Source organism: Shewanella sp. AS1 (genome assembly GCF_021412565.1).
GTDB lineage: Bacteria > Pseudomonadota > Gammaproteobacteria > Enterobacterales > Shewanellaceae > Shewanella.
Window position 1 is genome coordinate 287,758 of sequence record NZ_JAKCLJ010000001.1, and the last position, 115,343, is coordinate 403,100.

The following is a 115,343-nucleotide window of genomic DNA, read 5'->3' on the forward strand; positions in this document are numbered from 1 at the left end:
GATCATGGGATTGTGGTTTAGCGATGAGCTTGAGGGAAACCGGGAGCTGTTGCAGCAGTTATTGGGAATTATCGCCTCATTACGGAATGGCGCTGTGACCAGCCAGCGCATTGTGGGGAGTGCTATCTCTATCGACCTGGATAATGAGCAGGTTCGGGTGTTTGCCAATGTGCTGGAGACGCAGGAGAGTATCGAGCTCGATGAGTCTATGTCTCTGTATGAAGGGGAATCAGAAGCCTTCTGTGGCTTGGAAGATTTTGAGTCTGCTCTGCTAAGCTGGCAGGAGTTTATCGATGAGCCCAGCTAATTCTGTCGGCTCATCACATCACTGTTTTAGCGGTTTTTCACTTACTGGTTAAGGTAGCGAACGGCCATTTCAGTGCGGGACTTGGCATTTGTCTTACGCAGCAGGTTTTTCACATGGACTTTGACTGTTCCCTCGCTGATATGCAGTTGCTCTGAAATCGTCCTGTTGCTCTTGCCTTCGGCCAACTGCTCTAAGATTTGTCGCTCCCTTGGGGTCAGGCTGTTGAGCCACTCCAGCTCTGCGTCGCTGTCTTTGATTTCCAGCATAAAGGCTTTCACAGATTCAGAGATCACCAGTTGGCCCTGCATCGTCTCCTTGAGCTTTTCCAATAAAAGATCCGGCTCGCTGTCTTTGAGCAGATAACCATCGGCGCCAGCCTTCATAATTCGAATCACATCCTGTTTGGCATCGGAAACCGTTAGGATCACAATTCTGCTGGTGACTCCTTCCTGGCGCATGGCATTGAGGGTGTCTAAGCCTGTCATCCCCTTCATATTGAGATCGAGCAGGACGATGTCGGGTTCATTCTCGGTAATGGCACTTAAGGCATCCAAACCACTACCCGCTTCACCGAACAGGCTGAAGTCACTGTCTGAGTTGATCAATTGGCAGATCCCCCGGCGTAATAGCGGGTGATCATCGACAACTAAAATTGAGTAAGGTTTGCCCATTGTGCACTCCTGAAAATTGGTTGGCTAAAGATTTAATATTCTGATTATTCGCATTATTTCAGCGGCTCTCCCTCTGGAGGGAAGATCAAGCTGACAGTGGTGCCACCGGCATCATTGCCAAAAAAGTGTACCATACCCGAGAGTCGACTGGCGCGTTCGTGCATGATACCTATTCCAAAATGTTGATCGCGTTCTTTTAATTTTTTGATGCCAATACCGTCATCGCTAATGGTGATCTCGACATTGGTATCTTTGATGATACATGATACATGGATCTTTTTAGCGTTGGCATGCTTGATGGCGTTGAGGGTGGCCTCTCGGGTTATCTGTAAAATATGGATATGCTGGTGAGCGCCTAACAGTTGGGTTGGAAGCTTATATTCCAGGGTGATATCCGTACTCGTCTGGCCCCTGAGTTGATCCAGCATCACCTCAATGGCGTGCCTAAGGTTGGGTTCCTTTATGGTCAGGCGGAAGGTGGATAATAACTCCCGCAGTTGAACGTAAGCGGTATTTACTCCTTGGTTTATCTCTTCGAGTTGCTCATCTATCTGCGCGTCATATACCTGTTTTTTGAGGCTTTTGGAAAGCAGACTGACTTGAATCTTCAGGAAAGACAAGAGTTGTCCCAGCGAGTCGTGCAGCTCCCTGGCGATAACGGCGCGCTCCTCCATCAGGGCCAGTTGTTGCCTTTGCTCTCCCGCGTTATGGATCAGGATTGAGCGGGCTAACATGATGGCAAAGTTCTCAAATAACGCATGATTAATCCCGCCATTGGAGCTGACCTCTAAATACCCCAATTCGTTGTCATCGAATCTTAATGGGAAGCGGGTTTGATTGACCTGCTCTGATACCCAGCCTCCTTCGGCCTGGATACATTGGCTGGCCTCTTCGTCATTGGCGAACATGAGTCTCAGATGGGTTTGAGGTTCATGCTCTCTTAGGTGATCTAATGCGTATTTGATCTTGCTGTTTTCCAGCTGGCCGGAGTTGAGCACTATCAGGTTGTCGTAGAGCAGCTTGAGTTCGTTGTTGGCGCGGGTGAGGGCGAAGGTCTTCTCTTTTACTTGTGCTTCGAGATCGCCATAGAGAGTCGAGAGTTCTTTGGCGGTACTGGCGAGCGCATTACTCAGAGAGTTTATCTCTATGTATTGACTTTGAGGTACAGTGATTTCGAAATCTCCCTTGGAGATGGTATTGGCGGCCTCCATCAACTGATCGATTGGAGAGACCAGCTTACGCTTGGTATAGCCCACGGCAAGAAAGGTGATCAACAGCATCAGACCCAGGCCGATAACCTGACTGGCGGCCAGCAGTTTAAGCTTGAAGGCGGCAAACTCTTCGGTTTCCAATACCAGCAGATCGATAGTATCGACAAAGTCTTTGAGCGCGACGGCGTAGTCGCGGGAGTTTTCCGTTTCAATGTAGTGCTTCATCACCTCCCACTTCTGGGCCACCAGCAGATATTGCTCTGCTAAATCGTCAGGCGACAACCAATTGAGCGAGCGTTTGAGCGCATCAGAATAGAGAGTCGCTTCAAACTCACTGATCTTCTCTTTGGCATTCTTACTGCCTGAGTTGGCATAGAACATCAACCGGTAGCTTTGCATCCGCAGTGAGCCGGAAGCATTGATGGCACGGGCATCGCCCAAGCTGTAGACCAGGTTAGCGATAGCGAAGGTAGCCAGCCCGCTGGAAAGTAACGTAAATGTTAACATTAAGCCGAATAGAGTGGCGGTAAGACTGCCTTTTTTCATCAATAAAAACCCGCATTTTTCAGTAAAGATAGAGGTTATCTACTAGTATTTGTTATTTAGCGTTAACTAAAAAATTAACATTTTGATAAAAATGTGAAGTACAACACGCGCACACTTTGATCTAGCTCAATTTTTCTTATGGATACCCCTTTGGGGGTATGTCTAACCCAAAAGCTAATCGCTAACTTTGCCTACGAGATGATGTAGTTATCTAGCTATGATAAAAAGTAACATGGAGATGAGATGGTGAGAACATTAACGAACAAAACCTTTGCACTAAGTGCTTTGGTCACCGCCAGTTTAATGGTCGGCGGTGTGATGGCCAGCGATAAAACTGAGCCTCGTAATGAAGTGTTTAAAGATAAATTCGCTAAACAGTATCAAAGCTGGCATGACACGGCAGAAAGCAAAGAGGTTATCGATGCGTTAGAGGCGGATCCTAATCTGGTTGTGCTGTGGGCTGGTTATGGTTTTGCAAAAGACTATAACAAGGCGCGCGGTCATATGTATGCTGTGACCGATGTGCGTAACACGCTACGTACAGGGGCTCCAACTTCGGCAGAAGATGGTCCAATGCCAATGGCTTGCTGGTCTTGTAAGAGCCCAGATGTACCACGGGTGATTGAAGAGCAAGGCGAAGATGGCTATTTCAAAGGTAAGTGGGCAAAAGGTGGTGCAGAAATCGTTAACACTATTGGCTGTGCCGACTGTCACGAAAAAGGCTCACCTAAACTACGTATGTCACGTCCATTTGCCGAGCGCGGTATGGCTGCGTTAGGTACGCCATTTGATAAGGCATCGCGTAAAGACAAGCAGTCCATGGTGTGTGGCCAGTGTCACGTCGAATACTATTTTGAGAAGACTGCCGAGCATAAAGGCTTTGTTAAATTCCCGTGGGACATGGGAACCACTGTTGAATCAATGGAAGTTTACTATGATAACCTCCAGTTCAGCGATTGGACCCATGCCGTATCTAAGACTCCAATGCTTAAAGCGCAACATCCAGGGTATGAAACATGGCAGCTAGGTATGCACGGCAAAAACAACGTGAGTTGTGTTGACTGTCACATGCCTAAAGTCACCAATGCGGAAGGCCGTAAGTTCACTGACCATAAAGTGGGTAACCCATTTGATCGTTTCGAAGAAACTTGTGGTACTTGTCATGAGCAAAGCAAAGAGTTCATGGTGAACTTGGATAAAGAGCGTAAAGCGAAAGTGAAGCAGATTCAGCTGAAAGCAGAAGAGCAACTGGTTAAGGCGCACTTCGAAGCGGGTGCGGCCTGGAAAGCAGGTGCTACTGAAGCCGAGATGAAGCCAATTCTGACCGATATCCGCCACGCTCAATGGCGCTGGGATTATGCGATCGCCTCTCATGGTGTGGCTTCTCATGCACCTGATGAAGCCTTGCGTGTACTGGGAACAGCAGTAGATAAAGCAGCAGATGCCCGTGTAAAATTGGCGCAACTGTTAGCGGCTAAAGGTGTTAAACAGCCTATCGCATTACCAGATATCTCGACTAAGGCTAAGGCGCAAGCTGCACTTGGTATGGATATGAAGAAGATGAATGCCGATAAAGAAGACTTCAAGAAGAACATTCTGCCTAAGTGGGACGCAGAAGCGAAGAAACGCGAAGCGACTTACTAATCGCACTGTTTAATTGATTGTTTAAAAGCCCTGGTCGATGATCAGGGCTTTTTTATTGAATCAAATCAAAAAAGAGACCTTATTTGATCATCTTAAGCAGGGCTTTGAAACGATCGCCTCTGGCTTCCTGTTGTAGTTCAAAAAGCAATGATTCAGTGTTGGTCACCTTAGCACCATATTGAGTCATCATGGTTATGCCCAGTTGCTTATTTTCCAGGGTGCGCGAAGAGACGCCATCGACCAGAATGTGTACATCAAAGTCGTTATCCTGCAGGTCGCGGCAGGTCTGATAGACGCAGATGTGGGTTTCAATTCCCGCCAGCAGTACTTGCCTCCTGCCCATGCCAGTTATCGCATCACGAAATTCACCACTATGCCATGCACTAAAATGGGCTTTGGTAATGGGCTTATGTCGAGGTTGCAAGCACTCTTGTAATCTAGGGCTGGTGGGGCCGAGTTTGTCCGGCAGCTGTTCAAGATAGAGAATAGGGATCTCCAGCAGATCTACGGCATTGACCAAAGTGCATAAAGTTTGCTCAAGTTGTTCAGCCTTATGCATTATCTGGGCGAGCCTTCCCTGTACATCGACTATGAGTAGTACGCATTCCTCAGGTTTTAACATCTTATCCTCCTGTCATTGAGCCCTAAGCATACCTGGTTTGCCACATTAGCCAATCCGTCTTAGGTCGAACAAGTTTGCCCATGTTTTGTGCGAATCATGCATGTATGCACCAGGTTTGTGCATAAATTAACCGTGTTTGTTGTGGATTTTTATTTATTTTACTGTATTTAAAGGTTTTTTATTTTTGGCCTAATGCTTGAATTAACTTTTGCATAACAAAACTACAATGACGAGTCGGAGGCTGGAATGAAACTAATCAGCGCAATAATCAAACCATTTAAATTGGATGATGTGCGAGAGGCGATTGCTGGACTGGGCATAGAGGGAATGACAGTCACAGAAGTCAAGGGATTTGGACGTCAAAAAGGCCACACCGAGCTCTATCGTGGTGCAGAGTATCAGGTCGACTTTTTACCTAAAGTCAGACTCGATATCGCGACGAAAGCCGAAAATGTGGATCACTTGATTGAGTCCATAGTGACGGCGGCCCGAACCGGAAAGATAGGTGACGGTAAGATTTTTGTGACGGATTTGGATCAGGTGATCCGTATCCGTACCGGCGAACTTGATAACGAAGCACTTTAAGAGGATAAGATAATGGAAGAGTTAAAGGCATTAGGCGCAACAGTGACAGAGTTGCGATTCGCATTGGATACATTCTACTTTCTTATTTCGGGTGCGCTGGTGATGTGGATGGCGGCGGGTTTTGCCATGCTTGAGGCGGGACTGGTTCGCTCTAAAAATACCACAGAGATCCTCACCAAGAATGTGTGTCTCTACTCCATCGCCTGCATCATGTACCTGATAGTGGGTTACAACATCATGTATGTGGACAATGCTGAGGCGGGCTGGCTGCCATCCCTGGGTGGTTTAATTGGCTCACAAGCGGCGGATGCGGATCATGCCCTAGAATCAGATTTCTTCTTCCAGGTGGTGTTTGTAGCAACGGCTATGTCAATCGTGTCTGGCGCCGTTGCTGAGCGCATGAAGCTATGGGCTTTTCTGCTCTTCTCTGTGGTGATGACGGCGGTTATCTACCCTGTTGAAGGTTACTGGACCTGGGGCGGCGGTTTCCTCTCTGCAGCCGGTTTCTTCGATTTCGCTGGTAGCGGTATTGTTCACATGGCTGGTGCTTCTGCGGCAGTTGCAGGCGTGTTACTGCTGGGCGCCCGTAAAGGAAAATATGGCCCTAATGGTCAGGTGAATCCCATCCCAGGTTCTAACCTGCCGATGGCAACCTTGGGGATGTTTATCCTGTGGATGGGCTGGTTTGGCTTCAACGGTGGCTCACAGCTGCTGGTTTCCGATGCAGAAAACGCCTCTGCTGTTGCGAAAATTTTCGTCAATACCAATTCTGCGGCGGCCTTTGGTTCAGTCTCGGCGCTTATCGTCTGTAAGATGGTGTGGGGTAAGGCAGACTTAACTATGATCCTAAACGGTGCATTGGCAGGACTGGTGGCGATTACAGCAGACCCATTGTCTCCCTCATTGCCTCTGGCTGGCGTGATAGGTCTGGTTGCCGGTGGCTTGGTGGTCTTTTCCATAGTGATGTTTGACCGCGTTAAGATAGACGATCCAGTGGGTGCGATTTCGGTGCATGGCGTGGCGGGTCTGTTTGGTCTTCTGGTTGTGCCGGTTTCCAATGCCGATGCGACCTTGTTGGGACAACTCTATGGCGCCGGTGTTATTTTCGCTTGGGTATTTGCGGCTTCACTGGTGGTTTGGTATGTCCTTAAGGTGACCATGGGGATCCGTGTTACTGAGGAGGAAGAGTATAACGGTATGGATGCATCCGATTGTGGTATCGATGCCTATCCTGAGTTTGTCTCGCTTAAGAGCGCGAGCTGATCGAATACTTCTTTAGCTTACTGATTAATTGATATTAAGAGTCTTAGTGGTTAACACTGAGACTCTTTTTTATTCTATGATGATCTTCTCTTTAGTCAGGAGAAGAAAGATGCGAGAAATGGGCAGGATTTTATCCTTGCGGAGGATTTTATTCTCAAGAAGTTTTTTCCTCTGTGTACTAGCAATGAGCTGCCTAAGCATTAGCCATCTTGCTTTTGCTGGCGAGGTGGTGGTGCGTAAGTCTAGCGAGGCTTTCGATGCGTTTGCCGTTAAGCAGCAGGTGCTTAAGGAGCATCACTGGCGAGAGTTACTCAGAATGCAGCAACAGATAGAGATATTGCAGGCATTACCTAGCGGTTGTCTGTTTAGCCAAGGGGAGGCAAGCTATTTTCTTTGTGCTGGGGGGAGCTATCTTCCTTACCTGTATTCAGATCCCCAAGGGGGTGAACGTGAGGTCTATATTCGCGTAGCACCCTGAAATAAATGGGGTCGCTCATAATTTGTAACCCTTTGAGCGGGCAAAATGCTTAAGGTCTTTTATGCTTAATTTATGATTCGATAATATAGATTGAGTTTATGGAGTCTACATTTTCTTTTATCGGCTTAGTGGCATGCTTGTTAGTTGGCTCCTTGCTGCAGGGATGCGCTTCGGACACAAGCGCCAAGTTAGACGATGTCGAGCAATATTTTCTCGACCAACATTTCGAAACGGTTCCCGATCTCATTGGTTCCTCTGAGCTATTTTCTCTTTCTCCTGAAAGTGCGCAAATCTTGAGGCAAGAGTTCAATCGAAGCCGGATCTCAAGGGATTATGTACTTGCTACCCAGTGGTTGGCCGATTACATCGATGCGCCAAATGGGGGTTTCGAGTACCGCGATAATGTCACTCGTATTGCGCAAACGACTTTCGATAGCCGGGAGGGGAACTGCATGTCCTTGGTGCTGGTCACCGCAGCCATGGCAGAGATACTGGATATTGAGGTTGAGTTTCAGGAGATAGAGGTTCCGCCCGTCTGGGATAAGCAGGGGGATTTCTACTTAGTCAATGGCCATATCAATCTACTTTTGATCCCCAAAGAAGTTCCAAACACTTATTTCGCGTCAAAAAATGCGATTCAGGTGGATTTTGTCCCAGAGCAGACAGTGCGCAGCTACCGAAAAACTGTCATAGATAAGACCATGGTGATGGCGATGTTTTATAACAATATCGCCGCAGAATCTATGGTGATGGGTCAGTACGACAGGGCCTATGCCTATATTAAGCAGAGCCTGTTGATCAAATCAGATTTTGTCCCCGCCTTAAATACCCTGGCCATCTTATACCGTTACAAGGGACTGGAAGAGGCGGCGGAGCGTCTATATAAGGCGGCTTTAACGCTAGAGGGTGAAGATCTTAATACCCTCTATAATTATGCCCTGTTATTGTCGCGACAAAATCGCCTAACTGAGTGGGCCGGTATTCACAAAACACTCGAACTGGCTCGAATACGTAATCCTTATTATTACTATGATATGGGGGAGCGAGCCTATGCTCAAAGGGAGTATAAAACCGCTGCACGTTGGTATCGGCGAGCAATAGAGAAGGCGGATTACCGTCATGAGTTTTATTTTGCGCTCTCCCGTGTCAATTGGCTGATTGGTGATCAGGAGCAGGCTCGGCTCAACTTGCAAAAGGCCGTGAGTTTAACCACAGATAACACCAATAAGAGGCGCTACCAGGTAAAATTGCAGGCGATGAAACAGCAAATGCCTCATTAGACTGATGTAGGGGAACAGTGGAATCGCAAGTTTTAGGTTCGAATGGCGATATCAGATTTGAAATCAAGCATGATTAATGACTGATTTTAAGCCGATTTATTAGGCTAAAATATTTAAAATTGATAATTAAATAGATAACAGATAGCGCCTGTTCTATTTGGAATAGTCCGGTTGCATTGCCGGGCAATACTGGCTAAATTGATGCTCAAGCGCGAATTTACGCTTATTTTATCGTTAGCCGGAGTATGGACTTACTATGTATTATCAAACCGACGATGTACGCATCAATAAAATTAAAGAATTATTACCACCCATTGCGATACTCGAACGATTTCCAGCTACCGAAAATGCTTCATCGACAGTGTTTAATGCCCGTCAAAACATCCATGAGATCCTACAGCAGCGTGATGACCGCCTGCTGGTGGTGATAGGTCCTTGCTCCATTCACGATCCTAAGGCCGCCTTGGAATATGGTGAGCGATTAGTTAAGTTGCGTGAGCAGTACAAAGATCAGCTTGAAATTGTTATGCGCGTCTATTTTGAGAAGCCCCGTACGACAGTGGGGTGGAAAGGATTGATCAATGACCCTTACATGGATAACAGCTTTAAGCTCAATGATGGCCTGCGCACCGCCCGTAAACTGCTTCTCGATTTAAATGATTTAGGCTTGCCGACTGCGGGTGAATTTTTAGATATGATAACCCCGCAATATGTCGCCGATTTGATGTGTTGGGGAGCCATTGGCGCGCGAACCACTGAGTCACAGGTTCACAGAGAATTAGCCTCGGGCTTATCTTGCCCTGTTGGTTTTAAAAATGGGACGGATGGCACCATTAAAGTGGCCATAGATGCGATAGGCGCTGCCAGTGCGCCGCACCATTTCTTGTCGGTCACTAAGTATGGTCATTCGGCCATTGTCTCCACTAAAGGTAACCCAGATTGCCACATCATTTTACGTGGTGGTAAAACCCCTAACTACAGTGCCGAACATGTACAAGCTATTCGTGAGCAGTTGGATAAGGCTAAGTTACCGGCGAATATTATGGTGGATTTCAGCCATGCGAATAGCAGCAAACAGTATCAGAGACAGATGCTGGTCGCTAAAGATGTGGCGGGGCAGATCAGCGCCGGAGAGAGGGCGATTTTTGGTGTTATGGTCGAAAGTCACCTAGTCGAGGGACGTCAGGATTATGTCGAAGGGCAGGCTTTGTGTTACGGGCAGAGCATTACCGATGCTTGTATCGGTTGGCAGGACACAGAAAGCCTGCTGGCACAGCTGAATCAGAGTGTGCTTAATCGACGCGGCTAACTAAATCGACACGGTTAATTGGATCGGCTGAGCAAGCTTAGGTTTTAAAGACGATAAAGGGCTTGGTAATAAAAAAGGAAGCGGTGAGCTTCCTTTTTTATTGGTATTGCGAAAACCTACTTAGAGAGTTGTTTTACAATATATTCGTTGGCTTTTGCGAGACTACCAAAAGACGATATCAAATTGTATTGCCCTTTTTGTTGGATTTCTGGACTATTTGATTCTGTCATCATCCATACCCATGTCTGTATCAGTGGCAGAGGTGGGTATTGAGCTTCAGATGATTGTGGCATATCGGCTTCCTTTAATGAGATTGTGGGATAACCCCGATTTATTTTTGCCAAAAATTGTTACCTTGGCGTTACATTTAGATTACCAAAATGCGCTCAAAGAAATAACTGTTATTTTTTCTAATTTGGTACCCTTTTGTAAATTTTTTAGTTGGTCTAATATTTTTTGCTATTTTCTCGCATAAAAATAATGGAAAAAACTTATTTGTTAGTGGTTTGCACTCTTTCATAGCGGAGAAAGTGAGTACCGATTGGTGAATGTGCCAGAGAAAGGAATAGATTGCTTGATTTACTTAGTTAAGTATCTGATTTGTCGCCGCTAAAATCTTACGGATTTAGCAGGCTTTCGTTTTACATCGTCTAGACGACAGTATGCAGTCGTTGGAGAAGTTATGCGTCCTACGCTCTATTTTGATGGCCCTATTGATAAATTAAACTGGCATGTCCTTAAGCTGTTATGGCCCTATCTGCTGGAATTTAAAGGACGCGTGATTTTGGCGCTTCTCTGTTTAGTCGTTGCGAAACTGGCCAGTGTTGGCTTGCCATTTGTGCTTAAGGACCTAGTGGATACCCTAAGTGCTGCATCGACGACTCAGCTGCTAAGTGTACCCATCGCCCTAGTGATCGCCTATGGCGCGATGCGACTGCTGAATACGGTGATTTCTGAGGTGCGCGATACTCTGTTTGGTCGGGTGACAGAGCGGGCCATTCGGCGTCTGGGTTTATCGGTTTTTGAACATCTGCATCGGCTGGACTTAGCCTTTCATCTGGAGCGGCGAACGGGCGGTTTATCACGGGATATTGAGAGAGGTACCAGCGGTGTCAGCTTTCTGATGCGGTTCATGGTATTTAATATTGTGCCTACCCTGCTGGAGATCGCCATGGTGGTTGGCATACTGTTTTATAACTATGGCTGGAATTTTGCTCTTATCACGCTAACGGCCGTGGCCGCCTATATCTTGTTTTCCGTGATGGCGACTGAATGGCGTACTGGCTTTGTGCGTGAAGCGGCTCAGGCCGACTCGAGATCCAATACCCGAGCCATCGATAGCCTGTTGAATTATGAAACAGTCAAATACTTCAATAATGAAGCCTATGAATCGCAAAAATATGATGAGGCGTTGACGGATTGGGAAATAGCGAAACGTAAGAATCGTTTGTCACTCTTTGCATTAAATGCGGGACAGGCTCTTATCATCTCGTTAGCCATGACGTTTATGTTGGCCCTGGCGGCCGAACATGTGACCCATGGAAAGATGACCATAGGTGACTTTGTGCTGATTAACGCCTTCATGATGCAGCTCTTTATGCCTCTGAACTTCTTAGGTTTTGTATATCGTGAGATCCGTGGTGCCTTGGCGAACATTGAGCGGATGTTTTCCCTATTGGACAGGGTGCCCAAAGTACAAGACAGCCTAGATGCTACTAGCCCTGAGATAGTCCAAGGCAGCTTGCGTTTTGAGCATGTCAGTTTTAATTATGATGGCCGCCCCATATTAGATGATGTGAGTTTTGAACTGCCTGCCGGCCATAAAGTGGCCATTGTCGGCGACAGCGGCGCGGGTAAATCCACCATAGTTAAGTTGCTGTTTCGCTTTTATGAGGCGCAGCAAGGTCGAATTCTCATCGATGGTCATGATATCACTGGCCTAACTCAAGATGCCCTGCGCCAAGCCATTGCCATAGTGCCGCAGGACACAGTGCTGTTTAATGACTCGCTATTGGAAAATATTCGTTATGGTCTGCCAGGTGCCAGCGATGAGCAGGTAAAGCAGGCGATAGAGCTTGCGCACCTGTCGGGTTTTATTGCTCAGCTCAGTGATGGTTGGCATACCAAGGTCGGAGAGAGGGGGTTAAAGCTCTCGGGTGGGGAGAAGCAGAGAGTCGCGATTGCCAGGGCTATTTTAAAGGGGTCGCCATTATTGGTGTTTGATGAGGCCACTTCGTCATTGGATAGTCACTCTGAGCAAGCGATATTGAGTGCGCTCAGGGAGATGGAGAAGGGTCATACAAGTTTAGTGATCGCTCACCGTCTCTCAACCATAGTGGATGCGGATCAAATTTTGGTCTTGAGTCAGGGGAAAATCGTTGAGCGTGGAACCCATCAAGAATTACTCCATGCCAAAGGTCTGTATCATAAGCTGTGGACAGTACAACATCAGCATTGAGGCAGGGTAAGGCTTAAAGGCAAGGCTAAGCAGCTAGGTGAATAACAGCCTAGCTGGGGATTTATGCCGATCTTGAAGAGGCGAGCACTTTCCAGTTACTGCAGAGCAGAGTCAGCTTACTGCTCTGCTGCTCACAAGGGATTAAACGAATCACTTCGCCTGCCTTAAAGCAGATATTTTCACCTTCAATCACAGTTAAGCGCTCACAACTTTGGCAGCTCATAGAGAGGGGTTTACAACTGCTTTTCGAACCGAAAAATGAATCACTCATTAGTCTCTCCTTCATTTGACCTGTGTCACACATTTTACTGTTTCGTGAGTGGCTAATATAGTCGACTCTGGCTCATAAATATAGGGTTTTCTGAGGAATATTCAGAGGTGATCCCCTTGGTTGTCTTGACTATGAGTTGAATAACCTTAATGATGAAACTAACAGAGAGGTAAATGCTAAAGGGTGAGGTGGCGTATGTGGGGGGAAGCTAAGGTTGTCGAACGGATAGACTGGAACGACAAGCTATTTACTTTAAAGCTGGCCGCCGAGATAGGTGACTTTATTCCGGGGCAATTTATCAAGTTGTCGCAACAGATTGGTGGTAAGCGAGTAGCAAGAGCCTACTCCTTAGTGAATGCGCCATCGGATGAGTATGTCGAAGTGTTAGCCGTGAGCGTCAACGATGGGGTGTTGTCGCCAAATCTGAACGCCTTGAAAGTGGGCGATACTATCGAAATCACCACTAAAGCCGCAGGCTATATGACCTTAGATGAGCTGCCTGAGCAGGGGCGTCATTTGTGGTTCTTTTCAACGGGCACAGCTGTTGGCCCTTTTATCTCCATGATGCGAACCCAGCAGCCTTGGAAAAGATTCGAGAAAGTGGTGTTGGTTTATGGTGTCAGGTATGCCAATGACCTTGCCTATTTGGCGGAGTTACAGGCGCTGGAGGCGAAATATTCGCAGCAGTTTTCTTTGATAACCTCTGTGACGCGGGAAGCATCAGATGGGGCACTTTCACTGCGTATTACCGATGGATTAATTTCGGGCATAATCGAAGATATGGCGGGCGTAACCATTACCCCGGAAGATTCTCAGGTCATGATTTGTGGGCACCCGCAGATGATAGTGGATCTGAATGAACTGTTAAAAGCCCGAGGACTTGAGAAAAATCTACGCAGGGCGCCGGGCCAGATCACTGTCGAGAAATATTGGTAATTGCTCATGAGTGGGTGGCAGGTCGCTTGCCGAATAACTCATATCTGTACTCAAAGTTGTACTCAAAGATTAAGATTCATTAGTTTTTCAGGGACAAAGGGTAATGATCTGTTGCTCTGCGTCCCCTTGTCTTAAAGCCGCGGCGGTTTTTTTCACCAAAAACACCATAGAGTTCCTGGGTGACACCATAATCGATCCGTCTGTCATTATTCTCCTTACGCCTATCTTCGAAATGTCTGTAGTGGCAACGGCACTCGCTGTTGGAGCAGCCGGGTAAGGGCAGAGTCGGGGCTTCGAGCGAGAGAAAACGTTTTCCCTTGAGTGCCTTGGCATTTTCACAGTGGCCTGTATCGTCAACAATCTCGACACTGTGGTAGGGGTGTGCACCCGATATATTGATCGGGGGAGCCACAGGCGGCCTTTCTGTTATCGGCGCAGGATTGAGTTTTCTGCGGACAGTTGGCTTCTTTGTCGCTTTAATTCGGCTTCGGGAAAACCTGTGTCTAAACAGGAATAGCAAAAGCGCGACGGCGAGTAGCAGGGTAAAGATTTCGTTCAAGCTAGTTTGCCCATGGGTTATTTTTGGGTGTATCAAGTCTAGTTCGCGACCTTGAGTGGGTCAAAGTTCACCTTTGTGTCTATTTAAATCTGTTTGCCGTTTCCAAGCCATTTGATTACCATTTTGTGAGACTGATTAATGCGTTAGTATCTTAAACTTGAGTTTGGTTAACATTTTCGCAACGCGGTTATGGTAGCGATTAGCTAAACACGTTAGTCTATTGAACAGAAGAGTTTCATTTTTAACGGTTTGTGGTCTGTGTAATATCATTTTCCGCTGAAGTTTCGGATAATATCGCTAAATTTGAAACTGATTATAAAGGTTGAATTTGTATGGATAGCCAGGTTATGCCACGAGAACAGTTAGGTGTGTGTGCCGAGGGGAATTTACACAGTGTTTATTTGATGTTTAATGCCAATGACGGTGTTGAAGATCAATTGCGTCCCTGTGTGGCCAATGTCGCTCAATATATTTACGAACTCTCTGATCAATATGCCGATAGCGCATTTAATGGTTTTCTCGCTGTCGGTGCTAACTACTGGGATAGCCTCTATCCCGAGGCGCGTCCCGAACAACTTAAGCCTTTTCCTGCTATGAGTGCTGAAAATCGCGATGCACCGGCCCATGAATATGATCTCTTTATCCACCTGCGCTGTGACCGCTACGACATCTTGCATCTGGTGGCAAATGAAGTGTGTCAGATGTTCGAAGATCTGGTGGAGTTGGTCGATGAGGAGCGAGGTTTTCGATTTATGGACAGTCGGGATTTGACCGGGTTTGTCGATGGGACTGAAAACCCGAAAGGTCGCAACCGTCAGAGTGTGGCCTTAGTGGGGGATGAAGACGGTGAGTTTCGCTCCGGCAGTTATGTGCATGTACAGAAGTTTGCCCATAACTTGAGTAAGTGGAATCGCTTACCTCAAAAGAAACAAGAGGATATAGTGGGTCGAACCAAGATAGATAATATCGAATATGCCTCAGAAGATAAGCCGTTAACCAGCCATATTAAGCGGGTGAACCTCAAAGACGATGAAGGTAATTCGATGGAAATCCTGCGTCAGAGTATGCCTTATGGTTCGATGAAAGAGCAGGGGCTGATGTTTATCTCGACTTGCCGTAACTCAGTGCATTTTGAGAAGATGCTCCACAGCATGATACATGGTGATGCAGATGGTAATCACGATCACTTGATGCACTTTACTCAAGCCGTCACAGGTTCGGCATTTTTTGCCCCCTCATTGGATTTTATGGATAGGATGGCTGATGAACCTGTCTGATAGGCTAAGGCGTTTTATGGCTGCAAAATATTGATTGTTAGAATAAACCGCGTTTACAGATCACACAAACCTGGCTTAGCTGCGAGGAGGTCGCCGACACTGCTCTATTCGGTATAGTTAAACAGCGACTTTACCGTCTCCAATGTGTCATTAATATCTTTGATGCTGGATGGGCAGATAAAGATAGTATCGTCACCGGCAATGGTGCCGAGAATCCCTTCTGGCTTGCCGATAGAGTCGAGTAATCTTGCAATCAGTTGCGCCGCGCCTGGGCTGGTTCTCACCACTATCATAGATTGGTTATGATCTACATCCAGCACCAAGTTTTTCAGCGGGCTACCTGCGGTAGGCACGCCTAACTCAGCGGGTAAACAATAGACCATCTCCTGCTTGGCATTACGGGTACGAACCGCCCCGAATTTGCTGAGCATTCTTGATACTTTGGATTGATTAATGTTGCTGTAGCCTTCTGCCTGAAGGGCATTGACGATTTCACTCTGGGAGCCGAAGCGTTCCTCTTTTAAAATTGCCTTAAAGGTCTTTACTAACTCTTCTTGATTCTTATTTGCTTGCATAATGTTGTTTTTTTGTATTCAAAAATCTGCGCCATTCTGAATAAAATAGCTTTCACAGTCAAGCCTTATTCGGATTGAATGAATAAAAATTCATTGTAAAAGTCCAGTTTTTGTAAGGGATTTAACACTAATGAAAGCCGCAAATGCGAGTTTAAGTTATTAATTCAATTAAGACTAATGTACCTCAGGCAGAAAATATCCCACAATGTACTAAGGGCTAATTGAATTTTTTCTGTTATTAAAGTAATGTTGCGCCATCATAAAAAATAGATCTACATCACATAATATCGAAAGATGACGGAGATAACTATGAAAGTTGCTGTACTTGGTGCCGCTGGTGGTATTGGCCAGGCTCTTGCTCTACTACTTAAAACTCAATTACCTGCTGGTGCAAAACTGTCCCTTTATGATATTGCTCCTGTCACGCCAGGCGTTGCGGTTGACTTAAGCCATATCCCCACAGCTGTTGAAGTGAAAGGTTTTGCTGGTGAAGATCCAACTCCCGCATTAGAAGGTGCGGATGTTGTGTTGATCTCAGCCGGTGTTGCACGTAAGCCTGGCATGGATCGCTCGGATCTGTTTAACATCAATGCGGGTATCGTTCGTAACCTAGTTGAGAAATGTGCTGCGACTTGTCCTAAGGCGCTTATCGGCATCATCACTAACCCAGTTAACACAACCGTTGCTATTGCTGCCGAAGTATTAAAGGCGGCTGGCGTTTATGATAAGAACCGTCTGTTTGGTGTGACAACACTGGATGTGATCCGTTCTGAAACCTTCGTTGCCGAGGCGAAAGGCCTGAATGTTGCCGACGTAAAAGTAAATGTGATAGGTGGTCACAGCGGTGTGACGATTCTTCCATTACTTTCACAAGTAGAAGGTGTTAGCTTCAGCGATGACGAAGTAGCTGCGTTAACTACACGCATCCAAAATGCCGGTACCGAAGTGGTTGAAGCTAAAGCAGGTGGCGGCAGCGCGACTCTGTCTATGGGTCAGGCGGCCTGTCGTTTCGGTTTGTCTCTGGTACGTGGTCTGCAAGGCGAAGCCAACGTGGTTGAATGTGCTTATATCGATGGCGGCAGTGAGCACGCTTCATTCTTCGCACAGCCAGTGCTATTAGGTAAGAATGGTATTGAGCAGGTATTGGCTTATGGCGAAGTGAGCGAGTTTGAAGCTAACGCACGCGATGCTATGTTAGACACGCTAAAAGCCGATATTCAGTTGGGTGTTGAGTTCGTTAAGTAAGCTTAACGGCATAAATGGACTTTCTTTCGAGATTGAAAGTCCATTCGATAAATAAAATCCAATACCTTAGAGATAGAGAGGTATTGGATTTTTTATTTGTGCCTGTATTTTTTCGTCGAGAAAACAAAAGGCCCTGTCCTGTGAGGAGAGGGCCTTTAATATAAGTGATATAATCTTAGTGGGTGCGCGCGACTGCGATTCTGGCAAGGGATATAAGCGCTTGCTTGTAATCGCTGTCTGGAATGATGTCCAAGGCGAGAATTGCCTTCTCAGACTCTTCCTGAGCCCTTTGCTCGGTATATTTAAGAGCACCGCATTTATCTAGCGCATTTAAGATGGTCTCTATGTGCTCACTGCTATCACCTTGTTCGATAGCATGGCGGATCAAACTTTGCTCTTCAGGCGTACCGTTGGCAATAGCGTAGATAAGTGGCAGGGTGGGTTTACCCTCTGCTAAATCATCACCTATGTTCTTGCCCAGCTCTTCAGTGTCGGCGGTATAGTCCAGCAGATCATCGGTTAATTGGAAGGCCGTTCCCAAGTATTTGCCGTAATCGGCCAGGGCCGTTTGCACCTTGATATCACTCTCGGCTAATACGCCTGCTAGACGAGTGGCCGCTTCGAAAAGCTTGGCCGTCTTACAGTAGATCACTCGCATGTAGCTCTCTTCTGTGGTATCCGGATCGTTGCAATTCATCAGCTGCAGAACTTCACCTTCGGCCAGAATATTGGTGGCATCGGCGAGCACTTCAAGAACCTGCATCTCCTTTAGCTCTGTCATCATCTGAAATGAGCGGGTATAGAGAAAGTCGCCGACCAGAACACTGGCACTGTTGCCAAACAGGGCATTGGCGGTTTCACGGCCACGTCTTAGCATAGATTCATCGACAACATCATCATGCAATAAAGAGGCTGTATGGATGAACTCAATAATGGCTGCGAGTTTATGGTGAGCCTGACCTTGATAGTCAATGGCTCTGGCGGCTAAAACAGCAAGCAGCGGGCGCATACGCTTGCCGCCACCATTGATGATGTAGAACCCAAGTTGATTAATAAGGGCGACATCGGATTCCAACTGTTTATAGATAAGTTGGTCGACGGCTTTCATATCGGCGTCGGCCAACTGTCGAATGGCATTTAAATCCATATTTAGGCTCTATTTCTAGGGTGGTTAACTAGACTAGTTAGACTGATAAGCTAATCACCCAAATTAAGGCAAAATTGTTATAATAAGAAGATTCTACCTAAAAACAGCGCGCAAGACAGTATAAGAAAGGGAATGTGCGAGTAATTCCGATCTTTTTTTGATCAAAGTAAATTAACTCTTGTCAGTTAGGCGAACATAGCGTAAACTCCGCGACCATTGTCATTAAAGCTTTTATAGCGCCCAGTCTAACAACGAAGGTCTGCGTGCTTGAAATATCGGAGTAAAATAGCTATGTACGCTGTTTTTCAAAGTGGTGGTAAGCAACACCGTGTTGCAGAAGGCCATACTGTTCGTTTAGAAAAATTAGAAGTCGCAACAGGCGAAACTATCGAATTTGACCAAGTTCTTTTGGTTGCTGATGGTGAGACTGTTCATGTTGGTGCACCTTTAGTTGAAGGTGGTAAGGTTGTTGCTGAAGTGATCAGCCATGGCCGTGGCGAAAAGGTAACTATCGTTAAGTTCCGTCGTCGTAAGCACCACGATAAGAAGATGGGCCACCGTCAGTGGTTCACCGAAGTTAAAATTACAGCTATCAACGCTTAATAAGGAGTCTGACTAATGGCACATAAAAAAGCTGGCGGTTCTACTCGTAACGGCCGCGATTCAGAAAGCAAACGTTTAGGTGTTAAGCGTTTTGGTGGTGAATCAGTTCTTGCTGGTAACATCATCGTTCGTCAACGTGGTACTAAGTTCCACGCAGGTGTTAACGTAGGTATTGGTCGTGACCATACTCTATTTGCACTAGCTGACGGTAAAGTTAAGTTTGAAGTTAAAGGTCCTAAGAACCGTAAGTTCATTAGCATCGAAGCTTAATTCTTAGCTAACCTAAGATAGTATAAAGCCCTGCCTTTTGGTGGGGCTTTGTTGTTTATAAAGGTCAATCTCTGGTGAAATGGGCAGTCTTTGGCTCTGTCGCCAGTCTCGCATCGAACCTTTGAGCCTGTGGGCTATTGGTTTGAGATGGAATAGTTTTTTGGCGATAGATTCGGATAGGCGGTATAATCCGTCTATCGTGTGGTGCTTGGAGTCGGTATGAAGTTTGTTGATGAAGCTGTGATCAGAGTTGAAGCTGGTGATGGCGGTAGTGGCTGTGTCAGTTTTAGACGTGAAAAATATGTTCCAGATGGTGGCCCGGACGGTGGCGACGGTGGTGACGGTGGTAGCGTTTATCTGGAAGCAGACGAAAACCTCAATACACTGATCGATTATCGTTTCGAGCGATTTCATTTTGCCGAGCGTGGTGAAAACGGCCGTGGCCGTGATTGCACGGGTCATGGTGGTAAAGATCTTATCTTGAAAGTGCCTGTGGGCACCCGCGCTGTCGACGAAGAGACTCAGGAAGTCTTAGGCGACCTTAAGAGCCACGGCAAAAAGCTGCTGGTGGCCAAAGGCGGTTTTCATGGCCTGGGTAACACCCGCTTCAAGAGCAGTACCAACCGCGCACCAAGACAGAAGACCTTAGGTACACCCGGAGAGGTGAGAAGCTTACGCCTCGAGCTGATGTTACTTGCCGATGTAGGTTTACTCGGTCTCCCCAATGCGGGTAAATCGACTTTCATACGTGCGGTATCCCGTGCTAAACCTAAGGTTGCCGATTATCCTTTTACTACCTTAGTGCCTAACCTAGGTGTCGTGAATCCACGTCATGGCAAGAGCTTTGTTGTTGCCGATATTCCTGGATTGATTGAAGGGGCTGCTGAAGGCGCCGGGTTAGGGATACGCTTCCTTAAGCACCTTGAACGTTGCCGTGTGTTATTGCACATTTTAGATATCGAACCTATCGATGGCAGCGATCCTGTCGATTCTGCTCGCGCTATTGTAGGTGAGCTGGAGAAGCACTCTCCTATGCTTGCCAGCAAGCCGCGTTGGTTAGTCTTTAATAAGACAGATCTGCTGCTGGAAGAGGAGCTGCAGGAGCGCATCGATCGCATAGTTAAAGAACTAGATTGGCAAGGCGAGGTGTTCGCGATTTCTGCTTACACCCGTGAGGGCACAGAAGCCTTAACCCAGAAGCTGATGGATTTTATTGAATCTCTTCCTGAAGAGGTCGAGCAAGATCCCGATGCAGAAGTCGAATTTAAATGGGATAACTACCATCAACAGAATCAAGATGCCATCAATGAAGATTATGACGACGATTTCGATGATGACTTCGACGATGACGATTATGATGTTGAGGTTATCTACCAAAGGTAGTTCACACTCATCTTAAGATAAGCGGTGCTTATCACAAGTTTCATTCTGAGAATAACGTGTACGCAGATACTCAAAATGATATTACCCGGCAGGTAGTCCGGGTCGCTCAACTACTCTTAGCCTATGGCGCTGAATCTGATCTCGTTGAAGAGATCAGCCAGCGTCTGGGTTCTGCCTTAGGCTTGGCGAGCGTCGAGCTGTCAATCTCCTCTAACGCCTTAGTGCTCACCAGTCTGGTCCATGGACGTTGCATCACCACGACACGTCGTATTCGGGAACATGGCATCAATATGGCTATCGTTTGCGAATTGCAGCGGATCTGTTTGCTGACAGAAAAAGGGATCTACGGCCTGAGTGATGTGCGTAAACGGGTCGCTCGCATAGCACCAAGAAGTTATCCCAAGCGTTACCTCATTCCCATGATAGGCCTGTCATGCGGAAGTTTTTGTCACCTGTTTGGTGGAGATGTCGCCGCTGTGCTGATGACATTTATCGCATCTTCTCTGGGCATGTTTGTGCGATTGGCTTTGGCTAAGCGTCACTTTAACCTGTTAATTAATTTTGCTATCACCGCGTTTGTCACCACCTTGATTGCACAGTTAGGTTACCATTTTCACTGGAGCGAAACCCCAAGATTGTCGATGGCAGCCAGTGTGCTGATGCTAGTTCCTGGCTTTCCTATGATTAATTCGATATCCGATATGGTAAAAGGCCATTTGAATGTGGGGATTTCACGCTGGGGGCACGCCACGCTACTTACTGTGTCGTCGGTTATCGGTATTACTATTGCGATGCAGCTGGGAGGCTTGTTCCTCTAATGGATCTCTTCATTAAGCTATTGAATGATGCCTTCTTCTCGTCGATACCCGCCGTGGGCTTTGCCATGTTGTTTAACGTACCCAGACGTTTTCTTGTCTATTGTGGTGTCGCAGGCGCGCTCGGGCATAGCACCCGCACCCTGTTATTGCATTTTAATTTGCCCATCGAATGGGCCACTTTCGTGGCTGCAGCCATAGTTGGCGTGTTAACTATCCGCTTTGCCAAACGGCATCTGGCGCCACCTTTGATGTACGCAGTTGCGGCAATTATCCCTATGATCCCAGGTACTTATGCGTACAATACGGTCATCGCCTTGGTGCAATTAACGGCGCTAACCGAGATAAGCCCGGAGCTAACGGCCGAGGTGATTAGTAATGGCTTAAAAACAGTGTTTATCTTAGGGGCTTTATCTGTGGGCTTGGCCTTACCGAGTTTATTGTATTATCGTACTCGTCCCGTTATTTAATTTTTGATTTAAGCGGCGCAAGACCGCTGGAGATTGATGAAAATTGCAATGATTGCCGCGATGGCGAATAACCGAGTGATAGGAAAAGATAATCAGATGCCCTGGCATCTGCCTGAAGATTTGCGTCATTTTAAGGCTATGACCTTAGGCAAGCCGGTTGTGATGGGCCGTAAAACATTCGAGTCCATAGGGCGACCACTGCCGGGTCGGCACAATATTGTGATCAGCAGACAAGAAGGTCTCCTGATAGAAGGGGTGAGCTGTGTGACCTCGTTCGAGGCGGCTCTAGCCTTGGTCGGTGACTGTGAGGAGCTGGTGGTGATAGGTGGCGGTCAGTTATATGAGTCTTTGCTACCCAGAGCCGATAAACTCTACTTGACCCAAATCGATCTGGATGTGGAAGGGGATACCTATTTTCCGGCATGGGATGATGGCTCATGGCGGATAGAATCCAGCGAATGTCATAAAAATGATAAAGAATTGCAATATCGATTTATCAATTTGATAAAAGAGTGTTAAATTGTCGGTATTCCAAGGGGTTAGAGTGATGTAATTCGATTGCTCTACCAATAAATATAATAAAGATTAGGAGTACCCTATGCGTCTGTTGCCTGCAGCGATTGCCTTTGTTATTGCCGCTTCAGCTTATATCCCCCAAGCCCACGCCGACGATCAGCTTGTTGCCAATATTTGCAACTATGTTCAGGCGGATGATAAGAACCGTTTGCGTTCAAAGCTAACGGAAAGTCGCGTTAAACTGCGTAACGTATACACAGGGATCCAGTGTAACGGCGAGAGTCTGCTTCGCTTTGCTATGCTTAGCAATGCCAATGATGTGGGGTCGTTTATTGCTAAGCGTCTCTCCACTGATGATTTATCGATAAAAGAAGCCGACGGTAAAACTGTGCTTGAGTGGGCACAAGCAAATGGCCACGGTAATAATGAGATCACCTCTGCGATTAAAGAGCGTATCGGCGGTTAATTATTTTTGGCGATATTGAAAAAACCACCCATAGGGTGGTTTTTTATTAGCCGTTTAAGTGTGATGGCTAAATTTTAAATTCACCCACAGAGGCCTGCAGCTCTTCGGCAAGTTGAGCCACTTGATGGCTCGATTGCGCCGTCTGATCCGCTCCTAGAGCCGTCTCCTCTGAAATGGCAGCGATATGCTCAAGCTTTTCTGAGACTTGCTGGCTAACCTGGTTTTGCTCTTGGGCAGCATTGGCAATATGGGTTCCGGCATCATGGGCATTGTGCACCGCATCGCTGATGCTGCCTAGCGCGATATTGGCCTGCTCGGTTTTCTCGACACAGCTATTGGCTTGGGTGCGTCCCAGCTCCATCACTGAGACAGCCTCCTGAGTGCCCTGCTGCAGCATCTCGATCATCTGCTGGATCTCTTGTGTCGAGTCTTGGGTGCGGGAGGCGAGGCTGCGTACTTCATCGGCGACCACAGCGAACCCGCGCCCCTGCTCACCGGCGCGGGCAGCTTCGATAGCGGCATTGAGTGCCAGCAAGTTGGTTTGTTCGGCAATCCCACGGATCACATCCAAAATAGAGCCGATGGAGGCGCTGTCTGAGTGTACCTTGTTGATGACCTGTGAGGCCTTGGCCACCTCATCGGCGAGAGCGAGAATAGTGCGCTTATTCTCATCGGCAATGGTGCGCATGTGCAGGGCTTCTTCGTCTGCCTGCTTGATTTGACTCAGGGCTTCATCGGCGCTGTGGGTTACCTGAGTTGCGCTCGAGCTTAGCTCCGTGGTGGCCGCGGCAACCTGATCGACCTGATGTTTTTGCTCCTGAATGCCTGCGGTCGTTTGTGCCGTGATGGCCGAGGTTTCTTCGGCGGCGGCAGCAAGTTGGTTGGATCTGTCTAAAATTCCCTGGATCAACTTACGTAAACTGTCTATCAAGCGGTTGCAGTTACGGGACAGCTCGGCGAACTCATCATGGCCTGAATCATCCAGTTTCAAGGTGAGATCGCCGGAGGCAACTACATTCAGCGCGGTGTTTATCTTATCTAAGGCGCGCTTTATTGGCCGGATCACGGTAATACTGACCATGACGGCAACTAAGATAGCGATTAACATCAGGGCTAATGTCTTGAATTTTGCGGCGTCGATATTGTTGATCGCAGCGTTACTGGTATTGCGTGAGATAGATTCAATCTGGCTATTGAGCTTGTTCATGCTCTTGTTTACGGTAACTGAGTTAGCCTCGACCAGCGTCAGGAGCTGGGCTGCTTCGGCATCCAGCCTCAGTTGATTGCGCTTATGGGCTTGCAGCGAGTCGGCGCCGTTAACGTGTTTAAGGGCTATGGCTACCTGTTCGTTGATCTCATTCAGTGTATTATTTTCCACAATTCCATCCCAGTGTCGACTGATGTACTGCAGTTTCTCTGTGATATCGCTGAGGATATAGTCGATCTCTTTTGAAATGGTCTCGAATTTAGCCCTGTCGCTGGCTTTGACTAAGTCGTGACTGCTGGTGATAAGCGTTGTCAGGCTGTTATCGATATTGCTTGCGGTGGCGGCGATTTTGCGCTCGGAGAGATCCTGGCTGGTTTCTAAGTCAATCAGATCGATCAGGAGTGCGGCGGTGTCATCCACGGCATATTCCAGATTTTCAAGCTGCTGCTCAACATTTTCAGCGGTTTTTAACGACAGCTCGTGAGTCGACATCATAGCCATTCCGTTGCTTTTAAACTGGTTGTAGCCGGACTGTAGTGCGTTAATTTCATTCTCCAGCAGCTGATCTTGGTTGCTGATCAAGGCTGATAATGCGTTGAGTTCGCCATTGAAGCTCTGGGTGTCCTTTTGAAACTCATTGAGCACTTTTGGCATCTGGTTCGAGTGATCTGTGTGATAAGCCACCAGCAGTTCTTTCTCTTGCAATGCCAGCACCTGAGTTAAGTGATTGCTGCTCTCTAGTGCCGGAATGCTGAACTCCTGCAGCACCAAGGTACTGTTTTTGATCGACTCGTTAGTGAACAGGGAGGCGACGCCCAAGAAGACCAAGAGTAGCGTGACTATGCCAAATCCACCAATCACTCTAGTGGCTACATTTAATTTCATGAAGACTCCGCTTTAATTGTCGCTCTCACTGTTATTCCAGGGGGAGAGGAAAGGCTTATCTAGCTCTTTATCGGCCAGTTTGGCGCTGAGTTTAACTCTTTTTTAACTTGTTTTGGGTGATTTTCTCATTGGACTCTAGATGCCAGAGCGTTAAGTGTTGCCCCCAGCAGCAGCCGGTATCTAATGCCTGGTATTTTGGCGAGTCGACTTGTCCCATCAGGGCGGCCCAATGGCCAAAAACGAGCGTGTATTGATCGGTTAACTCGTGAGGAATACTGAACCAGGGGGTGAGCTCGGGGTTATCATTGCTCTGGGGCGCTAGTTTGCAATCAAAGTCGAGTCGACCATCAGAGTGCAGATAACGCATGCGGGTGAGGGCATTGATGGTGTAGATGAGGCGCGCCTGATCATCGAGCGTCTCATCCCAGGCGTCCACTTGGTTGCCATACATATTAGTGATAAGTTGGCTGGCATAATCCGGGGCGCTGAGTGCCTGATGCACGGCCTGCGCCTGAGTCAGTGCCGTTTCTTTGTCCCATTGTGGAGGAATACCGGCATGGGACATTAACACCTTGTGCTTGTGGTTTTCTCGGATCAGCGGCTGCTCCCTGAGCCAGTCGATAAGCTGCTGGCAATCGGGCGCACTAAGAAGTGTACCCAGTTTATCGCTAGGATTGACCCGTTTTATTTTGTGGTGCAAGGCAAGCAGGTGCAGATCATGGTTTCCCAGCACGGGCTTGGCGGCGTTGTCCAGGGAGCGAATAAACCTTAGGGTCTCAAGGGATTTCTCCCCTCTGGCAACCATATCGCCGACTATCCAGAGCTCGTCTCTGGAGGGGGTAAAATCCACTTTGCTTAAGATGGCTTGCAGTTCATCGTAACAGCCTTGAATATCACCGATAAAGTAGGTCGCCATCCTTATCCTCTTACTTTTACTTGCAGGGTGATGATCACTAGTGGATTAATCCCGGCGCGGCTAATCTAAAGGGGGCGATACGTGCCTTAAACTCTGTGCCATCTTCGCTCACCATGCCGTAGAAACCTTGCATGACGGCAAAAGGCGTCTCACATACTGTGCCGCTTGTGTATTGGTAGGCGGTATTGGGGGCTATGGTCGGGGTTTCACCGACGACACCGGCGCCCTGAACCTCGCTGTGATGGCCATTGGCATCCGTGATAGACCACATGCGGCTTTTTAAGGTTGCGGCCTTATCGCCAAGATTGATGATAGTGATGGTATAGCTAAATAGATAACGCTCCTCTTTAGGGGAGGATTGCTCTTCGATATATTCGGTTTTGACCTCGATTTTGATTGAGGATTCAAGTTCCATTATTGAATGTCCTGGCTCTGCAAAAAAGAGGGGAATCGCTTCCCCTGATATGTCTAGCTGGTGTTAGATGTTTAGCTTTTGATGTAGCGCAGGCGTTAGCCTTGCTTGTCGACGACATAGTTTGCCATGGCAACATACTGCTGCACAGTGATCTGCTCGGGTCGCATGCTGGCATCGATATTCAGTGCGCTAAAATCATCATCATTGAGTAACTGTTTTAAGTTGTTACGCAAGGTTTTGCGGCGCATATTGAATGCTGTGGTGCACAGGTGGCGAAGTAGATCCACATCTTTGCATGGCCAGGGTTTCTGTTTGTAAGGCACTAACCTGACAACCGCCGAGTCCACCTTAGGTGGCGGCGTGAAACAACCTGGTGGCACCTCAAGTACCGGCATCACTTGGCAGAAATATTGTGCCATGACTGTCAGACGGCCATAGGCCTTAGTGCCCGGCGCTGCTGAGAGTCTCAGTACCACCTCTTTTTGCAGCATAAAGTGCATATTTTCAATATGTTCGGCAAATTCGAACAGATGAAACATCAGTGGGGTTGAGATGTTATAGGGCAGGTTGCCAAACACCTTCATCTGCTTGCCATCTTGCAGCAGCTGCTTAAAGTCAAATTTGAGCGCATCACCCTGATGGATCTCAAGCTTATCTTTTAAGAAAGGGTGTGTCTTTAGTCGCTCAACCAGATCTTTATCCAGCTCGACCACAGTGAGCTTATCTATGCTCTCGGCCACAGGCTCGGTCAGCGCCGCAAGGCCGGGGCCAATTTCAACCATGATATGATCATTGTCTGGGGCGATGGCGCCGACAATTCGGTTGATCACATTGGTGTCGGTCAAAAAGTTTTGCCCGAAACGTTTTCTGGCTGTGTGGCCTAAATGTACTTTATTGCTCATTACTTCTCTTTTTTAAACTCATTCTTACTCGCCAGTTCAATGGCTTTATTGAGGGCGCAAACGAAGCTGCCGATATCGGCTTCTCCCGTGCCCGCAAGGGTTAGGGCTGTGCCATGATCCACAGAGGTGCGGATATAGGGCAGACCCAGGGTAATATTGACTGAACTGCCAAACCCACGGGATTTGAGCACAGGCAAGCCCTGATCGTGATACATGGCTAGGACAACATCGGCATCTTCAAGGTACTTGGGTTGGAACAGAGTATCGGCCGGCAATGGGCCGATAATGGTCATATCCTGCTGTCGCAGCTCTTCCAGCGCCGGCGCGATGACATCTATCTCTTCACGCCCCAGATGGCCATCTTCGCCTGCATGGGGGTTTAGGCCGCAGACATAGATCTTGGGATTCTCTATGCCAAATTTATCGACCAGATCTCTGTGTAAGATCTTGATTATCTGATGTAAGCGCTCACGGGTGATCGCCTTGGATACATAGGCGAGCGGGATGTGAGTGGTCACTAAGGCGACCTGCAGCCCAGGGGCTGAAAGCAGCATCACCACATCCTGACAATTGGCCTGGTGGGCGAAAAACTCGGTGTGGCCGCTAAAGGGGATACAGGCCTGGTTGATGATGCCTTTATGCACAGGGCCAGTGACCACGGCATCGAACTCGCCGCTCATGTTTTTCTCGCCCGCGTAGCTGAGGGTATCTATGACATAGGGACTGTTGCGCTCATCGAGCACGCCGCAAATCGACTCGCTTGCCAGTGAGAAAGGCACAATAGTAAGTGTGCCTGCTTCTTGAGGTTTAGGCGGTTGATTGGGCTGATAGGGACGCAGCTGGATCGGTAGGCCAATTTTTTTAGCCCTCGATTTTAATAAAGCGGGATCAGCACAAACAACAAGCTCAGCAGGCCAAGACTGCTGAGCAAGTTGGATAACTAAATCTGGTCCCACACCGGCCGGTTCGCCCGGTGTGATAGCAATACGTTTAGTCGTCAATAGGATTAACCTCGATTATCTTCGTCAAACACTTCAATGTAGGCGTCTGCACGCATTTCGTCTAACCAGTTCTGTAACTCTTCATTAAATTTACGACGGAAGATCAACTGGTGCGCACGGTTGGTATTGAACTGTTCTGTGGCATCTGTCTTGCGTCTTTCCTCTAACTGCACTATGTGCCAGCCGTGGCTCGAACGGAAGGGTTCGCTAATCTCATTAAGCTTAAGTGATTGCAGAGTTTGTGCGAAAGCCGGTACATAGATCCCCGGTTCTGCCCAGCCCAGTTCACCGCCTTTGGCTGCCGAGCCAGGGTCTTCACTGTATTGACGGGCGAGGTTGGCAAAGTCGGCTTTGCCTTCACGGATCTCTTTGACAAACTTATCCAGCATCGCCTTGGCGCGCTCTTCTGACAGGATAGGTGAGGGCTTGATCAGAATATGGCGTGAACGCACTTCATCGATCTCTTTGGTCTGTAGACCGCGAGCATCGATCACCTTGATGATGTGGAAACCGGCGCCACTGCGTACAGGGCCGATAATATCATTGCTCTTGGCGCCAGTCAGCAGTTCGGCAAACAGGGTGGGCATCTCGTTGATGTTCATATAATCCCAGATCCCGCCTTCGAGCGCCTTAGGGCCCGATGATGATGCGATGGCGATCTGTTTGAAGTCGCCGCCATCTTGCAGGCGCTTTAATACGGCATCGGCACGCTGTTTGGCGTTTTCGAGCTGCTCGCTGCTTGGATTGCTTGGCACCTCAATCAGGATATGACCTATCTGGTATTCCACTTGCTGCATCCCTTGCTCCTGGATCAACTTAACCAGACTGTTGATCTCCTGAGCAGAGACTTGGATACGTCTTTGTACTTGAATGCGCTGAATTTCACCTAAGGTGATCTCTTCGCGTAGCTGCTCACGGTACTGGCTCCAGCTGGTGCCGCTCGCTTCGACTTTCTCGCGCATAACCGCAGGTGTCATCTTCTGCTCTTTGGCGATATTTTCTATGGTTTGATCCAGTTGTAGATCGCCAATATGTAAGCCGATACGCTCAGCCATCTGTAGTTGTAGGCGGGTCAGGATCAGACGTTCGATAACCTGGGTGCGTAGCGCGCGGTCCGAAGGCAGGACCTGTCCAGATGCTTTGGCGTTGGCTTTTACCGTATTGAGCATGTTAGTGACTTCACTCTCTAACACTATGCCGTCATTGATCTGCACGGCGATCCTGTCTAATGGTTCGGCCGCCAGACTGTGACTCATTATCAAGGTGAGTAAAGCAATAATCAAAGTTTTACAGGGTCTCATCCACAAAAATCCTTGGTAAACTGAGGTCGTTACGTCGTTGATGACCGACCAATTTATTTTATTGTCTTGTTTGGACTCTCGGTCCGTATCTAGGTTCAGCCAAAAGGTAATTAAATATGGCATTAGCCCTTAGCCTTGTTATTAGTTTCTTAAATACAAAGGTTTACGATAATTAAATAGGCCGTCGTTCAGCATGTCTGTCACACCTAATGGCCCTGAGCCACCTAAGCCTTTAATCACGAAGTTAAGATAGTAGCCACTCTCAAACAGCTCTCTATCGTTAAAGGAGGGATCGAGATCGTCTTCGTAATTGGTCTTGATGTGGTAATGATAACTGAAGCGTACCGCCCAGCAACAAGATTCGTATTGAAATCCTGTGTAAGTCTCGACGCTGCGGCTCTCGTTGAGATCATAATACCAGTTGCCTACGATATACCAGTTGTCACTGATAGGCCATGCCGTTCTTAGACCTGTCTGTGCGACGTTGACCGCCTGGTTAGTGTTACTGTTGATCAAATCCGGCACATAACGATAGCTCAGTTGCAGTAGTTTATTGGCTTCTGGCCTGAAGTCTAGGGTGACCTCACTCTTCTTGTTGTCATGATTTTTGGTATCGTACTGAATCGCGCCGCTCATGAACCAGTCGTTATAGACCTTAGTATTTAACTCTGCGGCGAGCACAGAGTTAGAGGTGTTATCCTGCTGCAGGATCTGATTGGGCTGCGAGGGGTCGGTCAGACTGACGCGGCTGTCCTCAATATAAAAGATCTGCCCGATACTGAACTTAAAGTTTTCTAGGTTATGCTCGTCAAAGAGGCGGGTGGTTAAACCTAGGGTCACCTGATTGGCATCGGCGATGCGATCTAAACCTGAGAAGCGGCGATCGCGAAACAGGCCATAATAGTCATCCTGCAGCCTGGCGGTATCATAGATGCCGATCCTTGATTGCTCCTCATACCCGACGTAGAGATATTGGAACTGCGGCTCTAAGGTCTGGCGATAGTTTTCGTTAAAGTAGTCGGTATAGCGCTCAAAGTTGATCTGCCCGTGAATACGTACCTGAGGGATAGTGCGATTAACCGCCTCATCGAGATCATTGGCAACTAGGCTATTATCAATATCCTGCCAGTAGTTGGTCTGCATCAGCTTGAGTTCGCTGGTTAATGAACCCGTTGGACCGTGAATAGGCAAGGTGAGCGTGGGTTCAATATGTACGCGTTTGGCGCTGGCATAGTCATCGTCTTTATGACGGAAGTTAGTGGCTTCGCCGAGCAGGGTAAAATCTAAACCCTGCCAGAAGGAAAGTGCGCGATAGTTAAAACCGACCTGAGGCATGACCTGGTAGGGCGACTCATCTTCACCCAAGACCTTGATATCCTGCACCCGGGTAGTGATGTCCCAATTTCTTTCGAAATAGGCCATTTCCCCGATGCGGGAGATCTGGTTGTCGGTTGCGCGCAGCACATCGGATTTCAGGTCGTTGAAATAGTTGTTGTCAGAGACATCTGTGTAGTTTGCCAGTACGCGCCAGTTTTGATTTAGCGCCCCCTGATGATACCAATGATACAGATAGCGATCGTCATTATTGGGCATCAGTTGGTCATTGCTCAGGTATTCGCCGTTGAGCTGGCCGTGCTGTGCTTCTCCTGCCAGATAACGAAACTCCCCCTTGGTATAGAGGCCGCGCTCTGACATATAGTGTGGTGTCAGAGTTAGATCGTATTCGGGCGCAATATTCCAATAATAGGGGGTGGCAACTTCAATACCATTCGTGGTGCTGGTACTAAACATAGGAAAGAGGAAGCCGGTTTTACGCTTGTCTGAAATCGGCACTGTCATATAGGGCAGATAAAAAACGGGGACGCCGGCGACTCTGAGCTTGGCGTTCCATAGCTCGCCCCACTCCTCTTCGCTGTCAATCTCGATCTTTTCCGCTTCCAGCAGCCAGGAGGAATCACCGGGAGGACAAGTGGTAAAACTTGTGTTGTTCAGATGCAGATTATTGTCTGAGGTGATCTCCAGCTTTTGTGCCTCGCCATGGATCTGCTGTCCATGCAGCCAATACTGAGCCAAATTTAACTCGGCGCTGTTATTTTTCATCTGTGCACTGAGGGAATCGGCGGTCACAGTAAACATGCTGTCCTGAAAAACCAGATTTCCCTGGGCATCGAGCCGCTGGTTGGCTTGATCCATAGTCGCCGTGTCGGCCGAGATCAAGCGGCCGCCCTGACTGAAGGTGACATCGCCACTGAAGCTGGCTTTGTCTCCCATCTTGGCTTCTGAACGATCTGAGGTGATGACTATCTGTTGCTGATTTAGATCTGTTTCGTTTTCAATTAAATTGGGAAGCGGCACAGGAGGGAGCACCTGGCATTGGGAAGCCATGTCGTCTGTGTCCGATTCGTCTGCCCAGACTAGGTGCGGAAGCAGGACTAAAGCCAAAAAGTAACGGATATGCATCTTTTATCGTTTTAATAATTTCTTAGTCTAGACAAGTTATCGATGAGAATAGTTGCATACACCCGGGTAAGCAACACTTACAGGGTGACTTAGCTATGATGTAAAATCATCTTAATTGCTGTTTCTATTTTGCTTTATAATAAAGCAATTTTCATTCAAGAGCCATGAGGTGCCCTTGTCAGATCTCAGATTTATTGCCCTTCAGAACTGGATAGCGCGAACTTTAACCAAGGATGCACAGATAGTGCTCATCTCGGGTGATGCCAGTTTCAGACGTTACTTTCGCGTGACCCATCAAGAGCATCATTATATCGCCATGGACTCACCACAGGATCTGGTGCCAGTGGCGCCTTTTATTGCCCTGGCACAGGAGTATGCCCGCCACAGCTTACTGGCGCCGCAAGTGATAGCCAAGGAGTCAGAGCTGGGCTTTTTGCTGCTCAGCGATCTCGGTGATACCCAATTATTGAGTAAGCTTAATCAGGAAAATGTCAGTCACTATTACCAGCAGGCCCTGGGTCTCTTAAGTAAGGTGGCCACAATTACCCAAGCGGATGGTTCGCCTTTACCCCTGTATGATGGGGCTTTCGTGCGCCGGGAACTGGCCATTTTTAGTGAGTGGCTTATCGGGCATCATCTTGGACTTGCATTGACCGAGCAGGAGCAGACGCTGATAACGTCGGCCTTTGAGCTGTTAGTGGATAATGCCCTCGAGCAGCCGAGAGTCGGCATGCACCGTGATTTTCACAGCCGTAATCTGATGCTTTGTGATGGCCAAATGGCGGTGATCGACTTTCAGGATGCGGTTATCGGCCCCATTACCTACGATGCTGTCTCTTTACTTCGAGATTGCTATATTCGCTGGCCAGATACCCTGGTCGACTCCCTGATGCAGAGTCACTATCGACAGATGCAGGCCGCTGGCTTATTGAGCTCGCAGATCTCACTCGAGCAGTATCGGCGCTGGTTCGACTTAATGGGAATTCAGCGTCATATCAAGGCTGCGGGAATTTTTTGCCGCTTAAATTATCGCGATGGTAAAACCGGTTATATGAAAGATATTCCATTGACGCTGCAATATATTGTCGATGTGGCGGGGGCTTACCCAGAATTAAGGGCGTTTGCACACTGGTTGACTCAGAAGGTGATTCCCTTAATGGAGCAACGCCGATGAAGGCGATGATATTAGCCGCCGGGCGCGGCGAGCGTTTACGGCCATTAACCGACACTGTGCCTAAACCTCTGGCGGAAGTGGCGGGTAAGCCTTTGATTGTTTACCACATAGAGGCTTTGGCGGCGCTAGGGATCAAGCAGATAGTGATTAATCACGCCTGGCTTGGCCATAAGATAGAGCAGAGCTTAGGTGATGGCAGCCGTTGGGGAGTTGAGCTGTTATACAGTGCTGAAACACTGGCGCTCGAAACCGCAGGTGGGATCAAAAAAGCTTTGCCTTTATTGGGTTATGATCCTTTTCTGGTGATTAATGGCGATCTGTTTATTGATAATTTGCCCACAATCCAGGGGCAATCTCTCTGTGTGGCAGAGATAGAGAGACTGCTAGACAAGAAACAGGCCTATCTCTGGCTGGTGGATAATCCGCCTCAGCACCCGGACGGAGACTTTGCCCTCAAGGGGAATAGTGTCAGTCCTGATGGCGAAGCCAGGCTGACCTTCTCCGGTATCGCCATCTATCGCCCTGAGCTGTTTGCCGATGCGCCGGATGGACGCTCCGCCCTCGCGCCTTTACTGAGACAGAAGATGCAGGATGGTTTAGTGGCGGGAGAGCATTTTCAGTCATACTGGTGTGATGTGGGCACCTTGGACAGATTAACGACACTGAATCAGCGCATGGCAAACAAATAACAGATTAAACAAGGTATTGCATGAGAATTTGGGGTAAGTTTTTTGGATTCGCCATCGGCTTTATGTTCGGGCGTATCATAGGCGGCATCATAGGGCTCTGGCTGGGGCATCTCTATGACAAGAAGCGTGATGAATTGAGCGCCGTGATCGGCAAGGGCAGCGATCGCCAGTCGCTGTTTTTCAATACCACCTTCGCTGTGATGGGTCATGTAGCCAAGGCATCGGGGCAAGTGACTGCAGATGATATCCGCATGGCCAGTGCCTTAATGGATCAGCTGCAGCTCAAGGGTCAGGCCAGACGCGATGCTCAAGATGCCTTTACCCAAGGCAAGGCGAGTGATTTCGATCTTACCGCCTGTTTACGCACCTTCAGGCTGATCTCTATGGGGCGTCGGGAGTTGCTGCAGATGTTTCTGGAGATCCAGATCCAAACTGCGCTGTCGGATGCCAAACTGGACGCTCAAGAACATGCCATCTTAAGTACTATCGCCAAGGAGCTGGGTTACAGCCAAGCGCAGCTCGATGAGCTGTTAAAGCGTTGGCAGGGGGAGTTTAATTTCCATCGTGGTGGCCAGAATCAGCAGACCTCGGTGGAGGATGCCTACAAGGTGCTTGGCGTCAGTGATAGTGACTCAGATCAGCAGATCAAACGCGCCTATCGTAAGTTAATGAATGAGCATCACCCCGATAAACTGGTCGCCAAGGGGTTGCCGGCTGAGATGATGGAGCTGGCCAAACGTAAAGCCCAGGATATTCAGCGGGCCTATGAAAGGGTTAAGCAAGATCGCGCCATGAAGTAATGAGTTAACAGCTAAATGCTTAACCCATGATTTTAGGCTAGTGTTCGCAACAAAGCGTAAAGGAAGATAAGCATGAAATATCGACAGCCCTGCTTTGCCGCCAGCTTAATGGCTCTGGTTTATTTCCCTGGGGCAGAGGCAAAGTCGCAGCCCGATTGGTTTATCGCCCCCTATGTGGGTTCCAGTTTCGCCGCCACTGAGATGAATGCTACGGACAGTGGCTCATCGACTGAGACGAAAGTCAAAGTGGCCGACACTATGAATGTCGGGTTGATCTTGGGTGTTAAGACTCGGGACCCTGGCGATATCTACCTCCTCTATAGTCACCAGGCCAGCGAGTTGCGACGTGGGGATTTTTTCAGTCCAGCCAAATTGACTGACCTGGATCTTGATTACCTGCATGTCGGCGGTTCACTCTATTTTCCCAAGGGCGATCTTCGCCCCTATGTGACAGCGAGCATAGGCTTGACTCAGATGCGCCCAGAGGGAAATTACGCGAGTGAGACCCGTTTCTCCATGGGTTTTGGGCTCGGAGCCGAGTATCTGCTCAGCGACAATTTTGCCTTGTTTGCCGATGCCAGAGGTTACGCTACCTTTTTAAGCAGTGGTAAAACCTTGTTTTGTAATGCTAACCAGTGCGCCTGGTATATCGAATCAGATATCATGTGGCAGGGGCAGGTCAACGCTGGAATTAAGTTCAGTTTTTAATGTGAGCCTTGGGGGCGTAAAGATGAAAATCGTGGTACTGGATGGATATACGCTTAATCCGGGGGATCTGGATTGGCAGGAGTTTGCCGCACTTGGCCAGTTCACTTGTTTCGATAGAACGACATCAGAGCAGCTGCTGGAGCGAGCACAGGATGCCGAAATCTTATTAACCAATAAGACAGTGATTAACGCCGAGGCGCTCTTGCAGCTGCCTAAACTCAGTTATATAGGTGTGCTGGCAACGGGCACTAATGTGGTGGATATTGAGGCAGCGAGGGAAAGGGGGATAGCGGTGACCAACGTGCCCGGCTATGGCCCGGATGCGGTCGCCCAGATGGTGTTTGCCCATATACTGCACCATACCCAGGCGGTGGCGGCCCACCATCAGGCGGTGGCATCGGGGCAGTGGAGCCAGTGCACCGATTTCTGTTTTACCCTAAATCCACTGCAATCCCTTAAAGGTAAGGTATTAGGCCTGGTCGGCTTTGGCGATATCGGCCAGAAGGTGGCTAAGATTGCCCGCGCATTTGATATGCAGGTGCTGATCAATACCCATAGCACTAAAACCGATCTGCCCGAGGGGGTGAGCTGGTGTGAACTGGACAACCTCTATCGTCAGGCGGATATCATCTCCCTTCATTGTCCTTTAACCGATAAAACCGACGAGATGATCAACGCTGCCACCCTAGCCAAGATGAAACCCAATGCGCTACTGATCAATACGGCCCGCGGTGGTTTGATTAATGAAGCGGATCTCGCCAATGCCCTAAATCATGGCGTTATCGCCGCTGCGGGAGTGGACGTGCTCTCAAGCGAGCCACCAAGGGCAGACAACCTCTTGCTAAGTGCTAAAAATATCAGTATCAGCCCTCACAACGCCTGGGCGACACTGGAAGCAAGGGAAAATCTGATGAATATTGCGCTGAAAAACTTAACCTCTTTTATGGCTGGCGAGAAACTCAACCGTATCTGTTAGGTGAGTGAAGCGATGGGTTAAACAGAGATTTGAATAAAAAGAGATTTGAATAAAAAAGGCGCATTTAGCGCCTTTTCTGTCCTATTTTAGGAGGAGACATCACAGCCGATTGCTTTTAGGGCTATTGCTTTTAATGCTGGGAGTATGGGGGAGATGCCGTTAGCAGATCACTTCTACCTTACTGGCGACATTGAGCGCCTTATCGATCGCCTGCTTGATCGATTCGCCTCTGGCAAGTCCCACCCCTAAACGTCGACGGCCGTTGATCTCAGGTTTTGCAAACAGGCGCAGCTGAGTGTCGGGCTCAGTCAAAGCCTGCGCCATCCCCTGATAGCGAATATTTTGTGAGTTGCCTTCTGCTAAGATCACCGCAGAGGCACTAAAGCCATGCTGGTGGATGTTAGCAATAGGCAGACCTAAGATAGCCCGTACATGCAGGGCAAACTCCGATAGATCTTGGCTGATTAAGGTCACTAAACCTGTGTCGTGTGGGCGAGGCGAGACCTCGGAGAAATAGACCTCATCGCCTTTAATAAAGAGCTCGACCCCAAATAAGCCATAGCCGCCCAGGGCTTCGACTATCTTGCGGCCAATCTCTTGGGATTTGGTCAGGACAGTGTCTGACATCTGCTGGGGTTGCCAGGATTCCCGGTAATCGCCATCTTCCTGTCTGTGGCCTATCGGGGCGCAGAAATGGATGCCGTTAACCGCGCTGATGGTCAGCAAGGTTATCTCGTAATCGAAGGGCACAAAGCCTTCGACTATCACCCGGCCACCGCCGGCGCGGCCCCCCTCCTGGGCGTATTGCCAGGCGCTAACTATCTGCGATGCATCGCGGATCACGCTCTGACCCTTGCCCGACGAACTCATGACAGGCTTAACCACACAGGGAATACCAATCTCGCTAACCGCCTGTTCAAACTCCGCCTGGGTATCACAGAAGAAATAGGGGGAAGTGGGCAGGCCTAAGGTTTCGGCGGCGAGTCTGCGTATGCCTTCTCTGTCCATTGTCAGTTGAGTCGCCTTGGCTGTGGGGATGACATTCACCCCTTCGCTCTCCAGCTCTACTAAGGTTTGAGTGGCAATGGCCTCGATTTCCGGGATCACCAGATGAGGCTGCTCCGCTTCTATGATACTGCGCAGTGCCTGGCCATCGAGCATGTTCACCACGTGAAATCGATGAGCAATCTGCATTGCCGGTGCGTTGGGATAGCGATCGACGCCAATCACCTCGACACCCATGCGTTGTAACTCGATGGCTATCTCTTTACCAAGCTCGCCGCAGCCGAGCAGCATGGCGCGAGTGGCGCCTTTAGAATGGGGTGTGCCTATCATGTGTGGGTACCTGTTAATTATTGGTTTTTTACTATTATGTTAACTATCTTACTTTTATTGAGTTCCCCTTGAGGTACTTTCCCTCAACAAGCGTGTTTTTGAACCGCAAAATGCTTGCAGGAAGGGACAAGATAGTTATAACTTGGGATGACAGTTAATCAGAATAATACACTGAGTTCATTTAATTTCATTGTTAAAAATGCTGAGCCTGCCGATTTAAGACTGTGGACTTTAAGGAGAGAGTCGTGTTTCTAGATTACTTTGCGTTAGGTATCCTTGCATTCATGGTTATTTTCCTCTTCTACGGCATTATCGTTATCCACGATATTCCCTATGAGATAGCCAAGAAGCGTAACCATCCCCAGCAGGATGCATTGCATGTTGCCGGCTGGGTGAGCCTGTTTACCCTGCACGCCCTCTGGCCCTTTTTGTGGATCTGGGCCACCTTGTACCGGGAGGACAGGGGCTGGGGCTTTAAAAATGTGGTTGAACGTGAGCTGGTACTGGAAGATGAGGTCAAGCTGCTGCGAAAGCAGCTAGATGAGCTGAATGCCAAAGTGCAGGCGATGGAAGGAAAAGCACCAGCGACCGAGGCGAGCAAAGTCGTAGCATCGCCAGACAGGTCAAAAGACAGTTCAAAAGATAGCTCAGACAAGGAGTCGTAAATGGATCTGTTACTTATTTTAACCTACACGGCTATCTGTATTGCGATCTTTAAGATCTTCAAGATTCCCCTCAATAAATGGTCCATTCCCACTGCAATTCTCGGCGGGGTGATACTTATCGGCACGCTTGTGCTGCTGATGAACTATAACCATCCCTACAGCGCCTTCGCTAAAGCTGTCTTTGTTTCTGTGCCTATCAACCCTGCGGTGCGCGGCGTGGTGAAAGAGGTCAATGTTACCCCAAATGTTCCGATCAAGAAGGGGGATGTGCTCTTCACTATCGAACCTAAGCCGTTCGAGGCGATTGTGATGCAAAAGCGCGCGGCATTAACAGCTGCTGAGCAGGAAGTGCCTCAGCTTGAGGCTGCCTGGAAAACCGCCACCGCCAGTGTCGAGCGTGCCACTGCCGATCGTGACAGGACGAGGTCTGCCTATCAGCGTTATGAAAAGGGACGCAAACAGGCGGGCGCCAATTCGCCATTTACCGAACTTGAGCTGGATAATCGGCGTCAGCTCTATATCGCCTCACAGGCACAATTGGTCGCGGCAGAGGCCGAAGAGCTGCGGGTAAGGCTGGCTTATGAGTCCAATGTTGATGGGGTCAATACTAAGGTAGCTGGACTGCGGGCCGAGCTGGATAAGGCCGAGTTTGATCTGGAGCAGACTGTAGTGATTGCTCCATCCGATGGCATGGTGACTCAGATGGCGCTGCGCCCTGGCATCATAGCCGTGCCTATGCCGCTGCGCTCTGTGATCAGCTTTATCCCAGATGAGGAACGTTACTTTGCCGGAGCATTTTTGCAAAATGCGCTGCTGCGTTTAAAGGTGGGCGATGAGGCCGAAGTGATTTTAGATGGCGCGCCTGGTCAGGTGTTTAAGGGCAAGGTGGCCAAAGTGTTACCTGCCATGGCCGAGGGCGAAGTGCAATCGACCGGCAGTCTTATTCCCTCGAGTATGCTGATGCAGCCCGGGCGTGTGGTGGTGCTGATCAAGGTTGAAGAAGATGCGGTAATGAAAAGCTTTCCTGTGGGCGCCGCAGGGCAGATAGCTATCTATACTGAGCATTTTCATCATGTTGCTGTGATGCGCAAGGTGCTGCTGAGAATGCAGGGCTGGTTAAATTATCTCTATCATTAGGCTGGTTTTTAGCTTGTCTGTATAGCAAAAGCCCTGAATGAGAACAGGGCTTTTTGTTTCGCAATGACTTATAGTATACCGCTGATGGCCTAAGGCTCTGGAGGGAAATTGGCGAGAATCTTTTTCACTGTTTCTTGCGTATCTTCCGCCTTGTCTTCGCCGCCCTCATCAAATTCAAACTTATCTGTGCCACGCCATATTAATTTATTGCTGCTGATATCGATGATATCAATCTGTATGGTTTCTATTTTTGTTGAGCTGCTGCCCAGTGGTACACCTACGCTGGTGCCTACACCTACGCCACCGGATTTACCCCAGGAGCCCCCGCCTAGCCCAATAGACATGCCTGAACTTTTTGGTTTTTCTTGCACGCCTATGGCGTAGGTCGCGGCAAATTGCGGCGCCTCGGCGGATTTGACATAGCCCTTCTCCATCAGGGCGGCGTCGATAGCCGTTTCAATGCGCCCGCCACTTAAAGGATCGGCCACAGATTGTGGCGTTTGGATCTGATACTGCTTAAGTTGGCTAAAATCATAGTTAAGATCATAGTCCTGATTAGACTTGGATGAGCAGGCCGTGATGCCAAGGCAAAGCAATAGGAGTAGCAGGGGGGATTTGAGGTTCATAATCGGTTCCTGTTTAGCTTATTTAATAACCATTTTTATCTATTTGTTTATTTATGCAAGATTTTTTATAGCGCCACCTCTGAATAAAGTTTAGCCAGATAATGCAAAATCGGTTATGTTTTCTTCTCTGCCCCTTTCCCCGCCTGTGATTAACAGGAGAGTTGACCACTTAGTTGCTATCTTATAATTATGGAACAATTAGAGTTTTTTGAGATCCCCAGCCCCTGCATAGGTGTATGTCAAACCGATGCTAGGGGTTATTGTATGGGGTGTCTGCGCAGCAGAGAGGAGCGCTTTAATTGGCTGCATTTCAGCGATGCGCAGAAATATGATGTGATCCGTTTATGTAAGCAGCGTAAGCGTCGGCGTCAGCTCGCGCTCTTGAAGGCGCGCCATACTGAGGCGATGCAAGCGCGTGCAGCGGCTATGCCGACGCTCAATTTTGATTTAGATGACGAGCAGGAGGATTAGTTTTCATTTTGTCTTGCCAGCGGCCAGTGGAGGCTAAATTGAGTGAGCCCAAGCTGACTGCTCAGTGTGACTGAACCTGAGTGACGCTCCATGATCCGCTCAATGATTGCCAGCCCTAATCCATGGCCTTTAGCACTGTTTTGTTCGGTTTGGCTGCGATAGAAAGGTTTGAAAATCTGCTGCTGTTCCTCTTTGCTGATCCCCGGCCCATCGTCAATCACAGATAAAGTCGCCATCGTTTCATCTTGGATTACCTCGACTCTGATAGCCTCTTTGGCGAAACGCTGGGCATTGATAACCAGATTTTGTAGCGCCCTTTCTATCAGGGCGGGATCGCCTATGATCTCGACCCTCTCAGCCTTAGGCAAAAATTGGATAGGGGTTGAGTTCAGTACCTGTAAACGGCCGATAGTTTGCGCTGTTAATTGAATTAATTCACAGGGCCCCATCGCGATGGTTTTTCGCTGAGACTCCAGGCTGGCATAGGTCAGCAACTCTTCAAGCAGGTCTTCCATCTCCTGCACATCTTGTTTCATCTCATCGAGGAACTGCTCCCGGCGCTGCACATCTGTCTCTGGCCGACAATATTGCGGTAGCAGTGCGATTGCGAACTTGAGTCTTGCCAGTGGGGTTCTTATCTCGTGAGATACGGCGCTTGAGAGGTATTTCTGATTTTCTATCAGGGCGCGAATATGCCTGGCCATCTCATTAAAGGTACGTGCCAGCGGCTGGACCTGAGAGCGGGGCGGGAGCGAGATCTGGGTATCCCACTTGGCTTGTCCAAACTCAGCGGTTGCGCGCTTTAACCGCTTTAAGTCGCGCGAGAGTGGCCAGACCCAGATATAGACCACAAGCGCAAGTGAGGCATAGAACAAGAGGGTGAGCGAGGTCCTTAAATTGCTTTTTGGATCTATCTCTACAGGTCCCATCATCAAGATATGCTGGTCATCCACCTTAATAAAATAGCGCTCACTGTCTTTGCTGTTGACGGTGACCAGCACGCTCTCCGATGAAAGTCGATCGCGATTAGCGAGCGCAACTTTATTACTGTTAAGTAGTCGCATCCGGTAATCGAGGGTTTGATTAATTTTAGCTAAATAGTCTCGCCGCTCATCTTCTGGTAGCAGAGCGAATAACTTTGCGAGGGCGATCAGTGGAGCATTGACCGGATCCTGCTGCTCACTGTTATCTATGCTGGTGTGCCAGAGATTATCCAGCGCCCAGCCTATGGAGAGTACACTCAGGCAGAGCAGCAGATAAAGGCTGATAAAGAGTCGTTTCACTTAGCCATCCATTTCATCATAGCCCCCTCATTTAATAGGCTTTTAAATGGATAAAGCCCATTAAATCTGTGCATATTTGTGGCGTTATCTGAAGTTAATTATTCCAGGCTTCGGGAGCGAAAAGATAACCCTGACCCCAGACGGTTTTGATTCGAAAAGGTGTCTCGATATTGTCGCCGAGCTTTTTTCGCAGGCGTGAGATGCGCACATCGATTTTTCTGTCTTTGCCATCAAAATCGATATTGAGTAGGTATTGGTAGATGTATTGGCGACTCATTACTTGTCCCGCTTGTGAGGCGAGCAGCCAGAGGAGTTCAAACTCGTGGCTGGTTAAGTCCACCTCTTTTTCCTCTAAGCGTATGGTTTGGGATAAGGGATCTATGTGCAGCTTCCCAAAAAGTAATCCCTGGGTATTGGAGTGCTGGGGTTTGCTGTTACGCCGTAGTAAGTTATTGATCCTGGCGACTAAGAGCGCGGGATCGACCGGCTTCACTATGTAATCATCGGCGCCTAGTTCGAAGCCTTTGATCTGATCTTCGTTTGTGCCAAGGGCGCTCATCAGCAGGATAGAGCCGGCAAAATAGTCGGGCAGTTTTTCACACAGAGTTAATCCGTCTATGCCGGGAAGCATGATATCCATCAGTATGATATCGGGTTTATAGCTTATTAAGCGGGTCAGTACAGTATCCCCTCGACGTTCGACTTCGACATGCATGCCATTAGATTTTAAGTAATCCACGATTAAGTTGGCTAAACGAATATCGTCTTCGACGAGTAATACTCTATGGGGCGATTGTGCTTCAGTCATTAAAGTAGACTCCATGGGGTGTGATAGCGCCACCGATATTCAGGGTCGGAGGTGGGGGTGATTCTTAATCTTGATTTGTCTATGAATTGCTGAGTGTCAGCATCTATCATCTCAAATCGAATATCTTTGCTGGTTGCGATCTTGACAGTGTATGAGCCGGTTGTTTGGGCTTGAGTGCACCAAGGATGAAAGGTGCTGTTATCAGACTGGATGCAGATATGCCTTGGGCTGTCGATTATCCAGTTGAGGGTTAATTCAAGATTGCAAACCTCCTCTTCGCTTGAGGTTATACAAAAGCGGGGTGATAACGACAGTTTGCCATCGAGAGGGTCACTCTTGGCGTAAACACTATGGCTAAACGGCATAAGCAATAGAAGGGCTTGTACTCGTCGATAGCGGAGGCATCTCATATAAATGAATACCTGTTAGTTGTGATAACAGAGGGAGTCGTGTTGGGATCTTGACTTGAAGTTGCGACTAATTCCCTGTCGAACTCGGCGTCACGAGTTATAAAAATCATTTCCATATGCTCTCTACTACAAATTGTATGGTCATTCGAGTTTGATGGGGATTGTGTTACTACACGTTGCAATATCAATAAGTTATTGAGTCTTTATGACGACCAAATGAGCAATCATTATACCCATGACAACGTAAATAAAGGCATCCTATTCGCCAAGAAGTGTAAATTTTTTGTCACTAATTGCGTCAAGATACCTCAAGATGTAAAAGCAAAAATGCTTTTTTGGCGATCCTTTAAGCGTGGATTTTCAGTATTTAAAGGGAATTTCATTGCTGGTGATAATTAATAAAAATATTTGTCATTCTGAAGTGGGGGAAGTACTAATTGTCAGCGAAGGGACCCATTACTGAGCCCCATGGTCTTGATTCAAATCTTGCTGCGGATAAAGTCACAGCAGGCATTGTCTAGGTAGCCTTTAGAGAGATATTGCTTCTGTTTGTTGATATAGAGCAGAAAGCCTTTCTCTGTCTCCTCAATCTTATCTATCTTTTGCCACGACAGGCTGGAGTTGATATAGAGGGAATGAGTCTTTATGCCTACCTCATCTAGGGTCAGTGTGGCCTTGTTACCAGACGCGCGGCTCCAGCTTTGACGAAGCAGCCACCAGGGGCGTTTAAATTTAATGCTTAAGGCCTCGAGTACGCCCAGGGCGATAATGAACCAGGAGGCATAGTTATTTATCTGTGTCAGCAAGAGCCCTAAGCCTGTAATGAAGAAGATCAGCGCCTTAGTGTAGGGTTTTAGGCCGGGCGCCTGGTTGACCGACTCATCGAAACATTCGCTGTAGTAGGCTTTATCGAGTACAAATTCGGTGGTATAGCAAAAGGCAGTATTCATAATCATCATAGGTGGCTCATTTTGCCCTATTGTAGTCGCAATTGTGGCACAGCCCTACCCATTTATGGGGCGTTGTGACTTGCTAAGGTTTCCCCTTTGGTGCGCGATTAGGGTAAACTCGCCGCGCGGCGACAAAGCCTATGTACAAGTTTAAGATCTGGTGATGTGATGGCTTCAAAGCGTTCAAGACTCGACAGATACCTGTGTAAGCAGTTGCAACTGCCTCAGAAACAGGTGCGGCATCTATTGCTGGAGGGCAGGGTGAGTGTCAATGGTCTGCTCGCCAAGTCTATGGATCTGCAGATAGATGAGTTCAGCCTTATCTTGCTGGACGGCAAGGTGATGCAGCAAAATGTTCCCCGCTACCTAATGTTGCATAAACCCGTAGGCGTGGTATGCGCCACTCAAGATCAGCAGCATACTACCGTCATAGATCTGCTGGGTGAGAAGGCCACAGCCGATCTGCATATTGTCGGACGTTTAGATCTCAACACCTCAGGTTTAGTGCTGCTTACCAATGATGGCCGCTGGTCAAGGCGCATCATGTCACCCGAGCATAAGGTGGATAAATGTTATCGGGTGACACTGCAAAATCCCCTCGATGACGCTTATGTTAAGGCGTTTGCGACAGGCTTTTATTTCGGTTTTGAAGATATCACTACCCTGCCGGCAAAACTGGAGATCCTCACATCCCATAGCGCTTTAGTCACGCTACAGGAGGGGCGCTATCATCAGATAAAGCGTATGTTTGGTCGTTTTCGCAATCCAGTGGTGGGATTGCATCGCCTGTCTGTGGGAGATCTAAGGTTAGATACAGGCTTACAGGTGGGGGAGAGCCGTGCTCTTACGCCAGAGGAGGTCGCGCTTTTCATGCCAGCGTTTAGTCATCATGATAGATAGTTAGCTAATTAAGTGATTGCTAATTAAATAACTACTGACCAAGTAATAACTGACTAATTAAGTAAATCCTGAAAGTGTGACCGTCCCCCATAGTCCAGCAACAGATTGCCATGCTATAAATATGAAACAACTTAGTTACATTTTTAGACATAATGGGTAATCAGAACATCAAAAAGCTAAGCGAGCTCGACGTGTTTTGTTTGATGGTGTTTAAAGCCATTTTCCAAACCGGCCACGCGAATATTGCCGCTAAACAGCTCAATGTCTCAGCGCCTAAGATCAGCCGTTGTCTAAATACACTACGCGCGACCTTTGATGATGAACTGTTTTATCGTCGTCAGCTGGGGCTCAAGCCTACGCCTCTGGCCGAGTTTCTTTTTGATCCCATCTGTCAGTTTTGCGACTCTGTGGCCAAGATTGAGCAATCACTTCTTGAGCAGCCCAGTGAACAACATCCCCAATATATTAAGGTCGCTGTCACCTCTGTTATGCTATCGAGTCTTGCACTGGCATTTTCCCGCAGCAGCAAGCGTGAGCAGATGGGCAAGGTGCAGTTTGTTGCCTGGGACAATGATTCGGCCGATATGATCCATAATGGCGAGCTTGACTTTGGGGTCGCCTTCGATGCCTCAAGCGAACATCCGTTAGTGGTCTCATCCCTGGGTAGTATCTCAGAGGTGTGTTTTGCAGCCGCAGAAAACCATCCGATCTGGTTAAGCTCAGCAATCACCTTAGAAACTATCTGTGGCTATCACTTCCTCTGTCTCGATGGTAAAGGGTTTAATGATAAATTAGATCCTCTAGAAGTCTATGCTCGTCAAATTGGCCGGGAAATAGAGAATGTTTCTAGGGTGAATACCCGAATGGAGTGGTACAGTCATCTGTTGACCATGGATTCGGTCTCGTTTTTACCTTGCAGCGAAGCTGAGATAGCCCAGCGTTTACCTGGTCTCAGTGTAGCCAAGCTGCCCGCTGAGCAGGTGGCCTTGCTTCACGGTGAATGTATGTCCCCTCAATTTCTGCTGATCGAGGCTCAACAAGAGTATCGCCGCTATTCAACTGAACAAAGACACTTGTTTATCGAGTTGATGAAATCTTTGTTTTAGCCCTTCATGTTCAAATAAATTGTGACCTGATTCTCATTATCCGCTTGAAATTAAGGTTAATTTCAGATTGCGAAATTAACCATTTCAAATTTTGCAATTTTTGTTAACGAATCTTTAAATTGCAGTCACATAGTTAAATCAATTAACTAACATTTTGTTCTCACATCCTTATATTTAAGGTACTGCAATAGCAGAAATACCTAGAAAGGGATATGAGATGAAAAAAAATAATAGAACACTACTCGCCATGGCACTCATGTGTGCCTTAGGCGTAAGCGCGTGTGGCGATGGTAAAGACGGTAAAGACGGCGCCGATGGTCTTCCTGGCGATCCTGGAACACCTGGTGCAGGAGCTGGCTTAACTGTTGATACTGTAGAATCAGCCGCCGATTTCATTTTAACTCTAGATCCTGCCGATATCGTAGTAGTGGGGAGTGATGACTTCACTATTAAGTTCACCGCGACAGGTAAAGACAGTAAAGGAGACGATGTTCCATTTACCGGCCTGGAAAGAGTGGCACTCTATGTGACTAATCAGGTTGCCAATGACACAGGCACAGGCGCACCTATGGTGTGGTCAAACAATGCAATGGTAAACAGTTTCGGCACCAGCATGTATTGTAACCTAGATGGCCAAACGACAGACCGTCAGGGCAATGTGGTTGAGGCTTGTACCTTAGTTGAGGATGCTGATAATCCAGGAACTTACACAGGTACCTGGGAACACGATGGCAATGCGCCTGTGGTCAGTGCTAACGGCGATCCCAACAGCTTATTCCGTGTGATGATCCGTAGCTATGATGTGACCAATAGCGCAGGTGTCGGCATCAGTGATAAGTTGTTATCTACTCCGCTGGACTTTATTCCAGCAACTGGCGCTCTGGCTGTTTCAGAAAAAGATGCCGTGTCCAGTGCCGCCTGTATCCAGTGTCACAGTGCACTTGATGGTTATGATGCCGCCGATGGCCGTATTGCTAACATTGAAGCCCACCATAACTATCAGAAAGTGGAAAATTGTGTCGCCTGTCATAACCCTGCTTATGCTTCCGATCAAACCGATCCCGCAATCGGCTTCAACGTTAACTTCAATGCTATGATCCACACCATCCATGCCGGTGGTCATCTGGCTGAGTTTGGCGTACTGAAAGGCGAAGCATTGGATAACTTCGGTGAAGTGCATTTCCCTGCGGAAATGAACGAATGTACCGTGTGTCATGACAATGGCGACCAGTGGAAAACCAATGTCTATGCTGAAGCTTGTACCTCTTGTCACATGACGGTAGATCTCACCACAGGTACTGGCCACGCGGGTATTGTGCCTGCAAATGACACAGCTTGTGTGGGCTGTCACGGTGCAGGTAGCTTAAGCCCTGAAGTGGCGCATAGAGTGGGAGAGCGTGAGTCTGCAGCATCTGGTTTTGTGCTGGATTTCACCGATGCCACAGTATCAGGTACAACTCTGACTATCACAGCAAATGTTACCCTAAATGGTGCTGCTATTCCTGATGGTACTGACTTGAGTGAGTACATGGTATCCGATACCCGCGGTATCTTGGCGGGTAATCTAGAAGCTGACGGTACACCAAATCGTGGGTTAGGTATGTCAGTATTAACTGACCAAGTTAGCCTTACCGGTGGTGTGTTAACAGTGGCTAAAGACTTCTCGGCAATCGCGAGCCCCAATAGTCTAACTGGCCCTATCTATGTTACCGCTGAGGTGCAGGTTTGCTCTGAAGGTGACATGGTGGTTAAGTGTACTCAAGATGCCAATGGTAATATTGAGCAGCTACCACTCGCTAACAGCGCACCTATCAAGTACTTCAACCTGACCGATCCAAATGCGGCTGAACTCAAAGCGCGTATGGATGATCCAGACCGTGTAACAGTGAGCGAAGCGCAGTGTAACACCTGTCATGGTAACTTGACTCACGTTAAGGGCACCCATGGTGTTACTGAGTTTACTCAATGTATGGATTGCCATAATAACCGATGGTATGACCCTAGCCGTCCAGGTTCTTTCCACTCTAATGCCGTCTATGACACAGGCACAGTTGATGCCAATGGCGATAAGGTGTTCGCACCAATTGACGGTGTCACCTTCTCTAACCGTGACTTGATGACTGTGGCGCACCGTTTCCACGCAGGTAACTGGGACGGTGGTGGAATCTATAAGAATGAGGATATGGAAGTCCATGGCTATCCCGCTGCCGCAACCGATTGTCAGGCTTGTCACAAAGAAGATGCGGTATTCTTCGCAGCTGACGGTGGCTTGACCTCTGGTAAGCGTTCTATCCAGGTGAGTACTACCGAGTATATCTCGCCAGTTGCTGAGTCTTGCCGCTCTTGTCACATCAGTGCATCAGCCTTGGCTCACTTCAAGAGTAACGGCGCGACAGTCGAAGGCAGCCCTGATACCACAGCTGACTTACCAGTCGAGTCTTGTGCAACCTGTCACGCCGAAGGTAAGACCTATGGTGTAGATATCATGCACGCTGGAGGAGCACACTAATAAAACAGATATCCATTTGATCCATTTTTAGTGAGTACCCTGCAACTTGCTCACTGACCTTGCAAAACTTGGGGCCTGATTCAGGCCCCCTTTTTTTGTCTCGGTTTTATGGAAAGGGGGAGAGGGGAGCGGGGAAGCGGGGAAGCGGGGAACGAGGAGCGGGGAACGAGGAGCGGGGAACGAGGAGCGGGGAACGAGGAGCGGGGAACGAGGAAGTGGGGAACGAGGAAGCATAAGTCTTAAGCTGTAAGCGAGAATCTAGAATCTAGAATCTAGAATCTAGAATCTAGAATCTGGTATCGAGGAGCAGGAGCGAGATGGCGTCAGTTAATAAAGGGGCGCATTGCGCCCCAATTAATCTAGCTTATCGTGCAAACACTATTGTGCACGTTGCAGTTTCAGTAGCCACTTACCATAGATAAAAATCCCCACAGCAGAGATGGTGCCTATGGCGGCAATAATGTACCAGGCCATGCCGATATTGTGGGTGTTGTATAGCAAGGTAGTGAGCGCCTCTGGGGTTTCACCGGTATAGCTGACCAAGGTCTTAAAGGCTTCGCCTTGGGGAATAGCGGCAACATCGGCTGCGTTCATGCCACGCTGGGCCAGTAGTTCCAGTGAGAAGATCTCTTTAGAAGCAAATATTTCATAGAGTTTAGGCCCGAAGTAACCCTCTAAGCCCCAGCCTATCCCCTGGGGCAGCATCACAAAGCCCAGGTACATGGCTTTCTTGCCTTTGGGGGCGATATTGCCCATAAACTCATTCTTCTTCGGGCTGATCATCATCTCGCCGAAAGAGAACATGGCAATGGCCAGCACTATCATCCAGGCGGCGTTGGTGGCACCGATAAACACGAAGGCCAGAATACTTAGCAGACAGCCGCCCAGCATAGCCGTAGTGATGCGGTATTTGGCGGTCAGGGCAGCCACTAAGAAACAGCTGGTCATGATCATACCGGCGTTAAGGTTGAGCATGCCTTCTGGCATCACCTTGGTGCCTGTGTTATCCAGCCCTAACCAGAACTGTAAGATGCCACTGTCTGTGCCTTCGCTGCCAAACAGACTGGTGACGATCACACTGGTATCGACCCACTCGGCAATATGAATAGGCAATACATCGAACAGGGCGTTAAACAGGAACCAGAAGCCAGCGAACACCAGCATGTAGTAGATGACCACAGGCTTTTTCAGCTCATGCCAGGCATCCTTCCACAGGGCTTCTTGTTTAATCTCACCACTTTTAATCTTGCGGTTGCGCTCCATGCGCTCCTCTTTGCCTGGCTCTTTGTAAGCCAGCAGGAACAGGAAGTTAAGTGAGATGATGGCGGCGCAGGCGTAGAACACATTGTCCCAAGAGAGCTGGCGCATATGCACGGCGACCAGTGGGCCGAGGAAACCACCAATGTTAACTACCTGATAGAAGATCCCCCAGGCCATGGAGGTGTTTTGTCTGCCGGTGGATAATACCAGCGTCCCCTGGATCCCAGGTTTAAATATCCCGGTACCTGCAGCCAGTAAGATGGCGCCGATGAGGAATCCCCAGAAATCGGGGAAGAAGGCCATCACCAGATAACCAGAGATCTTAATTAATGTCGAGGCGAAGATGGTCTCTTTGTAGCCGACACGATCTGAGATACCGCCGGTAAAGACAGGAATAAAGGTTTGCATCAGAGCCCAGATGGAGATGATCACACCGTAATCGTGCAGGCTGATCCCCAGACCACCCTCTGAGACGGGCGCCTTGGCGTAGAGGCCGGCACTGGCTTTTACCCCATAGTAGGCGATACGCTCAACCAGCTCCATGCCGCCGACTATCCAGAAAATGTAACTTAAGCTGGCAATGGAGGCCCACATGCCCAGCTGCTTCACTTCCCGCAGATCATTGTCTGCGTAAGCATCTTTGGTATCGCTCATATGCTTCCTTTGTTTTTGTTATTTTATTGATGTTAATTTTCGACAGCACACTTTACCTAAATTTCGCCTTAAAGACCAAAAATCAACATAAAAAAAGCCGACAGAGGTCAGATCCTGTCGGCTTTTTTTCCGTTGATTTGCCTGAGCGATTAGGCGCCGCAGCACTTCTTATATTTGCTGCCGCTACCGCAGGGGCAAGGTTCGTTACGATTAGGCTTCGCTTCAAAGGTGGTCGTCTTAGGTTTATTCAGCAACCCAGTTAACGCCTTGATATTCTCTTCACCTTGAGTATCGACCTGGATGACGGCAACCAGTTTATGTTCAGCGACAATCGCTTCGATCTCCTGTTTTCGCTCCTCGCTGGTGACTGTGAGTGTTAAAGGGGAGGCGGCGCTGCCGGGCTTAGTGGCGCGTTTTGTGTTATAGCCGCTTTCACCGTAGGCGGGTTTTGGGGTTCTGCGGCCTTTGAAGAAAAATTTATCCGACATGAGTTTGCTCTGTTAGGCGAATGCTTCGCATTGAAATTATCTGAGCTTATACAGTAAAAATGGCTTTTGAGATATCTGGGATGAAAAATAAATTTTCCCCTAAGCCGCAAGAGGCTCAGCCAATAAAAAAGGCAGTCAAAAATGACTGCCTTTGAATTGGGGGCTGAGTTACGAGCTGCGGGCTACGAGTCGCGGGCTACGAGCTACGAGCCACGAGCTAAGAGCTAAGAGCCACGAGCTACGAGCTGCGAGCTAAGAGTCTAAGCCTCTAGCTTTGCCAGCTCGGCTTTCTGCTCGGTCAGCTTGTCCATGTCACGCTGGTATTCCGCCTGCTTGGCGCGCTCTTTCTCTATCACCTCAGCCGGCGCCTTAGCCACGAAGCCTTGGTTAGAGAGTTTGCCTTCGATACGCTTAAACTCACCAGTCAGTTTTTCTAACTGCTTGTCGATACGTGCCATCTCAGCGGCCACATCGATAAGACCGGCCATAGGGATCAGCAGCTCCATCTCGCCCACCAACTGAGTGGTAGACATAGGCGCGGTTTCACCGTCCGCCAGAATGGTCATAGACTCCAGTTTCGCCAGGGTTGAGAAGAAAGTCTGGTTCGCCTCAACGCGTGCCTTATCTTGCTCGCTAACGCTACGCAGCAGGGCGTTGAGCGGCTTGCTTGGGGCGATATTCAGCTCGGCGCGAATATTACGCACGGCCACAATCACCTGCTTCACCCATTCCAGATCTGCCATCGCCGTTTCATCCACTTTATCGGCTTGATAGTGTGGGAACTCGGCTAGCATCAGGGTATCGCCTTCAACGCCTGCAAGGGGTTTAACACGCTGCCAGATGGTCTCTGTGATATAAGGCATCATAGGATGCAGCAGACGTTGCATGGCTTCCAGTACAGTCACCAGAGTATGGCGAGTACCGCGCTGCTCGGCTTCACTACCGTTTTGCAGTACCGGCTTGGTCAGCTCTAAGTACCAGTCGCAGAACTGGTTCCAAGTGAACTCATACAGGGTGTTGGCCGCAAGGTCGAAACGGTAGTTTTCCATGTGCTCATCGAAGGTTTTTACCGTCTGATTGAACAGACCGATAATCCAGCGATCGGCAAGCGATAACTGCATTTCGCTGCCCGCTTTGCCGTTTGGCGATTGAGGACCACAATCTTGCTCTTCTGTGTTCATCAAGACATAGCGTGATGCGTTCCAGATCTTGTTACAGAAGCTACGGTAACCATCGAGACGCTTCATGTCCCAGTTGATGTCACGACCAGTCGATGCCATGGCTGCCAGGGTAAAGCGAAGCGCATCTGTGCCGTGAGGCTCGATACCCTCGCTGAACTCTTTACGGGTACTCTTCTCAATCTTGGCCGCCAGCTGTGGCTGCATCATGTTGCCGGTGCGTTTCTCGACCAAGGCTTCAAGATCGATACCGTCTATCATATCCAGCGGATCGAGCACGTTACCCTTAGACTTGGACATCTTGTTGCCCTGCTCATCGCGAATAAGGCCGGTGACATAAACCGTCTTAAAGGGCACCTGTGGCTTGCCGTCTTCATCTTTGATGAAGTGCATGGTCATCATGATCATGCGCGCCACCCAGAAGAAGATGATGTCAAAGCCGGTCACCAACACATCGGTCGGGTGGAAAGACTTAAGTGCCTGGGTATCTTCTGGCCAGCCCAGGGTTGAGAAGGTCCACAGCGCCGAGCTGAACCAGGTATCGAGTACATCTGGGTCTTGGCGAAGAACGACAGAATCGTCTAAGCCGTGCTTGGCTCGAACTTCGGCTTCATCGCGGCCCACATAGACCTTACCCGCTTCGTCATACCAGGCAGGAATACGGTGACCCCACCATAATTGACGTGAAATACACCAGTCTTGAATGTCACGCATCCAAGAGAAGTACATGTTTTCATACTGCTGTGGCACAAACTTGATGTCACCATTTTCAACCGCTTCGATGGCGGTTTTCGCCATAGGCGCAACGGCCACATACCATTGGTCGGTTAGCAGCGGCTCAATCACCACGCCAGAACGATCGCCATAAGGTACTTTCAGCGCGTGGGGGTCAATCTTGCCAAGCAGGCCTAAGGTCTCAAACTCTTCAACAATCGCAGTACGTGCCTTGAAACGATCCAGCCCCGCGTAACGTTCTGGCAGGCTGTTATCTAATTCATTGTTGGCGCTGCCATCTGTGTTGACCACTTCCGCTTGGGAGCGGATCGCAGCATCGATAGTTAAGATGTTGAACATAGGCAAGTTATGACGCTTACCTACCTCGTAGTCGTTAAAGTCGTGGGCTGGGGTGATCTTCACACAGCCTGTACCGAATTCCATATCCACATAATCGTCGGCCACTACAGGGATGCGGCGGTTAACGATAGGCAGCAGGATAAACTTACCGATAAGAGACTGATAACGCTCATCCTCTGGGTGCACGGCAACCGCGCTGTCACCCAGCATGGTTTCGGGGCGTGTGGTGGCCACTTCGAGGTAATCTTTACCGTCTGCGGTCAGCGCGCCATCGGCCAGCGGGTAGCGGAAATGCCACATGCTGCCCTGTTTCTCTTTGTTTTCCACTTCCAGATCGGAAATAGCGGTGTGCAGTTTAGGGTCCCAGTTCACCAGACGCTTACCGCGGTAGATCAGCTTGTCGTCATACAGGCGCACAAACACTTCCTGAACGGCGGCCGACATGCCTTCGTCCATGGTGAAACGCTCACGATCCCAGTCTACGGATGCGCCTAAACGGCGCAGCTGTTTGGTGATTGTGCCACCCGAATGGTTCTTCCAGTCCCAGATGCGATCGATAAAGGTCTCGCGGCCAAGGTCGTGACGGCTCTTACCCTCTTCGGCTTCTACCTTGCGTTCAACCAGCATCTGAGTCGCAATACCCGCATGGTCAGTACCCACTTGCCACAGGGTGTTCTTGCCCTTCATGCGCTGATAACGGATCAGGGTATCCATTATGGTGTCCTGGAAGGCGTGGCCCATGTGCAGACTACCTGTCACATTCGGTGGCGGGATCATGATGCAATAGTTGCCTTTTGACTCATCGCCGTGGGGCTTGAAGTAACCTTGCTCTTCCCAGTTTTGGTAAAGCGATTGTTCGATTGACTGCGGGTTGTATGTTTTATCCATAGGAGCGTGTGCTTCTCAAACTAAATTAATTAATTGGGTTACGCGTTCTGGGTCGTCAGGGCGATCCCTAATTCCCGATACTGGCGATAACGCTCGCGGGCGCTCGCCTTCTTAGCCGTATCGTTGGCAACGAAGTCGATAATCTGGTCAAAGTTTACCGCAAATTGCGGCGCTTGATCGGCAAGATTGATCAGTAGTTGTCTTTTTTTGTTCGGGCCGAGCTTATCAAAACCTATCTCGACCGGGGCGCCGCCCGCTGGCCCTTCACCCTTGAGGTTATGGGGCACAAATGCTGTGGGCTCAAATTGCCATAAAATCTCGTCAACCTCATAGGCCTGCTGCTTATCCTGACAGTGGACATAGACCCCTTGCTGCGCAGTAAATGCCTGCTGAGCGATGCGGCAGGCCAGATGATAATGCGCATCCTGGCTGCTGGCTGTGTTAGCCGCGTCTGGCATCAGGTAAAACAGGGCGTTAGGCATTGTCTGACTCCATTTCGCTGCATCTGGCTTAAAGATTGACCGAACAGGAGATTTTACACCTAAAAGGGGCAAGTAAACCAGAGGTTAGGGCAGGTGTCTCAACACAAATTGTGCAATAAGTGGATTTTGTCGCCTCAGACTAAGTGAGATGACAAACTTAGCTCGTCCGGAAATGTCCCTCCTGCACCAGTGCTGTGTAGTTCATTATTTGGATTTGATTGCACCCAATAGGCTTATCAGTAGGCTTGGGGGGCGGTACGACCAGAGTGTCTGCAGGCTTTTGGCCCTTGGCGACAGGACGTCGCCCTCGAGCATATTGGGAGAGATTCGCGCGAGTAGGCTAACTTTCCCCTGTGGAAATTAAGATTTCAAATCTGGGGTTTTCTCTGAGATTGGCAAAGTCGGCTTCGTTGGCGGCGACCTCTTTAAAGGAGACGCTGTTTTCTATGGCCTGTTCTAAGTCAGACAATGCCAGATCTTCCTTGCCTAAACAGGCATAGGCGCAGGCGCGCTGGTAGAGGGCGTGGGCGTTGTTGCCATCCACTTCCAAGACCCGGTTACACAGGCTCAGCGCCCAGTTAAACTCGCGCATCTCCATGGCGGCATCGGCCTTGTAGGTCATGGCCTCGAGATCGCCGGGGCGAATATTGAGGATCTCGTTATAGACGGCAATCTTCTGCTCCGGGGTCTGGGCGCTCTGGGCATGCAGCCAGAGGGTGTGGATCTCGTTGATGATCTCGATCTCGCGGTTGTTCTTGGTGATGATACGGCTCTTACGTTTAAGGTCGTGTTCCAGCTCCTTAAACTTCTGTTCGTAATGTTCTGTGATGCTTTGCAGCTGCTCGGCGGCGAGCTTGGCGGTATTGGTTTTGATCTCACGCAGCGACTGCCAGCCGATAAAGGCGATAAGGGAGGCGACCCCAGCTATGATATAGAAGAAATAGGTGACTGTGACATTAGCATAGTTGAGGGATTTATCGGCCACGGCCAGCTCGCGGTCGGTGATCTCCACAGTCAGGCGGCGCTCTAAATCTTGCTGATCGGTGCGTAGCGCCTTGAGCTCATCGAGTATATAACGCTCAATCAGCGGCCGGTCGAGTATGGGCGTCTGAGAGTGAGCCTGAGGCTCGCTTACAGTTTGAGCTAGCACAGGCTCGTCTTTGAGCCCTTTGGTATCATTTTGTGCAAAGGCGTGGACAGGTAGATTAAGTAGGATGAGTGCAATAAGCGCAGCGTATAGTCGTAACATCTGAGTTCCTTCATTGACCAAGTGCATCTGTCTGCAGACAAATAAAGTGCTTACACCCTAGCAAGATAACTTAGATGATGCCAACCATTAGGCCCGATTCCCTGAAATCATGGTCATTCCATTCGCAGTAAGGTTCGCTTTGCAAGATTGAGGTTGGCAAGACTGCGGTTTGCAAGCTTGCGGGCGGCTAGGGCAATAAAAAGGACAATAAAACGGGCAATAAAACGGGCAATAAAACGGGCAATAAAACCGGCAAAAAAAGCGGCAATAAAAAAGGCAATAAAAAAGGCGATAACCCTTTACTCAAGATAGGGGTTATCGCCTTTACTGTTTATGCTGTGGAGCTTAGCTTATTCGCCTTGCTCAACCCCTGCACGGTTGATCAGGAACTGAGTCAACAAAGGAACGGGGCGACCCGTTGAGCCTTTGTTTGCGCCGCTGTTCCAAGCGGTACCGGCAACATCGATGTGAGCCCAGTTGTACTTCTTGGTAAAGCGAGACAGGAAGCAGGCCGCTGTGATCGCACCGGCTGGACGACCACCTAAGTTGGTCATATCAGCAAATGGGCTTTCTAAATGCTCTTGGTACTCATCCCACAGTGGCATGCGCCAGGCGCGGTCGCCGCTCTGTTCACCGGCATTGAGTAACTCATGGGCCAGTGGGTTGTGTGAGGAGAACAGACCCGAGGCGTGTTTACCTAAGGCGATAACACAGGCGCCGGTCAGGGTGGCGGTATCGACAACCACTTCTGGATCGAAACGCTCAACATAGGTCAGCACATCACACAGTACCAGACGACCTTCGGCATCAGTGTTTAATACTTCAACGGTCTGGCCCGACATAGTGGTCAGGATATCCCCAGGACGGTAAGCGTTACTCGATGGCATGTTTTCACAGCCCGCCAGAATGCCAACCACATTGATGGGCAGTCCCAGTTCACACAGGGCCTTCATCGCGCCGATAACACCGGCTGCGCCGCCCATGTCGTATTTCATCTCATCCATGGCTTCGCCTGGCTTGAGTGAGATACCGCCTGAGTCGAACGTCAGACCCTTACCGACTAAGACGATAGGCTTTTCGGTGCTGTCGATGGCGCCCTTGTATTCCATCACTGTCATGATGGACTCGTTGTGGCTACCACGGCCGACCGCAAGGTATGAGTTCATGCCCAGCTTAGCCATCTGCTCTTCGCCGACAGTGGTTACGGTCAGCTTGTCAAAAGTTTCGGAGAGCTGGCGTGCCTGAGAGGCCAGATAAGCAGGATTGCAGATGTTAGGTGGCATGTTGGCCACGTCGCGGCATAAATGGGTCCCGCTGGAAACGGCCATACCGTGTTCGATGGCACGCTCACCCACAGTCAGTTCGCGGCGAGTCGATACGTTAAATACCAGTTTGCGCAGCGGACGACGGGTTTCACCCTTACGGGTCTTGAGTGTATCGAAGGTGTAGAGACTGTTTTGGGTGGTTTCTACCGCTTCACGCACTTTCCAATAGGTGTCGCGGCCCTTAACATGCAGCTCGGTCAGGAAACAGACAGCTTCCATTGAACCGGTTTCATTTAAGGTGTTGATGGTTTTTTTGATGATCTGTTTGTATTGGCGCTCATCGAGTTCACGCTCTTTACCACAACCGACAAGAAGGACGCGCTCGCTTAGCACATTGGGTACATGATGCAGAAGTAGCATCTGACCCGATTTTCCTTCTAAATCGCCACGGCGTAACAGGTTGCTTATGTAGCCTTCACTGATTTTATCCAGTTGCTCGGCAATCCCAGAGAGGCGTCTAGGTTCGTAGACACCAACGACAATACAGGCCGAACGTTGTTTTTCCGGGCTGCCGCTCTTTACGCTAAACTCCATGAGCTCTCCTAGATTATTTAAAGACAAATTTTATTATTTATTAGATAATGTCTGCTTGTGTCCGAAATGGACCTAAAATGGGTACACCAAATGTCATTTTTTTCCGGTGTTTATTTGCCAATTTTAGCCAATGCTGGCCACAAAAACTACCAAAAGTAGACAGTCTACAGGAAATGTAGGCTGATACCAGCATAAATATAAGTTTAGGGACTGAATCCTACCCGTGATTGTATTTAGATACTTGATTAGAGAAGTTTTAAAAGCCCAGATGGCGGTGCTTTTAGTCTTACTAACAATTTTTATCAGCCAGCATTTTGTTCGGGTGTTGGCCGATGCCTCTGATGGTGAATTTCCTGCCTCATTAGTGTTGACTCTGCTAGGGCTTAATCTGCCCTATCTTGCTGTATTAGTTGTACCTTTAAGTCTATTTCTCGGCATTCTGGTGGCCCATGGGCGCATGTATGCCGAGAGTGAGATGGTGGTGTTTCATGGTGTGGGGATCAGCGAGTGGTATATCACACGTGTGACCCTGTTACTGGCCGTCGCTAATATGTTGTTTACCGGTTTTCTGTCGATTTATGTGACTCCCTGGGCTGAAGAGACACAAAATCGTGTTTTAGAGAAAGCGCAATCGGAGGCGGGATTGGCAGCCCTGACTCAGGGACGCTTCCAGACCAGCCCTAACGGCAGAGCCGTGTTATTTGTCGAACGCATTGGCCGTGACGGTAAGTTAGATAAGGTGTTTGTGGCGCAACTGCCGGACCCGAACGATGCCTCCGGGCAGGCCAATATCGTGGTGGCTCAGGGGGGCAAAGTCGTCGAAGATGAAACCGGCGCCCAGCGCTTAGAACTTCATGATGGTATTCAGTATCAAAGTACCTCGAAACGTCTGGATTATCAGGTTGCGGATTTTGACGGTTATGAGATGCAGATTAAGGAGCAGGAGGTGGATCAGCGCAGACGTAAATTATCGGCGCTTCCCATAGATGAACTACTGCGAACCCCAGGGGCTGAGGCCGTCGCCGAATTCCATTGGCGACTGGCAATACCGATCGCCATCCTGTTTATGACCATGATCGCCGTGCCTATGTCGCGGGTCAATGTGCGTCAGGGTAAGTTTGCCAAGATGTTCCCGGCCATTCTGCTTTATCTCGGGTATTTCGGTCTGATGATAGCCGGGCGTAAGGCGCTGGAAGATGAGGTGATTCCTGCTTATTTAGGCATGTGGTGGATCCACCTATCGGCCTTTTTCCTGGCCTTTTTACTGCTAGGGAAAGAGCGCCCAACCGGGGTGAAGTTGTTTGGCTTACTTAAGCGTTCGAGGGCGGCATAATGCGGATTTTAGATTTTTATATCGCCCGTACCCTGCTGAGTTCTTCCGCGCTGTGTTTGCTGGTATTGACCGGGCTGTCCGGCATCATTAAGTGGGTGGATCAGCTGCGCCTGGTGGGGCGCGGCAGCTATAGTATGGTGGATGCCGGCATCTATGTACTGTTTTTAATCCCCCGTGATGTGGAGATGTTCTTCCCCATGGCGGTCTTGCTCGGCGCCCTGATCGGCATGGGAATGCTGGCGTCAAATTCTGAGCTGGTGGTGATGCAATCGTCTGGATTGTCGCGTTTTCAACTGACCCTGTCGGCGATGAAAACTGCCGTGCCTCTGATGCTTATGGTGATGGCGCTTGGGGAATGGGGAGCACCTGTGGCTGAACGTCACGCTAAAGAGCTGCAGGCTGTGAAGATGTCCGGCGGGAGTCTGTTTAAGAGTGGCAGGGGGATTTGGGCAAGAGATGGCGATCTGTTCGTCAATATCGGTCAGGTGGAGAGTGCCTATAGCCTGAATAATATCAAATTGTATCAGTTCAATGAACAGCAGAAACTGGTCAATACCATAGAGGCTAAACGTGGGGTGTATTCTAAGGATCACTGGCGGTTGCTCGATGTGCGCCAGACTCATCTTGAGGAAGATAGGGTAACCTTAAGCGATCTGACCCTTTACCGCTGGGACTCGACCCTGACACCGGACAAACTCAGTGCCGTGTCGGTAAAGCCTGAGTCCTTGTCAATCCAAGGCTTAGTGGATTATCTGGAGTACCTGAAACTGAACAATCAGGACTCAGGCCGTTATGAGCTGGCGCTGTGGCGTAAGATAATGCAACCTGTGACAGTGGCCGTGATGATGTTGGTGGCGCTCTCATTTGTGTTTGGACCGCTGCGTAGTGTGACCATGGGCGGACGCGTCCTGCTGGGTGTGGTTGCGGGTTTCAGCTTCTATATCTGTAATGAGATCTTTGGCCCCATGACCTTAGTGTATGGTATCCCGGCTTATATCGGCGCCATTTTGCCGCCAATTATCTTCAGTATTGCAGCGATCTACTATATTCGTAAATAACCCTATATCCGTAATGAAAGAGTTAACAAACAGGCCGCTCAATTGAGTGGCCTGTTTTACTTTTAGCTTACTGTTTTTAGCTTACTTACCGCTTAAACTCCGTGCCAGTTACGCAGCTGGTTGGCTTCTTTGGAGAGTACTACCACCTCTGAGCGGGTCATCATATCCTGCAGGGCGAGCTTATCGCCATTAATCAGGATCCACAGGTTGCCTATGCCCAGCAGTGACCAGACAAGGCGGGCGGCGGCGGTGATCATACTCAGGCTCTGGCCGTTGGGGTGCTGGACCTTAAGCCGCCAGGCGCGCATCCCAAGTGTTTGGCCGCCATAGCTCCAGAACAGAATATAGAAAAGTGCCACACACAGGGCGATCCACAGCTGATATAGGCTTTGATAGAGAGGCGTTCCGTTGAGCAGATCAGACACATGTTCAAAACCCTCCATGGAGATCAAACCTGAGTTGGTCAGCAGGAGGAAGAGGCCAAATCCCAGGGCGCCGGCGACCATATAGACAGCAACCGCTAATAAGAGATCGTAAATAATGGCCCCCAGCCTGCGGGTAAAACTGGCCCGGGGAAAGTTGGCATGTTCATGATTAGACATCGAAATTCCTACATCTTCTGGTTAAATACTGTTTTATAAGGAGAGCGACCCTTAAGTCTATTGCTCATCGCGGATAAAGCTTATCGCGGATTAAGCCTATTGTTCTTCGTCGCGGATAAAGTGGATATTGGTGAAACCGAAACGCTCAAACTCTTTGAGACGATAATCTTTTACCGCTTGAGAGCCTTTAGATGTCATGGCAACCTGAGCCTCCATGGCGTGGTAACGGGTAAGATCTATCCCTTCTGCTGCCGCAACCGCTTCATAGATATCGTTAAATTTGTCGTAGACAAAGTTGATCTCTTTGTACTGTTTCTTAAAGGTATAACCAACTTTACGGGCCATAATTTTCTCTTTTAAATCGGGTGTTTTAGGGTGAGCTAAGCTAGCTCAATCGCCAATGGAATAGACCATATAACAGGCATCATCCGGGTAGTTGTTGAGTTTTTTGTCGATTATACGCGATTTAAAGCCTAAGCGTTGCCAATATCTGTCGGCGCCTTGGACCGCAACCAGTGAAATCGAGGCAAACCCAAGCTGATTCGCCTTGCTGACCAGGCGGTTGAAGATCTGCTCTGCCGCACCTAATCCTCTAGCCTGAGCTGAGATGGCAATATCATGCAGGTAAAGGGAGTCGGGCGCGGTGGGTTTGCGCACGACCTGTTCAAGGCTGGGTGGCTGATTGAGCACCCAAGGGTGGGCAAGGCAATAACCCAGTACCTGTTGTCCTACCTCAAGAACAAAGCAGGAGTCTGGCGAGATGGCGACTTTGCTTTGCAGCGCCACCTGAGACTCAGGGACGATATCAGGGTAGCACTGGGCCTGTATCTTAAGGATCGCAGGCCAGTCGTTTGAGTGAATCGGGCGTATAGATAGCGCAGTCATGGGTTTATGCTTAAGCTTCCAGATAGCGCGTTTTGAGATGTCGCTGAAAATGGATGGGATTAAGTGCCTCACCCGTAGCTTGGGTCACCAATTCATCCGTGGTGAGAAAGGAGGCCTTAGACCAGATATTCTCACCAAGCCAGTGCATTATGTCACCGAGGCGATTAGTGCTGAGTAGGCTGTCAAGATCTCCCAGCTGAGATTGCAGTGTGGCGCTCAGCTGGGCGGCATACATGGCGCCCAGAGTGTAACTGGGGAAATAGCCAAGCTCGCCCAAGGTCCAGTGAATATCCTGCATGCAGCCATTCTTATCATCACCGTCCGTATTGATCCCAAGTAGGGCCTGCATTTTGCTCGACCAGAACTCTGGCAGATCTTTCACCTCCAGGCTGCCATCGATAAGGGCTTTTTCCGCCTCGAAGCGCAGCAAAATATGACAAGGGTAGGTGACCTCATCGGCATCGACCCGTATCTTGCCTGGGGTAACCCGGCTGTAAATATTGGCCAGTTGTGAGCGGGTGTAATTGCATTTGAGGTGCTGATTGAGCTTAGGTAAGAGTAAGTTAAGAAACCCTGGGCTGCGCCCTAGCTGCATCTCAAAGAAGAGGCTTTGGCTCTCATGGATCCCCATTGAACGCGCCAGACCAGCAGGTTGGCCTCGCCACTGCTGAGGCAAACCTTGCTCATAGCTGGCATGGCCTGTCTCGTGGATAGTCCCCATCAGGGCGCTGGTAAAATCCCCTTCATCATAGCGGGTGGTGATGCGCACATCGCCGGGCACGCCGCTACTAAAGGGATGGCTGCTGATATCGAGTCTGCCCTGGTTAAAATCGAAGCCTAACAGCTGCATCAAATCCCGGCTCAAGGCCTCCTGCGCCTCGGTGGGGAAATGCCCCTCAAGGGCAATTTGGGGCTCACTTGCCTGTTTATCGACGATTTGAGCGATAAGCTCTGGCAGGGCTTGTTCCAGTGGCCCAAAGATCTGCTCAAGCTTGGCGCTTGTCATGCCGGGCTCGAACTTATCGAGCAGCGCATCATAAGGCGCTATGCCTAACGCTTGGCTTCGGATCTGCGCCTCCTCTCGGGTAAGGGCTATTACGGCCTCAAGGTTAGGTTTAAATCCTTGCCAGTCGTTGTTTTGTCGCTGTTCGCGCCAGCCATTCTCACATAGATAGCCGGCCTTGGTTTGCGCCTCGACCAGTGTGGCCGGCACCAGATTTGCCTGTTGATATTGATAGCGCATTTCGCGCACATTGGCGCGCTCATGTTCGTTAAGGGACTCTTGGCTGGCACTGTGCAATAGGGCGGGTAGGTTATCCTGGGTCTTAAGTCGATGGATATGTTTTGCCAGGCTTGCCATGGCCTCGCCGCGGGTATCACCACCCCCTTTAGACATCATGGTCGCCTGATCCCAGTCGCCGAGAATACTGAAATGCTCGAAATGGCTGATGGTTTTAAAATGCTGAGCTAACGCCTGATAATTGGGATTGGAGTGCGCTGGGGCTGCGCCGGATGAAGAGGCCATCATGTTCTCTCTTTGCTAAGAGGCAGAATCTAATATCAATTCATGCCCAGAATCTAATATGAATTCATGCCCAGAATCTAATATGAATTCACATCTAAGTTAAGTAAGCTGAATCTTAACTTAGTTTGCCTGCTTGTGTCATGGGGCAGTTAACTCACCTAATGGGTCAGCCTGTGTGGCGATGTTAGTGGTTTCACTTAAGCCGTTTCAGGGTAAGTAATGATTATAAAAATACAATAACGAGGAAATTTATCATGTTAACTCAGCTTTCTTGGCGCCAAATCCGCGCACTTGTGCTGCTAACCGCGGGATTGAGCCTGTTTACTGCTAAGGCGTTTGCCGGTGCCGATGCGTTTCAGCCGGGCCCGGTTTTTAAGGATTATGGACATATCGCTAAAGTCGATAATCAGCAGCCTATCCCTGAGGGAATGCAATTTAAAGTGGTGTTCGATACCAGCAATGCCGCCGATGCAGGTAAGGTGAATCGGCATATCGACTCATTGGCGCGTTTTATTAATATGCATGTGGCCAATGGGGTTAAACCTGAGAATATTGAGCTTGCTTTAGTCGTGCATGGCAAGGGTGTGCTGGATCTGACCCAGGAGTCATTTTACAGCAAACGCCACCAGGGCGCAGCGAACGTCAATATCCCTTTGATAAAGGCGTTAACCGAAAAAGGGGTTAAGCTCTATGTGTGCGGCCAAACTGCGGCCTATTTTGATGTGACGCCTGATGATCTGCTTCCAGGGGTGACTATGGCGCTGTCGGCCATGACAGCCCATGCCATCTTAGCGAAAGAGGGATACAGCTTAAATCCCTTCTAGCGCGGACTTTGATTTAGCGTCATAAAAAATGCCCTTTGGCTTACGGCCTAAGGGCATTTTCTATTCTGTTCGTGATAGTGAAGCGTTAAGCTTAACTCAATCCAATTTTGCCAGTAAGGCCAGAGCCGGTTGCAGATTGCCTGGATAGAGACGATAGGTTTTGTGATGCTTAATCAGTGAGCTTTTCTTATTGCCCTGGCTCAGCAATAGACCGTGGCGAAGCGCCGAGCTTGCCAGCTGGGTTTCATCGGCGCGCACATACAGATTGATAGGCTTTATCAGCTCATCATTGTCTATGTGCTGCGAAAATTCGTCGGCTGAGATTATCAGGCTGGCCTCGCCGTCGCTGTCGAGTTTCAGCTTGGTATCCACTTTGGTGTCTGTGTAGATGATCCACTCTTGGCTTGTCAGTTCTTCCAGCCAGAGGCTGAGCTTCTTGCCCAGTTGGCGCGAGTCACCCAGCTGCTGATATTGGCTGACTATGGTTTCCAGTAAGCCCTTTAGGTTCGCGCCTGCGCCCATGCTGCGCCCCTGACGGATCCAGAGCGTCAGATCGCCAGCAATCAGCTTGGAAAAACGTTTGCTTTTCTGCGCCTGCACCATCCAGTTACACAGGAAATGGCTCTGGGCAGCGGCCGTCTTGATGCTAGCGGTCGCAGTGTGCTGATTGACGGCATCTAAGCCTGCTTGGGCGAGTTCGAGCAGTGCCTGATTATAGTTTTGGGTCATGGTTTATTTCTTAATCTTGGCGTTAGCAGAGTTTTTGACTTTGACCCGGCGTGAGCCCAGGTTCTTCTCGGCGATCACCTGAGCGCCGACATTGTCGCCGCGCTGCTGTTTCTTGGCGAAGCTGCGACGTTTCTGCAACTGCTTGATCAAGAGCTCGCGGCTGCCCACTTCATAGCCTGGGATGGTAATGCGGCGAAGCTTGGTGCCGATCAGTTTCTCGATATCGGCTAAGGTACGCTCCTCTTCGCGGCTCACCAGAGATATCGCCACACCGCTGCGTCCGGCGCGGCCGGTACGGCCGATACGGTGAACATAATCTTCGGCGAGGAAGGGCAAGTCGAAGTTGACCACATATTCCAAGGATGGGATATCCAGGCCGCGGGCGGCCACTTCAGTGGCAACCAGGGCGCGGATCTTGCCTTCTTTAAATTCGCGCAGGGCGCGGCGACGATTCCCCTGCGCCTTTTCGCTGTGCACGACAGCCGAGGGAATACCATCGAGGTTCAGTTCTTTTACCAGGCTGTCGGCGGCCTCGCGGGTGGCGGTAAACACCAGTACCTGCTGCCAGTTTTTCTTGCCGATAAGTTCAGATAACAGTTCGCGCTTGCGGCGCTGCTCAACCGGGTAGACCACCTGACTGACGGTGACGGCAGTGGTGTTTTGCTTATCGACGCTGATAAGCTTGGGCTTGACCAGCATCTCATTGGCTAACTGTTTAACCGCATTAGAGAAGGTCGCAGAAAACATCAGATTCTGACGCTGACGGTTAACCGCCTGTAGTATCTTCTGAATATCTGTGATAAAGCCCATGTCGAGCATGCGATCGGCCTCATCAAGCACCAGAAAGTCAACGTTGGAGAGGCTGAGGTTACAGGCCTGAATATGCTCTAGCAGACGACCGGGTGTGGCCACTATGATATCTGTGCCTTTCTTGAGTTTTTGCGCCTGTGTGTCCATCTTCACGCCACCATAGATGGTCAGCACTGAGATGGGCAGGTAGCGACTGTATTCTTTTATGTTGTCGGCGACCTGGGCGGCTAGTTCACGGGTGGGGGCTAAAATCAAGGCGCGGGCATTGGATCTCTGGGTATCATTGGGCGTATCGACCATCTTTTGCAAGATAGGCAGAGCGAAGGCGGCGGTTTTCCCGGTACCTGTTTGAGCACTGGCCAGAACGTCTTGACCTCGACGGATCGCCGGGATCGCCTGTTGCTGGATCGGGGTCATCTTCTGATAACCACAATCGGCGATCGCACGCAGGATCTCTGGCGCAAAACTAAAAGACTCAAATTTCATTGGGATACCCTTACTTATGCCTCACGGCAGTGATCTATTTACCCTTAGCACTTAATCTAGCATTTTTAACCGGATAAGCCTAAATTGCGGCCGCGGAGTATAGCAAAAATTTATACTGACTTCATATAAAAACAGCACCTCTCGAGGTGCTGTTAAAAGGGCAAGCTTTGCTGGCTTCGCTCGAATGGCTTAGATAGCTTCGGTGGCGCGTAGCAACCAGTTTAGTGCTTCACCTTGCATCAAGGGGGCTAGAGTTTCGCGTACCTTTTGATGGTAATCATTAAACCAGGCGATCTCGCCTTGGGTTAACAGCGCTTTATCTATCAGACGTGAATCTATGGGGATCAGCGTCAGGGCGTTAAACTCATACATTTCACGCTCGCTCCCCTGAAGTGCCTCACAATGACGCACTGCGACCAGGTTTTCGATGCGGATGCCGAACGCATCGGCGCGGTAATAGCCAGGTTCGTTCGAGAGCACCATGCCGGGAAGCAGAGGCACATTATTCAGATTTTTGCCTATGCGCTGTGGCCCTTCATGGACGCTAAGGAAATGTCCGACGCCGTGGCCTGTGCCGTGATCATAATCGAAGCCATGTTGCCACAGGTATTGGCGGGCAAAGGCGTCGAGCTGTTGTCCCGTGGTGCCTTTAGGGAAGCGGGCCTGATCAAGAGCAATATGCCCCTTGAGCACTAAGGTCACCATCTTTTTCTGCTCGACAGTGACTTCTCCTATGGCCAGGGTGCGGGTCACATCTGTGGTGCCATCTAGATATTGGGCGCCCGAGTCCACCAGATAGATGCTGTTCATAGTCATCTGCGCTGGGGTGCCATTGTTGTGGTTATAGTGACACATGGCGGCGTTGGCACCGGCGGCAGAGATGGTATCGAAGCTGGGCTCTTTGTAGAGTGGGTCCTGCAGGCGGAAACTCTCCAGCTTGTCGGCCAGGACGGCCTCATCATAGAGATGACCCTGAGCGACTTCGCTGTCCAGCCAGGCGAGGAAACGGCTGACGGCAACGCCATCGCGGATATGGCAGGCTGTCATGCCCGCAAGTTCGGCACTGTTTTTCTGCGCCTTGGGCAGGGCAACTGGATCTTGACCTGCGATTAATTTGGCGCCATATTCTTTGGCCGTCAGTTGCATCCAGGCATTGCTGTTGTTGGGATCGGCCAGCAGCTTAACCCCTGACATTGAGCTAAGTACGGCTTCAAGTTCGCCCTCATCTTTAAAGGTGACGCCGCTGCCGACATGGGACTCGATCCCTTGGGGCAGTTTGTTGAGATCGGTAAAGAGCACCATATCGCCATTGGCGTAGAGCAGGGCTGTCCCTAGCACTACTGGCAGTCTTGGCACATCATTGCCGCGAATATTCAGTAGCCAGCAGAAGGAGTCGAGCGCAGAGATCAGCGCGACATCGGCACCGGCTTTCCTGATGCTGGCACCGATCTGGCTGCGTTTTTCTAAACTGCTGCGTCCGGCACTTGCCTGATCGAACAGCATAATGCTGGCCGCTGCGGCATTGGGACGGTCTTGCCAGTGAAGGTCTATGGGGTTGTCTTTGACTGATACTAAGGTTAAGCCGGCGCTTTCCAGTTCAGCCTTGGCGGCAAGATACCAGCTTAAAGGATGCAGGCGCGCATCGACACCAACGCGGGCACCGCTGGGAAGTTGCTCAATAAGCCAGGCTATCTGGGGCGTGTCTGTCAGACTCTCGTATTGATAGAGTGAGGCATCGACCTGCTGTTTTACCTGCACTGTATAGCGGCCATCGATAAAAATTGTCGCACTCTCTTTGAGCACAATCGCGGCGCCTGCCGATCCGGTAAAGTCGGTCAGCCAGCAGAGACGTTCGTTGCGCTCTGGCACATATTCCCCTAGATACTCGTCGGCTCTTGGGACAATAAAGGCATCGAGCTGGGCTGAGTTCATGGCTTGACGTATGAGCGTGAGGCGTTCCTGTGCTGAGATGGGCATAGCGGCTCCTGTTATGGCTGGCGGGTACTAAGTTATTATTGCCCGATTATCTCAGGAGTGAGCCAAGGTTGGAAGAGGTAAGAGGGGAGTCGGGGGATTCAGGGGAGCACACTGGCGAGTTTTCCCGCCAGTGTTTAAGCATTAATTATCTATATTTATCAACTCGACATCGAAGATCAACACAGAACCGGGTGGGATCACGCCGGCGCTGCGGTTGCCATAGGCCAGGCTGCTAGGAATATAGAAGCGGGTTTTCTCTCCAGTCACCATGAGCTGCAGTCCTTCGGTCCAACCTTTAATGACTCTGTTTAGGGGGAAGGCGATGGGCTGGCCGCGCTCTACCGAGCTGTCGAAGATAGTGCCGTCGATCAGTGTGCCATGGTAATGCACTGTCACAGTATCGCTCGCCTTGGGATGCACAGTGCCATCCCCTTTGGCGAGCACTTTATATTGCAGGCCAGATGCGGTTTCTATCACGCCTTCCTGGGATCTGTTGCTTGCAAGAAAAACTTCACCTTTGGCGATATTCTCCTTGGCAACTTGCTGTTTATTCATCGAGCTGTAGAAGTAAAACAGCACACTGGCGATCACCAACACTGCGATTATCATTTTCATATTCGTTTCCCTTGAGACACTAGCCTCGATTAGGTTCTAGTTTGATTTTGCTTCGATGATAACCAATCCGCTCGATGAAATATATGCTGGGTTTACTTCATTGTTAACTTGGTTGTTTGAGCCGGTTTTATCCCTATTAAGCCCCTGTTCATCCACTTAGTCCAACACTTGGCTCAGCCATGTTAGGGCTGCTTGACCTGTATCGCCATAGAGCCAAACTAGGGCGCCAAGATTGAGCAGTACCATAAGATAGAGCCCGAGGCGAAAGGCGCGTTTCTGAGATTTATGGCGTAAGTAGTGCTGTGCCAGCAGGGCGCCGGGCCAGCCGCCAAGGAGTGACAGTAGCTGCAGTGTGTTTTCCGATGTGCGCCAGTGGCCTCTTCTGGCGGCGCGTTTATCCCTATAATAGGCAAGCCAGGTGATTAAGCTGATGGCTAGGTAATAAACGGGCAGGGCAAGGGGGAAGCGTTGCTGCTGGCAGGCTAGCAACAGGCCTAAGGTTAAACCAATAATCGCGATAAGCTTGAGGCTTATGCTGATGTTAAACCAAAATTGGTGCCAGTGATGCTGTCGTGTATTTGAGGTCGAGGTGGCGCGTTTGTTCATCATTGATAGGGTAAATTAAGAGTCGTTTTACCCTGACATGGCAGTATTTCGAAAGCAAGCGGGAGCAGGTTTTTTCGGCCCAGTTTTTTTCGGCCCAAGTATAGGTATAATCAAGAATTATTTATGCTCGGTGGCCGTCAGCTGCCAGTATGCTCAATCAAGAATTTAAGGGTGCTAAGTGAACTATTTTCTGACCTATCTAAAAGGGATGGCCATGGGCGCCGCCGATGTGGTGCCTGGGGTATCTGGCGGCACAATCGCCTTTATTACCGGGATCTTGGATACGCTGCTCGACAGTATTCGCCGCATAAATCCCAAACTGCTACAGGTGATCCGCACCCAGGGAGCCAAGGCAGCCTTTATGCACATTAATGGTCCCTTTTTGATTGCTGTCTTTGGCGGCATTTTGACCAGCATCTTTACCCTGGCGAAATTAATTTCTTATCTGCTGGAGGCGCACCCTATCCCTATCTGGTCCTTCTTCTTTGGGCTGATCATCATCTCTGTGGTGCATATGCTAAAGCAGGTGAAAGGCTTTAGTGTTGGGCGTTTGCTGCTGTTCGCTATTGGCGCTGTCTTTGCCTGGGGGATCACTATGCTCAGTCCTATCGCCATCGAAGCGACCCATCTGAATGTGTTTCTCGGTGGCTGCGTGGCGATTTGTGCCATGTTACTGCCGGGGATCTCAGGCAGCTTTATTCTCTTACTGCTCGGGCTATACACCTCGGTATTACATGCGGCGAAGAGCTTTGACATCGGCCTTCTTTGCATGTTTGGGCTAGGCTGTGTGGTCGGTCTCTTGTCATTTAGTCATCTGCTGTCGGCCTTACTTCGCAAATACCATGATGCCACCATCATGTTTCTCACCGGATTGATGCTGGGAACCTTAGGCAAGATCTGGCCCTGGAAGCAGGTACTGACTTGGCGGGAGAACTCCCACGGCGAGATGGTGCCTCTGCTGGAGCAGAACCTGTCTCCCATGCAGTTTGAAGCCCTGACGGGTAACAGTGCTCAGCTGCTTATGGCGGTGATCGCTATGCTGGTGGCTATCGTGCTGGTGTGGGGCTTAGAGGTGTTTGCCGCAAAGCAATCGGTCGATGAATAAAGGTACCCTGATTGATAAAATGCCTGCTGGATAATCAAGGGATTATCGAGCAGGCTGAAGATGGTCGTGTAGGCTGCCAAGCCTGTCAGCAGTTAACCTGCCTGACGTGAATTATCGACCGATTTCTTATCGTAGTATTCGAAGGGAAACTGATTGCGGATCCGCTGTGTGATGCTGTCACCTACATTAGCTGAGACATGCAAGCGTACACTGCCCGCTTTCTCTGCCCGCACTACACAGGTCAGTTTCTCCGTTTTAGCAATCGCCTTGCATTCCCTTTGAAACTTCTCCGGGATCTTGCCCTTGTGTGAAGTTAAACGTCCCTCCTTGAACTGCATCTCAAACAGAGTGACGCCGCGTTTGCCGCTGAAGATCAACTTGTAGATAAGCACTAGACCGACAAGGATAAAACCGACTTTAAAGAGTGTCTCAGACATGGAAGTTCCTCATAAGATGTATGGTATGAAGATACTCCCGCACGTTGGAATTTCCTAGTGGGTGAGATCAAATATTGTGATTCTTGCTGTCGCATGAGGTGCATGAGGTGCATGAGGTGCATGAGGTGCATCAGGTCAGGGGCGCGCGCAATAAAAAAACCGCCCGCAGGCGGTTTTGTCGCTAAGGAATGAATATTAGAAGGCGTAAGATGCGCTAAATAATATAGTGCCTTTATTGGTAAAGGGGCCATCTTTGATCTCGTTGTCGCTGCTTAGATTAGTGTCTAACCAGGCCAGTGACAAACCTACGCCAGCTACCTCAGTCGATACGCCGACAGAGTAATCCATGTAGCTCTCACCCCAGTCGAAGTCGGCACCGTCGCCATAGCTGTAACCTACATGGGCATCTATGCTCCAGTTTTCGACGAACTCATAGGAGTAGTTAAGCTCGCTATAATGCATGTCGATATCGGCATTGGCATAGTTATTGGTATACCACTGGGCGAAGTGGAAATTCTCATAATAGAAACCAACGCTGGCTTCCAGGTAACGGCTGCTGTCGTCCTGACCTGGATAGGTGTAATAGGTTAGAGTGACATCGTATTCCACTGCGTCATCGGCGCCAAAGGCTCCGGCATAACCTGCGTACAGATCCACTTCTACGTCAGCGTCGTAGCTGTCATCGTCAACATTACTGGCCCATGCCCCAAAGAAGATGCCATTTTCCATGCTGTAATACAGATCGGCCTGAACGGCAAAATCCCCAGCTGTCTGTGAGATGCCTCGGAAGCGGTAATCGTTAGTGACGCCGATCTCCCCGGCAACTTCGGCCTGAGCCATAGGGGCGAGCAGGGCACTGGTTAATACTAATCCAACTAATTGGGCGATCCTTCTAGTATTCAAATTTTTATTCACTGTGGTTTCTCCATTTCACTTTGTTGACATCAGTATTTTTGTGCTTCCTAAAAATACTTGATTAAGCCAAACACCAGCCGAAGTGCTGAGACGACATGGCGATTTTTTACTTACTCAGTTACTTCTGCTCGAAAACGACATAGACTTTTTTACAGGTGTCTATCACTTTCCAAATGCCGCTAAAACCTGCGGGGATGACGAAACGATCCCCTTGGCCAACGCTAATGCTGTTGCCAGTTTTATCCGTTATCTCGCAGCGGCCCGCTAAGATTTCGCAATACTCATGTTCGCTGTAATTGACTCTCCAGCTGCCAATATCTCCCTGCCAAATGCCGGCATGAAACTGTCCGCAGGGGCTGGAGTAATGGTTTTTCACCTGCTGCTTAGGATCCCCTGAGATCCATTTTTCTCTGGCCACTTCATAGTGTTCAGTTTGGGTAAGCCGCTGGCTGAAATTGATGATATCATCCACGCTGATTATCATATTAAATCCTTGACTATTATATAGTTTTATCTAATTCGCTCTGTTTTTACCTGACTCATTTCATGGTTGGCATTACAAATTCAGCCTGAGCTGATTTAGCCTTGGGCCAGCGGGCCGTGATGGCCTTGCGTTTAGTGTAAAAACGTACGCCGTCTGGACCATGCATGTGCAGAGGGCCAAACAGAGAACGCTTCCAGCCACCAAAACTGTGAAACGCCATAGGCACAGGGATAGGCACATTGACACCGACCATGCCGACCTGAACATTGTGACAGAAATGCCTTGCCGCTTCGCCGCTCTGGGTAAAGATGGCTGTGCCGTTGCCAAACTCATGGTCGTTGATCAGTTGCAATGCCTGGGCATAATCTTTAACCCGCACAATAGAGAGCACAGGGCCAAAGATCTCCTCCTTGTAGATGGTCATCTCTGGGGTGACATGATCAAACAGGCAGCCGCCGAGGAAGAATCCCTGCTGATGATCGCGAACGCTCAGCTGGCGGCCATCGGCCACTAAGGTGGCACCTTCTGCGATCCCGATATCGACATAGCTGCGTACTTTCTCCAGATGTTGTCTGGAGATCAAAGGGCCCATATCCATCTCGCCTTCGAGCCCGTTACCGACACGCAACGTCTGGATCTGTGGCAGGAGTTTTTCCAGCAAAGGTTCGGCCACATCACCCACAGCCAGCACCACAGAGATAGCCATGCAGCGCTCTCCCGCCGAGCCATAGGCGGCGCCCATCAGCGCACTGACGGCCTGATCCAGATCCGCATCTGGCATCAGAAGCATGTGATTCTTCGCGCCCCCTAAGGCCTGAACCCGCTTGCCATGTTTGGAAGCTGTCTCGTAAATGTATTGGGCAATCGGTGTCGAGCCGACAAAACTGACCGCCTGAATATCTTTATGAGTCAGCAGGGTATCTACGGCTTCCTTGTCGCCATTGACGACGTTAAACACACCATCGGGCAGACCAGCCTGGCTGAGTAACTCGGCGATGCGCATCACGGAGGAGGGATCTTTCTCCGAAGGTTTCATGATAAAGGTGTTGCCCGCGGCAATGGCGATGGGAAACATCCACATAGGCACCATGACAGGAAAGTTGAATGGGGCAATCCCGGCAACGACACCCAGTGATTGGTTTAGCGTCCAGGCATCAACCCCGCCGCCCACTTGCTCTGTGTGTTCGCCTTTTAACAGATGGGGAATGCCGCAGGCAAACTCGACAACTTCTAAGCCTCGTATAATTTCGCCTTTGGCATCATCAAGCACCTTGCCATGTTCGCGGGTGATCATGGCGGCGAGCTCATCCATATTGGCTTCGACCAGGGCTTTGAACTTAAACAGGATGCGGGCGCGATTGAGCGGCGTCACTTCCGACCAGGACTCATGGGCCTGCTTGGCAATGGCGATGGCTTGGGTCACCTCATCCTGGCTTGCCAGGGAGACATCGGCATTATGTTCACCTGTGGCGGGTTCAAACACAGCTCCGACCCGTACGCTCGCTTGTGTGTGTCGTCCATTGATATAGTGGTTTATCTGTTGCATACCAGCTAGGTTCCTACAAACTATTGATGTTAATGGTGATGTCAGCGGATGATCTCAGCGGATTATGTTAGCCAACCGCTAAGATGGCGTCGCTGAGGGTATTGATCATCTGATCTATCTGCGCCTTCTCGACAATCAGTGGTGGCGACAGGGCTATTGTGTCTGCTGTGGCTCTGACCAGAATGCCGTTTTTGAAACAGGTCTCGAAGATGGCAAAACCGCGTTTACCTATTCCCTGCTCATTGGATGAGAATTGAATACCGGCCACCAGACCCGTGTTGCGTATATCGATAAGATGAGGCAAGCCCTTAAGGCTGTGCACCGCCTGTTCAAAATAGCCTTCCAGGGCGATGCTGCGATCAAACAGCTGCTCCTCTTGATAGATATCTAAGGTGGCTAGGGCAGCTGCGGCTGCGACAGGATGACCCGAATAGGTGTAGCCGTGATAGAGTTCAATCGCGCCTTCCGGGGCATCCATGCTGGTATCATAGATGGCGTCATCGATCAATACTGCCCCCATAGGAATGGCGCCGTTGTTGATCGCTTTGGCCGTGGTGATCATATCTGGTTTGACTCCCCAGCGCTGGCTGGCAAAGGCGTCTCCGACCCGGCCAAAACCTGTGATCACCTCATCGAAGATAAGCAATATGCCATGTTTCTGGGTGATCTCTCTAAGCTGCTTTAAGTATCCCTGAGGCGGTAATATCACGCCGGCAGAGCCAGACATGGGCTCAACGATAACAGCGGCAATATTTTCGCTGCCATGGAGCGCAATCAGCTGTTCGAGCACCTTGGCTTTATCCGCGCCATGGGTCGGCAAACCTTTGCAGAAAGCGTTGTTTTCTATATCTAAGGTATGGGGCAGATGATCGACGCCTTGTAGCAGTTGCTGGCTGAAGCTGCGGCGGTTACCGCCAATGCCACCGACTGAGATGCCGCCGAAACCGACGCCGTGATAACCCAGTTCCCGGCCAATAAAACGGGTGCGAGTCGCTTCGCCCCGGGCCCTATGGTAGTTGAGGGCGATTTTCAGTGCAGTGTCGACCGATTCTGAGCCTGAATTAGTGAAGAAGACCTTATTGATCCCCTCTGGTGCAATAGCGGCTAAACGCTCGGCCAGCTCAAATGCCAATGGGTGTCCCATCTGAAACGAGGGCGCATAGTCCATCTCATGGATCTGTTTACTGACCGCTTCGGAGATAGCCTTGCGGCCATGACCTGCGTTGCAGCACCATAGGCCGGCAGTCCCATCGAGTACGGTTCGACCACTGACATCCTTGTAATACATACCTTCTGCCTGAGCTAATAATCTTGGGCTCTGCTTAAACTGACGATTAGCGGTAAATGGCATCCAGTAATGTTCTAATGACCCAAGATCTGCTTGTCCAGCCGGTGTTAACTCATCCATATTATCTACCTTGATTCGATCTGTTACTGTTTATTCTAAGTGGTCGATATTCGCTATGCTATGTCAGAAATAATGAACATGAAAGTAATTTGTTCATTATTTATGGCAAAAAATGAAGATTTTGTAAAAAATATTGAAATTTAATCATTAAAGGGCGTAATCTAGGACAGGATTTGCAGCCTGCCAAGCTCAGCTGAGCCGAACTTGGCGCTGCATAAATAAGGATTATCACCCGCTAAGAGGTTAGAGATGAGCACTCCCCAAAGTCGTGAACAGTGGCAGCAGATGGCCGATGGCCTGGCTATTAATGGACAAGCCTTTATCAATGGCGAATATTGCGCCGCCCAGTCTGGCGAGACGTTCGATTGTATTAGTCCAATAGATGGTCGCTTATTAGCCCAAGTCGCCAGCTGTGACCTGGCCGATGCTAACTTAGCCGTCGCCAATGCCAGGGCGGTGTTTGAAGCGGGTGACTGGTCGAAAATGGCGCCGGTCAAGCGTAAGCAGGTGATGATACGTTTCGCCGATCTGCTCGAAGCCCATAAGGATGAATTGGCGCTGTTAGAAACCCTGGACATGGGTAAGCCAATAGGCGATGCCCTGAGTGTGGATCTGGCGGGGGCAGCGCGGGCAATCCGCTGGTCCGGTGAGGCCGTGGATAAGATTTACGATGAAATCGCTCCGACTGCCCATGATGAAATCGGCATGATCACCCGTGAAGCCGTAGGTGTCGTCGCCGCCATTGTGCCTTGGAATTTCCCTCTGCTGATGGCCTGCTGGAAATTGGGCCCAGCCCTCGCCACAGGTAACAGTGTGGTACTTAAACCCTCGGAGAAATCGCCGCTGACTGCCATTCGTATTGCGGCGCTGGCGATCGAGGCCGGGCTGCCTAAAGGGGTACTCAATGTGCTACCTGGTTTTGGTCATACCGTGGGCAAGGCACTTGGGCTGCACATGGATGTGGATACTCTGGTCTTTACCGGTTCCACCAAAATCGCCAAACAGCTGATGATCTATGCGGGTGAGTCGAACATGAAGCGGGTCTGGTTGGAGGCGGGCGGTAAGAGCCCCCATATCGTCTTTAATGATGCGCCAGATTTAAAGCAGGTTGCCAAGGCGGCGGCTTCGGCGATCGCCTATAACCAGGGCGAGGTATGCACGGCGGGTTCGCGCCTGCTGGTGGAAGCAAGCATTAAGGATGAGCTTATTGAGTTGATTGTTAAGGAGATGCAGCAATGGCAGCCTGGGCATCCGCTGGATCCAAATACCAATTGTGGCGCCGTGGTGGATAAGCAGCAGCTGGATAATGTGCTGCACTACATTCGCAGCGGTCTCGATGAGGGCGCCTGTCTCGTCTGTGGTGGTCAGCAGGTGCTGGCTGACAGCGGCGGCGTCTATGTTCAGCCGACCATCTTTAGCGATGTGAGCAATCAGATGACCATAGCCAGAGAGGAGATCTTTGGCCCTGTGCTCTCAGTGATCACTTTCGATGGCATGGATGAGGCGATTGCCATAGGTAACGATACCATCTATGGTCTGGCCGCCGGTGTATGGACTGCGGATATTAGTAAGGCCCATAAGACGGCCAGGGCACTGCGCAGCGGTATGGTTTGGATTAACCATTATGACGGCGGCGATATGACGGCACCTTTTGGGGGGTATAAGCAGTCGGGCAATGGCCGGGATAAATCCCTGCATGCCTTTGAGAAATACACAGAGATCAAGGCGACCTGGATCGCTTTATAAGGGGATCGCTTTATACCTCTTGGTTTCACAATGACAACGCCCGTTAGCCTAAGGTTAACGGGCGTTTTCTTTGGCAATTTTTGCGAGCGATAACAGAAATTTGATCCTTTACCTTGATGGAAAAGGAATTTTTACTTGTCCTCTATAAGACTCTTCGTATATGTTGCCAATGGATGAAAATTCATCTTTACTCATTTTGGGGCCGATGGTTAGTGATCGGTGTGAGTCGAATCGATGAATTTATAATTATAATTAAGTCAATCATTTGTCTTGTTTAGTAGCGGCACAATGGCTTTTAAAAAAGGATCTATTGTGTCAGCGGGTATCAGTTTTGACTGTTGATTGGTGAATACCAGTTTGGAGTGACTATGGAATATCCTTTAGTAAGTACGGCGTGGCTAGAAGCTAACCTGTTCGATAATAACCTGATCCTGTTTGATGCCAGCATGGAGCAGGTGTTAGGTAAAGAGCCGATTGTTTATTCGCAGTTTGTTGCCATTCCTCGAGCGCAAAAACTGGATATTGAGAAAGTATTTTGCGATCTCACTTCATCGCTTTCCCATACTATGCCAACGGCTGAGCAGTTTAATCAGGCGATAGCCGAGCTGGGTGTCAACAGTGACAGCACAGTAGTGATTTATGATAACCAGGGGATCTACTCTTCCCCCCGCGCCTGGTGGATGTTTAAGACTATGGGGTTCGAACGGGTATTTGTGCTGGACGGCGGTTTACCCCAATGGCTGGCCGAAGAGCGAATGACTGTCGACAGTTATCATCCTAATGAGACGGAGGCGCCGGGGGATTTTTGTGCCGAGGAGCAGCCTGGCTTAGTCTGTAATCTTCACCATGTGCTGACCCGATTTGATGCCGAAAATGTGCTGGTGTTAGACGCCAGAGGCGAGGCACGATTCAATGGTAACTCCAGTGAGCCAAGGGCCAATGTTCGCAGCGGTCATATACCCGGTGCCATCAATATTCCCTTCGTGCAGGTGCTCGATGGTCATAAGCTAAAAGAGGTCGAGGCCCTGCGTGAGCTGTTTGGTCCTCTCGATGAACCTGTCTGTGAGCGTATCTTTAGTTGTGGCTCAGGGATCACCGCCTGTATTCTGATCCTAGCCGCTGTGGCGGCCGGCTACGATAATACAGTGCTGTATGATGGCTCCTGGGCCGAGTGGGGCAGTAATCCTCAGATGCCAGTCAGTACGGCGCAAAATACGGATTCTTAGTAAAACTTAAGATGAATCATTGATAGAAAGGAGTCGCAGGCATTACCTGCGACTCCTTTTTTATCCAGCTTAGTATGTAGAAACGCTATATCAATTAGGATTAAAACAGATCTTTAAACCTGTGGTACAACATGCCCATCGCCAGCATAGGCGAGCGAAGTGTGGGGCCGCCGGGGAAAGTCATGTGTTGCACCTTGTCGAAAATATCGAATCGCTCAGCCTGGGCGGTTAAGGCTTCGCTGATCAACTTGGCCGCCATATGGGTGGCGTTAACGCCGTGGCCGGCATAGGCCTGGGCATAGAAGATGTTAGGACAATCTTTGAGCCTGCCTATCTGGGGCAGGCGGTTGGCGCCTATCCCTATCATGCCGCCCCATTCATAATCTATTTTAACCCCTTTAAGCTGAGGGAAAACCTTCTCAAGATTGGGTCTTAGGGCCTGGGTGATATCCTTGGGATCTTTGCCTGAATAGGTGCACAGGCCACCAAACAGCAGGCGGTTGTCCTGTGATAGGTGGAAGTAGTCGAGCGCGATACGCATATCGGCAAAGGCCATGTTCTGTGGAATGATCTCATCGCATATCTGTTGACTTAAAGGCTCGGTGGCGAGCAGATAACTGCCTGCGGGTAGAACCTTGCCGCCAAGGTAACCGTCGAGCTTATGGCCTATGTAGGCGTTGCCAGCCATCACCAGATATTGGCAGTCCACTTCGCCATGCTCAGTGAACACTTTTGGGCGATCGCCCTTGATTATCTTAATGGCAGAGCTGCGTTCAAACACTTGTACCCCAAGGTCGAGTGCGGCTTTGGCTTCGCCCAGAACCAGATTGAGGGGATGTAAGTGACCGCTGTTGCTATCGACTAAAGCGCCCTGATACATCTGGGAGCCAATCACTTGGGTTAATTGGCTTCGCTCTAATAGGGTAAAGCTATTGCCTCGGCCCTCTTGGCACAGGCTTTGATACTCGGCTTCAAGCTCCTGCATATGGCGGGGTTTAGTGGCCAGATCGCAATAGCCCATCTGTAAATTACAATCGATCTGGTATTTTGCGATGCGCTGTCTGACTATCTCTACCGCCTCGAACCCCATCTCGTGGATGGCCTGAACCCCTTGAGTGCCAATCACATTTTCAAACTGTTCGATATTATGACCTATGCCGCGGATCAGCTCGCCCCCGTTGCGTCCCGATGCGCCCCAGCCTATGCGTTTGGCCTCTAACAGTGCGACGCTAAAGCCCTGCTGTGCCAGCTCTATGGCACAGTTAACCCCGCTAAAACCACCGCCGACGATACAGATATCGACTCTGATTTTCTCTGTCAGCTGTGGTTGAAGGGGGAGATGGTTAGCTGTTGCGTAGTAGAAAGAGTTTGGATAGTTGTCACTGTGAACTGGGGTTTGATTGGACATCTATGTCTCCAAATCGGGGCTTGTTATTGTTATTCGACTAAGGCAACTGGAGTCAGTATACTTTTGGCCTGAAAGTTGGTTATACTTCACACTTGTGAATTATATTTAACATGCTTTTTTGTTTGAGACAAACTAGTATGGAAATTATTTCATCTATAATCGGTTAGATAGGAGATCTTTTTGGATATCGGCGCAAATCTCAAAGCTGTTCGTAAAATGAAAGGCTTATCACAACGAGAGTTGGCCAAAAGAGCTGGCGTGACTAACAGCACTATCTCTATGATTGAGAAGAATAGTGTCAGCCCTTCGGTGAGTTCATTAAAGAAAGTGTTATCGGGTTTACCTATGTCGCTGGTGGACTTTTTTTCGATTGAAGAAAGCCTGCCTACCGAGCATAAAATCGTCTATCGCGCCGGTGAACTGCTGGATATTGGTGACGGTAACCTGGACTATAAATTGATCGGCCGTGACTATCCTAACCGTGCTATGTCTGTGATGAGCGAAGTCTACCCGCCTGGGTCGGATACGGGTGAAGAGATGCTGCAGCATGAGGGTGAAGAGGCGGCCATGGTGATCGAGGGGAAAATAGAGATCACAGTCGGTGATGAGGTGTTTATCCTGGCCGAGGGGGACAGTTACTACTTTAACAGCGAGCTGCCTCACCGTTTTCGAAATCCCTTCGATGTGCCTTGTCGTATGGTCAGTGCCACGACTCCGGCTAATTTCTGATTTTATTCATATTTATCATACCTATACTCGCCAGACTCAAGGTCTGGTGAGGCAGCTGCCTAGCTGCTATCTCTATTCACACGATTTGTGGTGGATTTAAGGTGTTCGCTTTCCTATTACACTTTTATCTCGAGTGTAAATAATTTTATTCAAAATAGATTTTTCAGCCACAGATAAACGCCGAGAAGCGCCTCGGGTTTACTTCACAATTATTTTTAAAATGTGAGATTGTTTCGTTGTGGCTAAGAATTGCATTCCTGCCTATCTATCTTGTTTTTATTGCATTTTATAAAGGTTGCTGGCTTGTGGGTTATTTTGTTGATGAGCAACTATTGCTTAGTGATATTTTTCAGTGTAGTGTGTGAAAAAATGAACATTCGGTTAACGATTGCTCAACATTAAGAGTGCGAAAATAATCAACATTTCATAGGTGAGTTATGTCCGAGGAAGGACTCGCTGTAATAGGCGTCACAGCGTGTAATCAACAACTAGGCCTGCATCCATTTAATATCGTCGGTGAAAAATATCTGCTGAGCATAGTCGAAGCCATGAAGGGCTGGCCCTTAATGATCCCTGCGCTGGGCGACTGTCCCGCAGACACAGTTTTGTCTTGCTTAGATGGCATCATGTTTACCGGCTCACCTTCTAATATAGAACCGCATCATTACGATGGCCCGCCCAGTGACGCAGGGACTCACCATGACCCTAAGCGGGATGCAACCACCTTACCTCTGCTTAAGGCTGCCATTGATGCTGGGGTACCTGTGCTTGCTATTTGCCGCGGCTTTCAAGAGATGAACGTTGTCTATGGTGGCAGCCTGCATCAGAAGCTACATGAAGTGGGTCAATATATTGAACACAGGGAAGACCCCACTACACCTCTGGATGTCCAATATGGGCTGGCCCATGAGATTCAGCTTGATTCAGAAGGCTTGCTTTATCAGGCCTGGGGTAAAAAGTTTGCTGAGGTGAATTCGGTACATACCCAAGGTGTGGACAGGTTAGGGGCTGGCTTGCGTCCTGAGGCCTATGCGCCGGACGGGTTGGTTGAAGCCTTTTCGGTGAAAGAGGCTAAGAGTTTTGCCCTGGGCGTTCAGTTCCACCCCGAGTGGAAGGTGCTGGATAACCCCTTTTATCGAACCATTTTTAGCGAATTTAATAAAGCGTGTCAGCAGAGAGCAGCCTTAAGAGCGAGACAATCAAAATGAAGAAGTTAGTCAGTTATTTAAAAGAGAATAAGATCACTGAGGTTGAATGTGTGATCAGCGATATGACAGGTATTGCTCGGGGCAAGATTGCTCCTGTCGATAAGTTTATGGACGAGAAAGGGATGCGTCTGCCCGAGAGTGTGCTGTTGCAAACCGTGACCGGCGATTATGTGGATGGCGATGTTTATGATTCGCTGCTCGATGAAGCGGATATCGACTTTGTCTGTGTGCCCGATGAGGATGCGGTATATATGTTGCCTTGGTGTATCGAAGCCACGGCACAGGTGATTCATGACACCTACGACAAGATGGGCAACCCTATTGAGTTATCGCCCCGTAACGTGCTGAAAAAAGTGTTGAAGCTTTATGAAGACAAGGGCTGGAAGCCTGTCATTGCACCTGAAATGGAGTTTTATCTGACTAAGCCTAACGAAGATCCTGACATTCCTCTTAGTCCGCCTGTGGGACGCAGTGGTCGGCGCGAATCGGGACGTCAGTCTTTCTCTATCGATGCGGCTAACGAGTACGATCCTCTGTTTGAAGATATGTATGACTGGTGTGAGGTGCAGGGATTAGATATCGATACCCTTATCCATGAGGAAGGCACGGCCCAGATGGAGATTAACTTCAGCCATGGTGATGCGCTGTCGCTTGCCGATCAGGTCTTTGTCTTTAAGCGCACCTTGCGTGAGGCGGCGCTGAAACACAATGTCTGTGCCACCTTTATGGCCAAGCCCGTGACCGATGAGCCTGGCAGTGCGATGCATATCCACCAGAGTGTTGTCGATGTCAAAACGGGTAAGAATATCTTTACCAATGAAGATGGCACCAAGAGCGCGAGGTTTTTAAGTTATATCGGTGGTCTGCAGAAGTATATTCCTGAGATGCTGCCGCTGATGGCGCCCAATGTGAACTCCTTCAGACGTTTTCTGCCGGGGACCTCGGCGCCGGTCAATTTAGAGTGGGGCGATGAAAACCGTACCTGTGGTCTGCGAATTCCTGAGTCATCTCCGCAAAATCGCCGTATCGAAAACCGTATTGCCGGTGCGGATGCCAATGGTTATCTGGCAATCGCGGCGACCCTGTTATGTGGTTATATGGGCATGGTTGAAGATGTGAAACCATCGACCCCAGTACATGGCCGGGCAAATGAGAACCGTGATGGCATCAGCCTGCCGCTCACCTTAGAGGAAGCACTGGCAGTGATGTCAGACAGTTCGGCGGTACGTGAGTATTTAGGTGAAATATTTACCAATGGTTATATTGCCGTCAAGCAGGCAGATTTGGAGAATTATCGCCGGGTGATTAGCTCCTGGGAGCGGGAGTTCCTGCTCTTGACCGTGTGATGCGTTAAGGGACTAAGCTGCTTAAGTCGGCAGATAAACTCAGTTAAGCCCTCTTTTGCCCCGAAACAGTGCTAATGATGACTAAAACGGGGCAAGACGGGCTGAAATTGATAACAAGATGAGTGATTTCAAGGTGAAAAAAGTATTAGAAATGACTAACTACTTCCTTGGTATTGCAGTTAAAATCCGCCCGATTGGCATCATCAATCTAGAAAAAATCGCCATAAATAGTAATTATGGCCTTTAAGGTGCAAGAAGCACAAAGATGATGCCTGAAACTTATCATTATGGATGAGTTTGGGTGCAAGGGGATTCAATTGCCTTACTCTAAAAGAGAGGGTAGCTTGGATAGTAAAAAGTAAAGCACAAGCCGATGCGTTTTTACTTGCTGTAGCATTGGAAAATTATAACAACGAAGGCCGTGGTAGCGGTAATGCGGTGACAGTAAATAGTAGAGATTACTGGCTAGCTAAAAAGGAGAGAGCATGAAGCTTTTAAAGAAAATGACTACAGTTGCTTTGGTAACAACAGGACTGTTTGCCAGTTCAGTAACCAGCGCTGAAGAAGTCGTACATGTTTATAACTGGTCTGATTATATCGCTGAAGATACCCTGGCTAACTTCCAGAAAGAAACAGGGATTCGGGTGATTTATGATGTGTTTGATAGTAACGAAGTAGTAGAAGCTAAGTTGTTATCGGGCCGTTCTGGTTACGATATTGTCGTGCCTTCGAATAACTTTCTTGCTAAGCAGATTAAGGCAGGGGCATTTCAAAAATTAGACCGTAATTTGCTCACTAACTATGCCAACCTAAATCCTAAGTTAATGAAGCAGCTTGAAGCGGCCGATCCCGGTAACCAGTATGCGGTGCCTTACCTTTGGGGAACAACTGGCATCGGTTACAACATAGAGAAAGTTAAAGAAGTGCTGGGTGAAGATGCACCGGTAAACTCGCTGGAGCTGTTGTTTAATCCTAAATACGCAGAGAAAGTAAGTAAGTGCGGCATGTCTATGCTCGACTCGGCCGATGAAATGCTGCCTATGGCACTGGTTTATTTAGGGCTTAATCCAAACTCAACCAGCAGCGATGACTATGCTAAGGCCGGTGAAGTCCTGATGAAGGTGCGTCCCTATATTACCTACTTCCATTCATCACGTTATATCACTGACTTAGCCAATGGTGATATCTGTGTGGCCTTCGGTTATTCAGGTGACGTATTCCAGGCTGCGGCCCGTGCCGATGAAGCGGAAAATGGTCAGCATATCGCTTATAGCATCCCTAAAGAGGGCGCTAATCTGTGGTTCGATATGCTCGCTATTCCCGCCGATGCGAAAAACGTCAAGAATGCGCATACCTTCATGAATTACCTGCTGCGTCCAGATGTGATCGCGCCTATCACTAACTATGTGGCCTACGCGAACCCTAATGTGCCGGCGCAGGAGTTTGTTGATAAGGAGATCTTAGAGGATCCGGCTATCTATCCAACGCCTGAAGTGCTATCGCGTCTGTATGTGGCCGATGTGCGTCCAATGAAGGCGCAGCGTGCAATGACCCGAGTGTGGACTAAAGTAAAATCTGGCATGTAATGCTACCGCAATAAGGGCAAGTTCGCTTGCCCTTTTTTATCCATCTTTAACAAGTAAAAAATGCAGTAAGTGCCTGCACGTATTTTTTGTGGACATTTTATAGAGAGGCTATATGGCTAACAATTCTGGCGTCACAAATAAACCGACTACAAAGACGCAAGGAGACGTGTTGCTGAAGATAGAGAGAGTCAGCAAGCTATTTGATGATGTTCGCGCCGTGGATGATGTGTCATTAAACATTAATCGTGGCGAAATTTTTGCGCTGCTGGGTGGCTCTGGCTCAGGCAAGTCGACTCTATTGCGTATGTTGGCCGGGTTTGAAAAACCATCCGAGGGGCGCATCTTTCTCGATGGGATCGATATTACCGATCTGCCACCCTATGAACGCCCCATCAATATGATGTTCCAGTCCTATGCCCTTTTTCCCCATATGACGGTGGCACAGAATATCGCCTTTGGCCTGAAACAGGACAAGCTGCCCAAGGAAGAGATAGAGCAACGTGTGAAAGAGATGCTTAAGCTGGTTCACATGGAAGCCTATGCGAAACGTAAGCCCAATCAACTTTCTGGTGGTCAGCGTCAACGTGTGGCGCTGGCACGTTCCTTGGCTAAACGGCCTAAATTACTCCTTCTCGATGAACCCATGGGCGCATTGGACAAGAAGCTGCGTACCCAGATGCAGCTGGAAGTGGTCGATATTTTAGAATCGGTCGGCGTTACCTGCGTGATGGTCACCCACGATCAGGAAGAGGCGATGACTATGGCTGAGCGCATCGCGATCATGAGCGATGGCTGGATAGTACAAACCGGCACTCCAATGGATATCTACGAGAGTCCGGTCAGCCGCATGGTGGCGGAATTTATCGGCTCGGTAAATATGTTCGATGCCGATATTCTCGAAGATGAGGTGGACCACTTAGTGCTTCAATCTCGCTCCTTGCCCCAACGTTTTTATGTGGGCTACGGGGTGTCGACCAGTATTGACAGTACCCAGGTCTGGCTGGCGGTGCGTCCGGAGAAAACCCATATCAGCCGTGAGCAGCCAGAGAGTGAATACAACTGGTGTCAAGGTAAGGTGGAAGATATCGCCTATCTTGGGGGGATCTCCGTCTACTATGTACGCTTGAGCAATAATCAGTTGGTGCAATCTATGGTGACCAACAGTGATCGCCGCTCGGATTCCCCCACCTGGGAAGAGAATGTATATGTGAGCTGGGAAGCCGAAAGTGGTGTGGTACTAAGATCATGAGTGAGGTTGGCATGATGAAAAATCTGCTGAAAATGCGACTGCCTAAGGGGCAGTGCTGGACAATTGGGGTACCTTATCTTTGGCTCTTGATGTTCTTTGCGTTGCCTTTTGCCATCGTATTAAAGATCAGTTTGTCCTCACCGGCGATAGCCATTCCCCCTTACGATGCTTTGTTTCAATATGCTGATGAAACTTTGCAGATCATATTGAATCTGGGGAATTATCTACTGGTGTTTGATGATCATCTTTATTTGAATGCCTATCTGGGTTCACTGAAGATGGCCTGTATCACGACTATGGGTTGTTTGCTGATTGGCTATCCCATGGCCTATGCCATCGCCAGAGCGCCTAAACAGCATCAAACCGTGTTGATTCTGCTGGTGATGTTGCCCTCCTGGACCTCATTTCTTATTCGGGTTTATGCCTGGATGGGGATCTTAAGCAATAATGGTGTGATCAATAACGTCTTGATGTGGTTAGGGGTGATCTCCGAGCCGATTCAGATGCTCAATACCAACTTTGCTGTGTATGTAGGCATTATTTATACCTATTTGCCCTTTATGATCTTACCTCTGTACGCCAACTTATCTCAGCTCGACGGCAGCTTGCTTGAGGCGGCGGCAGATCTTGGTTCCCGCAGCTTAAACACCTTTTGGAAAATTACCTTGCCTCTGTCTCGGGGCGGCGTGATCGCTGGCTCCATGTTGGTGTTTATTCCTGTGGTGGGTGAGTTTGTGATCCCTGAGCTGCTCGGCGGCCCTGACTCGCTCATGATAGGTAAGGTACTGTGGCAGGAGTTCTTCAATAACCGTGACTGGCCGGTGGCATCTTCCCTGGCGATAGTGATGTTAGCCTTGCTAATCATCCCCATAACACTCTTCCATCGTTATCAGTCCAGAAGTATGGAGAATAAAGCATGATTAAGGGATTAAGAAAACTCAGCTTCTCGACTGTGATGCTGTGGCTGGGGATGTTTTTCCTCTATGCCCCTATGTTTATCTTGGTTTTTTACTCTTTTAACGAGTCAAAACTAGTGACTGTCTGGGGCGGCTTCTCCGCTAAATGGTATGGCGAACTGTTCCGCGACGAACAGATCCTCGATGCGGTTTGGACCAGTTTGAAGGTGGCCTTCTTCGCCTCTTCCATGGCGGTGATCCTAGGCACTATGGCGGCCTTTGTGATGACACGTTTTGCCCGCTCTTGGGGCAAGCTGACGCTGTCGAATATGATCACGGCGCCGCTGGTAATGCCAGAGGTGATCACGGGTCTGTCGCTCCTGCTGCTGTTTGTGCACATGGCAGACTTGCTGGGTTGGCCTGCCGAGCGTGGCATGCTGACTGTGTGGATCGCGCACTCGACCTTCTGTTCGGCTTATGTGGCCGTTGTGGTGTCATCGCGTCTGCGAGAGCTGGATCTGTCGATAGAGGAGGCGGCACAGGATCTGGGTGCGACGCCACTCAAGACCTTCTTCTATATCACTGTGCCCATGATCTCACCGGCCTTGATCGCCGGTTGGTTACTCTCTTTCAGTCTGTCGTTGGATGACTTGGTGATCGCCAGCTTTACCTCGGGTCCGGGTGCAACCACCCTGCCTATGGTGGTGTTCTCATCGGTCAGACTCGGGGTGTCTCCAAAGATCAACGCATTAGCGACGCTGATCATCCTTATCGTATCTCTGATTGCCTTTATCTCCTGGTATATGGCAAGACGCGCCGATAAGCGAAGCCGCATGGTCAGCGAGTAACGCCCCTCTCTGCAAGGATTTGACCTCGGGCGAGCAGGGAGTTTCCTGCTCGCCAGGACAAAGCAAACAACAATCATTATAAGGATTTAGGTGGTTTTTATGCATTGCACTCCTCACGCAAATTCCTATTATGCCGCGTCGGCAAACAATAAGCAGTTACGTGCCAAGCTAGCCGATAATATCGAAACCGATGTGTGCATTATCGGCGCAGGTTATACAGGTCTGTCATCGGCTATCCATCTGCTCGAACTGGGATTTAAGGTAACAGTACTGGAAGCTGCGCGGGTGGGATTTGGCGCTTCGGGTCGCAATGGCGGCCAGATAGTCAACAGCTTCAGCCGTGACATAGACACCATAGAGAAAACCGTTGGCGTGGAGCAGGGCAAACTGTTTGGCGAGATGGCGTTTCAGGGCGGTCGCATCCTTAAGCAGTTGGTTGCTAAATACAATATTCAATGCGATCTCAAAGATGGCGGTGTGTTTGCTGCGCTAAACAGTAAGCAGATGGGGCACTTAGAAGCGCAAAAAGCCCTATGGGAAAAGCACGGCCATCTGGGGCATCTTGAGATGCTAGACAGCAAAGGAATTCGCTCTGTCGTCGATTCAGAGCGTTATGTAGGCGGTTTGCTGGATAAAAGCGGTGGCCATATCCATCCACTGAATCTGGCGCTGGGTGAGGCCGATGCGGTTGAATCTTTAGGTGGGCAAATTTTCGAAGATTCGGCCGTGATTAAAGTAGAGCAGGGTGAGAATCCTGTGATCCACACGGCCGAAGGCTCGGTAAAATCTAAGTTTGTGATAGTGGCCGGTAACGCCTACCTTAAAGGCCTGCTACCTGAGCTACAGGCGAAATCTATGCCCTGTGGCACCCAAGTGATCACAACCGAGCCTTTAGGTGACGAGCTGGCGCATCAGTTGCTGCCTCAGGACTACTGTGTTGAAGATTGTAACTATCTGCTGGATTATTTCCGTTTGTCGGGGGACAAGCGTCTTATCTATGGTGGTGGTGTGGTTTATGGCGCGCGGGATCCCGCCGATATTGAGGCCATTATTCGCCCCAAAATGCTGCAGACTTTTCCTCAGCTTAAAGATGTTAAAATTGACTTTACTTGGACGGGTAACTTCCTGCTGACCCTGTCGCGTCTGCCTCAGGTGGGTCGTATCGGCAAGAATATCTACTATTCACAAGGCTGTAGCGGTCATGGGGTCACTTATACCCATCTGGCGGGACAGATCCTTGCTGAAACCATCAATGGTCAGGCAAAACGTTTCGATGCCTTTGCCAGCCTGCCTCACTATCCTTTCCCAGGTGGCCACCTGCTGCAGGTACCTTTCTCCGCCATCGGCGCCTGGTACTACAGCATGCGGGATAAGTTGGGGATTTAATAGCTAACAGCTTACTTATTTTGAAGCCCGCATTAGCGGGCTTTTTCATTTAAAGGTCTGAAATTGGTATGTTAATGAGGATAAAGCTCGTCTTGTGAAGTGCTGGCGAGGTGCCATTTGTATTTGCTTGAAAAGCAGTTGACTCAATTTTGCACGCGTTTGCATCAAGAAGTGCGATATATGTGCGATATATGTGCGATATATGTGCGATGGAACCTAAGTTCATGGCGTTTGCTACGGGTGTTTACTGAATTCAAGGCACAAAAAAGCCCATTGAATCAATGGGCTAGATTGTTTTTGATTTGGTGGCCCCTCACAGACTTGAACTGTGGACCTAACGATTATGAGTCGTGTGCTCTAACCAACTGAGCTAAGGGGCCGACTTAAGATAGTCGTCACTATCGAAAGCGCAAAAGAGTATACGAGGTTTGTTTGCGCTTGTCACCCCAGAAAACCACTCAATTCCTCAGTTTGGATTCAAGTGGTTATCTGTTAATCAATCCCTTGGTGTCAGGCTTTGATCATTGCGGCTTAACAAAAAGCCCAGCGGCTGCCGGGCTTTAATCTGGTCAATGTAGCGAGAGACTTATTCGTCGAGGAAGGACTTTAAGATCTCTGAGCGGGAAGGGTGACGCAGCTTACGCAATGCCTTGGCTTCTATCTGACGGATACGCTCACGAGTCACGTCAAACTGCTTACCAACTTCTTCCAGCGTGTGGTCGGTATTCATATCGATACCGAAACGCATCCGCAGCACCTTGGCTTCGCGGGCGGTGAGGCCGGCTAAGACTTCGTGAGTGGCGTTCTTCAAGCTTTCGCCTGTGGCGCTGTCCAATGGCAGTTCTAGGGTGGTGTCCTCGATAAAATCACCTAAATGGGAATCTTCATCATCGCCGATAGGGGTTTCCATCGAGATTGGCTCTTTGGCTATCTTAAGTACCTTGCGGATCTTGTCTTCCGGCATCAACATGCGCTCGGCCAGCTCTTCGGGTGAAGGCTCGCGCCCCATCTCTTGCAGCATTTGTCGAGAAATACGGTTGAGTTTGTTGATGGTTTCGATCATGTGTACCGGGATACGAATAGTTCGCGCCTGATCGGCAATCGAACGGGTGATCGCCTGACGGATCCACCAGGTCGCATAGGTCGAGAACTTGTAACCACGGCGGTATTCGAACTTGTCTACCGCCTTCATCAGGCCGATGTTACCCTCCTGAATGAGATCCAGGAACTGCAGACCACGGTTGGTGTACTTCTTGGCGATAGAGATAACCAGACGCAAGTTCGCCTCTACCATCTCTTTCTTAGCGCGGCGCGCCTTGGCTTCACCGATCGACATGCGGCGGTTGATATCTTTGATGGCTGCGATGGCTAGGCCTGTTTCGTTCTCTATGGCATCGAGTTTAGCGCGGCAACGCTGCACGTCGTCGGCAACCATCTCTAAACCTTCGGCATAAGGCTTCTTGGCGGCGATCTCTTCGTTAAACCAGGCGATGCTGCTTTCGTTGCTAGTATAAACCTTAACGAAATTTTTCTTCGGCATCTTGGCCTGTTCGACACACAGTTTCATGATGAGGCGCTCTTGAACACGCACCTTGTCCATCATTTCACGCATGTTTTTCACTAAGCGATCGAACTGCTTAGGGACTAAACGGAACTCTTTGAAGATTTCACCGATTTCGAACAGTGCTGCAGTCGCTTCTGGATGCTCACGGCCTTTGTCGGCAATGATCTTTAATGTGCGCTCGTGGGCGTCACGCAGCTGAGAGAAACGCTCACGCGCTTCTTCTGGATCGGGCCCTTTAGGTGAGTCGTCCTCACTGACGCTGTCATCATCGTCATCATCGTCATCATCATCGTCATCTTCATCGTCGAGATCTTCATCCGACAGTTCAGAGCCGATGTGGGTTGCGGTAGGTGCAACGTCTTCAGCGTTAGGATCAACAAATCCAGAGATAATGTCTGATAGTCTGACTTCTTCAGCTTCGTAGCGGTCGTATTGCTCCAGGATCATGGCGATCGCTTGAGGATATTCGGCTACTGAAGCTTGAACTGTGTTAATACCTTCTTCAATGCGCTTGGCGATTACGATTTCGCCTTCGCGGGTAAGAAGTTCAACTGTGCCCATCTCGCGCATATACATGCGCACTGGGTCAGTGGTACGTCCCAGTTCTGCTTCTACCGTCGCTAACGCGGCGGCGGCTTCTTCGGCAGCATCCTCATCGGTGCTGTCTTCAGACATCATGATCTCATCGGCATCCGGCGCCTGTTCGTAGACGCGAATACCCATGTCATTAATCATCTGGATAATATCTTCGATTTGGTCAGAATCGACCATATCTGCAGGTAAGTGGTCGTTCACTTCTGCATAGGTTAGATAACCTTGCTCTTTACCTTTGGCAAGCAACAGTTTCAGTTGCGACTGCGGAGTATGCTCCATAGATATCATCCAAGTTGGGTAACTGTTAAACGACGGGCAAACGAATGCCGCGCAAATCGTCAATTATAGCCGTGTGTAGTTTGCTGTGCTAGTCCAAGTCATTACTTATTGAGACAAATTTCTCGTTTTTAAGTTCGACTCTGCATCACAGCAATGAGCTTTTGAAGCTGCATTCTCTCTTCTTTAGTATGCTGCTGTTTTAAGCTCAGTTCCTGATAGCGTTGCTCAATATATTGGTTGTTCAACCATATCAGGGCTTTTTTGAACTCTTGCTGCAAATTCTCATCCGCCACTTGATGTTCCCATTGGGTCAGTTTCTTCAGGGTGTCTAATTTGTCATCACCTCTGAACTGTTCAAGTAGTTGTGCGCTGTTTATTTTGTCGGTTCGAGTTCTGTCTAATAAGAGGGCAAGCAGATCTATGCCTTCCATCTTGATATGTTTTAACGCTGGTTGCTCAGGTAGTTGATTGCCCAAGTGAGGATGTTGAACCAGCAGTGCGATGGCTAGTCGCAGTGGGGTTCCCCGTCCTTTAAGCGCTTTATTTTGTAAACTTTGACTAGGTTTTATCGCTTTAAATCCGAGTTTGCGTTTAAGCTCTTCGGCGCTGTTCATACCCAGTTTATAGGCCAGATTATCCAGTAATAAACTTTGTAAAACCGTATCTTGTACCTTTTCAATGAGCGCCATTGCCTGTTTGGCTAATGTCCCTTTATCGGCACCATGACGGTCAGCTAAAGTATCGAAAAGAAACTCGGGTAATAATTTGGCCTGAGTGATCAACTGTTCGAATGCCTCTTTGCCTACCTGTCTGACTAATGAGTCCGGATCTTCTCCCTGGGGAAGGAACATAAATTTCACCAGATCCCCAGGTTTTATCAAGGGCAGCGCCGTTTCGAGCGCGCGCCAGGCGGCTTCATATCCAGCCTTGTCACCGTCATAGCAGCAGATAACCTCTTTGGCACTACGTAATAATAGCTGGAATTGCTCTGCCGTGGTCGATGTGCCCAGAGAGGCGACCGCATAATCCACATCAAATTGCGCCAGGGCCACCACATCCATATAGCCTTCAACTATCAAGATCTGTTTGGGATCACGGTGGCGCTGTTTCAGCTCATATAAGCCATAGAGTTCATGACCCTTATGAAATATGGGCGTTTCAGGGGAATTCAAGTATTTGGGCGTGCCATCACCCAGCACTCGGCCGCCAAAGCCTATTACTCGGCCGCGTCTGTCCCGGATCGGGAACATGAGGCGATCGCGAAAACGGTCGTAGCGTTTGCCATTGTCGTTCTCAATCACCATACCAGCGGTGAGCAGTTTGTCCTGCGCGTCCTGACTCGGGCGATAACGTCCCAGTAAGCCATCCCAACCATCGGGGGCAAAACCGATATTAAAGTCTTGGATAACCTTGTCGGACAAGCCTCGACGTTCGAGGTAATCCAGCACTTTTTGCTTGTCCGTATGTTGGCGCAGCTGGCTCTGGTAGAAGCGACTCGCTTCTTCCATCAGTTGATAGAGATCCCGGCTTAAGCCTTCATCGCGGCGCTTACCTGTGCCTTGTTCTCTTGGTACTTCAAGACCGAGCTGGCCGGCTAACTCCTCTATGGCATCGACAAAATCGAGTCTGTCATATTCCATGACAAAGTCGATGGCGTTGCCATGGGCGCCACAGCCAAAACAGTGATAAAATTGCTTATCTCGACTGACAGTAAATGAAGGTGATTTTTCGCTGTGAAATGGACAGCAGGCAGAATGGTTTTTTCCCGCCTTCTTCAGGGGGACCTTAGCATCGATAAGATCGACTATATCGGTACGAGCTACAAGCTCATTGATAAAATCACGAGGTATCGCCATTGCTGTATAAATGCCGCCTTTTCGCGAAACAGAATAGAAATAATATAAACAAACAAGCCGCGCTAATGCACGGCTTATTCATACACTGAAGACTAACTTACTTGAGTTTTGCTTTAATCATAGCGCCAATTGCCGCCATGTCAGCTCTTCCCTGTACTTTAGGTTTCAATGCTCCCATTACTTTGCCCATATCCGCCATGGACGATGCACCTACCTGTTCGATAGTCGCATCAACTAGCGCATCAACCTCTTCTTGTGAAAGTGGCTGTGGCAGGAAAGTTTCAAGGACTTGAATCTCTTCTGCCTCTGCTTGGGCTAGTTCATCACGACCTGCCGCTTCATACTGAGCGATAGAGTCACGACGTTGCTTGACCATTTTGGTTAAGACAGCTATTGCTTGCTCGTCACTCAGTGTTTCGCGGGTATCCACTTCCAACTGTTTAACGGCAGCCAGCGCCATACGAATTGTACCTAAGCGCACCTTTTCTTTGGCACGCATAGCTTCCTTCATCTGCTCTTTTAGCTGATCAACTAGGCTCATAAGAGATTAGTATAAACGTACGCGACGTGCGTTTTCGCGAGAAAGCTTCTTAGCAAGACGCTTAACTGCAGCGGCTTTAGCGCGCTTACGTGCAGTTGTTGGCTTCTCGTAGAATTCACGAGCACGAACGTCAGCTAAGATACCAGCTTTTTCACAAGAGCGCTTGAAACGACGTAGTGCTACGTCGAATGGTTCATTTTCACGTACTTTAATAATTGGCATACGCCATCACCCCTTAGGTGTAGGTTGTATTGAGTTAATTACTTAACCCAAGTTAATTTAAAAATGGTGCGGAATTCTATACCGACAAAGGATCACTTGTAAACCCCCTTGTAACGATCTCCTTAGGATCTTTAAGGGCGGTGATAGCTTAAAGTTTAGCATTTTATCTGTCTGAATGCGTCCAGGGCTGATGTAGCCGAGAAAGTCGGCTCAAGGTTAACTCGATTGGTATAATTTAATTTGAACAGGTAAAATCGGCGCCACCTTCATTTTGAGTAGATATAAAGATGCGAGTTATAGGGATTGAAACCTCCTGTGATGAAACTGGTATTGCCGTTTATGACGACGAGCAAGGCTTGCTATCACATACACTTTACAGCCAGGTGAAACTCCATGCCGATTATGGTGGCGTGGTGCCTGAGCTTGCATCTCGAGATCATGTGCGCAAGATAGTGCCTCTGATTAAACAGGCGCTCAAGGACGCCAACTGTACTCAAAGTGAGATTGATGCCATCGCTTACACTAAAGGGCCAGGATTGGTTGGCGCTCTATTAGTAGGTGCCTGTGTCGGCCGCGCGCTGGCGTTTTCCTGGGGGATCCCCGCCGTGGGTGTTCACCATATGGAAGGGCACCTGCTGGCACCTATGCTAGAAGAAGATGTGCCTGAGTTCCCTTTCCTGGCACTGCTGGTCTCAGGCGGCCATTCCATGATGGTGGCGGTCGAAGGTATTGGCCGCTATGAGGTATTGGGAGAATCTGTGGATGATGCCGCCGGTGAAGCCTTCGATAAAACCGCTAAGTTGATGGGGCTGGATTATCCTGGTGGGCCTCGCCTGTCTAAGCTGGCGGCGAAAGGTGAGCCAAATTGCTATCGTTTCCCACGACCGATGACAGACAGACCCGGACTGGATTTTAGCTTCTCCGGGCTTAAAACCTTTGCGGCAAATACCATTGCCAGTGAAGGCGATGATGAGCAGACCCGCGCCAATATCGCCCGCGCCTTCGAAGAGGCCGTTGTCGATACCCTAGCCATTAAATGTAAGCGCGCCTTAAAGCAGACAGGTTATCAGCGTTTGGTGATTGCCGGTGGGGTGAGTGCCAACAGTCGTTTACGTGCATCCTTAGCCGAGATGATGCAAAGTTTGGGCGGCAAGGTCTATTATCCCAGAGGTGAGTTCTGCACCGACAACGGCGCCATGATCGCTTATGCGGGGATGCAGCGACTCAAGGCGGGGCAGGTTGAAGACTTGGCAGTAAAAGGGATGCCGCGCTGGCCACTGGACTCACTCGAGCCGGTTTAAGTCTTAAAGCAGGTTTAAGCTCCTAAGCTGGTTCAACCGCTCGAGCCGGCTCAAATACATGCGCCGGTTCAAATACCAGCGCCGATTAAAGCTTAGGGTTTCTTGCGGGAGACTTTCGATTCTTCGCCTCGAAGCAGCCGATGGATATTTTCCCTGTGGCGGATCACGATTAGCAAGGACAGCATGGCGACAGGGAGAGTAAATCTGTCGTCGAAATACCAGGTATAGAGAGGCGCAAGCATTGCCGTGATTATCGCTGCCAGTGACGAGTAGCGGCACATAAGCACTAAGATTATCCAGGTGGCGATTAATGAGAGCGACAGATCGGCACCTATGGGGGCCATGGCGCCAAATGCGGTAGCAACGCCTTTACCGCCTTTGAATTTGAAAAAAACAGGGAAGATATGGCCTAGGCAAGCGGCAATGGCGATGACGCCAAGGGCTACGGCATCCACACCTAAACGAAAGGCAACATAGGCGGGGATCGCCCCTTTTAACATATCGAACAGTAATACCATGGCTGCCACGCTGGCACCACCTATGCGTAGGACATTGGTCGCGCCGGGATTGCCAGAGCCCTGGCTTCTAGGATCCGGTAAGCCTCGCAAACGACACACTAACACAGCGCTGGAAATTGATCCGGCCAGATAGGCGATGGTGATCATTGCTAGCGTCAGCAGCGATAAGCTCAAATTGGTTTCCTTATCCTTGTTAAGGTATTATCCCGACCAGGTAATAGGGCCAAAGATAACCAGATGTTTTATGCTCAGCAGAGTTGAGCGAGTCACAGTGCAACGGCACAGAGTTATCCATTTTCCGTACGTGTTTACAGGGCTTATCCTACTTGGGTTTTGGCCCGTACGAAAGGGTTTCGCTGCAAATCTTGTTATTTTTGCGATTATAGCAAGCAAGCGGCCGTTAGCTTATTAGACCACATTTACTTGCCTGTCAGGAGGCATTATGGACAAGGTGCTTATTTCGCAGTTAAAAGTTGAAACTGTGATCGGGATTTATGAGTGGGAGAAACAGATCCATCAAACCCTATTGATCGATCTTGAGATGGCTTGGGATAATCGCCCAGCAGGAGAGAGCGATGACTATGAGCATGCACTCTGCTATGAGACAGTGTCCAATCGTATCACGGCACTGGTCACCGAGAAGCCCATTGCATTAATCGAAACAGTGGCCAAACTCTGTGCCGATTGTGTACTGAATGAATTTAATGTGCCCTGGGTAAAAGTCAGAGTGATGAAACCCGGCGCCGTGCCCGCCGCCCAAGCGGTTGGTGTAGAGATAGAAAGAGGTCATCCATAAATTTATGGCGCGTATTTTTATTAGTATTGGTAGTAACATAGACGCCCCCCATTACTTTAATTCGGCCTTAAAAGCGTTAAGGCAGCATCTTTCAAACTTATCCCTCTCGTCGGTATTTGAAAGCGAAGCAGTAGGATTTAACGGCAGTAATTTTTTGAATATGGTGGTGGCCGCCGATACCGAGCTGGCCATTGGCGAGCTTATCTCACTGTTTAAAGGGATTGAACGGGAGAATGGCCGCCAGGAGGGCGCGAAAAAGTTCAGCCCGCGAACCTTAGATCTCGACCTGTTACTGTATGACGACTGCGTTACTTGTGATCCCATTGAGCTGCCAAGAGCCGAGATCACCACTAACGCATTTGTATTATGGCCATTGGCCGAAGTCGCTCCTGAGCGGGTGCACCCAGTCGTGCAGGAGAGTTATCAAACTCTCTGGGAAAATTATGATAAGTCGCAGCAAAAATTATGGCCTATCGAATTTAATTGGACTTTCTAGCAAGATTGTTAAAGGAATTACATGGATACTTTTCAGGTCATAGTACTGGCTTTAATTCAAGGGCTTACCGAGTTTTTACCTATCTCCAGCTCGGCGCATCTAATCCTGCCGGGACAACTCTTAGGCTGGCAGGATCAAGGGCTGACCTTCGATGTGGCGGTCAATACTGGTAGCCTGCTGGCGGTGGTGATCTATTTTCGCCATGAACTCTGGTCTATGTTTACCGCCTGGACGGCTAGTCTGGTGAGCCGTGAGCAGACTCAGGAGAGTAAACTGGCCTGGTGGATCATTCTGGCCACTATTCCTGCTGTGGTGGTGGGGTTTACGGCCAAGGGTTTTATCGAAACCCATTTTCGTAATATCGAAGTGATCGCTTTTACCACCATAGTATTTGGTTTACTGCTCTGGTGGGCCGACAGGTTAAATCGGATCGGGTTGAATGAGTTTCAGGTTGGCTGGAAGAAGGCGCTTATCATAGGTGTGGCGCAGGCGATGGCCTTGATCCCCGGCACCTCTCGTTCGGGTGCGACCATTACCGCGGCGCTGATGCTTGGGCTGAGCCGTGAAGCGGCGGCGCGTTTTTCATTTTTGATGTCGGTTCCCGTGAGTCTGGGGGCGGCTATTTTAGTGATCAAAGATCTCGCCGAAAGCGGTCTTAGCATAGACTTTAATGCATTGATTTTAGGTCTGTTGGTCTCCTTTATATCGGCTTACCTGTGTATTCATTACTTTTTGAAGATCATCAGCCGCATGGGGATGACACCTTTTGTTATCTACCGTCTGGCCCTAGGCTTAGTGCTGTGTGTGATTATTTTTGCCTAAGCCAGTTTACGGTAAACAGAGTGGAAGTTTAGCCATGAAAAGCCATTATTTATGTCCTAAGTGTCACTCGCCCATGTCGGTCCATCAGGAATCACAAGGCCTGTACTGCGCCAACAAGCATCATCTGGACAAGAGTCCAAACGGCTACTGGGTATTTAGTCAGGCCAAAAAGCCGCAGCTCGATTCGCGTCAGTTAATGCGTGCCAAACGCTTCCTGCTGGAATCGGGTATCTTCGCGCCCTTGACTCAGGCTCTTAGCAATACCGTGACACCTTTGCTAATTGAGTTATCCGAGTCAGCTGCGGCATCGATTAAACATTTGGACTTTGACTGCGGCGATGGATTTTTTCTGCGCGCCTTAGCCCCGACTCTTAAACAGGCATCAGAGGACTCGACACAAACCGGTGTTGCCGAGGCTGAAAATGCCCTGTTCTCGGCGGCAAAAGTCTATCCTGATGCGACCTATATTCTCAGTCAGCTGAAGCAACTCCCTTTCGCCGATGAGAGTTTCGACTTAGTGACCCTGATAGATAAGCCCTTAAAGGGTAAAGAGTTGCTCAGGGTATTAAAGCCTGGAGGCCTATTGGTGCAAGTATCGGCCGCGCCGCGTCATCAGTGGCAGATAAAAACCTTTGTCTATGGCGAGATGAGTGAAAAGGAAGGGGATTTATCCTTACCTAAACAGCAAAAATTGCTCTCGCGTCAGCGTATCAGCTTCGAGCTGGATGTGACTTCGGAGCAGGCGTTGACGCTGGCCGAAATGTCACCCTTTGCCTGGCGAGTCACAGATAAGGTTAGGCGGCAGATGTTAACTGGCGATTTTCATCGTTTAGAGTGTGATTTTTATCTGACCGTTAGTGTTAAACAGGCGATATAGCCATTTGGGGCCCTTGATTGCTCACTGGACTAGAAATGAGAATCGTCTCGGGTTACTCTTCCTGTTATTGAGAGTGTCGATATTGGAAATGTTTGTTGATGATGCGTAAATTGCTGTTGTTCATCTTATGTCTTTACCCTAGCGTATTGCTGGCGAATGTCTATTCGCTGCCCAGCAATGGCGGGCGTTTGATTGGTGAGTTGCAAACCCATGTGGTGAAGAAAGGGGACTACTTTAAAACCATTGCCGATCAATACAATATTGGCATCATAGAGTTGATGGAGAGCAATCCCGGCGTCGATCCCTTCTTACCTAAACCCGGCAGTAAGCTGGTGATCCCGACTCAAATGTTATTACCCGATGCGCCTCGCAAAGGGATAGTGATCAACCTGCCTGAGCTAAGACTCTACTATTACCCAGATAATGGCCGCGAAGTCCACGTATTTCCTGTTGGGATAGGTCGTATTGGCCGCGAGACACCTGAGATGGTGACTAAGATTAAGGCCAGGATCCCTAATCCGAGCTGGACACCACCTGCAAGCTTACGTGAAGAATATTTACTGGAGAAAGGTGAGGAGCTGCCAAGGGTCGTACCGGCAGGGCCAGATAATCCACTGGGCAAATATGCGATGCAACTTGCCTTTGGTGACGGGAGTTACCTTATCCATGGTACTAACAAAGATTTCGGCATTGGTATGCGTGTTAGTGCGGGTTGTATTCGTTTAAATCCCGATGACATCGAGTGGCTGTTTCATCAGGCAAAATATGGCGATAGCGTTCAGGTGATCAATCAGACGGTAAAGACCTCCTCCGAGCCTGACGGCAGAAAGATCATTGAGGTGCATTCACCTTTGTCCGAATCGGAAGAGGCTCCACGAACAAAAGTGATCAGCCTAAATCAGCAGATGGTGAAGTTTATCAGTCAAAGCGGTGTTGACAGCCATAAGGCTAACGATGCTTTACTAAACCAGAATGGTATCCCCATGGTGATTAATCACGATAACTACGGCGGCGAATATACGGTGAGTAATAACGAATAGCTTGATTTTATTTAGGCGCTCAGTCCTAGTTAAGTCAGATACAGATTATAAGCGTCCTCTAAGGGCGCTTTTTTTAGAGCGTTTTTATATTTAGAGCGTTTTTATATTAGAGTTTTTTTAAATTAGTGCGCTTTTTTATCTCTTATTTTGGGGGCGGATAAGTTAGCAGGGCAGATTTTGAGGGGAGAAATAGAAAGGCTTGGTTTGGTGAGTGGGCATAATGCAGACCCCAAAACCACCATTAACCAAGCCTTTGGTATTAACTTATTGCGTTACAAGTTAACTGATAAAAACTTACTTCTTGTAAGTAGTCGCAATGTTGTCGATACGGTCGTTAGCACGCTTAGCTTCTGCTTGTGCGTCCATCGCAGCCGCTTTAGCATCTTTAACGTCTGCAGCTAGTGCACTTTGCTCAGATTTCAGTGAGCTTACTTCGGCAGATAGCTGATCAACTTTGTTACCTAGGTTTGCAACGCTTTCTTCCATTGCTGTATTGTTTGCACAACCACCAAGAAGGGCCGTCATTGCTAAACCAGCCATCATCAATACTTTTTTGTTCATTGGGCAATCCCTTTACATTTCAGTTGGGTTTAAAAGGAGCAGCTGAGAACAGCTGCAACGTGTTGATTATGTCATAGCTATATTATTTTACTATGAATTTTCACAGTTGAGTCTTTATACAATATCTTAAGAATTGTTAAAAGCAAGTTTGGCGCTGCTATTTGGTTAATTTTTTGTCTTAAAAACACTAAATTTTCACAATTTACGATATTTTGTAGTGATTTTTAGTGTTGCGCCTTATATTCTGCTAATAATTCAACGCGTTGCTTAAACAGTTCTCCCTTGATTTCAGCCCCTTTAAATCCCGCCTCGACAATCCCTTTAACCGCCACATTTTGTGCCAACTGAAAGCACTGATTCAGGTAGTCAGCCTGAGGGTATTGGGATTGTTCAAACCCGACTCGGCCCTTCATATCGGCTTCGCAAGCCAGTAAGAGTTGCTGTAGCCTTTGGGGCTTGCGCCAAAAATCGGCTTTATCGAACAGCTTGATAATGGTCTGAGGTTTTAGTTCAAAGGCATTGTGTATGTTCTGGTGCTGGTCGCTGACCAGAAGGGCGAGATCCCGATACTCGTTGGGCACCCTGATGCGCTGACAGAGATCGCGAATAGGCGTCAATCCTTTTTGACCATGGCCGTGATGTTTAGGCAGCGCTTCTATCGGTGTAAGCGCTTTACCCAGATCGTGCACTAATGCGGCAAAGCGCACGGCCTTATCGCTGCTGAGGTTTGCCGCCTGTTCCAGCACCATTAAGGTGTGAATGCCGGTATCAATCTCAGGATGCCATTTCTCAGGTTGTGGCACACCAAACAGAGCATGGATTTCGGGAAAGAGGATCTCCAGGCTCTGAGTCTGTCTCAGCACCTCAAAAAATATCTGCGGCGAAGGGGTGGAGAGCGCTTTATCCAGTTCGGTAAAGACTCGCTCAGGTGTCAGCGCCTCTAGCTCGCCACTTTGGGCTATCTGCTGCATTAACGTCAGGGTTTCCGGTGCTATGGTAAAGCCCAAATGATGGAATCTGGCGGCAAATCTGGCGACTCTTAATACCCTAAGTGGATCTTCGACAAAGGCATCGGAGACATGGCGCAGGGTTTTAGATTGGAGATCATCAATGCCATGATAGGGATCGAAAAGCTGGCCCTGCTCATTCTGGGCTATGGCGTTGATGGTCAGATCCCGCCTTAATAAGTCTTCCTCAAGGGTAACATCCGGCGCGGCATAACAACTAAAGCCTTGATAACCTTTGGCCGTTTTACGTTCTGTGCGGGCAAGGGCGTATTCGTTACCGCTCTTGGGGTGTAAAAACACCGGAAAATCTTTACCAACCTGACGATAGCCCAACGCGAGCATCTGTTCGCTCGTCGCCCCGACGACCATATAGTCGCGATCTTTAATCGGGATATTCAATAACTGATCGCGCACCGCGCCGCCAACTAGATAGATCTTCAAAATGTCGGTTCCAATCTCTAAAAAAGCCTTCTGTGTGACAGTGTATCTTTGATTCGCTATCAGGTCGATAAGCTTAAATCTTAGCGTGATGACTGAGATTGAGGCCAATTATTTCCGGTGAAGTTTTGACAATGATTGCCTCAGGGATTAATTTGAAACTTCATTACTTTTGGGGATTTTGCTTGCCATGTATAAGGCGTTTTACGGACTTAACGATAACCCATTTTCAATTGCACCTAACCCTCATTATCTGTTTCTCAGCGACAGACACCGCGAGGCGCTGGCACATCTGACCTATGGTTTAGGGGAAACGGGCGGGTTCGTGTTGTTAACCGGCGAGGTTGGTACGGGTAAAACTACTGTGTCTCGCTGCTTGCTCAATCAGTTGCCAGAGGATACAGATACCGCATTTATCCTTAATCCCTCGCTGACCGAGCTTGAACTGCTTGCCACCCTGTGTGACGAGCTTGGTATCGACTATGGTGAAGCGCCTAGCCTCAAGCAGCTAACCGACAAACTCAGCCAGTTTTTGTTGGCCAACCACGAAAAAGGTCGCAATACAGTGCTGATCATCGATGAGGCTCAGCATCTGCGCCCAGAAGTGCTCGAACAGCTGAGGTTGCTGACGAATCTGGAGACAGATACTAAGAAGCTGTTGCAGGTAATTTTAATTGGCCAGCCGGAGCTGCAGCAGCTGCTTAAGCGCCAGGAACTCAGGCAGTTGGCTCAAAGGATCACCGCCCGTTACCACTTGCTGCCGCTAACAGAGCAGGAGATTGCCCTATATGTGCTGCACAGGTTACAGGTAGCTGGTCGCCATGAGCCACTGTTTAATCGTGGCGCCATTAAGGCATTGCATAAATACAGCGGCGGGATCCCGCGTTTGATCAACTTGTTGTGTGAGCGCGCCCTTATGGCGGGCTATGCTCAGTCTAAGGTGCCCATAGATGCCAAGATGGTCTGTGGGGCTGCATCAGAGGTGTTAGGTGAGGAGATAAAGTCTCGCTCCCTGTTCTGGCCAACGGCAGCGGCCATCAGCATCTGTTTAACCTTCGGCGGCGCATTCTATTTCTTCAATGGTTCCTCTTTCGATTTGCAGGCGGCATCGAGCCGCTTAGCCAGCGAAACGCTTGATGATCGCGCCGCGCAGGCTAATTTATTAACAGGGCATAAGTCGTTAACAGGGCAGCAGCCTGAAAAAATAGCCGAGCAGGTCAGCCCTCAGCAAGAAGCTATGAATCCAGCCAAGGTTGATTATCAAGCCAATGCTGAGCGTGAGCGCAACCAAACCGCCGGTCAGCAGGTGCTTAGGCAGGCTATTAATCAGAGCCGTAATATAGACACTGCCTACGCGGCGATTTTAGGGCTCTGGGGTAAGGTGCCCTATCTTGGGCTGACCGCCTGTCAGTCGGCGCAGCAGCAGGGGCTGGATTGTTTCCAGCAGCAGGGCAACTGGTACTCACTTATCCGTCTTAATTATCCTGCGGTTGTCTATTTGCAGGATGACAATCAAGAGCATTTTTATGGCACTGTGGTCGCCCGTCAGGGGGAGCAGTTATTGCTGCAACTGTCGGAGCAGCAGCTTTGGGTCGACAGAGACTGGTTCAACCGTCACTTTAGCGGTACGTTTGAGATCCTCTGGCAAGCGCCCAGCTATCAGCCGCGTGAGATAGGCCGTGGTGCCCCAATTTCGCAGATCCAATGGCTGGAGAATGCGCTGGCACACATCCAGCAGAAATCGCCGCGTCTGCTCAGTGAATTTGATTATGAACTAGAACAGGAACTGAAAAGCTTCCAGCGCCAGCACGGGCTGCGCGCCGATGCCATTGCCGGCCATCAAACCTTAGTGCAGCTGAATCTCTATTTGAGCGATCAAGGGCCGCGCCTGCAAGCGGGTGAGGGGCGTTTGTAATGTCGATACTACTCGATGCGGTCAGCCGCGCTAAGCAGCAATCTCAGTCTCTTGATCCTGTGATCACACCCAGAGCACAACTGCAAAACTTGCAGCAGGGCAATCGCCTATGGTTAAAGCTCTTGCTGTTTGTGTGCCTCCTGCTGTTGGCTGTGGCCTCAGCCTGGCTGCTGAGCCGAGCGAATGTAGCTTTGCCTGTACAGCCGTTGCAAACTCAGCCATCCCAAAGCCAATTATCTAATAGTCAAGCATCTCAAAGGCCAGCATTCCAAGCTGAAGCCTCACAAACTTATGCTAATAAGAGTGAGCCTATTGCCCGTGAGCCTAATGCCAGAGTGCAGCTTGCCGGCAAAGTGGCTCTGCCAGTGGCCGTTGAGCGGCCAGGCAATGGCGGGCAGCAACCACAGCCACAGCAAGCTCAGACACAAAAAACGCTGACACAGCGGAATTTAGCGGCCGGTTCTGCCACTATCGCTATGGCAACCCAAGAGGAGAGCGGTGATGAGCCGATCATTCTCGGCGCCAACAGCAATCGGCGAGGTCAGGAACTGCTGAGTTCTCTTAAGGCTCAGGTAGAACAGGCGGCAAATGAAGTGGGGCTTGAATCGAGCTCTGTCCCTAACTCAGCCTCAGATCGGGAGCCGAAACTACAGACCAAAGAGGATTTATCCGCTGCATCTGCCGAACCTTCAGATCAGCTGCTGGCGGCATTTCAGTCGGCCCTCAGCGAGGTAGAAAAAGACAATGCCTTAGCAAAGCCGGTTACCGAGCCTAAGCTGGATCCCATTCCTACGCCTAAACCAGATCAGTTGCCTAAATATGGCCAGCTACCCGCGGGGCTGCAGTTGCAGGTGCCGCAATTTAATATTCTGGCCCATGTCTATTCTAGCGATCCTCAAAACCGCTGGCTTAATGTGGATGGCGTCGAGTTACAGGAGGGGGACAGCATAGGCGGTAAACTTAAGGTGATTGAGATCAGGCCAAGAGATGTAGTGCTGCAAGTGGCGGATACTCAGTTTAAGGTGCCGGCTATCTAAATCTTGTCCTTGAGCCATGACTTGAAAGAGAAGACAACAAAAAAGCGATGAGATAATCATCGCTTTTTTGTTGGGTTTAGTTGTTGGATTTTGTTCTGGGAAGTGGGACTAACCAAAAATGCTATAAGCGAGCAGCAGGGTTAGACCATAGCCGACACAGTAGCAGAGGGTCAGAGCCGGTACGTAACGAAGATAACTGACGAAGGTGAGTTCTTTGACCTTGCTCATGGCGATAATCCCTGCGGCACTACCAATGACCAGGAGCGAGCCTCCTACACCCACAGAGTAGGTTAATCCCAGCCATTCTGGTGTGGTCAGTATAGGGTCGGCTTTCAACAGGGCTGCGGTGAGCGGCACGTTATCCAGAATTGCCGAGCCAATCCCCGTTACGAAGTTTGAGATATTAGGATTAAACTGGGTATAGACCTCGGTCAGCAGATGCAAGGTACCTATCTCTTTAAGCATGCCAACCAATAACAGGATACCGAGGAAGAACAGCAGGGTATCAAACTCCACCTGGCGGATATATTCGAGGATCTGCAACTCCTCCTTGCTGGTGCGGGACAAGGTGCCCACCAGGAACATCACAGACAGACCTAAGAGGAAAGTCAGCACGGGCGGAATGCCAAACAGAATATTAAATACCATGGTTAAGATGATGGTACAGAGGAAAATAAGGGCAATCACAACGTCTATGGTTTGATATTGACGATTTATGGGAGTGGTGCTTACATGCCCTTCTGATTTCAGAGAAAAGAGCGTGGCTAACAGCATGACGCTGGCGGCGGCCGGGATGAAGAGCATCAACAGTTGAGAAATATGCACATGGCCTTCGAGGAAGATCATCAGTGTGGTGACATCACCTGTGATCAAAGAGACTCCGCCTGAGTTGACGGCAAAGATAATAAGCACGGCCATACGGCGCTTGACGGTACTTTCCAGCCGAAAAGTCGTTAACAGCCCGAGAGAGACAAGCGTCGCGGTGACGTTATCACAGATGGCCGAGAGAAACAGGGCAAACAGCGCCACCTGAATCATCAACATACGCACAGAGACTTTCGCTGGGAAGAGCTTCTGTACTATCACCTGGATCATCCCTTTGGCGTTGAGATAAGCCACGAAGGTCATGGTCGACATAAGAAACAGCCACAAAGTGGCAATCTCCAGCAGGTTCTCATTCAGCTCGCCGTTAATCAGCTGCTGATGCTGGGGATCTTTAGCTGCAACAAAGAGGGTTATCCAGGCGACACAACCTAAAAAGAGGGTCGTTTTTGCCTTGTTAAGATGGGTAACTTCTTCAAAAATAATGCTTAATAATGCCAGTACTGCCAGTGTGATCAGGAAAATGTTGAGCATACATTCGTTCCTACAGCCGAACTCGAACACTTAACCCAGAGGATAAGGTGGGTGTGATCTAATTCAAGGTTTATCGTTATTTTGTGAGGTGCAGCGATCAGACCATAAGATGGCAAAATAGGCAAGATGAGATTTAAGTTTGATATTTGCCGAATATAAGGGGTTTATTGTGTAAGGCGTCAGATGTTGGTGATAAAGGCTGATTTTGGTCTGTTTTGTGGTGATTTATGTTTACTTTTATCGGCTGAAAATCGAGTTTTAGTGAATCCCGCTACCAGAGCTGTTTGGGGTTATTTTTAGTTAATCCAGCGGCTTAATATAGACTTGGGAAGTGGCTAAAGACAAAAAAGGACGCCTAAGCGTCCTTTTGATACTAATGCCAGTAAAAGCCAAATTTATTTGGCCATAGAAGCAAATACGCGATCCGCTGCCGCCAGTGTGGCTTCCAGCTCTTTCTCGCCGTGAGCCATAGAGAGGAAACCGGCTTCATAGGCGCTTGGCGCTAGGTAGACGCCTTCGTCCAGCATGCCGTGGTAGAAGGTGCGGAACGCATCTGCGTCGCACTGAGTAACTTGATCGAAGCGAGTCACTTTCTCTAAGTCGGTGAAGAAGAAACCGAACATGCCGCCCACATAGTTGATGCTCAGTGGAATACCATGCTTGTCGGCCGCCGCCTTAAAGCCTTCGGCGATACGCTTGGTCTTGGCCGCGAGCTCTTCATACAGACCCTCTTCACACAGAGCGTCCATCTGAGCCAGACCTGCCGACATGGCGATTGGGTTACCTGACAGTGTACCTGCCTGGTAAACAGGGCCTGTTGGGGCGATAAACTGCATCACATCTTTACGGCCACCAAAGGCGCCCACTGGCATGCCGCCGCCGATCACTTTACCTAGGGTAGTAAGATCTGGCTTGATGCCATAATGTCCCTGAGCACCGCTTTTCGATACGCGAAATCCTGTCATCACTTCGTCTATGATAAGCAGAGCGCTATATTGATCACACAGTGCGCGCAGACCCTCTAGGAAACCTGGGATAGGCGGAATACAGTTCATGTTACCGGCGACAGGCTCAAGAATGATACAGGCGATCTCTTCTGGATACTGCTCGAACATAGCCTTGACTGACTCCAGCTCGTTATATACAGCTGTGAGCGTGTGCTTAGCGAAATCTTCCGGAATACCAGGAGAGCTTGGCTGACCTAGGGTCAGGGCACCAGAGCCGGCTTTGACTAACAGGCAGTCGGCGTGGCCATGATAGCAGCCTTCGAATTTCAGGATCTTGTCACGGTTGGTGAAACCACGGGCCAGACGGATGGCACTCATGGTCGCTTCTGTGCCTGAGCTCACCATACGCACCTGCTCCATAGAAGGCACCATCTCGATCACTTTCTCAGCCATCTTAACTTCGAGTTCAGTAGGCGCGCCGAATGACAGACCGTTCTCAACCGCGGCTAATACCGCTGCACGGATCTTAGGATGATTATGGCCTAAGATCATCGGGCCCCAAGAGCCAACATAGTCGATATAGGCTTTGCCATCGGCATCATAGATATAAGCGCCGTCCGCTTTCTCGATAAAACGGGGTGAGCCACCTACACCATTGAAGGCGCGAACCGGAGAGTTCACACCGCCAGGAATGGTTTTTTTAGCCTGCTCAAATAGGGTTTCAGAACGGGTCATGGGAGATCCTTAACGTCAATGCCAATCTTAAATACTGGCTTTTTGTGAATACCAAATAACTGGACATTCATGTTGTTCAAGTTGTGAATCAACACCTAATGTCAGCGCAAACAGTGCCATACGAATCAAGAGTCCGTTATCGGCCTGTCTAAAGATGGCGAGGTTAGGATGACTGTTGAGGTCATTGTCTAACTCATTGGCCTGCTCTCTAGAGTCCCGGGGTAGCGGATGCATGATCACTGTGTTTGACTTACAATTTTTTGTATAAATATTGTGGTTTAAGCGGAACTTACCACGGTATTTATTGGCCTCTTCCTGAGAGGGAAAACGCTCTTCTTGAATACGAGTCAGATAGAGTATATCAGCCTGAACTAAATTGCCTTCAAGTTGGTCTGTTATTGTGATCTTATGCCCAGCATTTTCAATGTCATCGATCACATAGTCGGGCATTGCCAACTCTTTTGGTGAGATAAGGGTAAAGGTCACATCTTTGTACATACACAAGAGACGCGAGAGTGAGTGTACAGTGCGGCCATATTTCAGGTCGCCGACCATGGCGATATGCATGCCGCTGATATCTTGGCCGCGTGAAGCCAGCTCTTTTTGTATGGTAAACAGATCCAGTAGCGCCTGGGTCGGGTGTTCGTTTGAACCGTCACCGCCGTTGATCACGGGGACGCGGCTACCTTCGGCAAACTCTCTGACTGAGAATGCTTGAGGGTGGCGCATGGCGATCACATCCGAATAGCTCGACAATACTCGGGCCGTATCATAGAGGGATTCCCCCTTAGATAAGGATGAGGTTTCCATCCCTACTGTTTCATTCACCTTACCGCCAAGAAGATTGAAGGCACAGCCAAAGCTGATGCGGGTTCGGGTACTTGGCTCGAAAAACAGATTACCTAAAATCGCACCATCTAATACTTTGGTCCGTTTTTGTCTTAGGGCATAAGGGGTCATGCGGGTGGCAACAGCAAAAATCTCTTGAATGGCGTCGATATTAAGCTGGTTTACCGAGAGGATGTGTGAACCTTGAAACTGTGTCATCAGCCTTTATTTCCAGTTTATTGGGCAGCTAGGTTCCGGATTTTTCCGGTCATAGCGCCCTAAGATTTAGTGTAGGGTGGCTGAGGCGGCACTATAACAGATTCCCCTATACAGGGGAATCGTTGTGTAAACAAATTGTGCTCTCTGCAGCACAAGCTAGGCATGAGGTGCAGGGGAATATTGTGGGAAGCTTGAAACATTAGATCTGCCCGGCGGTCAGCTCTCTTTGCAGCATGGTCCAGCTGATCACGCCGACCACATTATCGATACTGTCCTGATAGATAAACACCTCACCGCGGCGATCGACGGCTAAGATCTCATACACCTCCAGCAGGGTACAGGTATCGGGCAAGCCCTGGATCGGGTGACGGGTGAGGGTGCTCATTTCCGGCAGCGGTTGCAACTCTAATTGCAACATCTCCATAGTGCCACGATTGTTTTGCATCAATACCGAGCGTCCCTCTGCGCGTTTAAGCACCTCAAGCAGTAGCTCATTATTGTCTTTGACTATCACAAAGCGTCTGTCCATCACGGCCCTGACACCTGTTTTCTGTAGTCCGAGTTTTAGCGAGGAGACCTTGTATTCTAGTCCCATGATATCCAGTTGGCGATAAAAGAGAGACTGGGTATTAAATGCCTGATGGGCGATAAGAAACGCCGGAATTGTCACAAACATGGAGGGAAAAATAATCGAGGCGTTGTTGGTCATCTCCAGCAGGGCGACCAGCGCCGCCAGCGGTGCACTCAAACACACCCCCATCATGGCCGTCATACCCATCACTGTATAGAGGCCGACATAGGGGGTAATTGAAGGGAAGAAGAAGGCGCTGACGACTGATAATATCGCGCCAATCAGGGCGCCGATGCCAAATAAGGGGCCTATGATGCCACCCGGGATCCCTAAACCGATCGCCGCTATGGTGGCGATCATCTTGCCAATCAGCAGGCCGAACAGCAGCAAGAGGCTAGGGTGCTGGCTGATCGCATGGTTGATCGCCATATCGCCGCTGCCAAGAGCCTGAGGCAGAAAGAGTCCTACTAAAGTGGTGATGGCACCTGCCAGCAGCAAACGTATGAGCAGGGGCCACTTTTGACCCCTAGCCGTGACTTGCAGCAGAGTATGATTAAACAGCGCGGCTAAACAGCCTATGATAAGGCCACAGATCGCCAGGATAGGATATTGAGACAGAGGAATATGGATGATACCTATCTGCTCAAATTCATGCACATTGCCAAAGGCTAACTGGCTGCTAAAGGCGCCGCAGATCGCTGAGAGCATAATAGGGAAGAAGTAATGCACCTTGTATTCGCGCAGTATCACTTCGAAGACAAAGATTACAGCCGCTAGGGGGGCGTTAAAAGTAGCGGCGATACCGGCGGCGATGCCACTGGCACACATGATACGCACGCTGTTATCAGGCAGTTTGAACTTCTCGGCCATCACGCTGGCACTGACGGCGCCAAGGTGAATAGCTGGGCCCTCTTTACCGACTGAAAAGTTAGTGGCCAGTGCAAACAACGCCTGAAAGAACTGGCCCGGTGCCGATTGTAGCGGGATCTTGCCATAGTGTAATTTCATTCTTTGCATCACATAGGCGATACCCATACGTTTGTAGCGTTTAGATCCCAAAATTGCCACAATCCAGATAAGCAATGCACCGAAAAGTGGCAATAGCACTCGCCAGTCACCAAAGTTGCCAGTAAAATCCCACTCTTGAGTCTGAGTGAACAGGTTGAGCCAGTGCAGCAGCAGGCGAAACAGGATAATAACGCCTGAGGCGACGAGGGCGAATGCTAGAGCAAGTGCACAGAGTTGGACACTGATCTTGGCCTGTGACAATTTATCTTTGAGATCGGTATGAAGGTACTTCTGGCACTGTTGAATAAGGTTGTTTATTTTTAGCTGCACAGTAACCTTCCGAGTTGACTCGAGTTCACTCTGTTGGAGTAAATCATCCAGGAATAACCACTTGGGGTTGAATCCTAGCGCGACTCTTTTGATAGAGTATATGGGCTAACAGAGTAAATGGATTTTTATAAGAGGCTAATAGTTAATGCTAAATTATCATCGCTGGGTCGATCGCATGCAAGTACTCGAGCGAAAAATTCGCCCATCGAATGCCTATCTCCTGTGTTTGGTGATAGTTGCTTTTTTGATAGGCGTACTGACATGGGATATCTGGCAATCCTATTATCCGAGAGACAAAGCCTGGGACAATGCCCAAGAAGCTGAGCTGCGCCAAGCCCTGACGTCCCAGGCCGAAGTCTTGGCTGCGAGGAATTTAGAACTGTCGGTTGAGCGTGAAGCTAACGCCAACATGCAGCAGATGTTTACTCAGCAATATCAAAAGCGTAAAGAGCTGGAGCGAGAACTGGCGTTCTACCGCAGCATCATGGCGCCTGAGCATCAGGCCGACGGTGTGGCGATTAATGGACTGGAGATGATTAATGGCCTGCTTGATGGTCAGTTTCGTCTCAAGTTGGTGTTAACCCAGCTTCAAAAGCGTAAGCAGGCAGTCAAAGGCGATGTCACACTTACTTTCGTGGGCGTGCAGGCGGGAGAGGCGAAACATATCGCCTTATCTTCTCTTATCGACGATAAATTGAGCTTTAGTTTCAAATATTTCCAGGTGCTTGAAGCCGAAGTCACCCTGCCCAGCGATTTTGAATTATCTCGGGTAGAGGTCAAAGTTGTGGTACCTTCGACGCGCTGGCGAAAAGGCGCGACGGCTGAGCAGGTCTTTAGTGCCCAAGAACTGTTGAACATCACTGAGTCGACCAGCGAAGATATTGCCACCGAGGAGGAAGCGTCTCCTCAGTTCGATGAGCCCATGTTACAAGAAGGGTTACCCAAGCAATAACCAGAATAAGAATATGTGGGTGCTAGGGCATCGACATCACCGATTTTAATTGAGGCTGAGACTATTACTTGAACAAAATGGTCAGGTATCGGATAATTCCGCTTAGCTAAGCTATGTATAGAGGTAGTAATGACTGAACAAGCTGAAGAGACAATGCCAATTCGTTTTACCGACGCTGCTGCGTTAAAGGTGAAAACCTTGTTGGATGAAGAAGAAAACGATGCCCTTAAGTTACGCGTATATGTCACAGGCGGTGGCTGCTCTGGCTTTCAGTATGGTTTTACCTTTGATGAAAAAGTTAACGAAGGGGATTTCACGGTAGAGAAGCAAGGGGTTCAGCTGGTGGTTGATCCTATGAGCTTGCAATACCTGGTGGGCGGCGAGGTGGATTACACTTCCGGCCTTGAAGGTTCTCGCTTCTTCGTGAAGAACCCTAATGCGACCACGACCTGTGGTTGTGGCGCAAGTTTCTCGGTCTAATTATCGACACTTGAATTGAGCTATGAATAAAAAAGCCTGCATCCGCAGGCTTTTTTGTACAAGGATGTACTTATCCCCGGTGGCCAAGGCCAAAAAATGTTCCCTACATTTTTGGCATTCCCTCCATCCATGGAGGTCAGACGCCAAAGAGGGGATTTGTCTGGATGTACTTATCCCCGGTGGGCAAGGCCAAAAAATGTTCCCTACATTTTTGGCATTCCCTCCATCCATGGAGGTCAGACGCCATAGAGGGGATTTGTCTGGATGTACTTATCCTCGGCTACTCAACGCATAATATTCATACTGTTGCGCACATGACAATAAGCCTTGACCTTAGGGCTAAAGGCTATCCAGGCCTGCACCATGGCGATAATAATCAACAGGCCAAAGACCAGCAGATCCGGCACTTTTCCTTGCCATGTACCCAGGTGAAAGGTCGAGGGCCCAGCCAGCGGATTATCGGGTTGATATAAGATAACCGGCAGAAAACAGACGGCGACCAGCTGTACTAAGGTATAGCCCCTGAGCAGATAAAGCCCGACAAGCTGCCGACCCAGTACCGCAAGGACGATAAACAGGGTCAGAATGCAAAAAAGCACACCTTGATTTGCCATGATGCCGCTGACTGAGGCTAATGTCAGAAACAGTAGCAAGGCGACTAGGCGCTTGGGCAATTTGGCTTTGGCCACGGGTTCTGCAGTAAGCGGCGTTTGTTGTGCCAGCTCTTGTTTATCTCGCTCTTGATTATCAGGCTCTTGATTATCTGGCCCTTGTTTATCAAGCTCTTGTTTATCAAGCTGTGATTCTTTGTTTATTGGCGCTGAAGAGGGCACAGGGATTCCTTGCTCTTATTCTTATTGACGAGTTAGTGACTATTTAGCTACGAGTTAGTGGCGAGGCTTTTCTTTTGGCGCCAGACGCTCTTCCAGCTCATAGGGCGGGATCACGACTCCTAAATCGTCCTGCACAGGGAATACAGCCACAAACAGATCATCATCCTGCATGCCGATAGACCAGCGGGATAACCACTCACTCAGGGGGATCGCCAGCGGCGTACAGTCGGCCCAATCATCGACTGCCCACATCTTGGCACTCTCTTCACAGGGCCACATAGGGATACAATCCTCATCTTCTGTGGTCAGCATCACGCAGCCATCAAGATCCTGCAATGTCCACAGAGTTTGTTCTGCCTTCGCCTGTTCGACCAGATAATCATAACGGGCTTCAGGAGTCATATTGCTGGCATCTTTTGCACTTTTTTTCATGGGATTCTCTGTCATTCGATGGGGCCGGTTAATGGGGCCAGTTAATGGGATCATTGTGTCATTGCGGCCAATAATAACATTGCTGCAGGTCAATCCGAAAGAATTTGTCCTCTGTCTATCCCCTTGTTTGATCCTTAGATATCAGGGGAGGGTAAAACGCCAATGGGGTTAACCATTGGCGTTTAGCTCGATCTTTTAATCTAGATTGCCAAAATCAGCTTTTGGCGTTGAAGAATTTGTAGATGATGCCCGCAACAATGGCGCCGATTATCGGTGCCAGCCAGAAGAGCCATAGCTGAGATAGCGCCCAGTCGCCGACAAAAATGGCCGGGCCGGTACTGCGCGCCGGATTGACCGAGGTGTTAGTCACTGGAATGCTGATCAAGTGGATCAGGGTCAGGCAGAGGCCTATGGCGATAGGGGCGAAGCCCTGAGGGGCGCGAGAATCGGTTGCGCCTAATATAACCAGCAGGAAAAACAGCGTCATCACCACTTCGGCAACAAAGCCTGAAGTCATGCTGTAGCCGCCGGGGGAGTGCTCGCCATAACCATTGGAGGCCAGGCCGCCTGCTAGGGAGAAGTCGCTGCTGCCAGAGGCGATAAGGTATAAGATCCCTGCTCCAGCAATAGCGCCAGCCACTTGAGCGATAATATAGGGCAGGAGTTCATTGGCGGGAAAACGGCCACCGGCCCAGAGCCCGAAGGAAACGGCTGGGTTTAAATGACAACCTGAGATATGGCCAATTGCATAGGCCATAGTTAATACAGTTAAACCGAAGGCAAGTGATACACCTAACAAGCCTATGCCCACATCGGGAAACGCGGCGGCCAGTACCGCACTGCCACATCCTCCCAACACCAGCCAGAGTGTACCTAAAAACTCGGCTGCCATCTTTTGCGTCATGTTCATTTCACCATTCCTTGTATTGCGGCTATCTGTTGAAAGCCCAATTTTACTTTAGTCGCTATTACAAAAATCGGCAGGAAATTTCAGGTTTTCAATAACAAGGACAAGAAAAAGGCCAAGAAAAAGGAAAGGGGAAGCAAGAGAGCTACCCCTTCGAAGAAGATTGCGCCGTTTAGGCTGCGGGATAATAAGCGCCAAGTACGGCTTCACGGCTGGCGCCAGTCACTGCCGGTAGGTTGCTGGTCAATCCCTGTTTGTGGCGCAGCGCGAGCCAGGCAAAGGCGATGGCCTCCACCCATTTGGGGTCCATGCCTAAGGTGGCCGAGGTGGTCACGGCATAATTGGGGAGTAGCGCATCGAGGCGCTTTATTAGCTCGCCATTAAAGGCGCCGCCACCGCAGACATAGAGCTCGGCGCTCTGGGTCAGTTTGAGACAATCATTGGCTATGCTGTGACAGGTGAGATCCAGCAGCGTCGACTGAATATCGGCCTCGTCCAGATAGCCAAAATCCGCGGTCTGCTGCTCAAGCCAAGCCTGGTTAAACAGCTCGCGCCCTGTGCTCTTGGGGGCGGCGAGGGAGAAGTAGGAGTGAGACAGCATGTGTTCTAGCAGCTTGTGATCTGTCTTGCCACTGGCCGCCCACTGGCCATTATCATCGAAATTGTCGCCCTTAACCTGCCTAATCCAGGCATCGAGCAGGGTATTGCCCGGGCCATTGTCGAAGCCTATCACCTCGCTGGCATCGCCGGGCAGGTAGGTGATATTAGAGATACCACCAATATTTAAGATCATCCGTCGACAGCCGGTCTTGGCGAAGCTGTGCTGGTGGAAGGCGGGCACCAAAGGCGCGCCCTGGCCGCCAAGAGCAATATCTTTACGGCGAAAATCGGCTATCACATCTATGCCGGTTAAGATGGCGATTGTATTGGGATCGCCTATTTGCAGGGTAAAGCCCATCTCAAGATTGGGCATATGGCGCACCGTCTGGCCATGACTGCCGATGGCGATCACCTGCTCTTTAGCCACCCCTGCTTTTTGCAGCAGGCCATTTACCGCCTGGGCAAACAGCTTGGCGACGCTTCTGTCCAGGGTGCCCATACGATTGATCTCATCGCTGCCCGACTGGCACAGGCGCTGCAGGCCGCTGAGCAGATGACTGGGCATCGCCTGGGTATAACTCTCAATCAGCTTGATCTTATCGTCACTAAAGTCCACCAGAACGGCATCTATACCA

At 49.3% G+C, this 115,343-nt stretch carries 110 protein-coding genes and 1 tRNA gene (2 of these 111 only partly in view); 54 read left to right on the plus strand and 57 right to left on the minus strand.

The genetic code is table 11. The features are described 5' to 3' along the window. Positions 1 to 307, plus strand: partial view of a YacL family protein gene (locus tag LZP69_RS01295; RefSeq protein WP_234198930.1) — the 3' portion only. The gene continues 68 nt to the left of window position 1, outside the view; only the last 307 of its 375 coding nucleotides appear in the window; the start codon falls outside the window, past its left edge; it ends in the stop codon at positions 305 to 307. Between the two features lie 41 nt (positions 308 to 348). On the opposite strand, the gene LZP69_RS01300 is transcribed toward LZP69_RS01295, so the two are convergent. After that, positions 349 to 978 carry a response regulator gene (locus LZP69_RS01300; RefSeq protein ID WP_234198270.1) on the minus strand — a complete coding sequence of 210 codons (630 nt, stop codon included), beginning with the start codon at positions 976 to 978 and terminating at the stop codon, positions 349 to 351. A gap of 53 nt (positions 979 to 1,031) precedes the next feature. Next, complete coding sequence (gene narQ / locus LZP69_RS01305) at positions 1,032 to 2,735, minus strand: nitrate/nitrite two-component system sensor histidine kinase NarQ (RefSeq protein WP_234198272.1); 1,704 nt, start codon at positions 2,733 to 2,735, stop codon at positions 1,032 to 1,034. Between the two features lie 243 nt (positions 2,736 to 2,978). Between narQ and nrfA the strand changes: the two genes are divergently transcribed. After that, entirely contained in the window at positions 2,979 to 4,379 is a 1,401-nt protein-coding gene (gene nrfA, locus LZP69_RS01310; protein WP_234198275.1) for an ammonia-forming nitrite reductase cytochrome c552 subunit, read from the plus strand. A gap of 79 nt (positions 4,380 to 4,458) precedes the next feature. On the opposite strand, the gene LZP69_RS01315 is transcribed toward nrfA, so the two are convergent. Further along, complete coding sequence (locus LZP69_RS01315; protein ID WP_234198277.1) at positions 4,459 to 5,001, minus strand: isochorismatase family protein; 543 nt, start codon at positions 4,999 to 5,001, stop codon at positions 4,459 to 4,461. A 246-nt stretch (positions 5,002 to 5,247) separates the two neighbouring features. Between LZP69_RS01315 and LZP69_RS01320 the strand changes: the two genes are divergently transcribed. The 6 genes from LZP69_RS01320 (at position 5,248) to LZP69_RS01345 (ending at position 12,374) form a co-directional block, all read left to right on the plus strand. After that, entirely contained in the window at positions 5,248 to 5,586 is a 339-nt protein-coding gene (locus LZP69_RS01320; RefSeq protein WP_234198281.1) for a P-II family nitrogen regulator, read from the plus strand. A gap of 12 nt (positions 5,587 to 5,598) precedes the next feature. Next, positions 5,599 to 6,849 carry an ammonium transporter gene (locus LZP69_RS01325; RefSeq protein WP_234198282.1) on the plus strand — a complete coding sequence of 417 codons (1,251 nt, stop codon included), beginning with the start codon at positions 5,599 to 5,601 and terminating at the stop codon, positions 6,847 to 6,849. Positions 6,850 to 7,033: 184 nt separating this feature from the next. Then, positions 7,034 to 7,327 carry a hypothetical protein gene (locus tag LZP69_RS01330; protein WP_234198286.1) on the plus strand — a complete coding sequence of 98 codons (294 nt, stop codon included), beginning with the start codon at positions 7,034 to 7,036 and terminating at the stop codon, positions 7,325 to 7,327. A 98-nt stretch (positions 7,328 to 7,425) separates the two neighbouring features. Continuing rightward, positions 7,426 to 8,607: a tetratricopeptide repeat protein gene (locus tag LZP69_RS01335; RefSeq protein WP_234198288.1), complete on the plus strand. Its 1,182-nt coding sequence runs from the start codon at positions 7,426 to 7,428 to the stop codon at positions 8,605 to 8,607. A 256-nt stretch (positions 8,608 to 8,863) separates the two neighbouring features. Beyond that, complete coding sequence (gene aroG, locus LZP69_RS01340; protein ID WP_234198296.1) at positions 8,864 to 9,916, plus strand: 3-deoxy-7-phosphoheptulonate synthase AroG; 1,053 nt, start codon at positions 8,864 to 8,866, stop codon at positions 9,914 to 9,916. Between the two features lie 682 nt (positions 9,917 to 10,598). Further along, complete coding sequence (locus LZP69_RS01345; protein WP_234198298.1) at positions 10,599 to 12,374, plus strand: ABCB family ABC transporter ATP-binding protein/permease; 1,776 nt, start codon at positions 10,599 to 10,601, stop codon at positions 12,372 to 12,374. Between the two features lie 61 nt (positions 12,375 to 12,435). On the opposite strand, the gene LZP69_RS01350 is transcribed toward LZP69_RS01345, so the two are convergent. After that, positions 12,436 to 12,645 (minus strand): hypothetical protein, encoded by a 210-nt coding sequence (locus LZP69_RS01350; RefSeq protein WP_234198300.1) that lies wholly within the window; start codon positions 12,643 to 12,645, stop codon positions 12,436 to 12,438. A gap of 195 nt (positions 12,646 to 12,840) precedes the next feature. On the opposite strand from LZP69_RS01350, the gene LZP69_RS01355 reads away from it, so the two are divergent. Continuing rightward, a complete protein-coding gene (locus tag LZP69_RS01355) occupies positions 12,841 to 13,581 on the plus strand; it encodes a ferredoxin--NADP reductase (RefSeq protein WP_234198302.1) in 741 nt (246 codons plus the stop codon). Between the two features lie 79 nt (positions 13,582 to 13,660). On the opposite strand, the gene LZP69_RS01360 is transcribed toward LZP69_RS01355, so the two are convergent. Further along, a complete protein-coding gene (locus LZP69_RS01360; protein WP_234198303.1) occupies positions 13,661 to 14,140 on the minus strand; it encodes a hypothetical protein in 480 nt (159 codons plus the stop codon). A 332-nt stretch (positions 14,141 to 14,472) separates the two neighbouring features. Between LZP69_RS01360 and LZP69_RS01365 the strand changes: the two genes are divergently transcribed. After that, the gene (locus LZP69_RS01365; protein ID WP_234198304.1) at positions 14,473 to 15,417 is read left to right on the plus strand and encodes a Dyp-type peroxidase; all 945 of its coding nucleotides are present in this window, start codon (positions 14,473 to 14,475) and stop codon (positions 15,415 to 15,417) included. 104 nt (positions 15,418 to 15,521) lie between these two features. On the opposite strand, the gene argR is transcribed toward LZP69_RS01365, so the two are convergent. Beyond that, the gene (argR, locus tag LZP69_RS01370; RefSeq protein WP_234198306.1) at positions 15,522 to 15,992 is read right to left on the minus strand and encodes a transcriptional regulator ArgR; all 471 of its coding nucleotides are present in this window, start codon (positions 15,990 to 15,992) and stop codon (positions 15,522 to 15,524) included. Between the two features lie 309 nt (positions 15,993 to 16,301). Here argR and mdh point away from each other — a divergent pair, with 309 nt between their 5' ends. Beyond that, positions 16,302 to 17,237, plus strand: coding sequence for a malate dehydrogenase (gene mdh / locus LZP69_RS01375; RefSeq protein WP_234198316.1), 936 nt, complete (start codon positions 16,302 to 16,304; stop codon positions 17,235 to 17,237). A 175-nt stretch (positions 17,238 to 17,412) separates the two neighbouring features. Here the strand turns inward: mdh and ispB are convergent, their stop codons facing one another. Continuing rightward, positions 17,413 to 18,384, minus strand: a complete 972-nt coding sequence (ispB, locus tag LZP69_RS01380) for an octaprenyl diphosphate synthase (RefSeq protein WP_234198318.1) — start codon at positions 18,382 to 18,384, stop codon at positions 17,413 to 17,415. Between the two features lie 291 nt (positions 18,385 to 18,675). Between ispB and rplU the strand changes: the two genes are divergently transcribed. The 7 genes from rplU to LZP69_RS01415 all read left to right on the plus strand — a co-directional run bounded on the left by rplU (position 18,676) and on the right by LZP69_RS01415 (position 22,907). Next, positions 18,676 to 18,987, plus strand: a complete 312-nt coding sequence (gene rplU / locus LZP69_RS01385; protein WP_011864675.1) for a 50S ribosomal protein L21 — start codon at positions 18,676 to 18,678, stop codon at positions 18,985 to 18,987. Between the two features lie 15 nt (positions 18,988 to 19,002). Then, positions 19,003 to 19,257: a 50S ribosomal protein L27 gene (rpmA, locus tag LZP69_RS01390; protein WP_234198320.1), complete on the plus strand. Its 255-nt coding sequence runs from the start codon at positions 19,003 to 19,005 to the stop codon at positions 19,255 to 19,257. Positions 19,258 to 19,476: 219 nt separating this feature from the next. After that, positions 19,477 to 20,640 carry an Obg family GTPase CgtA gene (gene cgtA / locus LZP69_RS01395; protein WP_234198348.1) on the plus strand — a complete coding sequence of 388 codons (1,164 nt, stop codon included), beginning with the start codon at positions 19,477 to 19,479 and terminating at the stop codon, positions 20,638 to 20,640. 56 nt (positions 20,641 to 20,696) lie between these two features. Continuing rightward, entirely contained in the window at positions 20,697 to 21,458 is a 762-nt protein-coding gene (locus LZP69_RS01400; protein ID WP_234198350.1) for a threonine/serine ThrE exporter family protein, read from the plus strand. Further along, entirely contained in the window at positions 21,458 to 21,925 is a 468-nt protein-coding gene (locus LZP69_RS01405; protein ID WP_234198352.1) for a threonine/serine exporter family protein, read from the plus strand. The genes LZP69_RS01400 and LZP69_RS01405 overlap by 1 nt, the downstream gene beginning before the upstream one ends. Before the next feature lie 36 nt (positions 21,926 to 21,961). Beyond that, a complete protein-coding gene (folA, locus tag LZP69_RS01410) occupies positions 21,962 to 22,444 on the plus strand; it encodes a type 3 dihydrofolate reductase (protein ID WP_234198357.1) in 483 nt (160 codons plus the stop codon). A gap of 79 nt (positions 22,445 to 22,523) precedes the next feature. Then, positions 22,524 to 22,907, plus strand: coding sequence for a DUF3718 domain-containing protein (locus tag LZP69_RS01415; protein WP_234198358.1), 384 nt, complete (start codon positions 22,524 to 22,526; stop codon positions 22,905 to 22,907). Positions 22,908 to 22,974: 67 nt separating this feature from the next. On the opposite strand, the gene LZP69_RS01420 is transcribed toward LZP69_RS01415, so the two are convergent. From LZP69_RS01420 to lptD, 7 genes are all read right to left on the minus strand, one after another. After that, on the minus strand, positions 22,975 to 24,999 hold the full coding sequence (locus tag LZP69_RS01420; protein ID WP_234198360.1) for a methyl-accepting chemotaxis protein: 2,025 nt from the start codon (positions 24,997 to 24,999) through the stop codon (positions 22,975 to 22,977). Between the two features lie 91 nt (positions 25,000 to 25,090). Further along, on the minus strand, positions 25,091 to 25,915 hold the full coding sequence (locus tag LZP69_RS01425) for a symmetrical bis(5'-nucleosyl)-tetraphosphatase (RefSeq protein ID WP_234198368.1): 825 nt from the start codon (positions 25,913 to 25,915) through the stop codon (positions 25,091 to 25,093). Between the two features lie 37 nt (positions 25,916 to 25,952). Beyond that, on the minus strand, positions 25,953 to 26,333 hold the full coding sequence (gene apaG / locus LZP69_RS01430) for a Co2+/Mg2+ efflux protein ApaG (RefSeq protein ID WP_234198931.1): 381 nt from the start codon (positions 26,331 to 26,333) through the stop codon (positions 25,953 to 25,955). Positions 26,334 to 26,425: 92 nt separating this feature from the next. Continuing rightward, positions 26,426 to 27,232: a 16S rRNA (adenine(1518)-N(6)/adenine(1519)-N(6))-dimethyltransferase RsmA gene (gene rsmA / locus LZP69_RS01435; protein WP_234198370.1), complete on the minus strand. Its 807-nt coding sequence runs from the start codon at positions 27,230 to 27,232 to the stop codon at positions 26,426 to 26,428. Then, positions 27,232 to 28,233, minus strand: coding sequence for a 4-hydroxythreonine-4-phosphate dehydrogenase PdxA (pdxA, locus tag LZP69_RS01440; RefSeq protein ID WP_234198371.1), 1,002 nt, complete (start codon positions 28,231 to 28,233; stop codon positions 27,232 to 27,234). The genes rsmA and pdxA overlap by 1 nt, the downstream gene beginning before the upstream one ends. 5 nt (positions 28,234 to 28,238) lie before the next feature. Beyond that, the gene (surA, locus tag LZP69_RS01445) at positions 28,239 to 29,534 is read right to left on the minus strand and encodes a peptidylprolyl isomerase SurA (RefSeq protein WP_234198373.1); all 1,296 of its coding nucleotides are present in this window, start codon (positions 29,532 to 29,534) and stop codon (positions 28,239 to 28,241) included. Positions 29,535 to 29,675: 141 nt separating this feature from the next. Beyond that, positions 29,676 to 31,994: an LPS assembly protein LptD gene (gene lptD / locus LZP69_RS01450; protein ID WP_234198378.1), complete on the minus strand. Its 2,319-nt coding sequence runs from the start codon at positions 31,992 to 31,994 to the stop codon at positions 29,676 to 29,678. 169 nt (positions 31,995 to 32,163) lie between these two features. Between lptD and LZP69_RS01455 the strand changes: the two genes are divergently transcribed. The 5 genes from LZP69_RS01455 (at position 32,164) to LZP69_RS01475 (ending at position 36,341) form a co-directional block, all read left to right on the plus strand. Further along, positions 32,164 to 33,168: an aminoglycoside phosphotransferase family protein gene (locus tag LZP69_RS01455; RefSeq protein WP_234198382.1), complete on the plus strand. Its 1,005-nt coding sequence runs from the start codon at positions 32,164 to 32,166 to the stop codon at positions 33,166 to 33,168. Beyond that, the gene (murU, locus tag LZP69_RS01460) at positions 33,165 to 33,857 is read left to right on the plus strand and encodes an N-acetylmuramate alpha-1-phosphate uridylyltransferase MurU (RefSeq protein WP_234198383.1); all 693 of its coding nucleotides are present in this window, start codon (positions 33,165 to 33,167) and stop codon (positions 33,855 to 33,857) included. The genes LZP69_RS01455 and murU overlap by 4 nt, the downstream gene beginning before the upstream one ends. A 20-nt stretch (positions 33,858 to 33,877) precedes the next feature. Next, positions 33,878 to 34,657: a co-chaperone DjlA gene (gene djlA / locus LZP69_RS01465; protein WP_234198404.1), complete on the plus strand. Its 780-nt coding sequence runs from the start codon at positions 33,878 to 33,880 to the stop codon at positions 34,655 to 34,657. A 72-nt stretch (positions 34,658 to 34,729) separates the two neighbouring features. Beyond that, positions 34,730 to 35,365 carry an outer membrane beta-barrel protein gene (locus LZP69_RS01470; RefSeq protein WP_326490244.1) on the plus strand — a complete coding sequence of 212 codons (636 nt, stop codon included), beginning with the start codon at positions 34,730 to 34,732 and terminating at the stop codon, positions 35,363 to 35,365. A 22-nt stretch (positions 35,366 to 35,387) separates the two neighbouring features. Beyond that, on the plus strand, positions 35,388 to 36,341 hold the full coding sequence (locus tag LZP69_RS01475) for a D-2-hydroxyacid dehydrogenase (protein WP_234198405.1): 954 nt from the start codon (positions 35,388 to 35,390) through the stop codon (positions 36,339 to 36,341). Positions 36,342 to 36,500: 159 nt separating this feature from the next. On the opposite strand, the gene purT is transcribed toward LZP69_RS01475, so the two are convergent. Beyond that, entirely contained in the window at positions 36,501 to 37,676 is a 1,176-nt protein-coding gene (gene purT / locus LZP69_RS01480) for a formate-dependent phosphoribosylglycinamide formyltransferase (protein ID WP_234198406.1), read from the minus strand. A 245-nt stretch (positions 37,677 to 37,921) separates the two neighbouring features. Between purT and LZP69_RS01485 the strand changes: the two genes are divergently transcribed. Both LZP69_RS01485 and LZP69_RS01490 read left to right on the plus strand, forming a co-directional pair. Further along, positions 37,922 to 38,341, plus strand: coding sequence for a DUF3302 domain-containing protein (locus LZP69_RS01485; RefSeq protein WP_234198407.1), 420 nt, complete (start codon positions 37,922 to 37,924; stop codon positions 38,339 to 38,341). After that, on the plus strand, positions 38,342 to 39,478 hold the full coding sequence (locus LZP69_RS01490) for an HlyD family secretion protein (protein ID WP_234198408.1): 1,137 nt from the start codon (positions 38,342 to 38,344) through the stop codon (positions 39,476 to 39,478). A gap of 89 nt (positions 39,479 to 39,567) precedes the next feature. On the opposite strand, the gene LZP69_RS01495 is transcribed toward LZP69_RS01490, so the two are convergent. Then, the gene (locus LZP69_RS01495; RefSeq protein WP_234198409.1) at positions 39,568 to 40,104 is read right to left on the minus strand and encodes a DUF4136 domain-containing protein; all 537 of its coding nucleotides are present in this window, start codon (positions 40,102 to 40,104) and stop codon (positions 39,568 to 39,570) included. Between the two features lie 189 nt (positions 40,105 to 40,293). On the opposite strand from LZP69_RS01495, the gene LZP69_RS01500 reads away from it, so the two are divergent. After that, the gene (locus LZP69_RS01500) at positions 40,294 to 40,575 is read left to right on the plus strand and encodes a DUF1289 domain-containing protein (protein WP_234198410.1); all 282 of its coding nucleotides are present in this window, start codon (positions 40,294 to 40,296) and stop codon (positions 40,573 to 40,575) included. Here the strand turns inward: LZP69_RS01500 and LZP69_RS01505 are convergent. From LZP69_RS01505 to LZP69_RS01515, 4 genes are all read right to left on the minus strand, one after another. Further along, positions 40,572 to 41,858 (minus strand): ATP-binding protein, encoded by a 1,287-nt coding sequence (locus LZP69_RS01505; protein WP_234198411.1) that lies wholly within the window; start codon positions 41,856 to 41,858, stop codon positions 40,572 to 40,574. The genes LZP69_RS01500 and LZP69_RS01505 overlap by 4 nt on opposite strands. A 94-nt stretch (positions 41,859 to 41,952) precedes the next feature. Further along, a complete protein-coding gene (locus tag LZP69_RS01510) occupies positions 41,953 to 42,666 on the minus strand; it encodes a winged helix-turn-helix domain-containing protein (protein WP_234198412.1) in 714 nt (237 codons plus the stop codon). Then, a complete protein-coding gene (locus LZP69_RS16725) occupies positions 42,666 to 43,076 on the minus strand; it encodes a DUF3019 domain-containing protein (RefSeq protein WP_442800652.1) in 411 nt (136 codons plus the stop codon). Before LZP69_RS16725 ends, LZP69_RS01510 begins: the two co-directional genes overlap by 1 nt. 479 nt (positions 43,077 to 43,555) lie before the next feature. Continuing rightward, complete coding sequence (locus tag LZP69_RS01515; protein WP_234198413.1) at positions 43,556 to 44,035, minus strand: YcxB family protein; 480 nt, start codon at positions 44,033 to 44,035, stop codon at positions 43,556 to 43,558. Between the two features lie 159 nt (positions 44,036 to 44,194). Here LZP69_RS01515 and LZP69_RS01520 point away from each other — a divergent pair, with 159 nt between their 5' ends. The 3 genes from LZP69_RS01520 to LZP69_RS01530 all read left to right on the plus strand — a co-directional run bounded on the left by LZP69_RS01520 (position 44,195) and on the right by LZP69_RS01530 (position 48,541). After that, the gene (locus LZP69_RS01520) at positions 44,195 to 44,926 is read left to right on the plus strand and encodes a pseudouridine synthase (RefSeq protein ID WP_234198414.1); all 732 of its coding nucleotides are present in this window, start codon (positions 44,195 to 44,197) and stop codon (positions 44,924 to 44,926) included. Positions 44,927 to 45,078: 152 nt separating this feature from the next. Further along, positions 45,079 to 46,032, plus strand: a complete 954-nt coding sequence (locus LZP69_RS01525) for a LysR family transcriptional regulator (RefSeq protein ID WP_234198415.1) — start codon at positions 45,079 to 45,081, stop codon at positions 46,030 to 46,032. A gap of 217 nt (positions 46,033 to 46,249) precedes the next feature. Further along, entirely contained in the window at positions 46,250 to 48,541 is a 2,292-nt protein-coding gene (locus tag LZP69_RS01530; RefSeq protein ID WP_234198416.1) for an OmcA/MtrC family decaheme c-type cytochrome, read from the plus strand. Positions 48,542 to 48,919: 378 nt separating this feature from the next. On the opposite strand, the gene LZP69_RS01535 is transcribed toward LZP69_RS01530, so the two are convergent. From LZP69_RS01535 to pepA, 6 genes are all read right to left on the minus strand, one after another. Continuing rightward, the gene (locus LZP69_RS01535; protein WP_234198417.1) at positions 48,920 to 50,455 is read right to left on the minus strand and encodes an MFS transporter; all 1,536 of its coding nucleotides are present in this window, start codon (positions 50,453 to 50,455) and stop codon (positions 48,920 to 48,922) included. Positions 50,456 to 50,604: 149 nt separating this feature from the next. After that, a complete protein-coding gene (locus LZP69_RS01540; protein ID WP_234198418.1) occupies positions 50,605 to 50,943 on the minus strand; it encodes a PBPRA1643 family SWIM/SEC-C metal-binding motif protein in 339 nt (112 codons plus the stop codon). A 260-nt stretch (positions 50,944 to 51,203) separates the two neighbouring features. Further along, positions 51,204 to 54,083, minus strand: a complete 2,880-nt coding sequence (locus tag LZP69_RS01545) for a valine--tRNA ligase (protein ID WP_234198419.1) — start codon at positions 54,081 to 54,083, stop codon at positions 51,204 to 51,206. A gap of 38 nt (positions 54,084 to 54,121) precedes the next feature. Further along, on the minus strand, positions 54,122 to 54,565 hold the full coding sequence (locus LZP69_RS01550) for a DNA polymerase III subunit chi (protein WP_234198420.1): 444 nt from the start codon (positions 54,563 to 54,565) through the stop codon (positions 54,122 to 54,124). A 340-nt stretch (positions 54,566 to 54,905) separates the two neighbouring features. Next, positions 54,906 to 55,814 (minus strand): tetratricopeptide repeat protein, encoded by a 909-nt coding sequence (locus LZP69_RS01555; RefSeq protein WP_234198421.1) that lies wholly within the window; start codon positions 55,812 to 55,814, stop codon positions 54,906 to 54,908. Between the two features lie 350 nt (positions 55,815 to 56,164). Beyond that, positions 56,165 to 57,673 carry a leucyl aminopeptidase gene (gene pepA / locus LZP69_RS01560; RefSeq protein ID WP_234198422.1) on the minus strand — a complete coding sequence of 503 codons (1,509 nt, stop codon included), beginning with the start codon at positions 57,671 to 57,673 and terminating at the stop codon, positions 56,165 to 56,167. 223 nt (positions 57,674 to 57,896) lie between these two features. On the opposite strand from pepA, the gene lptF reads away from it, so the two are divergent. Continuing rightward, positions 57,897 to 59,006 carry an LPS export ABC transporter permease LptF gene (gene lptF / locus LZP69_RS01565; protein ID WP_234198423.1) on the plus strand — a complete coding sequence of 370 codons (1,110 nt, stop codon included), beginning with the start codon at positions 57,897 to 57,899 and terminating at the stop codon, positions 59,004 to 59,006. Next, on the plus strand, positions 59,006 to 60,064 hold the full coding sequence (gene lptG, locus LZP69_RS01570; protein WP_234198424.1) for an LPS export ABC transporter permease LptG: 1,059 nt from the start codon (positions 59,006 to 59,008) through the stop codon (positions 60,062 to 60,064). The genes lptF and lptG overlap by 1 nt, the downstream gene beginning before the upstream one ends. A gap of 92 nt (positions 60,065 to 60,156) precedes the next feature. Here lptG and LZP69_RS01575 read toward each other — a convergent pair whose 3' ends face one another. The 4 genes from LZP69_RS01575 to LZP69_RS01590 all read right to left on the minus strand — a co-directional run bounded on the left by LZP69_RS01575 (position 60,157) and on the right by LZP69_RS01590 (position 63,079). Beyond that, entirely contained in the window at positions 60,157 to 60,666 is a 510-nt protein-coding gene (locus tag LZP69_RS01575) for an RDD family protein (protein WP_234198425.1), read from the minus strand. A gap of 96 nt (positions 60,667 to 60,762) precedes the next feature. Continuing rightward, positions 60,763 to 61,011 (minus strand): DUF2960 domain-containing protein, encoded by a 249-nt coding sequence (locus tag LZP69_RS01580; protein ID WP_234198426.1) that lies wholly within the window; start codon positions 61,009 to 61,011, stop codon positions 60,763 to 60,765. Between the two features lie 45 nt (positions 61,012 to 61,056). Then, positions 61,057 to 61,551: a GNAT family N-acetyltransferase gene (locus LZP69_RS01585; RefSeq protein WP_234198427.1), complete on the minus strand. Its 495-nt coding sequence runs from the start codon at positions 61,549 to 61,551 to the stop codon at positions 61,057 to 61,059. A 10-nt stretch (positions 61,552 to 61,561) separates the two neighbouring features. Beyond that, positions 61,562 to 63,079, minus strand: a complete 1,518-nt coding sequence (locus tag LZP69_RS01590; protein WP_234198428.1) for a carboxypeptidase M32 — start codon at positions 63,077 to 63,079, stop codon at positions 61,562 to 61,564. Positions 63,080 to 63,330: 251 nt separating this feature from the next. Here LZP69_RS01590 and LZP69_RS01595 point away from each other — a divergent pair, with 251 nt between their 5' ends. After that, a complete protein-coding gene (locus LZP69_RS01595) occupies positions 63,331 to 63,900 on the plus strand; it encodes a DsrE family protein (RefSeq protein ID WP_234198429.1) in 570 nt (189 codons plus the stop codon). Positions 63,901 to 63,996: 96 nt separating this feature from the next. Here LZP69_RS01595 and LZP69_RS01600 read toward each other — a convergent pair whose 3' ends face one another. The 5 genes from LZP69_RS01600 to LZP69_RS01620 form a co-directional block, all read right to left on the minus strand. Next, positions 63,997 to 64,629, minus strand: a complete 633-nt coding sequence (locus LZP69_RS01600; protein WP_234198430.1) for a DUF2913 family protein — start codon at positions 64,627 to 64,629, stop codon at positions 63,997 to 63,999. A 3-nt stretch (positions 64,630 to 64,632) separates the two neighbouring features. Next, a complete protein-coding gene (locus LZP69_RS01605; protein WP_234198431.1) occupies positions 64,633 to 65,925 on the minus strand; it encodes a DEAD/DEAH box helicase in 1,293 nt (430 codons plus the stop codon). 189 nt (positions 65,926 to 66,114) lie between these two features. Next, on the minus strand, positions 66,115 to 67,902 hold the full coding sequence (locus LZP69_RS01610; protein ID WP_234198432.1) for an aminopeptidase P family protein: 1,788 nt from the start codon (positions 67,900 to 67,902) through the stop codon (positions 66,115 to 66,117). Between the two features lie 141 nt (positions 67,903 to 68,043). Beyond that, complete coding sequence (locus LZP69_RS01615) at positions 68,044 to 68,517, minus strand: FKBP-type peptidyl-prolyl cis-trans isomerase (RefSeq protein ID WP_234198433.1); 474 nt, start codon at positions 68,515 to 68,517, stop codon at positions 68,044 to 68,046. A 156-nt stretch (positions 68,518 to 68,673) separates the two neighbouring features. Further along, entirely contained in the window at positions 68,674 to 69,126 is a 453-nt protein-coding gene (locus tag LZP69_RS01620; RefSeq protein WP_234198434.1) for a DUF1294 domain-containing protein, read from the minus strand. Positions 69,127 to 69,301: 175 nt separating this feature from the next. Between LZP69_RS01620 and LZP69_RS01625 the strand changes: the two genes are divergently transcribed. After that, on the plus strand, positions 69,302 to 70,228 hold the full coding sequence (locus tag LZP69_RS01625) for a DUF368 domain-containing protein (protein WP_234198435.1): 927 nt from the start codon (positions 69,302 to 69,304) through the stop codon (positions 70,226 to 70,228). Between the two features lie 92 nt (positions 70,229 to 70,320). Here the strand turns inward: LZP69_RS01625 and LZP69_RS01630 are convergent, their stop codons facing one another. From LZP69_RS01630 to LZP69_RS01650, 5 genes are all read right to left on the minus strand, one after another. Further along, on the minus strand, positions 70,321 to 70,665 hold the full coding sequence (locus LZP69_RS01630; protein WP_234198436.1) for a DUF3634 family protein: 345 nt from the start codon (positions 70,663 to 70,665) through the stop codon (positions 70,321 to 70,323). Positions 70,666 to 70,860: 195 nt separating this feature from the next. After that, positions 70,861 to 71,580, minus strand: a complete 720-nt coding sequence (locus tag LZP69_RS01635; protein ID WP_234198437.1) for a TorF family putative porin — start codon at positions 71,578 to 71,580, stop codon at positions 70,861 to 70,863. Between the two features lie 118 nt (positions 71,581 to 71,698). Continuing rightward, a complete protein-coding gene (locus LZP69_RS01640; RefSeq protein WP_234198438.1) occupies positions 71,699 to 72,064 on the minus strand; it encodes a cupin domain-containing protein in 366 nt (121 codons plus the stop codon). Between the two features lie 55 nt (positions 72,065 to 72,119). After that, positions 72,120 to 73,610, minus strand: coding sequence for a CoA-acylating methylmalonate-semialdehyde dehydrogenase (locus LZP69_RS01645; protein WP_234198439.1), 1,491 nt, complete (start codon positions 73,608 to 73,610; stop codon positions 72,120 to 72,122). Between the two features lie 67 nt (positions 73,611 to 73,677). Beyond that, positions 73,678 to 75,018 (minus strand): aspartate aminotransferase family protein, encoded by a 1,341-nt coding sequence (locus LZP69_RS01650; protein WP_234198440.1) that lies wholly within the window; start codon positions 75,016 to 75,018, stop codon positions 73,678 to 73,680. Positions 75,019 to 75,267: 249 nt separating this feature from the next. Here LZP69_RS01650 and LZP69_RS01655 point away from each other — a divergent pair, with 249 nt between their 5' ends. Both LZP69_RS01655 and LZP69_RS01660 read left to right on the plus strand, forming a co-directional pair. Next, complete coding sequence (locus tag LZP69_RS01655) at positions 75,268 to 76,764, plus strand: aldehyde dehydrogenase (protein WP_234198441.1); 1,497 nt, start codon at positions 75,268 to 75,270, stop codon at positions 76,762 to 76,764. Between the two features lie 368 nt (positions 76,765 to 77,132). Then, the gene (locus LZP69_RS01660; RefSeq protein WP_234198442.1) at positions 77,133 to 77,990 is read left to right on the plus strand and encodes a sulfurtransferase; all 858 of its coding nucleotides are present in this window, start codon (positions 77,133 to 77,135) and stop codon (positions 77,988 to 77,990) included. 100 nt (positions 77,991 to 78,090) lie between these two features. On the opposite strand, the gene LZP69_RS01665 is transcribed toward LZP69_RS01660, so the two are convergent. After that, positions 78,091 to 79,398, minus strand: a complete 1,308-nt coding sequence (locus LZP69_RS01665; protein WP_234198443.1) for an NAD(P)/FAD-dependent oxidoreductase — start codon at positions 79,396 to 79,398, stop codon at positions 78,091 to 78,093. 180 nt (positions 79,399 to 79,578) lie between these two features. Between LZP69_RS01665 and LZP69_RS01670 the strand changes: the two genes are divergently transcribed. The 9 genes from LZP69_RS01670 to LZP69_RS01705 all read left to right on the plus strand — a co-directional run bounded on the left by LZP69_RS01670 (position 79,579) and on the right by LZP69_RS01705 (position 88,646). After that, positions 79,579 to 80,127 (plus strand): cupin domain-containing protein, encoded by a 549-nt coding sequence (locus LZP69_RS01670; protein ID WP_234198444.1) that lies wholly within the window; start codon positions 79,579 to 79,581, stop codon positions 80,125 to 80,127. A 437-nt stretch (positions 80,128 to 80,564) separates the two neighbouring features. Next, positions 80,565 to 81,335 carry a gamma-glutamyl-gamma-aminobutyrate hydrolase family protein gene (locus LZP69_RS01675; RefSeq protein WP_234198445.1) on the plus strand — a complete coding sequence of 257 codons (771 nt, stop codon included), beginning with the start codon at positions 80,565 to 80,567 and terminating at the stop codon, positions 81,333 to 81,335. Next, positions 81,332 to 82,681 carry a glutamine synthetase family protein gene (locus LZP69_RS01680; RefSeq protein ID WP_234198446.1) on the plus strand — a complete coding sequence of 450 codons (1,350 nt, stop codon included), beginning with the start codon at positions 81,332 to 81,334 and terminating at the stop codon, positions 82,679 to 82,681. Before LZP69_RS01675 ends, LZP69_RS01680 begins: the two co-directional genes overlap by 4 nt. A gap of 118 nt (positions 82,682 to 82,799) precedes the next feature. Further along, the gene (locus LZP69_RS16595; RefSeq protein ID WP_267961953.1) at positions 82,800 to 82,928 is read left to right on the plus strand and encodes a hypothetical protein; all 129 of its coding nucleotides are present in this window, start codon (positions 82,800 to 82,802) and stop codon (positions 82,926 to 82,928) included. A gap of 238 nt (positions 82,929 to 83,166) precedes the next feature. Then, positions 83,167 to 84,267 carry a polyamine ABC transporter substrate-binding protein gene (locus LZP69_RS01685; RefSeq protein ID WP_234198447.1) on the plus strand — a complete coding sequence of 367 codons (1,101 nt, stop codon included), beginning with the start codon at positions 83,167 to 83,169 and terminating at the stop codon, positions 84,265 to 84,267. Between the two features lie 112 nt (positions 84,268 to 84,379). After that, on the plus strand, positions 84,380 to 85,516 hold the full coding sequence (gene potA, locus LZP69_RS01690; protein WP_234198448.1) for a polyamine ABC transporter ATP-binding protein: 1,137 nt from the start codon (positions 84,380 to 84,382) through the stop codon (positions 85,514 to 85,516). A gap of 14 nt (positions 85,517 to 85,530) precedes the next feature. After that, the gene (locus LZP69_RS01695) at positions 85,531 to 86,436 is read left to right on the plus strand and encodes an ABC transporter permease subunit (RefSeq protein ID WP_234198933.1); all 906 of its coding nucleotides are present in this window, start codon (positions 85,531 to 85,533) and stop codon (positions 86,434 to 86,436) included. Continuing rightward, positions 86,433 to 87,260 carry an ABC transporter permease subunit gene (locus LZP69_RS01700; protein ID WP_234198449.1) on the plus strand — a complete coding sequence of 276 codons (828 nt, stop codon included), beginning with the start codon at positions 86,433 to 86,435 and terminating at the stop codon, positions 87,258 to 87,260. The genes LZP69_RS01695 and LZP69_RS01700 overlap by 4 nt, the downstream gene beginning before the upstream one ends. A gap of 99 nt (positions 87,261 to 87,359) precedes the next feature. Next, positions 87,360 to 88,646: an NAD(P)/FAD-dependent oxidoreductase gene (locus LZP69_RS01705; protein WP_234198450.1), complete on the plus strand. Its 1,287-nt coding sequence runs from the start codon at positions 87,360 to 87,362 to the stop codon at positions 88,644 to 88,646. 303 nt (positions 88,647 to 88,949) lie between these two features. Here the strand turns inward: LZP69_RS01705 and LZP69_RS01710 are convergent. The 5 genes from LZP69_RS01710 to rpsU form a co-directional block, all read right to left on the minus strand. Beyond that, positions 88,950 to 89,026, minus strand: a tRNA-Ile gene (locus LZP69_RS01710). 206 nt (positions 89,027 to 89,232) lie between these two features. After that, positions 89,233 to 91,083: an RNA polymerase sigma factor RpoD gene (gene rpoD, locus LZP69_RS01715; protein WP_234198451.1), complete on the minus strand. Its 1,851-nt coding sequence runs from the start codon at positions 91,081 to 91,083 to the stop codon at positions 89,233 to 89,235. Between the two features lie 128 nt (positions 91,084 to 91,211). Further along, complete coding sequence (dnaG, locus tag LZP69_RS01720; protein ID WP_234198452.1) at positions 91,212 to 92,939, minus strand: DNA primase; 1,728 nt, start codon at positions 92,937 to 92,939, stop codon at positions 91,212 to 91,214. Between the two features lie 97 nt (positions 92,940 to 93,036). Then, positions 93,037 to 93,480 (minus strand): GatB/YqeY domain-containing protein, encoded by a 444-nt coding sequence (locus LZP69_RS01725; protein ID WP_234198453.1) that lies wholly within the window; start codon positions 93,478 to 93,480, stop codon positions 93,037 to 93,039. A gap of 6 nt (positions 93,481 to 93,486) precedes the next feature. Then, complete coding sequence (rpsU, locus tag LZP69_RS01730; protein ID WP_006080725.1) at positions 93,487 to 93,702, minus strand: 30S ribosomal protein S21; 216 nt, start codon at positions 93,700 to 93,702, stop codon at positions 93,487 to 93,489. Positions 93,703 to 93,989: 287 nt separating this feature from the next. Between rpsU and tsaD the strand changes: the two genes are divergently transcribed. Further along, positions 93,990 to 95,003, plus strand: a complete 1,014-nt coding sequence (gene tsaD, locus LZP69_RS01735) for a tRNA (adenosine(37)-N6)-threonylcarbamoyltransferase complex transferase subunit TsaD (RefSeq protein WP_234198454.1) — start codon at positions 93,990 to 93,992, stop codon at positions 95,001 to 95,003. 92 nt (positions 95,004 to 95,095) lie between these two features. Here the strand turns inward: tsaD and plsY are convergent, their stop codons facing one another. Beyond that, positions 95,096 to 95,695: a glycerol-3-phosphate 1-O-acyltransferase PlsY gene (plsY, locus tag LZP69_RS01740; protein ID WP_234198455.1), complete on the minus strand. Its 600-nt coding sequence runs from the start codon at positions 95,693 to 95,695 to the stop codon at positions 95,096 to 95,098. A gap of 268 nt (positions 95,696 to 95,963) precedes the next feature. Here plsY and folB point away from each other — a divergent pair, with 268 nt between their 5' ends. The 5 genes from folB to LZP69_RS01765 all read left to right on the plus strand — a co-directional run bounded on the left by folB (position 95,964) and on the right by LZP69_RS01765 (position 99,552). Further along, a complete protein-coding gene (gene folB, locus LZP69_RS01745) occupies positions 95,964 to 96,317 on the plus strand; it encodes a dihydroneopterin aldolase (protein WP_234198456.1) in 354 nt (117 codons plus the stop codon). 4 nt (positions 96,318 to 96,321) lie between these two features. Then, positions 96,322 to 96,813: a 2-amino-4-hydroxy-6-hydroxymethyldihydropteridine diphosphokinase gene (folK, locus tag LZP69_RS01750; RefSeq protein ID WP_234198457.1), complete on the plus strand. Its 492-nt coding sequence runs from the start codon at positions 96,322 to 96,324 to the stop codon at positions 96,811 to 96,813. Positions 96,814 to 96,834: 21 nt separating this feature from the next. After that, entirely contained in the window at positions 96,835 to 97,635 is an 801-nt protein-coding gene (locus LZP69_RS01755; RefSeq protein ID WP_234198458.1) for an undecaprenyl-diphosphate phosphatase, read from the plus strand. Positions 97,636 to 97,669: 34 nt separating this feature from the next. Continuing rightward, entirely contained in the window at positions 97,670 to 98,512 is an 843-nt protein-coding gene (locus LZP69_RS01760; RefSeq protein ID WP_234198459.1) for a methyltransferase domain-containing protein, read from the plus strand. A gap of 98 nt (positions 98,513 to 98,610) precedes the next feature. Further along, complete coding sequence (locus LZP69_RS01765; RefSeq protein WP_234198460.1) at positions 98,611 to 99,552, plus strand: L,D-transpeptidase family protein; 942 nt, start codon at positions 98,611 to 98,613, stop codon at positions 99,550 to 99,552. Between the two features lie 294 nt (positions 99,553 to 99,846). On the opposite strand, the gene LZP69_RS01770 is transcribed toward LZP69_RS01765, so the two are convergent. Both LZP69_RS01770 and LZP69_RS01775 read right to left on the minus strand, forming a co-directional pair. Continuing rightward, the gene (locus LZP69_RS01770; protein WP_234198461.1) at positions 99,847 to 100,113 is read right to left on the minus strand and encodes an Lpp/OprI family alanine-zipper lipoprotein; all 267 of its coding nucleotides are present in this window, start codon (positions 100,111 to 100,113) and stop codon (positions 99,847 to 99,849) included. Positions 100,114 to 100,337: 224 nt separating this feature from the next. After that, positions 100,338 to 101,561 carry a multifunctional CCA addition/repair protein gene (locus tag LZP69_RS01775; RefSeq protein ID WP_234198462.1) on the minus strand — a complete coding sequence of 408 codons (1,224 nt, stop codon included), beginning with the start codon at positions 101,559 to 101,561 and terminating at the stop codon, positions 100,338 to 100,340. A 187-nt stretch (positions 101,562 to 101,748) separates the two neighbouring features. On the opposite strand from LZP69_RS01775, the gene LZP69_RS01780 reads away from it, so the two are divergent. Continuing rightward, positions 101,749 to 103,473: an ExeA family protein gene (locus tag LZP69_RS01780; protein ID WP_234198463.1), complete on the plus strand. Its 1,725-nt coding sequence runs from the start codon at positions 101,749 to 101,751 to the stop codon at positions 103,471 to 103,473. Further along, the gene (locus LZP69_RS01785; RefSeq protein WP_234198464.1) at positions 103,473 to 104,510 is read left to right on the plus strand and encodes a general secretion pathway protein GspB; all 1,038 of its coding nucleotides are present in this window, start codon (positions 103,473 to 103,475) and stop codon (positions 104,508 to 104,510) included. The genes LZP69_RS01780 and LZP69_RS01785 overlap by 1 nt, the downstream gene beginning before the upstream one ends. 108 nt (positions 104,511 to 104,618) lie before the next feature. Here the strand turns inward: LZP69_RS01785 and nhaD are convergent, their stop codons facing one another. The 4 genes from nhaD to LZP69_RS01805 form a co-directional block, all read right to left on the minus strand. After that, positions 104,619 to 105,866, minus strand: coding sequence for a sodium:proton antiporter NhaD (gene nhaD / locus LZP69_RS01790; protein ID WP_234198465.1), 1,248 nt, complete (start codon positions 105,864 to 105,866; stop codon positions 104,619 to 104,621). A gap of 395 nt (positions 105,867 to 106,261) precedes the next feature. Continuing rightward, entirely contained in the window at positions 106,262 to 107,548 is a 1,287-nt protein-coding gene (gene hemL / locus LZP69_RS01795) for a glutamate-1-semialdehyde 2,1-aminomutase (protein WP_234198466.1), read from the minus strand. A gap of 27 nt (positions 107,549 to 107,575) precedes the next feature. Further along, positions 107,576 to 108,595, minus strand: a complete 1,020-nt coding sequence (locus LZP69_RS01800; protein ID WP_234198467.1) for an aspartate carbamoyltransferase — start codon at positions 108,593 to 108,595, stop codon at positions 107,576 to 107,578. Positions 108,596 to 108,794: 199 nt separating this feature from the next. Next, entirely contained in the window at positions 108,795 to 110,504 is a 1,710-nt protein-coding gene (locus LZP69_RS01805) for a chloride channel protein (RefSeq protein WP_234198468.1), read from the minus strand. A gap of 145 nt (positions 110,505 to 110,649) precedes the next feature. Between LZP69_RS01805 and LZP69_RS01810 the strand changes: the two genes are divergently transcribed. Beyond that, positions 110,650 to 111,456 carry a DUF6776 family protein gene (locus LZP69_RS01810; protein WP_234198469.1) on the plus strand — a complete coding sequence of 269 codons (807 nt, stop codon included), beginning with the start codon at positions 110,650 to 110,652 and terminating at the stop codon, positions 111,454 to 111,456. Between the two features lie 129 nt (positions 111,457 to 111,585). Continuing rightward, entirely contained in the window at positions 111,586 to 111,936 is a 351-nt protein-coding gene (gene erpA, locus LZP69_RS01815) for an iron-sulfur cluster insertion protein ErpA (protein ID WP_234198470.1), read from the plus strand. Between the two features lie 284 nt (positions 111,937 to 112,220). Here erpA and LZP69_RS01820 read toward each other — a convergent pair whose 3' ends face one another. From LZP69_RS01820 to LZP69_RS01835, 4 genes are all read right to left on the minus strand, one after another. Next, on the minus strand, positions 112,221 to 112,658 hold the full coding sequence (locus tag LZP69_RS01820; RefSeq protein ID WP_234198934.1) for a hypothetical protein: 438 nt from the start codon (positions 112,656 to 112,658) through the stop codon (positions 112,221 to 112,223). Positions 112,659 to 112,823: 165 nt separating this feature from the next. Beyond that, positions 112,824 to 113,201 carry a DUF2750 domain-containing protein gene (locus tag LZP69_RS01825; protein WP_234198471.1) on the minus strand — a complete coding sequence of 126 codons (378 nt, stop codon included), beginning with the start codon at positions 113,199 to 113,201 and terminating at the stop codon, positions 112,824 to 112,826. Positions 113,202 to 113,415: 214 nt separating this feature from the next. Further along, complete coding sequence (gene aqpZ / locus LZP69_RS01830; RefSeq protein ID WP_234198472.1) at positions 113,416 to 114,111, minus strand: aquaporin Z; 696 nt, start codon at positions 114,109 to 114,111, stop codon at positions 113,416 to 113,418. A 169-nt stretch (positions 114,112 to 114,280) separates the two neighbouring features. Beyond that, positions 114,281 to 115,343, minus strand: the 3' portion of a protein-coding gene (locus tag LZP69_RS01835) for an anhydro-N-acetylmuramic acid kinase (protein ID WP_234198473.1). The gene runs 47 nt beyond the window's last position; only the last 1,063 of its 1,110 coding nucleotides appear in the window; the start codon falls outside the window, past its right edge — the gene reads right to left on this strand; its stop codon occupies positions 114,281 to 114,283.

Coding starts and splice junctions, on each gene's coding strand:
- LZP69_RS01300 (WP_234198270.1), bottom strand. CDS start 978: ATGGGCAAACCTTACTCAATTTTAGTTGTCGATGATCACCCGCTATTA.
- narQ (WP_234198272.1), bottom strand. CDS start 2,735: ATGAAAAAAGGCAGTCTTACCGCCACTCTATTCGGCTTAATGTTAACA.
- nrfA (WP_234198275.1), top strand. CDS start 2,979: ATGGTGAGAACATTAACGAACAAAACCTTTGCACTAAGTGCTTTGGTC.
- LZP69_RS01315 (WP_234198277.1), bottom strand. CDS start 5,001: ATGTTAAAACCTGAGGAATGCGTACTACTCATAGTCGATGTACAGGGA.
- LZP69_RS01320 (WP_234198281.1), top strand. CDS start 5,248: ATGAAACTAATCAGCGCAATAATCAAACCATTTAAATTGGATGATGTG.
- LZP69_RS01325 (WP_234198282.1), top strand. CDS start 5,599: ATGGAAGAGTTAAAGGCATTAGGCGCAACAGTGACAGAGTTGCGATTC.
- LZP69_RS01330 (WP_234198286.1), top strand. CDS start 7,034: ATGAGCTGCCTAAGCATTAGCCATCTTGCTTTTGCTGGCGAGGTGGTG.
- LZP69_RS01335 (WP_234198288.1), top strand. CDS start 7,426: ATGGAGTCTACATTTTCTTTTATCGGCTTAGTGGCATGCTTGTTAGTT.
- aroG (WP_234198296.1), top strand. CDS start 8,864: ATGTATTATCAAACCGACGATGTACGCATCAATAAAATTAAAGAATTA.
- LZP69_RS01345 (WP_234198298.1), top strand. CDS start 10,599: ATGCGTCCTACGCTCTATTTTGATGGCCCTATTGATAAATTAAACTGG.
- LZP69_RS01350 (WP_234198300.1), bottom strand. CDS start 12,645: ATGAGTGATTCATTTTTCGGTTCGAAAAGCAGTTGTAAACCCCTCTCT.
- LZP69_RS01355 (WP_234198302.1), top strand. CDS start 12,841: ATGTGGGGGGAAGCTAAGGTTGTCGAACGGATAGACTGGAACGACAAG.
- LZP69_RS01365 (WP_234198304.1), top strand. CDS start 14,473: ATGGATAGCCAGGTTATGCCACGAGAACAGTTAGGTGTGTGTGCCGAG.
- argR (WP_234198306.1), bottom strand. CDS start 15,992: ATGCAAGCAAATAAGAATCAAGAAGAGTTAGTAAAGACCTTTAAGGCA.
- mdh (WP_234198316.1), top strand. CDS start 16,302: ATGAAAGTTGCTGTACTTGGTGCCGCTGGTGGTATTGGCCAGGCTCTT.
- ispB (WP_234198318.1), bottom strand. CDS start 18,384: ATGGATTTAAATGCCATTCGACAGTTGGCCGACGCCGATATGAAAGCC.
- rplU (WP_011864675.1), top strand. CDS start 18,676: ATGTACGCTGTTTTTCAAAGTGGTGGTAAGCAACACCGTGTTGCAGAA.
- rpmA (WP_234198320.1), top strand. CDS start 19,003: ATGGCACATAAAAAAGCTGGCGGTTCTACTCGTAACGGCCGCGATTCA.
- cgtA (WP_234198348.1), top strand. CDS start 19,477: ATGAAGTTTGTTGATGAAGCTGTGATCAGAGTTGAAGCTGGTGATGGC.
- LZP69_RS01405 (WP_234198352.1), top strand. CDS start 21,458: ATGGATCTCTTCATTAAGCTATTGAATGATGCCTTCTTCTCGTCGATA.
- folA (WP_234198357.1), top strand. CDS start 21,962: ATGAAAATTGCAATGATTGCCGCGATGGCGAATAACCGAGTGATAGGA.
- LZP69_RS01415 (WP_234198358.1), top strand. CDS start 22,524: ATGCGTCTGTTGCCTGCAGCGATTGCCTTTGTTATTGCCGCTTCAGCT.
- LZP69_RS01420 (WP_234198360.1), bottom strand. CDS start 24,999: ATGAAATTAAATGTAGCCACTAGAGTGATTGGTGGATTTGGCATAGTC.
- LZP69_RS01425 (WP_234198368.1), bottom strand. CDS start 25,915: ATGGCGACCTACTTTATCGGTGATATTCAAGGCTGTTACGATGAACTG.
- rsmA (WP_234198370.1), bottom strand. CDS start 27,232: ATGAGCAATAAAGTACATTTAGGCCACACAGCCAGAAAACGTTTCGGG.
- surA (WP_234198373.1), bottom strand. CDS start 29,534: ATGAGACCCTGTAAAACTTTGATTATTGCTTTACTCACCTTGATAATG.
- lptD (WP_234198378.1), bottom strand. CDS start 31,994: ATGCATATCCGTTACTTTTTGGCTTTAGTCCTGCTTCCGCACCTAGTC.
- murU (WP_234198383.1), top strand. CDS start 33,165: ATGAAGGCGATGATATTAGCCGCCGGGCGCGGCGAGCGTTTACGGCCA.
- djlA (WP_234198404.1), top strand. CDS start 33,878: ATGAGAATTTGGGGTAAGTTTTTTGGATTCGCCATCGGCTTTATGTTC.
- LZP69_RS01470 (WP_326490244.1), top strand. CDS start 34,730: ATGAAATATCGACAGCCCTGCTTTGCCGCCAGCTTAATGGCTCTGGTT.
- LZP69_RS01475 (WP_234198405.1), top strand. CDS start 35,388: ATGAAAATCGTGGTACTGGATGGATATACGCTTAATCCGGGGGATCTG.
- purT (WP_234198406.1), bottom strand. CDS start 37,676: ATGATAGGCACACCCCATTCTAAAGGCGCCACTCGCGCCATGCTGCTC.
- LZP69_RS01490 (WP_234198408.1), top strand. CDS start 38,342: ATGGATCTGTTACTTATTTTAACCTACACGGCTATCTGTATTGCGATC.
- LZP69_RS01495 (WP_234198409.1), bottom strand. CDS start 40,104: ATGAACCTCAAATCCCCCCTGCTACTCCTATTGCTTTGCCTTGGCATC.
- LZP69_RS01500 (WP_234198410.1), top strand. CDS start 40,294: ATGGAACAATTAGAGTTTTTTGAGATCCCCAGCCCCTGCATAGGTGTA.
- LZP69_RS01510 (WP_234198412.1), bottom strand. CDS start 42,666: ATGACTGAAGCACAATCGCCCCATAGAGTATTACTCGTCGAAGACGAT.
- LZP69_RS16725 (WP_442800652.1), bottom strand. CDS start 43,076: ATGAGATGCCTCCGCTATCGACGAGTACAAGCCCTTCTATTGCTTATG.
- LZP69_RS01515 (WP_234198413.1), bottom strand. CDS start 44,035: ATGATGATTATGAATACTGCCTTTTGCTATACCACCGAATTTGTACTC.
- LZP69_RS01520 (WP_234198414.1), top strand. CDS start 44,195: ATGGCTTCAAAGCGTTCAAGACTCGACAGATACCTGTGTAAGCAGTTG.
- LZP69_RS01525 (WP_234198415.1), top strand. CDS start 45,079: ATGGGTAATCAGAACATCAAAAAGCTAAGCGAGCTCGACGTGTTTTGT.
- LZP69_RS01530 (WP_234198416.1), top strand. CDS start 46,250: ATGAAAAAAAATAATAGAACACTACTCGCCATGGCACTCATGTGTGCC.
- LZP69_RS01535 (WP_234198417.1), bottom strand. CDS start 50,455: ATGAGCGATACCAAAGATGCTTACGCAGACAATGATCTGCGGGAAGTG.
- LZP69_RS01540 (WP_234198418.1), bottom strand. CDS start 50,943: ATGTCGGATAAATTTTTCTTCAAAGGCCGCAGAACCCCAAAACCCGCC.
- LZP69_RS01545 (WP_234198419.1), bottom strand. CDS start 54,083: ATGGATAAAACATACAACCCGCAGTCAATCGAACAATCGCTTTACCAA.
- LZP69_RS01550 (WP_234198420.1), bottom strand. CDS start 54,565: ATGCCTAACGCCCTGTTTTACCTGATGCCAGACGCGGCTAACACAGCC.
- LZP69_RS01555 (WP_234198421.1), bottom strand. CDS start 55,814: ATGTTACGACTATACGCTGCGCTTATTGCACTCATCCTACTTAATCTA.
- pepA (WP_234198422.1), bottom strand. CDS start 57,673: ATGGAGTTTAGCGTAAAGAGCGGCAGCCCGGAAAAACAACGTTCGGCC.
- lptG (WP_234198424.1), top strand. CDS start 59,006: ATGCGGATTTTAGATTTTTATATCGCCCGTACCCTGCTGAGTTCTTCC.
- LZP69_RS01575 (WP_234198425.1), bottom strand. CDS start 60,666: ATGTCTAATCATGAACATGCCAACTTTCCCCGGGCCAGTTTTACCCGC.
- LZP69_RS01580 (WP_234198426.1), bottom strand. CDS start 61,011: ATGGCCCGTAAAGTTGGTTATACCTTTAAGAAACAGTACAAAGAGATC.
- LZP69_RS01585 (WP_234198427.1), bottom strand. CDS start 61,551: ATGACTGCGCTATCTATACGCCCGATTCACTCAAACGACTGGCCTGCG.
- LZP69_RS01590 (WP_234198428.1), bottom strand. CDS start 63,079: ATGATGGCCTCTTCATCCGGCGCAGCCCCAGCGCACTCCAATCCCAAT.
- LZP69_RS01595 (WP_234198429.1), top strand. CDS start 63,331: ATGTTAACTCAGCTTTCTTGGCGCCAAATCCGCGCACTTGTGCTGCTA.
- LZP69_RS01600 (WP_234198430.1), bottom strand. CDS start 64,629: ATGACCCAAAACTATAATCAGGCACTGCTCGAACTCGCCCAAGCAGGC.
- LZP69_RS01605 (WP_234198431.1), bottom strand. CDS start 65,925: ATGAAATTTGAGTCTTTTAGTTTTGCGCCAGAGATCCTGCGTGCGATC.
- LZP69_RS01610 (WP_234198432.1), bottom strand. CDS start 67,902: ATGCCCATCTCAGCACAGGAACGCCTCACGCTCATACGTCAAGCCATG.
- LZP69_RS01615 (WP_234198433.1), bottom strand. CDS start 68,517: ATGAAAATGATAATCGCAGTGTTGGTGATCGCCAGTGTGCTGTTTTAC.
- LZP69_RS01620 (WP_234198434.1), bottom strand. CDS start 69,126: ATGATGAACAAACGCGCCACCTCGACCTCAAATACACGACAGCATCAC.
- LZP69_RS01630 (WP_234198436.1), bottom strand. CDS start 70,665: ATGTCTGAGACACTCTTTAAAGTCGGTTTTATCCTTGTCGGTCTAGTG.
- LZP69_RS01640 (WP_234198438.1), bottom strand. CDS start 72,064: ATGATAATCAGCGTGGATGATATCATCAATTTCAGCCAGCGGCTTACC.
- LZP69_RS01645 (WP_234198439.1), bottom strand. CDS start 73,610: ATGCAACAGATAAACCACTATATCAATGGACGACACACACAAGCGAGC.
- LZP69_RS01650 (WP_234198440.1), bottom strand. CDS start 75,018: ATGGATGAGTTAACACCGGCTGGACAAGCAGATCTTGGGTCATTAGAA.
- LZP69_RS01655 (WP_234198441.1), top strand. CDS start 75,268: ATGAGCACTCCCCAAAGTCGTGAACAGTGGCAGCAGATGGCCGATGGC.
- LZP69_RS01660 (WP_234198442.1), top strand. CDS start 77,133: ATGGAATATCCTTTAGTAAGTACGGCGTGGCTAGAAGCTAACCTGTTC.
- LZP69_RS01665 (WP_234198443.1), bottom strand. CDS start 79,398: ATGTCCAATCAAACCCCAGTTCACAGTGACAACTATCCAAACTCTTTC.
- LZP69_RS01675 (WP_234198445.1), top strand. CDS start 80,565: ATGTCCGAGGAAGGACTCGCTGTAATAGGCGTCACAGCGTGTAATCAA.
- LZP69_RS01680 (WP_234198446.1), top strand. CDS start 81,332: ATGAAGAAGTTAGTCAGTTATTTAAAAGAGAATAAGATCACTGAGGTT.
- LZP69_RS16595 (WP_267961953.1), top strand. CDS start 82,800: ATGAGTGATTTCAAGGTGAAAAAAGTATTAGAAATGACTAACTACTTC.
- LZP69_RS01685 (WP_234198447.1), top strand. CDS start 83,167: ATGAAGCTTTTAAAGAAAATGACTACAGTTGCTTTGGTAACAACAGGA.
- potA (WP_234198448.1), top strand. CDS start 84,380: ATGGCTAACAATTCTGGCGTCACAAATAAACCGACTACAAAGACGCAA.
- LZP69_RS01695 (WP_234198933.1), top strand. CDS start 85,531: ATGAAAAATCTGCTGAAAATGCGACTGCCTAAGGGGCAGTGCTGGACA.
- LZP69_RS01700 (WP_234198449.1), top strand. CDS start 86,433: ATGATTAAGGGATTAAGAAAACTCAGCTTCTCGACTGTGATGCTGTGG.
- LZP69_RS01705 (WP_234198450.1), top strand. CDS start 87,360: ATGCATTGCACTCCTCACGCAAATTCCTATTATGCCGCGTCGGCAAAC.
- rpoD (WP_234198451.1), bottom strand. CDS start 91,083: ATGGAGCATACTCCGCAGTCGCAACTGAAACTGTTGCTTGCCAAAGGT.
- dnaG (WP_234198452.1), bottom strand. CDS start 92,939: ATGGCGATACCTCGTGATTTTATCAATGAGCTTGTAGCTCGTACCGAT.
- LZP69_RS01725 (WP_234198453.1), bottom strand. CDS start 93,480: ATGAGCCTAGTTGATCAGCTAAAAGAGCAGATGAAGGAAGCTATGCGT.
- rpsU (WP_006080725.1), bottom strand. CDS start 93,702: ATGCCAATTATTAAAGTACGTGAAAATGAACCATTCGACGTAGCACTA.
- tsaD (WP_234198454.1), top strand. CDS start 93,990: ATGCGAGTTATAGGGATTGAAACCTCCTGTGATGAAACTGGTATTGCC.
- folB (WP_234198456.1), top strand. CDS start 95,964: ATGGACAAGGTGCTTATTTCGCAGTTAAAAGTTGAAACTGTGATCGGG.
- folK (WP_234198457.1), top strand. CDS start 96,322: ATGGCGCGTATTTTTATTAGTATTGGTAGTAACATAGACGCCCCCCAT.
- LZP69_RS01755 (WP_234198458.1), top strand. CDS start 96,835: ATGGATACTTTTCAGGTCATAGTACTGGCTTTAATTCAAGGGCTTACC.
- LZP69_RS01760 (WP_234198459.1), top strand. CDS start 97,670: ATGAAAAGCCATTATTTATGTCCTAAGTGTCACTCGCCCATGTCGGTC.
- LZP69_RS01765 (WP_234198460.1), top strand. CDS start 98,611: ATGATGCGTAAATTGCTGTTGTTCATCTTATGTCTTTACCCTAGCGTA.
- LZP69_RS01770 (WP_234198461.1), bottom strand. CDS start 100,113: ATGAACAAAAAAGTATTGATGATGGCTGGTTTAGCAATGACGGCCCTT.
- LZP69_RS01780 (WP_234198463.1), top strand. CDS start 101,749: ATGTATAAGGCGTTTTACGGACTTAACGATAACCCATTTTCAATTGCA.
- LZP69_RS01785 (WP_234198464.1), top strand. CDS start 103,473: ATGTCGATACTACTCGATGCGGTCAGCCGCGCTAAGCAGCAATCTCAG.
- nhaD (WP_234198465.1), bottom strand. CDS start 105,866: ATGCTCAACATTTTCCTGATCACACTGGCAGTACTGGCATTATTAAGC.
- hemL (WP_234198466.1), bottom strand. CDS start 107,548: ATGACCCGTTCTGAAACCCTATTTGAGCAGGCTAAAAAAACCATTCCT.
- LZP69_RS01800 (WP_234198467.1), bottom strand. CDS start 108,595: ATGACACAGTTTCAAGGTTCACACATCCTCTCGGTAAACCAGCTTAAT.
- LZP69_RS01810 (WP_234198469.1), top strand. CDS start 110,650: ATGCTAAATTATCATCGCTGGGTCGATCGCATGCAAGTACTCGAGCGA.
- erpA (WP_234198470.1), top strand. CDS start 111,586: ATGACTGAACAAGCTGAAGAGACAATGCCAATTCGTTTTACCGACGCT.
- LZP69_RS01825 (WP_234198471.1), bottom strand. CDS start 113,201: ATGAAAAAAAGTGCAAAAGATGCCAGCAATATGACTCCTGAAGCCCGT.
- aqpZ (WP_234198472.1), bottom strand. CDS start 114,111: ATGAACATGACGCAAAAGATGGCAGCCGAGTTTTTAGGTACACTCTGG.